Annotated in this window: 110 protein-coding genes (2 of these 110 cut by a window edge); 59 read left to right on the top strand and 51 right to left on the bottom strand. The window is 70.3% G+C overall.

Going from position 1 to position 111,295, the window contains the following annotated elements; all coding sequences use genetic code 11:
- Positions 1-1,593, top strand: partial view of an MMPL family transporter gene (locus ACWD02_RS10895; RefSeq protein WP_451207495.1) — the 3' portion only. It extends 849 nt beyond the left edge of the window; only the last 1,593 of its 2,442 coding nucleotides appear in the window; its start codon lies beyond the left edge, outside the window; the stop codon is at positions 1,591-1,593.
- Between the two features lie 37 nt (positions 1,594-1,630).
- Here ACWD02_RS10895 and ACWD02_RS10890 read toward each other — a convergent pair whose 3' ends face one another.
- Positions 1,631-2,554, bottom strand: coding sequence for an SMP-30/gluconolactonase/LRE family protein (locus tag ACWD02_RS10890; RefSeq protein WP_451207311.1), 924 nt, complete (start codon positions 2,552-2,554; stop codon positions 1,631-1,633).
- A 141-nt stretch (positions 2,555-2,695) separates the two neighbouring features.
- Here ACWD02_RS10890 and ACWD02_RS10885 point away from each other — a divergent pair, with 141 nt between their 5' ends.
- Entirely contained in the window at positions 2,696-3,139 is a 444-nt protein-coding gene (locus ACWD02_RS10885; protein WP_451207308.1) for an Lrp/AsnC family transcriptional regulator, read from the top strand.
- A 76-nt stretch (positions 3,140-3,215) separates the two neighbouring features.
- Here ACWD02_RS10885 and ACWD02_RS10880 read toward each other — a convergent pair whose 3' ends face one another.
- The 8 genes from ACWD02_RS10880 to ACWD02_RS10845 form a co-directional block, all read right to left on the bottom strand.
- Positions 3,216-3,686: a VOC family protein gene (locus tag ACWD02_RS10880; protein WP_451207305.1), complete on the bottom strand. Its 471-nt coding sequence runs from the start codon at positions 3,684-3,686 to the stop codon at positions 3,216-3,218.
- Between the two features lie 122 nt (positions 3,687-3,808).
- Positions 3,809-4,879 carry a hypothetical protein gene (locus tag ACWD02_RS10875; protein WP_451207302.1) on the bottom strand — a complete coding sequence of 357 codons (1,071 nt, stop codon included), beginning with the start codon at positions 4,877-4,879 and terminating at the stop codon, positions 3,809-3,811.
- Complete coding sequence (locus tag ACWD02_RS10870) at positions 4,879-5,526, bottom strand: hypothetical protein (RefSeq protein ID WP_451207300.1); 648 nt, start codon at positions 5,524-5,526, stop codon at positions 4,879-4,881. Before ACWD02_RS10870 ends, ACWD02_RS10875 begins: the two co-directional genes overlap by 1 nt.
- A 133-nt stretch (positions 5,527-5,659) precedes the next feature.
- Complete coding sequence (locus tag ACWD02_RS10865) at positions 5,660-6,430, bottom strand: succinate dehydrogenase iron-sulfur subunit (RefSeq protein WP_451207297.1); 771 nt, start codon at positions 6,428-6,430, stop codon at positions 5,660-5,662.
- Positions 6,430-8,184 carry a succinate dehydrogenase flavoprotein subunit gene (gene sdhA, locus ACWD02_RS10860; RefSeq protein ID WP_451207294.1) on the bottom strand — a complete coding sequence of 585 codons (1,755 nt, stop codon included), beginning with the start codon at positions 8,182-8,184 and terminating at the stop codon, positions 6,430-6,432. Before sdhA ends, ACWD02_RS10865 begins: the two co-directional genes overlap by 1 nt.
- A gap of 16 nt (positions 8,185-8,200) precedes the next feature.
- Positions 8,201-8,692, bottom strand: coding sequence for a succinate dehydrogenase hydrophobic membrane anchor subunit (locus ACWD02_RS10855; RefSeq protein ID WP_451207291.1), 492 nt, complete (start codon positions 8,690-8,692; stop codon positions 8,201-8,203).
- Between the two features lie 6 nt (positions 8,693-8,698).
- A complete protein-coding gene (gene sdhC / locus ACWD02_RS10850; protein WP_160506796.1) occupies positions 8,699-9,079 on the bottom strand; it encodes a succinate dehydrogenase, cytochrome b556 subunit in 381 nt (126 codons plus the stop codon).
- Positions 9,080-9,228: 149 nt separating this feature from the next.
- Positions 9,229-9,663 carry a 2-oxo-4-hydroxy-4-carboxy-5-ureidoimidazoline decarboxylase gene (locus tag ACWD02_RS10845; protein WP_451207493.1) on the bottom strand — a complete coding sequence of 145 codons (435 nt, stop codon included), beginning with the start codon at positions 9,661-9,663 and terminating at the stop codon, positions 9,229-9,231.
- Positions 9,664-10,069: 406 nt separating this feature from the next.
- Between ACWD02_RS10845 and ACWD02_RS10840 the strand changes: the two genes are divergently transcribed.
- The 3 genes from ACWD02_RS10840 to ACWD02_RS10830 all read left to right on the top strand — a co-directional run bounded on the left by ACWD02_RS10840 (position 10,070) and on the right by ACWD02_RS10830 (position 12,978).
- The gene (locus ACWD02_RS10840; protein WP_451207289.1) at positions 10,070-11,671 is read left to right on the top strand and encodes a beta-N-acetylhexosaminidase; all 1,602 of its coding nucleotides are present in this window, start codon (positions 10,070-10,072) and stop codon (positions 11,669-11,671) included.
- A gap of 151 nt (positions 11,672-11,822) precedes the next feature.
- Complete coding sequence (locus tag ACWD02_RS10835; RefSeq protein ID WP_451207287.1) at positions 11,823-12,329, top strand: hypothetical protein; 507 nt, start codon at positions 11,823-11,825, stop codon at positions 12,327-12,329.
- 31 nt (positions 12,330-12,360) lie between these two features.
- Positions 12,361-12,978, top strand: coding sequence for a hypothetical protein (locus ACWD02_RS10830; protein ID WP_451207284.1), 618 nt, complete (start codon positions 12,361-12,363; stop codon positions 12,976-12,978).
- A gap of 111 nt (positions 12,979-13,089) precedes the next feature.
- Here ACWD02_RS10830 and ACWD02_RS10825 read toward each other — a convergent pair whose 3' ends face one another.
- On the bottom strand, positions 13,090-15,735 hold the full coding sequence (locus ACWD02_RS10825; RefSeq protein ID WP_451207491.1) for an FG-GAP-like repeat-containing protein: 2,646 nt from the start codon (positions 15,733-15,735) through the stop codon (positions 13,090-13,092).
- 387 nt (positions 15,736-16,122) lie between these two features.
- Between ACWD02_RS10825 and ACWD02_RS10820 the strand changes: the two genes are divergently transcribed.
- The 5 genes from ACWD02_RS10820 to ACWD02_RS10800 all read left to right on the top strand — a co-directional run bounded on the left by ACWD02_RS10820 (position 16,123) and on the right by ACWD02_RS10800 (position 19,883).
- Complete coding sequence (locus ACWD02_RS10820) at positions 16,123-16,917, top strand: hypothetical protein (protein WP_451207281.1); 795 nt, start codon at positions 16,123-16,125, stop codon at positions 16,915-16,917.
- 113 nt (positions 16,918-17,030) lie between these two features.
- Positions 17,031-17,618: an RNA polymerase sigma factor gene (locus ACWD02_RS10815; RefSeq protein ID WP_451207278.1), complete on the top strand. Its 588-nt coding sequence runs from the start codon at positions 17,031-17,033 to the stop codon at positions 17,616-17,618.
- 11 nt (positions 17,619-17,629) lie between these two features.
- The gene (locus tag ACWD02_RS10810; protein ID WP_451207275.1) at positions 17,630-17,791 is read left to right on the top strand and encodes a hypothetical protein; all 162 of its coding nucleotides are present in this window, start codon (positions 17,630-17,632) and stop codon (positions 17,789-17,791) included.
- Positions 17,792-18,144: 353 nt separating this feature from the next.
- Positions 18,145-18,810 (top strand): RNA polymerase sigma factor, encoded by a 666-nt coding sequence (locus ACWD02_RS10805; protein WP_451207272.1) that lies wholly within the window; start codon positions 18,145-18,147, stop codon positions 18,808-18,810.
- Positions 18,810-19,883 (top strand): hypothetical protein, encoded by a 1,074-nt coding sequence (locus tag ACWD02_RS10800; protein WP_451207269.1) that lies wholly within the window; start codon positions 18,810-18,812, stop codon positions 19,881-19,883. Before ACWD02_RS10805 ends, ACWD02_RS10800 begins: the two co-directional genes overlap by 1 nt.
- A gap of 220 nt (positions 19,884-20,103) precedes the next feature.
- On the opposite strand, the gene ACWD02_RS10795 is transcribed toward ACWD02_RS10800, so the two are convergent.
- Positions 20,104-20,967 carry a L,D-transpeptidase family protein gene (locus tag ACWD02_RS10795; protein WP_451207267.1) on the bottom strand — a complete coding sequence of 288 codons (864 nt, stop codon included), beginning with the start codon at positions 20,965-20,967 and terminating at the stop codon, positions 20,104-20,106.
- Between the two features lie 130 nt (positions 20,968-21,097).
- On the opposite strand from ACWD02_RS10795, the gene ACWD02_RS10790 reads away from it, so the two are divergent.
- Both ACWD02_RS10790 and leuE read left to right on the top strand, forming a co-directional pair.
- The gene (locus ACWD02_RS10790) at positions 21,098-22,678 is read left to right on the top strand and encodes an acyl-CoA mutase large subunit family protein (RefSeq protein ID WP_451207264.1); all 1,581 of its coding nucleotides are present in this window, start codon (positions 21,098-21,100) and stop codon (positions 22,676-22,678) included.
- A 111-nt stretch (positions 22,679-22,789) separates the two neighbouring features.
- Positions 22,790-23,443 (top strand): leucine efflux protein LeuE, encoded by a 654-nt coding sequence (gene leuE / locus ACWD02_RS10785; RefSeq protein WP_451207262.1) that lies wholly within the window; start codon positions 22,790-22,792, stop codon positions 23,441-23,443.
- Positions 23,444-23,474: 31 nt separating this feature from the next.
- Here the strand turns inward: leuE and ACWD02_RS10780 are convergent, their stop codons facing one another.
- Positions 23,475-23,939 (bottom strand): MarR family winged helix-turn-helix transcriptional regulator, encoded by a 465-nt coding sequence (locus ACWD02_RS10780; RefSeq protein WP_451207259.1) that lies wholly within the window; start codon positions 23,937-23,939, stop codon positions 23,475-23,477.
- Between the two features lie 75 nt (positions 23,940-24,014).
- Between ACWD02_RS10780 and ACWD02_RS10775 the strand changes: the two genes are divergently transcribed.
- Positions 24,015-24,200 (top strand): hypothetical protein, encoded by a 186-nt coding sequence (locus tag ACWD02_RS10775; RefSeq protein ID WP_451207256.1) that lies wholly within the window; start codon positions 24,015-24,017, stop codon positions 24,198-24,200.
- Here ACWD02_RS10775 and ACWD02_RS10770 read toward each other — a convergent pair.
- The 3 genes from ACWD02_RS10770 to ACWD02_RS10760 are packed head-to-tail and all read right to left on the bottom strand — an operon-like array spanning position 24,184 to position 27,661.
- Entirely contained in the window at positions 24,184-25,329 is a 1,146-nt protein-coding gene (locus tag ACWD02_RS10770) for an acyltransferase family protein (RefSeq protein WP_451207254.1), read from the bottom strand. The genes ACWD02_RS10775 and ACWD02_RS10770 overlap by 17 nt on opposite strands.
- The gene (locus ACWD02_RS10765) at positions 25,326-26,684 is read right to left on the bottom strand and encodes an alpha-2,8-polysialyltransferase family protein (protein ID WP_451207251.1); all 1,359 of its coding nucleotides are present in this window, start codon (positions 26,682-26,684) and stop codon (positions 25,326-25,328) included. The genes ACWD02_RS10770 and ACWD02_RS10765 overlap by 4 nt, the downstream gene beginning before the upstream one ends.
- Complete coding sequence (locus tag ACWD02_RS10760) at positions 26,684-27,661, bottom strand: glycosyltransferase family 2 protein (RefSeq protein ID WP_451207248.1); 978 nt, start codon at positions 27,659-27,661, stop codon at positions 26,684-26,686. Before ACWD02_RS10760 ends, ACWD02_RS10765 begins: the two co-directional genes overlap by 1 nt.
- A 198-nt stretch (positions 27,662-27,859) precedes the next feature.
- Here ACWD02_RS10760 and ACWD02_RS10755 point away from each other — a divergent pair, with 198 nt between their 5' ends.
- The 14 genes from ACWD02_RS10755 to ACWD02_RS10690 all read left to right on the top strand — a co-directional run bounded on the left by ACWD02_RS10755 (position 27,860) and on the right by ACWD02_RS10690 (position 46,205).
- Positions 27,860-29,179: a DUF6716 putative glycosyltransferase gene (locus tag ACWD02_RS10755; RefSeq protein ID WP_451207245.1), complete on the top strand. Its 1,320-nt coding sequence runs from the start codon at positions 27,860-27,862 to the stop codon at positions 29,177-29,179.
- 62 nt (positions 29,180-29,241) lie between these two features.
- Positions 29,242-30,528 carry a cytidylyltransferase domain-containing protein gene (locus ACWD02_RS10750; RefSeq protein WP_451207244.1) on the top strand — a complete coding sequence of 429 codons (1,287 nt, stop codon included), beginning with the start codon at positions 29,242-29,244 and terminating at the stop codon, positions 30,526-30,528.
- Between the two features lie 26 nt (positions 30,529-30,554).
- A complete protein-coding gene (locus tag ACWD02_RS10745; RefSeq protein ID WP_451207488.1) occupies positions 30,555-31,493 on the top strand; it encodes an N-acetylneuraminate synthase family protein in 939 nt (312 codons plus the stop codon).
- 72 nt (positions 31,494-31,565) lie between these two features.
- Positions 31,566-32,714, top strand: a complete 1,149-nt coding sequence (locus ACWD02_RS10740) for a hypothetical protein (RefSeq protein WP_451207241.1) — start codon at positions 31,566-31,568, stop codon at positions 32,712-32,714.
- 103 nt (positions 32,715-32,817) lie between these two features.
- A complete protein-coding gene (locus tag ACWD02_RS10735; RefSeq protein ID WP_451207239.1) occupies positions 32,818-33,279 on the top strand; it encodes a nitroreductase family deazaflavin-dependent oxidoreductase in 462 nt (153 codons plus the stop codon).
- Between the two features lie 2,393 nt (positions 33,280-35,672).
- Positions 35,673-36,941: a M20 family metallopeptidase gene (locus tag ACWD02_RS10730; protein ID WP_451207236.1), complete on the top strand. Its 1,269-nt coding sequence runs from the start codon at positions 35,673-35,675 to the stop codon at positions 36,939-36,941.
- A gap of 175 nt (positions 36,942-37,116) precedes the next feature.
- Positions 37,117-38,244 (top strand): BMP family lipoprotein, encoded by a 1,128-nt coding sequence (locus ACWD02_RS10725; protein WP_451207233.1) that lies wholly within the window; start codon positions 37,117-37,119, stop codon positions 38,242-38,244.
- A 221-nt stretch (positions 38,245-38,465) separates the two neighbouring features.
- On the top strand, positions 38,466-39,521 hold the full coding sequence (locus tag ACWD02_RS10720) for a BMP family lipoprotein (protein ID WP_451207230.1): 1,056 nt from the start codon (positions 38,466-38,468) through the stop codon (positions 39,519-39,521).
- 105 nt (positions 39,522-39,626) lie between these two features.
- Positions 39,627-41,390, top strand: coding sequence for an ABC transporter ATP-binding protein (locus tag ACWD02_RS10715; protein ID WP_451207228.1), 1,764 nt, complete (start codon positions 39,627-39,629; stop codon positions 41,388-41,390).
- Positions 41,387-42,529, top strand: coding sequence for an ABC transporter permease (locus ACWD02_RS10710; protein ID WP_451207225.1), 1,143 nt, complete (start codon positions 41,387-41,389; stop codon positions 42,527-42,529). The genes ACWD02_RS10715 and ACWD02_RS10710 overlap by 4 nt, the downstream gene beginning before the upstream one ends.
- Positions 42,526-43,788: an ABC transporter permease gene (locus ACWD02_RS10705; RefSeq protein ID WP_363208868.1), complete on the top strand. Its 1,263-nt coding sequence runs from the start codon at positions 42,526-42,528 to the stop codon at positions 43,786-43,788. Before ACWD02_RS10710 ends, ACWD02_RS10705 begins: the two co-directional genes overlap by 4 nt.
- Positions 43,785-44,174, top strand: a complete 390-nt coding sequence (locus ACWD02_RS10700; protein ID WP_363208869.1) for a cytidine deaminase — start codon at positions 43,785-43,787, stop codon at positions 44,172-44,174. Before ACWD02_RS10705 ends, ACWD02_RS10700 begins: the two co-directional genes overlap by 4 nt.
- A gap of 109 nt (positions 44,175-44,283) precedes the next feature.
- Positions 44,284-45,561, top strand: coding sequence for a thymidine phosphorylase (locus ACWD02_RS10695; protein ID WP_451207222.1), 1,278 nt, complete (start codon positions 44,284-44,286; stop codon positions 45,559-45,561).
- An 86-nt stretch (positions 45,562-45,647) separates the two neighbouring features.
- On the top strand, positions 45,648-46,205 hold the full coding sequence (locus tag ACWD02_RS10690) for an STAS domain-containing protein (RefSeq protein ID WP_451207219.1): 558 nt from the start codon (positions 45,648-45,650) through the stop codon (positions 46,203-46,205).
- Here ACWD02_RS10690 and ACWD02_RS10685 read toward each other — a convergent pair.
- Together ACWD02_RS10685 and ACWD02_RS10680 are read right to left on the bottom strand one after the other, a co-directional pair.
- Positions 46,092-47,099: a sigma-70 family RNA polymerase sigma factor gene (locus ACWD02_RS10685; protein ID WP_451207216.1), complete on the bottom strand. Its 1,008-nt coding sequence runs from the start codon at positions 47,097-47,099 to the stop codon at positions 46,092-46,094. The genes ACWD02_RS10690 and ACWD02_RS10685 overlap by 114 nt on opposite strands.
- Before the next feature lie 108 nt (positions 47,100-47,207).
- A complete protein-coding gene (locus tag ACWD02_RS10680) occupies positions 47,208-48,518 on the bottom strand; it encodes an MFS transporter (RefSeq protein WP_451207213.1) in 1,311 nt (436 codons plus the stop codon).
- 62 nt (positions 48,519-48,580) lie between these two features.
- On the opposite strand from ACWD02_RS10680, the gene ACWD02_RS10675 reads away from it, so the two are divergent.
- Positions 48,581-49,579, top strand: coding sequence for a LysR family transcriptional regulator (locus tag ACWD02_RS10675; RefSeq protein ID WP_451207210.1), 999 nt, complete (start codon positions 48,581-48,583; stop codon positions 49,577-49,579).
- A gap of 50 nt (positions 49,580-49,629) precedes the next feature.
- Here ACWD02_RS10675 and ACWD02_RS10670 read toward each other — a convergent pair whose 3' ends face one another.
- The gene (locus ACWD02_RS10670) at positions 49,630-50,397 is read right to left on the bottom strand and encodes an alpha/beta hydrolase (protein ID WP_451207206.1); all 768 of its coding nucleotides are present in this window, start codon (positions 50,395-50,397) and stop codon (positions 49,630-49,632) included.
- Between the two features lie 102 nt (positions 50,398-50,499).
- Between ACWD02_RS10670 and ACWD02_RS10665 the strand changes: the two genes are divergently transcribed.
- Positions 50,500-51,669: an adenosine deaminase gene (locus tag ACWD02_RS10665; RefSeq protein WP_451207203.1), complete on the top strand. Its 1,170-nt coding sequence runs from the start codon at positions 50,500-50,502 to the stop codon at positions 51,667-51,669.
- A 142-nt stretch (positions 51,670-51,811) separates the two neighbouring features.
- A complete protein-coding gene (locus ACWD02_RS10660; protein ID WP_451207486.1) occupies positions 51,812-52,231 on the top strand; it encodes an ATP-binding protein in 420 nt (139 codons plus the stop codon).
- A gap of 95 nt (positions 52,232-52,326) precedes the next feature.
- Here the strand turns inward: ACWD02_RS10660 and ACWD02_RS10655 are convergent, their stop codons facing one another.
- From ACWD02_RS10655 to afsQ1, 5 genes are all read right to left on the bottom strand, one after another.
- Complete coding sequence (locus ACWD02_RS10655; RefSeq protein WP_451207200.1) at positions 52,327-52,530, bottom strand: PspC domain-containing protein; 204 nt, start codon at positions 52,528-52,530, stop codon at positions 52,327-52,329.
- An 89-nt stretch (positions 52,531-52,619) separates the two neighbouring features.
- Positions 52,620-53,210, bottom strand: a complete 591-nt coding sequence (locus ACWD02_RS10650; protein ID WP_451207197.1) for a VanZ family protein — start codon at positions 53,208-53,210, stop codon at positions 52,620-52,622.
- 53 nt (positions 53,211-53,263) lie between these two features.
- The gene (locus ACWD02_RS10645; protein WP_451207194.1) at positions 53,264-53,866 is read right to left on the bottom strand and encodes a hypothetical protein; all 603 of its coding nucleotides are present in this window, start codon (positions 53,864-53,866) and stop codon (positions 53,264-53,266) included.
- Entirely contained in the window at positions 53,866-55,443 is a 1,578-nt protein-coding gene (locus ACWD02_RS10640) for an ATP-binding protein (RefSeq protein WP_451207191.1), read from the bottom strand. The genes ACWD02_RS10645 and ACWD02_RS10640 overlap by 1 nt, the downstream gene beginning before the upstream one ends.
- Entirely contained in the window at positions 55,440-56,117 is a 678-nt protein-coding gene (afsQ1, locus tag ACWD02_RS10635) for a two-component system response regulator AfsQ1 (RefSeq protein WP_030562528.1), read from the bottom strand. Before afsQ1 ends, ACWD02_RS10640 begins: the two co-directional genes overlap by 4 nt.
- Positions 56,118-56,298: 181 nt before the next feature.
- Here afsQ1 and ACWD02_RS10630 point away from each other — a divergent pair, with 181 nt between their 5' ends.
- Positions 56,299-57,078 carry a SigE family RNA polymerase sigma factor gene (locus tag ACWD02_RS10630; protein ID WP_363208882.1) on the top strand — a complete coding sequence of 260 codons (780 nt, stop codon included), beginning with the start codon at positions 56,299-56,301 and terminating at the stop codon, positions 57,076-57,078.
- A gap of 157 nt (positions 57,079-57,235) precedes the next feature.
- Here ACWD02_RS10630 and ACWD02_RS10625 read toward each other — a convergent pair whose 3' ends face one another.
- On the bottom strand, positions 57,236-57,874 hold the full coding sequence (locus ACWD02_RS10625) for a uridine kinase family protein (protein ID WP_451207186.1): 639 nt from the start codon (positions 57,872-57,874) through the stop codon (positions 57,236-57,238).
- Positions 57,875-57,997: 123 nt separating this feature from the next.
- Here ACWD02_RS10625 and ACWD02_RS10620 point away from each other — a divergent pair, with 123 nt between their 5' ends.
- Positions 57,998-58,402 carry a hypothetical protein gene (locus ACWD02_RS10620; RefSeq protein WP_451207184.1) on the top strand — a complete coding sequence of 135 codons (405 nt, stop codon included), beginning with the start codon at positions 57,998-58,000 and terminating at the stop codon, positions 58,400-58,402.
- Between the two features lie 132 nt (positions 58,403-58,534).
- On the opposite strand, the gene ACWD02_RS10615 is transcribed toward ACWD02_RS10620, so the two are convergent.
- The 3 genes from ACWD02_RS10615 to deoC are packed head-to-tail and all read right to left on the bottom strand — an operon-like array spanning position 58,535 to position 61,822.
- A complete protein-coding gene (locus tag ACWD02_RS10615; RefSeq protein ID WP_451207181.1) occupies positions 58,535-59,431 on the bottom strand; it encodes an aldehyde dehydrogenase family protein in 897 nt (298 codons plus the stop codon).
- Positions 59,424-60,860, bottom strand: a complete 1,437-nt coding sequence (locus ACWD02_RS10610) for an aldehyde dehydrogenase family protein (protein ID WP_451207178.1) — start codon at positions 60,858-60,860, stop codon at positions 59,424-59,426. The genes ACWD02_RS10615 and ACWD02_RS10610 overlap by 8 nt, the downstream gene beginning before the upstream one ends.
- A 5-nt stretch (positions 60,861-60,865) precedes the next feature.
- Positions 60,866-61,822: a deoxyribose-phosphate aldolase gene (gene deoC / locus ACWD02_RS10605; protein ID WP_451207484.1), complete on the bottom strand. Its 957-nt coding sequence runs from the start codon at positions 61,820-61,822 to the stop codon at positions 60,866-60,868.
- Positions 61,823-61,943: 121 nt separating this feature from the next.
- Here deoC and ACWD02_RS10600 point away from each other — a divergent pair, with 121 nt between their 5' ends.
- The gene (locus ACWD02_RS10600) at positions 61,944-62,603 is read left to right on the top strand and encodes a PH domain-containing protein (RefSeq protein WP_451207175.1); all 660 of its coding nucleotides are present in this window, start codon (positions 61,944-61,946) and stop codon (positions 62,601-62,603) included.
- Positions 62,604-62,624: 21 nt separating this feature from the next.
- On the opposite strand, the gene ACWD02_RS10595 is transcribed toward ACWD02_RS10600, so the two are convergent.
- The 4 genes from ACWD02_RS10595 to ACWD02_RS10580 all read right to left on the bottom strand — a co-directional run bounded on the left by ACWD02_RS10595 (position 62,625) and on the right by ACWD02_RS10580 (position 67,190).
- On the bottom strand, positions 62,625-63,875 hold the full coding sequence (locus ACWD02_RS10595) for a hypothetical protein (protein ID WP_451207172.1): 1,251 nt from the start codon (positions 63,873-63,875) through the stop codon (positions 62,625-62,627).
- Between the two features lie 134 nt (positions 63,876-64,009).
- Complete coding sequence (locus ACWD02_RS10590) at positions 64,010-65,656, bottom strand: phospho-sugar mutase (RefSeq protein WP_451207481.1); 1,647 nt, start codon at positions 65,654-65,656, stop codon at positions 64,010-64,012.
- Positions 65,657-65,815: 159 nt separating this feature from the next.
- Positions 65,816-66,640 carry a purine-nucleoside phosphorylase gene (locus tag ACWD02_RS10585; protein WP_451207169.1) on the bottom strand — a complete coding sequence of 275 codons (825 nt, stop codon included), beginning with the start codon at positions 66,638-66,640 and terminating at the stop codon, positions 65,816-65,818.
- Between the two features lie 112 nt (positions 66,641-66,752).
- Positions 66,753-67,190: a gamma-glutamylcyclotransferase gene (locus ACWD02_RS10580; RefSeq protein WP_344523525.1), complete on the bottom strand. Its 438-nt coding sequence runs from the start codon at positions 67,188-67,190 to the stop codon at positions 66,753-66,755.
- 118 nt (positions 67,191-67,308) lie between these two features.
- Between ACWD02_RS10580 and ACWD02_RS10575 the strand changes: the two genes are divergently transcribed.
- Complete coding sequence (locus ACWD02_RS10575; RefSeq protein WP_451207166.1) at positions 67,309-68,757, top strand: NAD(P)H-quinone dehydrogenase; 1,449 nt, start codon at positions 67,309-67,311, stop codon at positions 68,755-68,757.
- A gap of 210 nt (positions 68,758-68,967) precedes the next feature.
- On the top strand, positions 68,968-69,945 hold the full coding sequence (locus ACWD02_RS10570; protein ID WP_451207163.1) for a DeoR/GlpR family DNA-binding transcription regulator: 978 nt from the start codon (positions 68,968-68,970) through the stop codon (positions 69,943-69,945).
- Here the strand turns inward: ACWD02_RS10570 and ACWD02_RS10565 are convergent.
- Complete coding sequence (locus ACWD02_RS10565; protein ID WP_451207160.1) at positions 69,931-70,578, bottom strand: TetR/AcrR family transcriptional regulator; 648 nt, start codon at positions 70,576-70,578, stop codon at positions 69,931-69,933. The genes ACWD02_RS10570 and ACWD02_RS10565 overlap by 15 nt on opposite strands.
- A 128-nt stretch (positions 70,579-70,706) precedes the next feature.
- Complete coding sequence (locus ACWD02_RS10560; RefSeq protein WP_451207157.1) at positions 70,707-72,479, bottom strand: acetyl/propionyl/methylcrotonyl-CoA carboxylase subunit alpha; 1,773 nt, start codon at positions 72,477-72,479, stop codon at positions 70,707-70,709.
- A 340-nt stretch (positions 72,480-72,819) separates the two neighbouring features.
- Between ACWD02_RS10560 and ACWD02_RS10555 the strand changes: the two genes are divergently transcribed.
- On the top strand, positions 72,820-73,305 hold the full coding sequence (locus ACWD02_RS10555) for a hypothetical protein (RefSeq protein ID WP_451207155.1): 486 nt from the start codon (positions 72,820-72,822) through the stop codon (positions 73,303-73,305).
- 25 nt (positions 73,306-73,330) lie between these two features.
- Here ACWD02_RS10555 and ACWD02_RS10550 read toward each other — a convergent pair whose 3' ends face one another.
- The 4 genes from ACWD02_RS10550 to ACWD02_RS10535 form a co-directional block, all read right to left on the bottom strand.
- Entirely contained in the window at positions 73,331-73,948 is a 618-nt protein-coding gene (locus ACWD02_RS10550) for a nucleoside triphosphate pyrophosphatase (RefSeq protein WP_451207152.1), read from the bottom strand.
- A 44-nt stretch (positions 73,949-73,992) separates the two neighbouring features.
- Positions 73,993-74,121, bottom strand: a complete 129-nt coding sequence (gene mmpB / locus ACWD02_RS10545; RefSeq protein ID WP_451207149.1) for a morphogenic membrane protein MmpB — start codon at positions 74,119-74,121, stop codon at positions 73,993-73,995.
- Positions 74,122-74,218: 97 nt separating this feature from the next.
- Complete coding sequence (locus ACWD02_RS10540) at positions 74,219-74,425, bottom strand: acyl-CoA carboxylase subunit epsilon (protein WP_451207146.1); 207 nt, start codon at positions 74,423-74,425, stop codon at positions 74,219-74,221.
- Positions 74,426-74,460: 35 nt separating this feature from the next.
- The gene (locus ACWD02_RS10535; protein ID WP_451207143.1) at positions 74,461-76,113 is read right to left on the bottom strand and encodes an acyl-CoA carboxylase subunit beta; all 1,653 of its coding nucleotides are present in this window, start codon (positions 76,111-76,113) and stop codon (positions 74,461-74,463) included.
- A 137-nt stretch (positions 76,114-76,250) separates the two neighbouring features.
- On the opposite strand from ACWD02_RS10535, the gene ACWD02_RS10530 reads away from it, so the two are divergent.
- The 5 genes from ACWD02_RS10530 (at position 76,251) to hutH (ending at position 82,371) form a co-directional block, all read left to right on the top strand.
- Positions 76,251-77,147 carry a biotin--[acetyl-CoA-carboxylase] ligase gene (locus tag ACWD02_RS10530; protein ID WP_451207140.1) on the top strand — a complete coding sequence of 299 codons (897 nt, stop codon included), beginning with the start codon at positions 76,251-76,253 and terminating at the stop codon, positions 77,145-77,147.
- Positions 77,148-77,345: 198 nt separating this feature from the next.
- On the top strand, positions 77,346-78,524 hold the full coding sequence (locus ACWD02_RS10525) for an adenylate/guanylate cyclase domain-containing protein (RefSeq protein WP_451207137.1): 1,179 nt from the start codon (positions 77,346-77,348) through the stop codon (positions 78,522-78,524).
- Positions 78,525-78,620: 96 nt separating this feature from the next.
- The gene (locus ACWD02_RS10520; protein ID WP_451207134.1) at positions 78,621-79,430 is read left to right on the top strand and encodes an enoyl-CoA hydratase/isomerase family protein; all 810 of its coding nucleotides are present in this window, start codon (positions 78,621-78,623) and stop codon (positions 79,428-79,430) included.
- A gap of 103 nt (positions 79,431-79,533) precedes the next feature.
- Positions 79,534-80,685 (top strand): diguanylate cyclase domain-containing protein, encoded by a 1,152-nt coding sequence (locus ACWD02_RS10515; RefSeq protein ID WP_451207131.1) that lies wholly within the window; start codon positions 79,534-79,536, stop codon positions 80,683-80,685.
- Positions 80,686-80,832: 147 nt separating this feature from the next.
- Positions 80,833-82,371, top strand: a complete 1,539-nt coding sequence (gene hutH / locus ACWD02_RS10510) for a histidine ammonia-lyase (protein ID WP_451207478.1) — start codon at positions 80,833-80,835, stop codon at positions 82,369-82,371.
- Between the two features lie 72 nt (positions 82,372-82,443).
- On the opposite strand, the gene ACWD02_RS10505 is transcribed toward hutH, so the two are convergent.
- Entirely contained in the window at positions 82,444-83,223 is a 780-nt protein-coding gene (locus tag ACWD02_RS10505) for a PepSY domain-containing protein (RefSeq protein WP_451207128.1), read from the bottom strand.
- A 135-nt stretch (positions 83,224-83,358) separates the two neighbouring features.
- Positions 83,359-83,679, bottom strand: coding sequence for a hypothetical protein (locus tag ACWD02_RS10500; RefSeq protein WP_451207125.1), 321 nt, complete (start codon positions 83,677-83,679; stop codon positions 83,359-83,361).
- A gap of 110 nt (positions 83,680-83,789) precedes the next feature.
- On the opposite strand from ACWD02_RS10500, the gene ACWD02_RS10495 reads away from it, so the two are divergent.
- The 5 genes from ACWD02_RS10495 to ACWD02_RS10475 all read left to right on the top strand — a co-directional run bounded on the left by ACWD02_RS10495 (position 83,790) and on the right by ACWD02_RS10475 (position 91,524).
- Positions 83,790-84,158: a hypothetical protein gene (locus tag ACWD02_RS10495; RefSeq protein WP_451207122.1), complete on the top strand. Its 369-nt coding sequence runs from the start codon at positions 83,790-83,792 to the stop codon at positions 84,156-84,158.
- 251 nt (positions 84,159-84,409) lie between these two features.
- Positions 84,410-85,672 (top strand): L,D-transpeptidase, encoded by a 1,263-nt coding sequence (locus tag ACWD02_RS10490; RefSeq protein WP_451207119.1) that lies wholly within the window; start codon positions 84,410-84,412, stop codon positions 85,670-85,672.
- A gap of 135 nt (positions 85,673-85,807) precedes the next feature.
- Complete coding sequence (locus tag ACWD02_RS10485; protein ID WP_451207116.1) at positions 85,808-87,316, top strand: ABC transporter permease; 1,509 nt, start codon at positions 85,808-85,810, stop codon at positions 87,314-87,316.
- A 58-nt stretch (positions 87,317-87,374) separates the two neighbouring features.
- On the top strand, positions 87,375-88,058 hold the full coding sequence (locus ACWD02_RS10480; RefSeq protein WP_451207113.1) for an ABC transporter ATP-binding protein: 684 nt from the start codon (positions 87,375-87,377) through the stop codon (positions 88,056-88,058).
- A gap of 121 nt (positions 88,059-88,179) precedes the next feature.
- Entirely contained in the window at positions 88,180-91,524 is a 3,345-nt protein-coding gene (locus tag ACWD02_RS10475; RefSeq protein ID WP_451207110.1) for a S8 family peptidase, read from the top strand.
- Between the two features lie 12 nt (positions 91,525-91,536).
- Here the strand turns inward: ACWD02_RS10475 and ACWD02_RS10470 are convergent, their stop codons facing one another.
- The gene (locus ACWD02_RS10470; RefSeq protein ID WP_451207107.1) at positions 91,537-91,914 is read right to left on the bottom strand and encodes a YybH family protein; all 378 of its coding nucleotides are present in this window, start codon (positions 91,912-91,914) and stop codon (positions 91,537-91,539) included.
- Positions 91,915-91,974: 60 nt separating this feature from the next.
- Between ACWD02_RS10470 and ACWD02_RS10465 the strand changes: the two genes are divergently transcribed.
- Together ACWD02_RS10465 and ACWD02_RS10460 are read left to right on the top strand one after the other, a co-directional pair.
- Positions 91,975-92,385 (top strand): winged helix-turn-helix transcriptional regulator, encoded by a 411-nt coding sequence (locus ACWD02_RS10465; RefSeq protein WP_451207104.1) that lies wholly within the window; start codon positions 91,975-91,977, stop codon positions 92,383-92,385.
- A complete protein-coding gene (locus ACWD02_RS10460; protein ID WP_451207102.1) occupies positions 92,382-93,152 on the top strand; it encodes a globin domain-containing protein in 771 nt (256 codons plus the stop codon). The genes ACWD02_RS10465 and ACWD02_RS10460 overlap by 4 nt, the downstream gene beginning before the upstream one ends.
- A 36-nt stretch (positions 93,153-93,188) precedes the next feature.
- Here ACWD02_RS10460 and ACWD02_RS10455 read toward each other — a convergent pair whose 3' ends face one another.
- Positions 93,189-94,106, bottom strand: coding sequence for a helix-turn-helix domain-containing protein (locus ACWD02_RS10455; RefSeq protein ID WP_451207099.1), 918 nt, complete (start codon positions 94,104-94,106; stop codon positions 93,189-93,191).
- A 118-nt stretch (positions 94,107-94,224) separates the two neighbouring features.
- On the opposite strand from ACWD02_RS10455, the gene ACWD02_RS10450 reads away from it, so the two are divergent.
- The 3 genes from ACWD02_RS10450 to ACWD02_RS10440 all read left to right on the top strand — a co-directional run bounded on the left by ACWD02_RS10450 (position 94,225) and on the right by ACWD02_RS10440 (position 96,364).
- Positions 94,225-95,283 (top strand): NAD(P)-dependent alcohol dehydrogenase, encoded by a 1,059-nt coding sequence (locus ACWD02_RS10450; RefSeq protein WP_451207097.1) that lies wholly within the window; start codon positions 94,225-94,227, stop codon positions 95,281-95,283.
- Between the two features lie 171 nt (positions 95,284-95,454).
- Positions 95,455-95,793 carry a DUF1330 domain-containing protein gene (locus ACWD02_RS10445; RefSeq protein ID WP_451207094.1) on the top strand — a complete coding sequence of 113 codons (339 nt, stop codon included), beginning with the start codon at positions 95,455-95,457 and terminating at the stop codon, positions 95,791-95,793.
- 184 nt (positions 95,794-95,977) lie between these two features.
- Positions 95,978-96,364, top strand: a complete 387-nt coding sequence (locus ACWD02_RS10440; protein ID WP_451207092.1) for a VOC family protein — start codon at positions 95,978-95,980, stop codon at positions 96,362-96,364.
- Here the strand turns inward: ACWD02_RS10440 and ACWD02_RS10435 are convergent.
- The gene (locus ACWD02_RS10435; RefSeq protein ID WP_451207089.1) at positions 96,361-97,164 is read right to left on the bottom strand and encodes an alpha/beta fold hydrolase; all 804 of its coding nucleotides are present in this window, start codon (positions 97,162-97,164) and stop codon (positions 96,361-96,363) included. The genes ACWD02_RS10440 and ACWD02_RS10435 overlap by 4 nt on opposite strands.
- Positions 97,165-97,222: 58 nt before the next feature.
- Here ACWD02_RS10435 and ACWD02_RS10430 point away from each other — a divergent pair, with 58 nt between their 5' ends.
- Both ACWD02_RS10430 and ACWD02_RS10425 read left to right on the top strand, forming a co-directional pair.
- Positions 97,223-98,176, top strand: a complete 954-nt coding sequence (locus ACWD02_RS10430; RefSeq protein WP_451207086.1) for an aminoglycoside phosphotransferase family protein — start codon at positions 97,223-97,225, stop codon at positions 98,174-98,176.
- Positions 98,177-98,391: 215 nt separating this feature from the next.
- On the top strand, positions 98,392-98,799 hold the full coding sequence (locus ACWD02_RS10425; protein ID WP_451207476.1) for a helix-turn-helix domain-containing protein: 408 nt from the start codon (positions 98,392-98,394) through the stop codon (positions 98,797-98,799).
- 48 nt (positions 98,800-98,847) lie between these two features.
- Here ACWD02_RS10425 and ACWD02_RS10420 read toward each other — a convergent pair whose 3' ends face one another.
- Entirely contained in the window at positions 98,848-99,459 is a 612-nt protein-coding gene (locus ACWD02_RS10420; protein WP_451207083.1) for a ClpP family protease, read from the bottom strand.
- 5 nt (positions 99,460-99,464) lie between these two features.
- Positions 99,465-100,106 (bottom strand): ATP-dependent Clp protease proteolytic subunit, encoded by a 642-nt coding sequence (locus ACWD02_RS10415; protein ID WP_451207081.1) that lies wholly within the window; start codon positions 100,104-100,106, stop codon positions 99,465-99,467.
- Positions 100,107-100,233: 127 nt separating this feature from the next.
- Here ACWD02_RS10415 and ACWD02_RS10410 point away from each other — a divergent pair, with 127 nt between their 5' ends.
- Entirely contained in the window at positions 100,234-101,454 is a 1,221-nt protein-coding gene (locus ACWD02_RS10410; RefSeq protein ID WP_451207078.1) for a hypothetical protein, read from the top strand.
- Between the two features lie 30 nt (positions 101,455-101,484).
- Here the strand turns inward: ACWD02_RS10410 and msrA are convergent, their stop codons facing one another.
- Together msrA and ACWD02_RS10400 are read right to left on the bottom strand one after the other, a co-directional pair.
- Positions 101,485-102,192 (bottom strand): peptide-methionine (S)-S-oxide reductase MsrA, encoded by a 708-nt coding sequence (msrA, locus tag ACWD02_RS10405; RefSeq protein ID WP_451207075.1) that lies wholly within the window; start codon positions 102,190-102,192, stop codon positions 101,485-101,487.
- Between the two features lie 125 nt (positions 102,193-102,317).
- Positions 102,318-103,436, bottom strand: coding sequence for a hypothetical protein (locus ACWD02_RS10400; protein ID WP_451207072.1), 1,119 nt, complete (start codon positions 103,434-103,436; stop codon positions 102,318-102,320).
- Positions 103,437-103,526: 90 nt separating this feature from the next.
- Between ACWD02_RS10400 and ACWD02_RS10395 the strand changes: the two genes are divergently transcribed.
- The gene (locus ACWD02_RS10395; RefSeq protein WP_451207069.1) at positions 103,527-104,681 is read left to right on the top strand and encodes a cystathionine gamma-synthase; all 1,155 of its coding nucleotides are present in this window, start codon (positions 103,527-103,529) and stop codon (positions 104,679-104,681) included.
- A gap of 13 nt (positions 104,682-104,694) precedes the next feature.
- On the opposite strand, the gene ACWD02_RS10390 is transcribed toward ACWD02_RS10395, so the two are convergent.
- From ACWD02_RS10390 to ACWD02_RS10380, 3 genes are all read right to left on the bottom strand, one after another.
- A complete protein-coding gene (locus tag ACWD02_RS10390) occupies positions 104,695-104,949 on the bottom strand; it encodes a hypothetical protein (RefSeq protein WP_451207066.1) in 255 nt (84 codons plus the stop codon).
- Positions 104,946-105,428, bottom strand: a complete 483-nt coding sequence (locus tag ACWD02_RS10385) for a sigma factor-like helix-turn-helix DNA-binding protein (protein WP_451207063.1) — start codon at positions 105,426-105,428, stop codon at positions 104,946-104,948. Before ACWD02_RS10385 ends, ACWD02_RS10390 begins: the two co-directional genes overlap by 4 nt.
- Before the next feature lie 103 nt (positions 105,429-105,531).
- Positions 105,532-106,035 (bottom strand): MarR family winged helix-turn-helix transcriptional regulator, encoded by a 504-nt coding sequence (locus ACWD02_RS10380; RefSeq protein ID WP_365819893.1) that lies wholly within the window; start codon positions 106,033-106,035, stop codon positions 105,532-105,534.
- A 145-nt stretch (positions 106,036-106,180) separates the two neighbouring features.
- Here ACWD02_RS10380 and ilvA point away from each other — a divergent pair, with 145 nt between their 5' ends.
- The 3 genes from ilvA to ACWD02_RS10365 all read left to right on the top strand — a co-directional run bounded on the left by ilvA (position 106,181) and on the right by ACWD02_RS10365 (position 109,630).
- Positions 106,181-107,410, top strand: coding sequence for a threonine ammonia-lyase (gene ilvA / locus ACWD02_RS10375; protein ID WP_451207060.1), 1,230 nt, complete (start codon positions 106,181-106,183; stop codon positions 107,408-107,410).
- Positions 107,411-107,759: 349 nt separating this feature from the next.
- Entirely contained in the window at positions 107,760-108,764 is a 1,005-nt protein-coding gene (locus tag ACWD02_RS10370) for an ATP-binding cassette domain-containing protein (RefSeq protein ID WP_451207057.1), read from the top strand.
- The gene (locus ACWD02_RS10365; protein ID WP_451207054.1) at positions 108,761-109,630 is read left to right on the top strand and encodes an ABC transporter permease; all 870 of its coding nucleotides are present in this window, start codon (positions 108,761-108,763) and stop codon (positions 109,628-109,630) included. The genes ACWD02_RS10370 and ACWD02_RS10365 overlap by 4 nt, the downstream gene beginning before the upstream one ends.
- A 63-nt stretch (positions 109,631-109,693) precedes the next feature.
- On the opposite strand, the gene greA is transcribed toward ACWD02_RS10365, so the two are convergent.
- Complete coding sequence (gene greA, locus ACWD02_RS10360; RefSeq protein ID WP_367044595.1) at positions 109,694-110,191, bottom strand: transcription elongation factor GreA; 498 nt, start codon at positions 110,189-110,191, stop codon at positions 109,694-109,696.
- A gap of 255 nt (positions 110,192-110,446) precedes the next feature.
- Entirely contained in the window at positions 110,447-110,854 is a 408-nt protein-coding gene (locus ACWD02_RS10355) for a DUF4307 domain-containing protein (RefSeq protein ID WP_451207051.1), read from the bottom strand.
- A 117-nt stretch (positions 110,855-110,971) separates the two neighbouring features.
- Here ACWD02_RS10355 and mca point away from each other — a divergent pair, with 117 nt between their 5' ends.
- Positions 110,972-111,295 carry the start of a mycothiol conjugate amidase Mca gene (gene mca / locus ACWD02_RS10350; RefSeq protein ID WP_451207049.1) on the top strand. The gene runs 558 nt beyond the window's last position, so the window shows 324 of its 882 coding nt (coding positions 1-324); the start codon lies at positions 110,972-110,974; its stop codon lies off the right edge, out of view.

The raw sequence follows: 111,295 nt of genomic DNA, 5'->3' as shown, positions 1-111,295 counted from the left end.
TGCATCGCGCTCGCCGGGATGCTGGTGATGAACATGCGCTTCCTGGACGGCGTGGTCATCGCGGCCTCCCTGACGGTGGTCCTGAGCGTCCTCGCGGCCATCACCCTGCTGCCCTCGCTCCTCGGACTCCTTGGCCCCCGGGTGCTCAGCCGCAGGCAGCGGCGCCACCTCGCCGCCACGGGACCGGAGCCCGCCGAGGCGAGCGGGCTCGCGGCGCGCTGGTCCTCGTACGTACAGAAGCGTCCTCGCTCGATCGCGGCGCTCGCCTTCGTGGTGATGGCGTTCCTCGCGCTGCCGCTGCTCTCCTTGCGGCTCGGCGCGACCGACCAGGGCAACCACCAGGAGTCGACGACGACCCGGCAGGCGTACGACCTGCTGGCCGAGGGATTCGGTCCGGGATTCAACGGCCCCCTCCAAGTAGTGGCCGAAGAAGCCGACACCGGGAACCTGGTGGCGACCATCCGCGAGACGGAGGGCGTCGCGAGGGTGGCGGCCGCCCCACCGGCGAACGGCGTGTCCGTCATCAACGTGGTCCCGACGACATCGCCCCAGTCGGAGGAGACGGATCAGCTCATCGACCGTCTACGGGGAGACGTGATTCCGCAGGCCGGGGTCGACGCCCATGTAGGCGGCGTCACCGCCGTCTTCAAGGACTTCGCGGCGGTGACCGGCGATCGACTGCCCTACTTCGTAGGAGCGATCATCGCGCTCGGCTTCCTCCTGCTGCTGGTCGCTTTCCGCTCGCTGGTGGTGCCGCTGACGGCTGCCCTGATGAACCTGATCGCGGCGGCGGCGTCCTTCGGTGTGCTGGTGGCGGTCTTCCAGTGGGGCTGGGGCACCGAGATCCTCGGCATCGGCAAGGAAGGCCCCATCACCGCCTTCCTGCCCGTCATCATGCTGTCGCTGCTCTTCGGGCTCTCGATGGACTACCAGGTGTTCCTGGTGAGCCGCATGCACGAGGAATGGGTGCACACCAAGGACAACGCCCGTGCGGTACGAGTGGGCCTCGCCGAGACGAGCAGGGTCATCAACTGCGCCGCCCTGATCATGATCTGCGTCTTCTCCGCGTTCGTCCTGAGCGGCGACATGGAGGGCGCGATGGCGGGCATCGGCCTCGCGGCGGCGGTCGCCCTGGACGCGTTCATCCTGCGCACCGCCCTGGTCCCGGCCGCCATGCACCTGCTCGGGCGCTCCAACTGGTGGCTTCCCGCGAGCCTGGAGAAGCGCCTCCCGCACCTGGCGGTGGAGCCGCGGGAAGCACCGGACGAGCCGGCACCCGTCCCCCACGCGCGCGTGGGGGAGCCCGACGCCGAAGGCGGCGCCTCCGTAGTGCACGGGTTCATCCGCTCCGCGGAGGGCGAACCTGTGGAGGGCGCGACCCTGACCCTCCTCTCCAAAGGAGGCGGCCAGTTGGACCGCGTGACCTCCCTGGCGGACGGCTCGTACATCGTCGCGGCCCCGTCGGCGGGCGCCTACCTGCTGGCCGTCACCGCGTCCGGCTACGCGTCCCGCGCGCGGCACCTCATGGTCGCGGACGAGCCGCTGGTGTACGACGTGGAGCTGGCGGTGGGGGAGATGGACGCGGTGAACTGAACCGGAGCCTCGGGGCCCCGCGCCCCGAGGCGCTGGGTCAGGCCCTCGCCCGGACCCGGGGCAGCCCGGTCACGGACATCACAAGGGAGTAGAGCGAGGTCGTCGCCGCGATGAAGAGCCGGTTGTTCTTCGGCCCGCCGAAGGCGATGTTGGCGACGGCCTCCGGGACCGTGATCCGCCCGATGAGGGTGCCGTCGGGGTCGTAGCAGTGCACCCCGTCGTGGAAGGCGGCGGCCCACAGCCGGCCTTCGTCGTCGAAGCGGATGTTGTCGAAGCCGGCTTTCGACTCGGCGAAGACGGCACCGTCCGAGAGGGTCCCGTCATCACGCACCTCAAAGGCGCGGATCGCGGACGCCCGTGAGTCCGAGACGTACAACTGCCGCTCGTCGGGCGAGAAGACGAGTCCGTTCGGCCCCTCGAAGCCGTCGGCGACGATGCGCACGTCACCGGTGACGGGGTCGATCCGGTAGACGTGGCAGCCACCGATCTCGGCAGCCGCGCGATGCCCTTCGTAGTCACTGGTGATCCCGAAGTCCGGGTCGGAGAACCAGATCGACCCGTCCGAGCGGACCACGGCGTCGTTCGGGCTGTTGAACCGCTTGCCCTCGAAGCGGTCGGCGAGAACCGTGACGCGGCCGTCGTGTTCGGTGCGGGTCACGCGCCGGTTGCCCTGCTCGCAGCAGATCAACCGGCCCTCCCTGTCGAGGGTGTTGCCGTTGACGTATCCGGCGTTCGAACGGAAGACGCCGACAGCACCGGTCGCCTCGTCCCAGCGCAGCAGCCGGTCGTTGGGGATGTCGCTCCAGATGAGCTGGCGCCAGGCCGGCAGATAGAGCGGCCCCTCCGCCCACCGGCAGTCGTCGTACAGCACCTCCAGCTTGGCGTCCCCGTTGGCGCAACGCCCTGTCCGGAAGCGCTCGTCCAGAACCTCGTACGACGTCGGGACTTTCTGGGAAGACATGACGACCCCTGTCTCACGCAATGAGCGAACATCATTCGGTAGTACGACGATAGTGCAGTACGAGGTACGGTGTTCGTCAAGAGTTGATGACGGGCGTCGAGAGTCGACGAACGGAATGAACGGATGGCGGGACCACAGCTGATGGACGACACCGATCGGGCGCTGCTCGCACTGCTGCAGGAGGACGCCGCCCAGCCCTACGCGACCCTGGGCAAGGCGGTGGGCCTCTCGGCGGGCGCGACCCACGAGCGGGTACGCAAACTGCGCGAGCGCGGGGTGATCCGCCGCACGACGGTCGACGTCGACCCGGCGGCCGTGGGCCAAGGCGTCCTTGCCTTCGTCATGGTCGACTCGACGGCATGGATGGGGGACCGGGCGGCGGACTTCGTCGCGATCCCCGAGATCCAGGAGGCGCACGTCATCGCGGGCACGGCCAGCGTCCTGGTAAAGGTCCGAACGGGGACGACGGAGCAACTCCAGGACGTGCTGCGGCGGCTGTACGCGATCGACGGGGTGAGCGGGACTCAGGCGACGGTGTCGCTGGAGACGTTCTTCGAGAGGCCGGTGTCGCCGGGGGCGGCTTGACGCCCGCCCTTGCTCACCCCGAACCGCCGGGTGGGCGTGGAGCCGCGCGCCGGCGGTGACGCGCGCCTACCGGCGGCTAACTCCGCGCCAGCTCGGGCCGCTTGCGGTAGTCGGTGAACCCGATGACGTTCCCCCACGGATCGGCGACCTCGACGGTCCACCCCGTGGCCACGGAGGCGGGCGGAGCGAGCGCCTTGACCCCGGCGGCCTCAAGGGCCCGCCCGGCGGCCCGGGCGTCCCCCACCTCGAGCCACACCCGCGGCGTGGCCCAGGCGGAAGGCCGATGCTCGACCCCCTCCTCCACCCGCAGCAGAATCCCGGGCGTCTCCTTGCCCACCTTCAGGATCGCGAGCCCGATCTCGTCGATCCGATGCGTCACGGGGAACCCGGCACGCTCATAGAAGGCGACGGCCTCGCCGAGGTCGCCGACGGGAAACAGGACGTTGTCGAAGCCGAGCAGTTCAACCGACTGATCTTCGGTCGACTGCTCACCGGATTGACGAACGGGCTGCTCAACGGACAGGCCGACCGACTGGTTGTCTGACATTCCGTCAGGGTAAGTGTCGAATGTCGAGTTCCGACGTACCGCGGGCGGCCGGGCGCGACCTGTCAGGTCATGTCACCCGGTTGGCGAAGCCGGCGCCGGTACGGGTGGAACGGGCCCGCCGCCTATCGGTTGATCGACTGGATCTCCTGGACTTCGACGTCCTGCGTCCCGTCGAAGGTTCCGTCCGGCAGGTCGCCGCCCGTGTTGCCGGAGCCCTCCCAGGAGATCTCCCAGGTGATGGACGCCTTCAGCTCGTACGGCTCGCCGTCAGTGGCCCGCAGGTACGCGATGCCGCACGGCGGGTCCTCCTTCGAGGAGCCCTTCGTGTACGGGGTGCCGATGCTGCCGTCCTCGTTGACCTTGCACTCGCCCGACGACGGGAAGGTCGTCGCGTCCTTCGTGCCGGGCTCCAGGTGGAGGCTGACCGGCTTGGCGGTGGTCTCCGCCCACAGGCCCGTGCCGGGGAGTTCCGCGCGTACCTTGACGTCCTCGAACTTGCCCTTGTCCAGCCAGATCCAGGTGGGCAGGTTCACCGTCGACCTGCCTTCCGGCTTCAGCTCGACCTTGGTGTCCGGGACCTTGACCTTGTCGTACGCGTATGAGGCGAGGACCTCGGGCGTGGGGGCGTTGTCGATCTGAGGGAGGGTCCCGGCGTCCTGCCAGAAGAGGGTCTCCTCGCAGTCGTAGGCCCCGGGATCGTCCTCCATGTCAGGGTTGACGACACCGCGCCAGAATTTGCCGTCCTTGCCGAGGTTGAAGTTCTTGTAGCTCTTCGTGCCGTCGCTCTGCGGCTTGCCCTTCTCGTAGTAGTCCACCATCAGCTGTTGCCCCCAGCTGAGCGAGGGCGTGACGGGGACCAGGTTCTCGTTCGGGGTCTTCTTGAGCTGATCGGTCGCCGCCTTCACCTCCTCGGACGTCGCCACGGGCTCGTACCAGCAGGCCGGGGGCTTCCAGTTGGGGTCCACCGGGGCGAGTCCCTTGGCGGAGGAGCCGCCCTTGCCGCCGCTGACCTGGTTGACCTTGATGTTCGTGGCGCCGACCCCGGCGTTCAGGGTGTTGTTGTTCGCGCCGCCCGAAGGCCCGGGCGGATTCTGGTTGTTCTTGTCCCCGATGGCGTACGCGGCCGTCGATGAGAGGCCGATGGCGAGAGTTGCGGCGAGCAGGACGGCGCCTGCCTTCGCGGTGGCCCTCATTACTCGCAACCGCCGGGGACGGTCTCCAGCGAGACGGTCTGCCACACGCCCTGCTCGGACTTGGTGAGCCTGGCCCGGTACTGGAGTACGGACTCGGGAGTGTCGGGGGTGGCGGTGACCTTTTCGGTCTTGCGGTTCTTCGTGGACGACTCGCGCTCGTCGACGCAGTAGAAGAACACGGCCGCGTCCTTGCCGCTGAGGTTGATCTTCGGGTCGTAGGCCTTGATCTCACCGATCAGGCTGTCGTCGGTCTCGACGAAACCCTTGATCCACTTACGGGCCGTGGTGAGGGAGCTGCCCGCGTCGTAGAAAGCCACCGCTTCCGACTCCGGGTCGGCCTCGATGATCGCCGCATACTTCGCCCGCAGCTCCTCCTTGCCGTCGTCCAACACCGCCTGGAGCTTCGGGTCACTGTTGGTCCAGCCCGCGAAGTCCGCCTTGAACTCGGCCGGGAGCTTGATCTTCGGCCGTTCCGTCCCGCCCGGCTTCGCCGAGGGGCTCGCGGAAGCCTTCGAACCGCCGTCACCCGCCCCCTCGATCTTGTCGGAGGAGGAATCGCCGCCTCCCCCCGAACCGCACGCGGTCAACAACAAGGCCGCGGTCGCGGCGGTCGCGGCCGTCAGAAGCCGGATGGGGCGGTGGTTCACTCTGGACTCTCCCGTGGGGTGGTGAGGGCGTAACACAAGCGAACACACGCTATCTGTGGGGGTCCTGGGGACGCACGTGGGCCCCGCTCCTCAGAGGAGCGGGGCCCAGATCACCGTACGAGAGGAGAAGAAATCAGAAGCGACGCGTGATCAGCGCCCGCTTCACTTCCTGGATTGCCTTCGTGACCTCGATGCCACGCGGGCACGCGTCCGTGCAGTTGAACGTCGTGCGGCAACGCCACACGCCGTCCTTGTCGTTGAGGATCTCCAGGCGCTGCTCGCCCGCCTCGTCACGCGAGTCGAAGATGAAGCGGTGCGCGTTGACGATCGCCGCCGGGCCGAAGTACTGGCCGTCGTTCCAGAAGACCGGGCACGACGACGTGCACGCGGCGCACAGGATGCACTTCGTGGTGTCGTCGAAGCGCTCGCGGTCCTCCGCCGACTGCAGGCGCTCGCGCGTCGGCTCATTGCCGGTCGTGACCAGGAACGGCATGACGTCGCGGTACGCCTGGAAGAACGGCTCCATGTCGACGACCAGGTCCTTCAGGACCGTCAGACCCTTGATCGCCTCGACCGTGATCGGCTTGGACGGGTTGATGTCCTTGATCAGGGTCTTGCAGGCGAGGCGGTTGCGGCCGTTGATGCGCATGGCGTCGGAGCCGCAGATGCCGTGGGCGCAGGAGCGACGGAAGGTCAGCGACCCGTCCATGTCCCACTTGATCTTGTGAAGGGCGTCGAGGACACGCTCCTTCGGGTCGATCTCGATCTCGAAGTCTTCCCACGTCGCGTCCGCCGAGACCTCGGGGTTGAAGCGGCGGATGCGGAAGGTGACCGTGATGTACGGGGAGTCGGCGAAGCCGGCCTCGGGCTTGGCGTCTTCCTTGTCGAGGGTCGGGGTTGCCATCAGTACTTACGCTCCATCGGCTGGTAGCGGGTCTGCACGACCGGCTTGTAGTCGAGTCGGATCGACTCGGTGCCGTCGTCGCCTACCTCGCGGTACGCCATGGTGTGGCGCATGAAGTTGACGTCGTCGCGGTTCGGGAAGTCCTCGCGGTAGTGACCGCCGCGCGACTCCTTGCGGGCCAGGGCCGACTGCGCCATGACCTCGGCCAGGTCGAGCAGGTTGCCCAGCTCGATGGCCTCCAGGAGGTCGGTGTTGAAACGCTTGCCCTTGTCCTGGATCGAGACGTTGAGGTAGCGCTCGCGGAGCTCCGCGATCTTCTCCACCGCCGTCTTGATCGTCTGCTCCGTGCGGAACACCATGACGTTGGCGTCCATGGTCTCCTGCAGCTCCTTGCGGAGCTCGGCGACCCGCTCGGTGCCCGTGGCGTCACGCAGGCGCTCGACCTGGGCGACGACCAGCTCCTCGGCGTTCTCCGGGAGCTCGACGAAGTCGTTCTTCGCCGAGTACTCCGCCGCCGCGATACCCGCGCGACGGCCGAAGACGTTGATGTCCAGGAGCGAGTTGGTGCCCAGACGGTTGGCGCCGTGCACCGACACGCAGGCCACCTCGCCCGCCGCGTAGAGACCGGGGACGACCGTCGTGTTGTCGGCCAGTACCTCGCCCTCGACGTTCGTCGGGATGCCGCCCATGGCGTAGTGCGCGGTCGGCTGGATCGGGATCGGGTCCGTGTAGGGCTCGATGCCGAGGTACGTACGCGCGAACTCCGTGATGTCCGGGAGCTTCGCGTCCAGCTGCTCCGGCGGGAGGTGCGTCAGGTCCAGGTACACGTGGTCGCCCTCGGGACCGCAGCCGCGGCCCTCACGGATCTCCGTGTAGATGGAGCGCGAGACGACGTCACGGGACGCGAGGTCCTTCATGACCGGCGCGTACTTCTCCATGAAGCGCTCGCCGTCCTTGTTACGGAGGATGCCGCCCTCACCACGGGCGCCTTCCGTAAGAAGGATGCCCATGCGCCAGATGCCGGTCGGGTGGAACTGGAAGAACTCCATGTCCTCCAGCGGCAGACCGCGGCGGTAGCAGGCCGCCTGGCCGTCACCCGTCAGCGTGTGCGCGTTCGACGTCACCTTGAAGAACTTGCCGGTGCCGCCGGAGGCGTAGATGACGGCCTTCGCCTGGAAGATGTGGATCTCGCCGGTGGCCAGCTCGTACGCGACGACGCCCGCGCTCTTCTTGACCCCGTCGATCTCGACGATGAGCTGGTCGAGGACGTAGAACTCGTTGAAGAACTCCACGCCCTCCTTGATGCAGTTCTGGTACAGCGTCTGGAGGATCATGTGGCCGGTGCGGTCGCCCGAGTAGCAGGCGCGGCGGACCGGGGCCTCGCCGTGGTTGCGGGAGTGACCGCCGAAACGGCGCTGGTCGATCTCACCCTTGGGCGTACGGCCGAAGGGCAGGCCCATCCTCTCCAGGTCGAGGACCGCGTCGATGGCCTCCTTCGCCAGGATCTCGGCGGCGTCCTGGTCGACCAGGTAGTCGCCGCCCTTGATCGTGTCGAAGGTGTGCCACTCCCAGTTGTCCTCCTCCACGTTGGCGAGCGCGGCGGCCATGCCGCCCTGCGCCGCGCCCGTGTGGGAGCGGGTGGGGTAGAGCTTCGTCAGGACCGCGGTGCGGCTGCGCTTCGTCGACTCGATGGCCGCGCGCATGCCCGCGCCGCCGGCGCCGACGATGACAGTGTCGTACTTGTGAATCTTCACTGGGTTCGCCTCGGCTTTAGCGGATGTTCGGGTCGAAGGTGAAGATCACCAGCGTGCCCAGAAGGATGGTGAACACCGTGGCGGTGTACAGCAGGCCCTTGAGCCACAGGCGCGTGTTGGCGCGCTCCGCGTAGTCGTTGATGACCGTGCGCAGGCCGTTGGCCCCGTGCAGCATCGCGAGCCACAGCATCAGCAGGTCCCAGACCTGCCAGAACGGCGAGGCCCAGCGGCCGGCGACGAACGCGAAGCCGATCTTGCTCACGCCGCCGTCGAGCACCAGCTGGATCAGCAGGTGACCGAGGACCAGGACGACGAGGACGACGCCGGACAGGCGCATGAAGAGCCATGCGGCCATCTCGAAGTTGCCGCGGGTCGAGCGCGGGGTCTTGGAGGTGCGCTTGCGCGGCGCCTCGATGAGAGGGGCCGGGTTGTCGGCGTCGTAGAGCGAAGCGCCTTCGACGGGACCCACTCCGGACACTCCGGACTTCTCGAGCGTGGTGTCGGACATCTGGCGTCAGCTCCCGAAGACTTCGCGGACGGCGTGGCCGAGGACCGGGTAGAGCGCCCCCACCATCAGGACGATCCAGATGCCCATCACGGTCCAGAGCATCTGCTTCTGGAAGCGCGGGCCCTTCGACCAGAAGTCGACGGCGATGACACGCAGGCCGTTCAGCGCGTGGAAGAGGATGGCGGCGACCAGGCCGTACTCAAGGAGTGCGACGAGGGGCGTCTTGTAGGTGCTGACGACATCGTCGTACGCCTCCGGGGAGACGCGGACGAGAGCGGTGTCCAGCACATGCACGAACAGGAAGAAGAAGATGAGGACGCCGGTGACTCGGTGAGCCACCCAGGACCACATTCCTTCCCGGCCGCGGTACAGCGTTCCAGCCGGCACGGCAGAACCCTCCGGGAGCGGGGATTGGGGCCAGCCGGCTTGGGTGGTCGGACGGGCCCGGCCGGGTACGGTCCACCGGCCGCTCGTCATCGTATCGACGAGTTGTCGGTTCGCTCGCGCGGGGTAGCCAGGTGTGATCAAACAGGCAATCAAACAGGCACGTACGGGCTATTCAGGTCGTGCGTGAGCCGGGTGAGTCGGCCGCGGGCCAGCTTCCGCATTTCCTCGGCCGCGATGACCCGCTCCTCCTCCGGATCGTTGGTGAGGCGGTCGCGGATTCCGGCGAGCAGATGACCGAGGGCCTGGGTCGGCGGGACGTCGTCCAGGCAGATGACGAACACGTGACCGAACCGGCTTTCGTACGCCGCGTGCGCGGCCCGCAGTGCGGTGTGCGCCGCGGTGTACGTCCCCTGCCGGGGGAGGACGGGACGCAGAGGTTCGCAGGCCAGGGCCTCGGCGAGGTCCGCGGGCGGCAGGTCGTACGCCGCCTCGTCGGACGCGGCGAGCAGCGCTTCCAGGTCGGGGTACGGCCGGTGGGCGACCAGCCGGCGGGCCCAGAGGTGGCTGCCGCAGCAGGTGAGCAGCGCGGTCTCGGCGGTGCCGGGCTCGGCTGTGTTCAGTTGCTCCGGGACGGGGCTCTGCGAACGGTGCGGGGACAGCGGGGGCTCCTGGGCAGGGGGCAGCGACGAGGGAGGTGTGGGGGATTTGTCGTAACGCTAGCGAGGCTTGATGGGGGCTGTCTGACGGATGCGTGAATTTCACCCGGATGGGAGAGTTTCGCTTCGCGTGGTGGACGGTACCGGTGCGGGGGTCGTTTTACCGTGGCCGGATGACTGCCGCCTGTGCTGCTCGTCTTGCTCCCCGTGCTCGCCTCGCTCCCGCTGCTCGTCCAGCCTCCGCCGGCGGGTGGGGGGTGCTGTACGCCGCCGCTGAGCGGCGCAAGCTCGCCGACCACCCACCCGTGCACCCGGCAGTTGGAGGCGGTCAGCGGTGAAGCAGCAGCGGCGTTTCGCATTCGTTTCCGCGGGGCTTGTCACCGGGGCCGTCGTGCTCGCCGTGGCCGTGTGGCCCGGTGGTGGGGGCGGGGGCGCGCCCGCGGCCTCGCCGTCCGACAGCAAGGCTCCCGCCTCCCCGTCCCCCTCGCCCACGAAGTCGTACCCCCTCTCCAAGGCCCCCGCCACCATCCCCGCCGTACGCGAGCACAGCGCGGCGCGCGGCCCCGGATGGAAACCGGAGGGCGGCGGGCGCGTGGTCATCGGTGACGAAGATCTCGCCGACGAGGCCAAGCTGCTCGCCGGTGAGCTGAAGCTCTCGTACGCCGGTGACGCCGACCCCCGCAAGGGCGACGTGGAGCTCGTGCTCGCCCCGGGGGATGCCGACGCCTCCGAGGGCAGGGACGAGTCGTACACCCTCTCCGTGAAGGGGCAGCGGGTGAAGATCTCCGCGCCCGAGGAAGCGGGCGTCTTCTACGGGACCCGCACCCTGAAGCAGGAGGTGCGCGGCGGCGGGACCGCGCCCGAAGGCGTCGTACGCGACGAGCCAGCCAAGCCGCAGCGGGGCTTCATGCTCGACATCGCGCGCAAGCACTTCGACGCGAAGTGGATCGAGGACCGCATCCGCGAGCTCGGCGACCTCAAGTACAACCAGCTCGGCCTGCACTTCTCCGACGACCAGGCCTTCCGCATCGAGTCCGAATCGCACCCCGAGATCGTCTCGGGCGACCACCTCAGCAAGGCGCAGGTCCGCGGCATCCTCAAGCTGGCGGCGAGCCGGCACATCACCGTCGTGCCCGAGATCGACTCACCGGGCCACCTCGGCACGGTCATCAAGGCGCACCCCTCCCTCCAGCTCCGCGACACCCGTGGCGTCGCCGCGCGCGGCGCGGTCGACATCTCCAAGCCGCTGGCAGCCGAGATCGTCGACGACCTCCTTGAGGAGTACGCGGACCTCTTCCCCGGCCGCTACTGGCACCTCGGCGCCGACGAGTACGCGGCCCTCACCGTCGCCGACCCCGAGGCCAGCTACCCGCAGCTGGCCGCCGCGGCGCGCGACAAGTACGGGCCCGACGCCCGCGTCCAGGATCTCGCGACCGGCTGGCTCAACGACCGGGCCGAGACCATGCGCCCCTACGAGCGCGGGCTCAGGGCGTGGAACGACGGGTTCTTCCGCGGCGGGGTCGAGAAGGCCGACGACGACATCGACGTCGCGTACTGGACGGGCAAGGAGATCGGGGCGAGGGAGCCGGCCGAGTATCTGAAGGAGGGCCGGAAGGTGATCAACTACAACGTCGAGTACCTCTACTACGTCCTCGGCCAGCCCAACGACTTCCGCTATCCGACCGGGCAGCGGATCTACGAGCAGTGGACCCCGCTGGTGATCCGCGGGACGAAGCCGGTGGACGCGAAGTTCGACGACCAGATCCTCGGCGGTTCCTTCGCGGTCTGGTGCGACCTGGCCGGCTCGCAGACGCAGGAGCAGGTGGCGCAGGGCATCCGGATGCCGCTGAAGGCGACGGTCCAGAAGCTGTGGGACGCACGCGAACCGGAGCTGTCCTGGGCGGAATTCGTGAAACTGGCCGACCGGGTCGGCTGAGCCCTCGCCATCGGCGGGCGAGATCCGTTTTCTGCTTCTGGTGGCGAACTTGCCTACGTCTGTGGTGTATTCGGCCCATAGACGAGCGCGGTCGGCGAGCGCGGTCGGCGAGCGCAATCGAGCAGGGTCGAGTACACGGGGAGACGCGGGCATGGGCTACTGGGGTTATTACGTCGTGGGCAGAAGCGAGCGGCCGCTCGTGGAGCTCTCGGCGGTGGCCGGGGTGCGGGACGAGCTCAGCCTCCTCGTCCAGCGGGACGACGGCTGGCAGGTGTGGGAGGTGCCGGGCGGCGACGGCACCCGCGACGTCGGCAACATGAACACCCTGGCCCTGGAGACGGGTTCGCCCGCCCTCTTCGGATACGTCATGGACAGCGACTGCGTGGTCGTCGAGGCGGCGGCCCCGGAGAGCGGCGTATGGACGACGTGCCTGGCCCGCGACGCGATGGCCGGGTACCTCGGCGACGACGGCCTGAGCCTGGACGACTACTTCCTCGAACCGCGCGACGCGGCGGACCGTGCGGTGACCTGGGCGGCGGAGTCGGGCAGGACGGTGGCGCCCGCCACGCTGCTCGACGTGCTGAACGCCGCCGCGGAACCGTCGGCCGAGGAGCTCTTCTTCCGCTTCCTGGACCGGCTCGGCGTGGTGCCGCAGTGACGTTACCGAGGGCGCGCACGCAGTAGGTGACATGCATGGTCCCCGACGGGAGGCGTACGACATGGGCGGCGCGAGTCTGGTCGAGCTGATTGCCGAAGCCGATGACAGAGGCTTGGCGGCGAGCGGGCTCGCCTGCCTCGACCGTTGTGTGCCGCTGCTCGGCGGCGGTGACGAGGTGCTGCGCCCGCTGTGGGGAAGCCTCGCGGAAGGCGGTGCCTGGGACGCGGCGCTCGCGGAGGCACGGGTGACGCTGGGCGGCGCGGACGTCCTGGAGGACCCCTCGGCCGACGAGGCGAGCACCCTCGCCTACCGCATGCTCGGCGCGATGCCCTCCCGGCGTTCCGCGGCCGAACTCCGCGAGTGGGCCGACGCCTGCTCCGTGGCCGCACTGCAGATCCACCGACTGCTCGACACCGGGCCCGACGGGGGCGCCCGGGCGTCGGCCCTGAGCGCGCGGAGCGCGGGGCGTACGGAGGGCATGTCGCCCCTGGTGGCCGCCGAGCTGAGGCGCCAGGTCCGCATCCTGGAACTGCTGGCCAACCAGGGCGCGGGCGCCGGCGGCCTGCGGCAGGCACTGGCCGTGTCGACGGAGGGACGCCGGGTCCTGCGGGCCGTGGTGTCACGCCGGGAGCGGGGCAGCCGGGTCTGAGCGGGGGTTGCGGACCGCAGGTCGTCGGAGGGGCGGAAAAATCCCGCGGAAGCCGGTGGAAACCGGTCTGTCCGCGGGATTTTTCTGCAGTGCCCTCGCCGCAGTCGCCTCTTACGGCGTCAGCGTCTGGCCCAAGTGCGCGCCCGCCGGAGTACCCAGCTGCGTACGCCCGTAGTACACCCCGCTCGACGTCGAGACGCCTGACGCGCCCGTGTCCAGCTGGAGGAGCGTGCCGTTGCCCTCGTCCTCGCCGTCCACGCCGATGGCGAGGTCCGCGCGGCCGTAGCCCGAGAGGTCCGACAGGACCACCGACGAGCCGAGGCGGTCCGCCGACTCCGTGGAGCCCGTGATGCCCTCCGTGTCCTGCGAGAAGGCCTGGGCGCCCGTACCCGTCAGGCCGGATGACGCGCCCTTCAGCAGCAGCGACGTGCCCGCGTCCTTCTTCGCCGCACCCGACCGCGTGATGTCCTCGTTCGGGGCGCCCGTCAGGACGTCCGCGTAACCGTCCAGGTTGAAGTCGCCCGCCGAGACCGACCAGCCCATCGCGTCGCCCGACTCGGCGGCGCCCGGGACCCCGGACGTGTCCTGGTGGATCGTCTTGAGACCCGTGGTCGTGAAGCCGGTGGATGTACCGGGGACCACCGTCACCTGGCCGCCCGCGTGCGCGCCGGACTCCGCCGTGTACGGCTGGCCGATGACCAGGTCGTCGTAGCCGTTGCCGTTCACGTCGCCCACGGCCAGCGAGCGGCCGCCCTTGACGGAGAGGGAACCGACCCTGCTCAGGCCCGACTTGGTGCCCTTGAACCACTGGACCTTGCCGATTCCGGCCTGGTCGCGGTAGTTCAGCGCCACATCCGCGTACCCGTCACGGTTGAAGTCGCCGGACGCGGCATCGGCGTACGAGATGGCCGTGTCGCCCGACGTGAGGTCGCCGCCCACCTCGTGGCCCGCCTTGAAGCGGGCCGCCCACGTGCCGCCCGTGCCGGTGGACGCCGAGAAGACGTCCGCCTTGCCGTCGGCGTTGAAGTCGCCGACCGCCACGGCCGAGCCGAACTTGGCGCCCGGGTAGTGGAAGTCGTCCCCCAACTGCATGTCCGTGCCGGTGTCGAAGGCGGGGCCGTAGAGGATCGTGACCGCGCCGCGGTCCTTGTTCGTGGTGTCGTCCTCGCCGGGGGCGCCGATCGCCAGGTCCGCGTGGCCGTCGCCGTTGATGTCGCCCCACGCCGTGGCCGCGGCCCAGTTGTCGCCCGCCTCGGAGGCGCCGGGGACACCGGGGCTGGACTGGGTGAGGGTCCTCTTGGAGCCGCTGACCGGGCCGTCGAGGCCGCCCGGGACGATCGTCAGGCTGCCCACACCGCCCGACGCCTTGGGCGTGCCCGCCACCAGGTCCGTGATGCCGTCGCGGTTGAAGTCGGAGGTGGGGATCGCCGAGTTGCGGCCCGCGCTCGTCGCGTAGCGGCGGATCTCACCGAGCTTCGAGTACAGGTTCTTGCCTGGGCAGAGGGTCGCGAAGCCGTCCCGGTGGCCCGAGATCGTGTGGAGGGAGGGGGTGTCGCCCTTCTTCCACACGCCCGTGTCGTCGGCCGCCGTCAGCGTGACCTTGGCGGACGGGTCGCCTCCGTACTGGCCGAGCTTCCAGGCCGCGACGCGGGAGACCGACTCCAGCGCGGCGCGGGTCGGCTTGCCCGCCTTCTTGTACGTCTCGCCGGGGGCCGGGTTCTCGTTGCCCTCGAAGTCACCGAGGACCGCGATGCCCGCGGACTCGCCGTTGAAGCCGAACGTGTGCGCGCCGCGCACCGGCAGATCGGTGCCGCCGCCACGGCCCTCGAAGACCTGGCCGCACTTGTCCACGAGGAAGTTGTACCCGAGGTCGTTCCAGCCCTCGGTCTCCACGTGGTACGTCATGATCCCGCGGACCAGGGCCGTCGACTGGGCGCAGCTGTAGTCGTTGGTGCCCACCGTGTGGTGGACGAAGACCGCCTTGACCTTCTCGATGTACTCCGGCGGATCCTCGACCTGCGACTCGTCCGCGCCCCAGCCCGCCCTGCCGATCATGGGCGGCTTGGTGACCGTGGAGGGAGGAGCGGGCGGAACCGTGGGCTCCGGGTCGGGGGAGGGAGAGCCCGAGGGGGTGGGGGACGTGGGCGGCTCGGTGCCGGGGTCCGAAGGGGCCGGCGAGGAGGGGGCGTCCGTGGGTGCTTCGGTGGGTGCGTCCGTCGGGGCGGGCGAGGCGGGCTCGCTCGGCTCCGGCTCCGGCGTCGGCGGCACGGTCTCGTCCGCCGCGAACGCCACCGGCGCCATCGCCGAACCGTCGAGCGCCGGGTTGTTCGCCTCCTTGGACGTCACACCCGGGTCCACGAGGTTGACCTCAAGTCCCTTGGGCAGCGCGGCACTCGCGGTGCCGTCCGCCGCGACCACCCGGACCTCCACGCCGTCCGAGGGGCCCACCCACAGCGGCTCGGACGCGGCACGCATGCCCGCCTCGGCCTTCTCGGGCAGGTGCAGCTCCAGGTCCAGGTGCTGCCAGCCGGTCCACTTGTCGCTCTCGACGGAACGCGTGCGGACCTGCGCCGTGCCGTCGAGCTCCTTCGTCACACCGGTCCACGAGACACCGAGCAGCGAGAACTGCTCCGTCGACGTGCGCGGCAGCTCCCTCTCCTTGGCGCCGTCCGCCTTCAGCGCGATGTCGTGCACGCTCACCGGGCGCTTGTCGCGAGACACGTCGCCGGGCCGGTCTCCGTCCGAGGGATCCGCCATCGCGTACGTGACGGCCCCCGCGCCCCCAAGCACGACGGCCCCGATCGTCAGCCACGCCCGGCGCTTGAGACTCAGTGGTCTGTACGCGTGCGTGCTTCGCGCTGCTTCGCGCGGTTTGCGCGGGCTCAAATGCCCCACCCCTCAACGAAATTGCCGCTTGACCCGGTTGACCAAAGCGAGTGCGTACGACTGCCCGAAGGATCAAACGGTTGTACGGGGGCGGGTGAAATGTGACGTGACGTATCCCGCACTCCAGGGGTGTGACAGGTGGACGGATCATTGCGCTGAGTCAGCTGACAGGTGTGAACGAGGAGTTGGGTGGGGGCCGTGGTTTCAGGGGTGGGGAAGAGACGCCGGTGGGTGCGGGGAGTCGCCTGCTGTCTCGCGATGGGGGCACTCGCGGCCTGCGGCGCCGAGGGAAAGGTGTACGAGGGACTGGTCGAGCGAACGCCCGCGGAGCCTTCGGCCCCCGCCGACGAGGTGCGGGGCGGGCGGCTCGCACGCGAGGCCATGGAGCTCCTCAAGAACGCCGACTCCGTGCGCATCGGGGTCGAGATGACCAGCCCCAAGGGCCACCAGGAGGTCTCCGTGCACATGGACCGCCGGAGCAACTGCACGGGCACCTTCGACTCGGGGCCCATGCAGCAGGGCGAGTTGGTCATGCTCGGCGGCGGCGAGACGTACGTACGGTTCTCGGACGCGTCGCTCGACGCGATCCGTGACGCCGCCGTGGAACGTGGCCCGCGGATCGCGGCCACGGCCAGGGAGCGGACGGATCTCGCCCGCGGCAAGTACATGAAGCTGCCGAAGGGGAGCGGGCGTTCGGGGGCGGGCTCACCGACGAAGATGTGCGATCTCGACAAGGCGTTCGGCCGGCTCGGCGGCTCGGGGCCGGACGCCGACATGGAGGGTGCCCGCGCGCTGCCGGACAGGCAGTGGCACGGCGAGAAGGTCACGCCGCTCGCCGCGACGGACAGCGGGCACGAGATGACGGCCTATCTGGCGACGGGCGACAAGCCGTACATCGTCGGCATGACGCAGGAGCGTGGTGACGAGGTGATGGAGATGCGGATGTCCGACTACGACAAGCCGGTCGTCGCGCGCGCCCCCGACCCGTCCCTGGTCCTCGACATCGAAGCGCTCGGCATGGGCCCGGGTGGCGGCTCGCTGTTCGAGGTCTGAGACGCCGTCCGCATCCGTGACGGCCACCTGTGACATTTCTGTCGGCTCTGGCGCAGCTCAGCGTGGGGGCACGGACACGGTGAGCTGTGTCGCGTCGGTACGGATGGGAAAGCGTGGGTCGAGGAGGGGAACCCCGTCGCGCACGGGCGCGGGACGAGGAGCTCGGCGCCGCGGTCGCGCGGGCGCAGGAGGGCGACGAGGCGGCCTTCGCGGTCGCGTACCGCCTGGTGCAGCCGGGGCTCGTCGGATATCTGCGGGGCCTGGTCGGCCACGACGGGGAGACCGCGGAGGACATCGCGGCCGAGGCCTGGCTGGAGATCGCCCGTGATCTGGGGCGGTTCCGTGGTGACGGCGCCGGCTTCCGCGGCTGGACGGCGACCATCGCGCGCCACCGGGCCCTCGACCATCTGCGGCGCCAGAAGGTCAGGCCGCGCCCGTCCGCCCTCGACCAGGACATGCTCGATCTCCCCGGACCGCACAGCACCTCGGAGCAGGCGCTGGAGGCGATCTCCACGGGCGAGGCGCTCGCGCTGATCGCCGGGCTGCCGCGGGACCAGGCGGAGGCGGTGCTCCTGCGGGTCGTGGTCGGCCTCGACGCCCCGGCCGCCGCGCGGGTCCTCGGCAAGCGGCCGGGGGCTGTACGGACCGCCGCCTACCGCGGACTTCGGCGTCTTGCCCGGCGGCTGGGCGGTGCGGGATGAGGGGGCCGGGGGTGGCGGCTGCCGATGCCCTCGCCAGGCTCTTGGCGGAGGCGATTCGCGCCGATCGAGTCGACGCGGAGGCCCAGCGCCGGGCCCTCGCGGCATTCCGCTCGGCCCGCGACGAGACGAAGCTCCCCCCACCCACCCGCCCCGGCGACGACTGGAGCGCCTGAGGGGGCGCCCCATAGGGACGCGGGGAACTGCGCGACGTTCAGTTAGATGGGGCCGAGGAGCAAAACCCGGGGTGGCGGAGCCGCGGAGTCCGACTGCCGGGCCCCCGCCAAGGTGAGCGGCCGGGGTCGCCACCCCCCACAGGAGAGACCCCGGCCGTCACGCGGACGGACCGCACGCGGCCCGTACTCCCTTCAGCGCCGCGCGTGCGTTTTCTGTCACACCGCGTACTGTCACGCGCTAGTTGCACGTTGTACCAAACATGGACGTGAGCCCACTTCAGCCCGTAGCGTGCTGCTTCGCGCCAGGCTGCGGGGGCAGGACCGCAACCGGTGTAGGCGCATAGGGAGAAGTTTTGCTGGGGGACGACGCGGAACTGACCGCCGCGGTGCTTGCGGCGCAGGACGGGGACGAGACCGCGTTCCGGACTGTGTACCGCGCCGTGCACCCGCGGCTGCTCGGCTACGTACGGACACTGGTCGGAGATCCGGACGCCGAGGACGTCGCGTCCGAGGCCTGGCTGCAGATAGCCCGTGACCTCGACCGGTTCAGCGGCGACGCGGACCGGTTCCGCGGCTGGGCCGCACGCATAGCGCGCAACCGCGCCCTCGACCACATACGCATGCGGGGCCGCCGCCCGGCGATAGGCGGCGACGAGACCGAGCTGACCGGAAAGCCCGGCGAGGCGGACACGGCCGACGAGGCGATGGAGTCCCTCGCCACCGGCGACGCCCTCGCCCTGATAGCCCAGCTCCCGCAGGACCAGGCGGAAGCGGTCGTGCTCCGGGTCGTCGTCGGCCTCGACGCCAAGAGCGCCGCCCAGACCCTCGGCAAGCGCCCCGGCGCGGTCCGCACCGCCGCTCACCGCGGCCTGAAGCGGCTCGCCGAACTGCTCGGCGCGGAGGGCCCGCCGAGCGAAGGCGCGCTGGACGCCGTACCGCCCCAGAGGGAGCGGCGCGGGCGCGCGGTGACATCCGCCGGTGTGACGCATTCGCGTTCGCGGGCGCAGAAGGACATGTGATGGCCGACGAGGACTACAGGTGGCTGGACCGCGACGCGGCGGAGCGTTTGCTGAGCGGTGAGTCCATCGACGGCACCGACCTTCACACCCAGGAACAGGCCGCACAGCTGGCCGAGGCGCTGGCCGCGCTGGCCGCCGACGACCGAGCGGGGTCCGTCGTACCCGCCGACATCTCCGCCGAACTCCCTGGTGAGGCCGCCGCGCTCGCCGCGTTCCGGGAGGCCCGTGGCCCCCGGGCGGCGTCTACGCGCGTTGGAGCGGGCGAAACCGTACGGATCGGTCGCTCCGCCGCGCCGCCGCCCCCCGCACGCTGGGCCCGCCCCCTGCGCTACGGCCTCGCCGCCGTGCTCGCCGGCTGCATGATCGGCGGGGTCGCCTTCGCGGCCGGTACGGGCGTGCTGCCCTCGCCGTTCGGCGACCGGGACCAGCCGGGCCCCGGGGCCTCCGCGTCCTCCGTCGCCTCGCCCGAGCCGCTCGCGTCCCCGTCGAAGGGGGCGGGCAACACCCCGGACATCGAGCCCGACGACGTGACGACCACCCCCGAGGACCCCACGCGCGAGCCCGGCAGCAGCGCCCCGCCGCGGAAGACCGGGGACTCCGCGGGCGCGTCCAAGGGCGGCGCCGCGGGCACCGAGCAGCCCGGCTCCCGTGACCCGCAGCGCCAGGACGAGGCGAAGGACTGGTACCGCAAGGTCGTCTCCGCCTGCCGCGACTACCGCAGCGGAGAACTCCAGGGCGAGAAGAGGCGCCGCCTGGAGGAGGCGGCCAAGGGATCGCAGCGGGTGACCGAGTTCTGCGGTCGCGTCCTGGACGGATCGGGCAGCGACCGCGAAAACAACGGCGGCGGCAGCGGCGGCAACGGTGACGGCGACAAAGGCGCCGACGGCGACAAGGGCGACAAGGGCGGTGACGGCGACAAGGGCGACGGCGACGGATCACCCGGCGGCGGCAACGACCACTGGGGCAACGGCGGCAGCAAGCCCGTCCCGCCGATCGTCGCGCCCACGGTCCCGCGCCCGGCGCCGACCCCCACCGCCTCCTACAGCGCACAGCCCGTACTGCCCGGCTCCTGACCCGCCTCTCGCCTGCTCCTGAGCTGCTCCTGACCCGCTCCTGAGCTGGTCAAAGACCCCGGTCAGCGTGGGTGTGACGTTTTTCGAGGCGGTGACGCAGTAAGAAGTGAGCCGACTGGTCATCGGCCCGCGCACGAGCCAGGGGTTCCCCCCGTACCTTTGGCTCAGTGCCACCAGCGTGGGCGGGAGACGTTCCCCCGATCCCGCCCACGCTGATTAATCACTTGTAGACGACGACCTTGTCGCCCTTCCTCACCTGCGCGTACAGGCTCGCGATCTTCTGTTCGTCCCTGACGTTCACGCAGCCGTGCGAAGCGCCGTTGTAGCCGGTCGCCGCGAAGTCCGTCGAGTAGTGCACGGCCTGGCCGCCGCTGAAGAACAACGCGTACGGCATGGACGAGTCGTACAGCGTCGAGACGTGGTGGCGGGACTTCCAGTAGACGGTGAACGTGCCCTCGCGGGTGGGCGTGCCCTGCGAGCCGAAGCGCACGTCCATCGTCGAGACGGTCCTGCCGTCGATCATCCAGGTCAGCGTGCGGCTCTCCTTGCTGATGCACAGGACCCGACCGGTCAGACAGGCCTTGGCGGGCTTCGACGCCGGGATGCCGCCCCCGGAGTAGAGCTCGTACTTCGTGGGCTTGTGCGTCATGCCGAGCAGCCGCTGCCAGGTGACCGTGTCGGTCGTGCCCGTGACGGGCAGCCCGCGCTTCTCCTGGAACCCCCTGACCGCGGTGGTCGTGGCCGAGCCGTACGTCCCCGAGGGGTCCTCGTAGAGCCACTCGACCTCACGGAGCCTGGCCTGCAGCTCCCGCACCTGGTCACCGCGCTGGCCCGGGGCCATCAGGGTTTTCGGCGGTGCCTTCGGTGGCGCTTTCGGGGTCGAGGCCCGCTCCGGTCCCGGTTTCTCGGACGGCCCGTCATGTCCGCCACCGCCACCACCCGCGTCCGTCTTCGTGGGAGAGATCCGGACCGGCTGCGCCTTCCCGTCAGCGTCGACGGCCTGCGCCTTGCAACCGGCCACGAGGGCGACCGTCACCACGGCCCCCACAGCTATCGCACCTTTGCGCACAATGACCCCCGTCATCGCTCTACCGATCGACAGACTCACCGAGAGTGTTCCCAGCGAGTGACCACTCCTGCACGTTGCCGCATGCTGGTGGATGACCGCTATATCGGAGAAGTAACGAAGGATCTCTGGCAGGAGGCACACAGCGATGGCGCGTGAGTCGGAGTCCGGACTGCCCGTCGAGCCCGTGTACGGCCCCGAGGCCCTCGACGGCTGGGATCCCGCGACGAAGCTGGGCGCCCCCGGCGCGTATCCGTACACGCGCGGGGTCTACCCGTCGATGTACACCGGCCGCCCCTGGACGATGCGCCAGTACGCCGGGTTCGGTACGGCCGTCGAGTCCAACGCCCGCTACAAACAGCTCATCGAGAACGGCACGACGGGCCTGTCCGTCGCCTTCGACCTGCCGACGCAGATGGGCCACGACTCGGACGCCCCGATCGCCTCGGGCGAGGTCGGCAAGGTGGGTGTCGCGATCGACTCGATCGACGACATGCGGATCCTGTTCGGCGGCATCCCGCTGGACAAGGTGTCGACCTCGATGACGATCAACGCCCCGGCCGCCCTGCTGCTCCTGATGTACCAACTGGTCGCCGAGGAGCAGGGAGTTGACGCGGGCGCGCTGACCGGAACGATCCAGAACGACATCCTGAAGGAGTACATCGCCCGCGGCACGTACATCTTCCCGCCCAAGCCGTCGCTGCGTCTGGTCGCGGACATCTTCAAGTACTGCCGGGCCGAGATCCCGCGCTGGAACACCATCTCCATCTCCGGCTATCACATGGCCGAGGCGGGCGCGACGCCCGCGCAGGAGATCGCGTTCACCCTCGCCGACGGCATCGAGTACGTCCGTACGGCGGTCGCCGCCGGCATGGACGTGGACGACTTCGCCCCCCGCCTCTCCTTCTTCTTCGTGGCGCGTACGACGTTCCTGGAGGAGGTCGCCAAGTTCCGTGCCGCACGCCGCATCTGGGCGCGCGTGATGCGCGACGAGTTCGGCGCGCAGAACCCCAAGTCGCTGATGCTGCGCTTCCACACGCAGACCGCCGGGGTCCAGCTCACCGCCCAGCAGCCCGAGGTGAACCTGGTCCGGGTCGCGGTCCAGGGCCTCGGCGCGGTCCTCGGCGGCACCCAGTCCCTGCACACGAACTCCTTCGACGAGGCCATCGCCCTCCCGACCGACAAGAGCGCGCGTCTGGCCCTGCGCACCCAGCAAGTACTCGCGTACGAGACGGACGTGACCGCCACGGTCGACCCGTTCGCCGGGTCGTACGTCGTCGAGAAGATGACGGACGACGTGGAGGCCGCGGCCCTCGGACTCATGGAGCGCGTCGAGGACATGGGCGGCGCGGTGGCCGCCATCGAGAACGGCTTCCAGAAGAACGAGATCGAGCGCAGCGCCTACCGCATCGCGCAGGAGACCGACTCCGGCGAGCGCGTCGTGGTCGGCGTCAACCGCTTCCAGTTGGACGCCGAGGAGCCCTACGAACCCCTCCGCGTCGACCCCGCCATCGAGGCCCAGCAGGCGGCCCGCCTCGCGAAGCTGCGGGCGGAGAGGGACCAGGCGGCGGTGGACGCGGCGCTCTCGGCGCTCCAGGAGGCGGCCAAGGGGGAGGCCAACGTCCTGCACCCGATGAAGGACGCGCTGCGGGCGCGGGCGACGGTGGGCGAGGTGTGCGACGCGCTGCGGGAGGTGTGGGGGGCGTACGAGCCCTCGGACGTCTTCTGACGCTCGACGCTCGACGGTCGTCCGGAGCATGCCCCGTGTTACGACAAGCGCGGTGTCCGATGTGCGGACACCTGATCCCTCATGTCGTACGCCCGTGCGACACTCCGCCCCATGCTGGGTGTCACCGATCTTCCGACCTATCTCGCGGGCCTCGCCCTGATCATTCTGCTGCCGGGGCCGAACTCGCTGTACGTGCTGTCCGTCGCCGCGCGCCGCGGCGTACGCACCGGCTATACCGCCGCCGCGGGCGTCTGGTGCGGTGACACCGTCCTGATGACGCTGTCCGCGGCCGGTGTGGCCTCCCTGCTGCAGGCCAACGAGCTGCTGTTCGGGATCGTGAAGTACGCCGGTGCCGGCTATCTGACCTGGCTAGCGATCGGGATGCTGCGGGCGGCCTGGGGGCTGTGGCGGGAGCGGCGGCAGCCGGTGACGGAGGCCGCCGCGGAGGCTCAGGAAGGTGCCGCCGAGCGGCCTTTCCGCAGGGCCCTGGTGATCAGCCTGCTGAATCCCAAGGCCATCCTCTTCTTCATCGCCTTCTTCGTTCAGTTCGTCGACCCGGGCTACGCCTACCCCGCGCTGTCCTTCCTCGTGCTCGGTGCCCTCGCCCAGGTGGCGAGCGTCCTCTATCTGACCGCCCTGATATTCAGCGGCACCAAGCTGTCGGCCGCCTTTCGCCGCCGCAAGCGGCTCTCGGCGGGGGCCACTTCGGCGGCGGGCGCGCTGTTCCTCGGTTTCGCGGCGAAGCTGTCGCTCGCCAGTGGGTGAGTGCTGAGAGCAGGCGGCCACCGAGCGGCGCTCAGTGGTGCCAGGCCGCCCCTCCCACGTTGTGGATCATGCGCTGGAGAACCTTGAGGGTGCGGATGTACTCCTCCTCCGGGATGCCCTCGTGGATCTCCGCGCGCAGGTTCCGCTGGCGCGCGGCGGCGCTCGCCCGGAGGGCGCGGCCCTCGTCGGTGATGCGGATGCGGCCGTCGGTCCCCTCGGCCAGGAGGCCCCGGTCGCGCAGGGCGTCGATGTCGTGGTGCAGCTTGCCGTCGCCCACGTCGAGGTAACCGCGCAGGATTCCCACGACCTCCGCACGCTCGCGCTCGTCGCTCGTGAGCAGTTGGTTCAGGATCCACCACTGGGGCTGGGTGAGCCCGGCCTCGGCCAGCATGGTGCGGATGTGGTGGACGACGGCGTCGCCCGTGGCCGATGCCCAGTAGCCGATGGGCTGGTTGATGAGGTCTTCGTCGCTGTGGGAGTACGTGAAAGTGTCCATGCCCAGAAGGTAGAACCTCAAGTTTTGTTGAGGTCAACTGCCGTGGCCGATCTTTCCCGAACGTAGTCTGGGCCCATGAACGAAGACCCGGGTGAGACCTTGGACCGCCTCGTCCAGGAGCTGGTGGACGCCATAGGGGAGGCCGGTGCCGTCATGGACGAGGCAGTGGACGTGGCCCGCGCGGTGTCGACCAGCGAATCCGCCTCCGCCGGCACCGACGCGGGCACGGGCCCCACGGGGGACGTCACTTCCGGGTCATGAGCCCGTTCCGGATCAGCGGTGTGAGCCGCTCTTCGACGAAACGGTTCAGCAGCCACGCGAGCAGCAGCATCGCCGCGATGGTCAGACCGAGCGTCGCGTACGCGGGAAGCCCGAGCCCGCGGTGCAGCGCGCCCACCGTCACCCAGCCCAGGTGCTCGTGCACCAGGTAGAACGGGTACGTCAGGGCGCCCGCCACCGTCAGCCACTTCCAGTCGGCCCGGTGCAGCGCTCCGAGCGCGATGAGCAGGACCGCGGCGAAGCCCGCCGTCACGACCGCGATGATGCCGAAGGACGTGCGGTAGGAGAAGAACTCCGTGTTCGGCGCGTGCCAGAGGCGGTCCACCGCGTAGTGCTGGCCGATCAGCCAGCTCGCCCCCACGATGCCCCACGCCGTCAGGTCCCTGCGGTCCCGGTGGACGAGGTAGATGCCGATGCCGCCGATGAAGAAGGGGGCGTACTCGGGCATGAGGACGAGGTCGAGCAGCGGCTCGTTCGCGCCCTCCGCGACGACCGCGGCCAGCATCCACACCGCGCAGAACAGGATCACGCGGGCCCGGTTCGCACCCGGCAGCACGACGAAGAGCGCGAAGAGGGCGTAGAAGCGCAGCTCGGCCCAGAGCGTCCAGCAGACCCCGAGCACCCGGTCCACGCCCAGCGGCTGCTGGAGCATGGTCAGGTTCACCAGGGCGTCGCTCGGTGAGACCGCGTCGTACGCCACCACGGGCAGCGCGAAGACCGCCGTCACCAGGATGATCGCGGCCCAGTACGACGGGAAGAGCCGCGAGACGCGTGACGCGAAGAACGACCGCAGCGGACGGCCCCAGCCGCTCATGCAGATCACGAAGCCGCTGATCACGAAGAAGATCTGCACGCCGAGGCAGCCGTACGCGAACCAGCTGTGCGCCGTGGGGAACTGAAGCCGCGGAGAGCTGCCCCAGGCCTCGGAGATCTCGCCGTCACGGCCGCCGTAGTGGTAGGCCGCGACCATCAGGGCCGCGATGAGCCGCAGCCCGTCAAGGGCCCTGAGGCGGGGCCGGGCGCGCCTGACGACCGGCGGGGGCGCGAGGGGGCGCGTGAGAGTGTCCGCCCCCGGGGAGTGCTTCGGGAGCGTGCTGATGGGAGAGGTCATCCGAGTGCGGTCCGCTTGATGGTGCGCTGGACCGAACGGGCGCGGCGCGCGACCCGGCGTACGGCCGCGTTGCGCGGGATGAACGAGAGCTGCGTGGGCAGCGCTCCGGGCAGGGCGAGGGCCGTGAGGCGGCGCCGCTTGAAGTACCGCCAGGTGTGCGGGGTCAGGTGCGTCGAGAGGTACCGCTCGGCGGCCTGGCGGCGGCGCGGGTAGATCTGCGGCTGCATGGCGAAGCCGACGGCGACGAGCAGCTCGCCCAGGTCGGCGACCGGCATGCCGGGCTGCCGCCCGGTGACCGCGCCCTTGTCGGCGAGGTCCGGGATCAGCGCGTCCACGATGGTGACCGGGACGCGGTTGCTGTTCTGGTAGGGCGCGAGCCGCTCCAGGAGGGTCTCCGTGCCGGTGCGGGCGACCGGCAGGCCGTAGAGCGCGGACGCGGTGAGCAGCGCGGTCGAGAAGCAGCCGATGACGAGCGCGGGACGCATCCGCTGGTACAGGACCTCGGCGAGGACCGGCGAGTCGAGGACGGTCAGCTCCACGCCGATCGCCTCCGCCTCCTTCTCGAGCATGCGCGACCAGCGGGCCGGGGCCGTCGGATGCGGCTTGAACACCACGCGCGTGTGGCCGAGTTCGGCGGCGCCGCGCACCATGCGCACGTGCAGCTCCTCCTCTTCCTCGGCGGTCAGGATGCCGAGGGCGGAGAGGTACTGGCCCAGGAGCAGGGCGGGTTCGGCGATGTCCGGGACATCCGCGGCGTCCGCCTCGGAGTCGGCGAGGCGGTCGAGCACCTTCACGAACGCCTCGGTCGGCACGACCTCCGGCTCGACGTCGAACTCGGTCAGGAGCAGCGGGGTCAGGCCCGGCACCAGGTCCAGGTGCAGCAGGCGGCGCACGCGTGTGCCGACCAGCGGGTCGATCTTGTTGCGCGTCGGGCCGTAGCTCATCAGGCCGTCCGCGTAGACGTCCACGGGCGCGCCCGTGAAGATCTGCGTCAGGGCCAGCGCCGGGTTGACCTGGATCGACTCGACGGCCAGCTCGATGTCGTCGTCACCGAGGTCCCACAGGAGCCGGATGTACCGCTCCCACATCGGGATGTCGTCCGCCCGGGGGGCCCAACCGCCCGGGTGAAAGGGGGAGATGGCCTCGTTCCAGGACCGTACGTCGTCGAACCGGTCCCGCAGCCGTTCGAAACCCGGCATCTCGTCCACGGCGACCGTGGTCTCCGGCGTCGCCGCGTTGTTGCTGACGAGCAGGATGCGCCGGTCGGCCGGACCGAAGCGGTCGGCGTCGATCGCGGCGGCCAGCGTGGCGGTGCCGTACAGCGTGGACGCGAGGAAGATCTGCGTCGTCGCCATTACGCGGCCACCTCCGCCGACACCGGGCGCCGACGCAGCCGGCGAAGGCGCGTCGCCCGCTGTATGTCCATGGAGTCGAGGGCGTCGTCGAGAACGCCCTGCGGCATCCGCTTCAGGGCGGCCGCACTCAGTGACTTCAATTTCCGCGCCACTTGTGGCTCGAACCTTTCGATGGATCCCAGATGGTGGGAAATGATCGCGCAGTAAGTACGGACTGCCTTCGGCAGGAGTTTGTCCGCGTCCCGGTCCGCCGCGGTTTCACGGACCACCTGGTCGAATGCCCGGATGAAATCGAGCTGCCGTACGTCGCCGATCTGTGTCAGTGACGAGGCCACCCCGCGCCGGTAGAACACGCCGAGCAGACCCACCGCGGCGAAGGATTCCGCCTCGCGGTGCAGGCGCCAGATCCACGGCCGGTCCTCCGCGGTGCGCAGACCGTCCGTGAAATGCAGCAGCCCCTGGTCGGCGAGGCGCCGGTGGTAGATGCCCGCCCAGGCGTACGCGTAGTCGACGGACGTCGACCGGTCGGCGGGCAGGATGACGTCCCGCGGCGGCATGACTACACCGCGTCTGCCGTGCGGGACACGGTGGATGCTGCGGGCCCGAGCGGTGCACTGCACATGGTCGGTACGCACGAAGTCGCAGCCCAACTGCTCGATGGTGTCGACGAGTTGCGCGTAATAGCCAGGGGCGAGCCAGTCGTCACCGTCGAGGAAGGTGAGGTACTCGCCGCGCGCCGCGTCAAGGCCCGTGTTGCGGGCGGTCGCCAGACCGCCGTTCGTCTCATGTCGGAGATGGACGGCACCGGGCAGCTCGCGCGCGGCACGCTCCAGGATCTCTGGAGTCTCGTCCTTCGAACAGTCGTCGACGAGAATGAATTCGAAGTCTTCACGTGCGTTCGCCCGCAGACTCCTCAAGGTGTCGGGCGCGTATTGCTGCACGTTGTAGAACGGCACGATGACGGAGAGCTTAACCACGTGGGTGACGTTAGGTGTCGGCCCGGCATTCGTCTTGGCCGAAGGTGAGATGCCAGGTGAACGACGCATGGCGGAATGGTTAACCCGCCTGCTGTCCAGCGTTTTCCCGGGCCGATTCGCCATTCGTCGGCGTGCTGTTAACCGTTTGTTGCACCTGAGTTGGGCCGCCAATCGGAATGCCTTCCTAGCGTCTTGGCTGTGCCAGCAAGCAACAGCGGGACGACACGGATCACCGTGCTCGCCGACTCCGACACCCGGTGGAAATGGGGTGCGCTCACCGCGAGCCGCCTCGCCGGTGAGGGAGCGGACACGCGCCTCGACGGACGCCTCCTCCGGGGCCGCGCCACGCCCACCGTCCGCCAGCTCCAGGAGGTCGGTGTCCGCGCGGACTCACTCCGTGAGGTCACCGCGATCGAGTTCCTGCGGGAGGTCGAGCGCGAAGCACCTGACGTGATCGTGCTCGCCCTCGTGGGCGGCGCGGTCCAGGCGGTGCTGCACGGCCTCGCCCGGGTGGCGGTCTCCTCGAAGCGGCGCCCCGTGGTCGTCACCGGCTACGTCGGCGTCGTCTACGAGAAGCTCGCCGACGGCCTGCTCCTGCGCCACGGAGCGGACGTCGTCCTCGCAAACTCCCGCCAGGACGCGGAACGTTTCCGTGACGTGTACGAGGGGGTCGGCGCCGACGCGTCGGGCGTCGTGGAGAGCGCGCTGCCGTTCCTCGGCGGGACCGCCTATCCCGGAGGAGACCAGAAGCACGACCCGTACACGGTCGTCTTCGCCGCGCAGCCCTCCGTGCCCGACAGCCGCGCACACCGGACGTACCTGCTGCGCCGCATGGTCCGGCACGCACGCCTCCACCCGGACCGCGAGGTCCTGATCAAGCTGCGCAGCAAGCCCGGCGAACACACCACGCACATCGAGGAACTGCCCTACCAGAAGCTCGCCAAGGGCGAGGACCTGCCGCCCAACTGCCGTCTCGTGTACGGGAACATGGGCGAGGTCCTGGACCGCACCGACCTGCTCGTCACGGTCAGCTCCACCGCCGCGCTCGAATCCCTGCACCGCCGCATCCCCACCGCGGTCCTCACCGACCTCGGGGTGCGCGAGGCGCTCGGCAACCACCACTTCATCGGATCCGGATGCCTGGCGTCCTGGGACGAGATCGACGCGGGGCACAGCCCCGAGGCCGCTCCGGAGTGGGTCGCACGGCAGGGCGTCGCGCCGGACGGGACGTACGAAACGGCGTTCGACGCGGCACGTGAGCGCGTCGCGAGCCTCCTCGGGCGGGACCAGCTGCCGCCCATCACGCCGTACTACAGCCTCATCACCGCCCCCGGATACCTCCCCGGCATCCTGGCCCGCCACCACCTCGGCCCGGACGGCGCCCCGCTGCCCGGCGCGCCCGCCGCGGACCGCGAGGCCGGCCCCGTGCGCCAGGCCGTCCGCAGCGCGGCACGCGGCGCCTACCGGCACGGGGTGCAGCGCGTGGCCCCCGTCATCCGGCGGATGGGCGAGCTGTGAACCGCGATCGATCCGCGGACCCCGGGCGTGCCGTGATACCCCACCCCTCTCAAGGAGCCCCCATGTCTCTCCCCGCCCCAGGGAGCGCGCCCGTACGCCGCGTCCTGGCCGTCATCCCGGCCCGCGGCGGCTCCAAGGGCGTGCCCGCCAAGAACCTCGCCCCGGTCGGCGGCGTGCCCCTGGTGGCGCGCGCCATCCGCGAGTGCCTGGCCGCGCGGCTCGTCACGGACGTCGTCGTCTCCACGGACGACCACGTGATCGCCGAGGCCGCGCGCTCGGCCGGCGCCGAGGTGGTCCTGCGGCCCGCGGCGATCGCGGGGGACACCGCGACCAGCGAGGCCGCTGTCCTGCACGCCATGGACGCCCACGAGGCGCTGCACGGCACCTCCGTCGACGTCGTCCTGCTCGTGCAGTGCACCAGCCCCTTCATCGTCCGTGAGGACGTCGACGGTGTCGTCGGCTCGATCATCGACGGCGGCGCGGACACCGCCCTGACCGTCGCGCCCTTCCACGGCTTCGTGTGGCGGGACGCCGACGACGAGCCCAAGGCCCTGGACGCGCGCCGCACCGGTGAGATGGGCGGCACCACGAAGGTGGCGAGCTCCACGGCCACCGACGGCGGCTACGGCATCAACCACGACAAGTCCTTCCGCCCGCGCCGCCAGGACCGCCCCCAGGACCTCCTGGAGACGGGCGCGGTCTACGCCATGGACGTGGCCGGCTTCCGCGAGCACAAGCACCGCTTCTTCGGCCGCACGGAGCTGGTCCGCACGGACCCCGCGCGCGTCCTGGAGATCGACGACCCGCACGACCTCGCCCGCGCCAGGGCGCTCGCCCCGCTCTTCGACTCCGGCCGGGCCGACGCCCTTCCGACCCGCGACGACATCGACGCGGTCGTACTCGACTTCGACGGCACCCAGACGGACGACAGGGTGCTGATCGACTCCGAAGGACGGGAGTTCGTCTCCGTGCACCGCGGGGACGGCCTCGGCATCGCGGCCCTGCGCGACGCGGGCATCCCGCTGCTGATCCTGTCCACGGAAAAGAACCCGGTCGTCGCCGCGCGGGCCCGGAAGCTGCGGCTTCCCGTCCTGCACGGCATCGACCGCAAGGACCTCGCACTCAAGCAGTGGTGCGAGGAGCAGGGCATCGCTCCCGAGCGCGTGCTCTACGTCGGCAACGACGTCAATGACCTCCCGTGCTTCGGCCTTGTCGGCTGGCCCGTGGCGGTCGCGAGCGCCCACGACGTCGTACGCGGCGCCGCACGCGCGGTCACCGCTCTCCCCGGTGGTGACGGCGCGATCCGAGAGATCGCCGCATGGATCCTCGGCCCCTCCCTCAACAAGTAAGGAAAGTTCCTGCCATGAGCTCTACGATCTCCAACTCCCGTCTGCGTTCCTTCGGTTCGAAGACGGCCGGACCCGGTCAGCCCGTCTACATCACCGGCGAGATCGGCATCAACCACAACGGCGAGCTCGACAACGCCCTCGCCCTGATCGACGTGGCCGCCGACGCCGGCTGCGACGCGGTCAAGTTCCAGAAGCGCACCCCGGAGATCTGCACCCCGCGCGACCAGTGGGACATCGAGCGCGACACCCCCTGGGGCCGGATGACGTACATCGACTACCGCCACCGCGTGGAGTTCGGCGAGTCCGAGTACCGCGCGATCAGCGACCACTGCGCCAAGCGCGGCATCGACTGGTTCGCTTCCCCGTGGGACACCGAGGCCGTCGCCTTCCTGGAGAAGTTCGACGTCCCGGCCCACAAGGTCGCCTCGGCTTCCCTGACGGACGACGAGCTCCTTCGCGCCCTGCGCGCCACCGGCCGCACGGTCATCCTCTCCACGGGCATGTCGACCCCGAAGCAGATCCGCCACGCGGTCGAGGTGCTCGGCTCCGACAACATCCTGATGTGCCACGCCACGTCGACGTACCCGGCGCAGGCCGAGGAGCTCAACCTCCGCGTCATCAACACCCTCCAGCAGGAGTACCCCAACGTCCCGATCGGCTACTCCGGCCACGAGACGGGCCTGCAGACCACGCTCGCCGCGGTCGCCCTCGGCGCCACCTTCGTGGAGCGCCACATCACCCTCGACCGCGCCATGTGGGGCTCGGACCAGGCCGCGTCGGTGGAGCCCCAGGGCCTCACGCGCCTCGTCCGCGACATCCGCACCATCGAGGCCTCCCTCGGTGACGGCGTCAAGAAGGTCTACGAGTCGGAGCTCGGCCCGATGAAGAAGCTGCGCCGCGTCGCGGGCGTCGTCGCCGAGGCCGACGCGGCCGAGTCGGCGGACCGCGAGCCCGTCGCGGTCTGAGCGGCGAGCTGACGCTCTTACCGGGATTCCCCACCGGGACCCCTCACAAGGACAGGACACGGTCATACGACGATGAGCCCCCGACCCGGGCCGACGGCCCCCACCGCTGCGGCGCCCACCACCCTGGCGTTCGTAGAGAGCCCTGTGCAGCTCCTCAACGTCCTTGAGTGGGCGCATTCGGCGGGGGCGATCGGCTCGGCCGGCTCGGCCGGTCAGGCCGGTCATGCCGGTCAGGCCGGGGGGCTCACCGTCGTCGTCCTCTCCCCGAACGACCCCATGACCCGCGGCCAGCTGCGCCGCATGGCCCAGCTGGCCCGTGACGAGGGCCTGAACGTCCGCTGGGAGGAGGCGCGCGGCGGCGCGGCCGCTCCCTTCCACACGATCGGCGGCCTCACGGGCGCGCTGCGGGCGGCGGACAGGATCGTCATCGGCGACCCGTTCTCGCGCTACGTACAACTCCTCCTGACGATCACGCGGGCCCGCTCGCTGGTGGTCGTGGACGACGGCACGGCGACGATGGAGTTCATCTCCCAACTTGCGGCGGGCGAACGCCTGGTGCGCTGGCACCGCCGCGGCGGCCGCCCCGGCATACGAGACCTGGCCTTCGCCCCGGTCTCGTCCTCGGCCCGCCGCCGCCTGACGCCCGGCGGCAAGCGCACGGTGGAGGTCTTCTCCTCGATGCCGATCGATTCGGCGCCGCAGGGCGTCACCGTGACGGCCAACACCTTCGCCTGGACGCGGGACCGCTTCGGCCCGCCGCGGGTGTCGAAGGGGGCGGACCTGGTGGGTACGTCGCTGGTGGAGACGGGCGTGGTGGACCCGGACCGCTACCTGGAAGCGGTCCGCGCCCTGTCCGCCGCGCACGGCGCGACGCGTTACTTCGCCCACCGCCGCGAAAGCGCCGAGAAGCTTCACCGCCTCGCGGTGGAAACCGGCCTCCAGGTGGTCCGCCCGGACCTCCCCCTGGAACTGATCGCCCGCAGAGGCCCGATCGGCCGGACCATCCTCAGCTTCCCGTCAACGGTGGTCCACACCTTGCCCCTTGCCCTGGCGGGCACGGAGGTCCGCGTCGCGGTCTGCGACATCGACCCGGCCTGGCTGACGGAGAACGCGTCCCCCCGGGCGGAGAGCTTCTTGTCGGGAGTCACGGGAACGGCCAGGGACGTACACCGCCTGGCCTCGGTACCGTCCGCGACACGAGGCATCGCGGCTACGGCGTAACACTCCCTCTGCCCGCCCGCGATGAGGGGACGCGGTGCCTTCCTCCACGCGAGACTGATGACGAACGGGGAGTCCGTACGTACGCGACGCCGAGGTGATCAAGATGCCGCTTGAGGGTGAGTACGAGCCGAGTCCGGCCGGGTGGGTGCGCGATCAGGTTGAGCTGTACGAGAGTTCGGACGGCGCGCAAGGGGGGACCCTGTGGGACACGGGTCTACCGGTCGTCATCGTCACGATGCGCGGCGCGAAGAGCGGCAAGATCCGCAAGGTCCCGCTGATGCGGGTGGAGCACGAGGGGCGGTACGCGGCCGTGGCCTCGAAGGGCGGGTTCCCGCGTCACCCCGTGTGGTACTTCAACCTCAAGTCCGACCCACGCCTGGAACTTCAGGACGGCCCCGTACGCCAGACCATGACGGCCCGTGAGGTGACCGGCGACGAGAAGGCGGAGTGGTGGGAACGAGCGGTCGCCGCATATCCGCCGTACGCCGACTACCAGCAAAAAACCACCCGAGCCATCCCACTCTTCGTACTGGAACCCACAACTGAGGCACGTCCCACGGACTGACCGTTACGGCGGCTTCGGGCGGGCCGGGGGCTTTGCGCGGACGCAGCCCGAAGCCCTGCTGGGCCGGGGGCTTTGTTTCGTACCGGGGCCTGGGGCTTTGCTGGGTCGGGGGCATTGAGGGTGGCCGGGGCCATCCGGTTGTCGCGAGGTTGGTGGTTACGGGCCGGGAGTCAAGGGCGCTCCGCTGCGCTACGCGTCGGCTGCGCCGATTCCGCTGCGCTCCACCCTTGACACCCACCCCTCCACCACGCGAGGGAAGACGACCGGACGGCCCAAGGAGCGAGACTCTCGACCACTCCCGTTACGTGGACCGGTTTGCATGCCGGGCGCGGACTAGTTCGTCGCAGGGCACCCCGGGGTGGCAGGGTGCGCGGCCGGCCCGGGGAGGGGTGCCGGTTTCGTCAAGCGGGCGCGGACTGGTTCGTCGCAGGGCGCCCGGGGGTGAAGAGGTGCGCGGCCGGCCCGGGGAGGGGTGCCGGTGTCGTCAAGCGGGTGCGGGCCGGTTCGCCGGGGTGGCCGCCAGGGGCTGGGGCATGCGATTGGCCCAGGCCGGAGGGCAGTGTGAGGGAGGGCGGCGACCGGTGTCGGGGGTTGGCGGGCGGCACCTAATTCGTAGAAGGCGCGTTGGCCAACCCGCGCGCCCCCTGACTGCCAGAACACAACTTTCCCTAAGTAGGTCCCGCCCCAGGCACCGCAACCTCCCTGCCGTCCGGCTCGGCTCGGCACGGCACGGCTCGGTTGGGCCTGGTCCCGCTCTCGTGCCCTTCCGATCCGCATCGGTTCGGCCCCGACCTCGGGCCCTTGCGACGCGTCACGGGCGCGATGTGCAATAAAGTCCCAGGAACCGCGCCCCAGAGCCCCTTCTCCTGGGAATTTGTTGCATTCGGCGCCGTCCGTGGTGCACTTCGGCGACTGGCAGGCCGACGCGAGAGGCCCCGGCGAGACATCCAGGCGAGAGGTCGGTCTGGCGGGAGCCCGCGAGGGGCGACGCAACCAGAACGGGAAACCGGCCCGCAGAGACGTCCGCTCGACCAATGCGCCGCCACCTCTCCCCGCATCGCCACCGCCGCACCTGGCGCCCGCCCCGCGACGAACCAGCCCGCGCTCGCTTGACGAGACCGACAGCCCTTACCGGACCGGCCGCGCGCCTCTCCACCGCCGTGCGTCCCGCGACAAACCGGCCCGCATCCGCTCGACGAGACCGTCACCCGGCCCCCATCCGGCCGCGCACCTATCCACCCCGGGGTGCCCTGCGACGAACCAGTCGGCATCCGCTTGGCGAGACCGTCACCCTCCCCGGGCCGGCCGCGCACCTTGCCACCCCGGGGCGCCCTGCGACGAACTAGTCCGCATCCGCTTGACGAGACCAGCGCCCCTACCCGGGCCGGCTGCGCACCTTGCCACCCCCGGGCGCCCTGCGACGAACCAGTCCGCGCCCGCTTGACGAGACCGTCACCCCTCCCCGGGCCGGCTGCGCACCTTGCCACTCCCGGGCACCCTGCGACGAACCAGTCCGCGCCCGCCCGACGAAACCGTCACCCCTCCCCGATCCAGCCGCGCACCTCTCCACCCCCGGGTGCCCTGCGACGAACTAGTCCGCGCCCGGCATGCAAACCGGTCCACGTAACGGGAGTGGTCGAGAGTCTCGCCCCTTGGGCCGTCCGGTCGTCTTCCCTCGCGTGGTGGAGGGGTGGGTGTCAAGGGTGGAGCGCAGCGGAATCGGCGCAGCCGACGCGTAGCGCAGCGCAGCGCCCTTGACTCCCGGCCCGTAACCACCAACCTCGGGACAACCGGATGGCCCCGGTACGCAACAACGCCCCAGGCCCGCCCGAAGCTGCCGCCCCCGGCGCGCGCGTCGCGCCGCGCCTCGCCTCGCGCCGCGGTTCGCCGCGCCTAGTGGCGTATGCGCATGATCCTGAGCCCTCGTGGTACCTGTGGGGCATCCGGCCCAGCAGGCGCAGTAGGCACAGCAGTGGCCCCCGGGGGCGCCGAGCCCCCGGCGTGTTCGGGCTGAGTGGCAACGGGCGGCCCCGCCGAGACCCGCCGTGCTCGGATTGAGTGCGGCGCGCCCCGGACCACGTATGGAGTGAGACGGAGGGAGTGAGACGGAGGGAGCAGGGCGGAGGGAGTGAGACGGCGGGAGCAGGGCGGAGGGAGTGAGACGGAGGGAGGGGGGAGGGAGTGAGACGGAGGAAACGCGGCGGAGGGAGTGAGCGTGTGTGACCAGCGCTTTGGTCCTGCCCGTAGCCCCGAAAAGCCAGATAGCCTACCCAGCTCAACTAGCGGCCATGCGCCACGCGGCCAATTTTTCTTACCCTATCGGGCTGAACTTTTGTTGATCGTGGGTCAGTTGGCCCACGCGCCGCCCTACCCTTCAGAGGGTGAACCAACTGATGTCACGAGAGTCCGAGCGAGGGTCCGGGGCCGATCTGCCCGGGGAAACAGCGGGGGACGCCCCCGGGGAAGCGGCACTCCCCGGTGCGCTCCCGGACGACCTGCGCGCCGAACTCATCGACTTCCGCCGCGACTTGCACATGCACCCCGAGCTCGGAAACCAGGAGTTCCGCACCACCGCGGCCCTCAAGGCCCGGCTCGAACGCGCGGGCCTCGAACCCCGCGTACTCGCCATCGGCACGGGACTCGTCTGTGACATCGGGACCGGCGACGAGGGCGAGGGCGGCCGTCGCCCCATGCTCGCCCTGCGCGCCGACATCGACGCGCTGCCCATCCCTGACACCAAGCTCGGCGCCCCGTACCGCTCCACCGTGCCCGACCGCGCCCACGCCTGCGGGCACGACGTGCACACCACCGTGGTGCTCGGGGCGGGGCTCGTCCTCGCCGAGCTCGCCCGGCAGGGGCAACTGCCGCAGCCCGTACGCCTGATCTTCCAGCCCGCCGAGGAAGTCCTGCCCGGCGGTGCGCCCGACGCCATCGAGTCGGGGGTGCTCGACGGTGTCGGGCGCATCATCGGCGTGCACTGCGATCCCCGTGTCGACGCCGGGAAGATCGGGCTGCGGCACGGCGCCATCACCTCCGCCTGTGACCGGCTCGAGGTCTCGCTCGACGGGCCCGGAGGGCACACCGCGCGCCCCCACCTCACCACCGACCTGGTCACCGCGGCGGCCAAGGTCGTCACCGAGGTGCCCGCCCTGGTCGCCCGCCGCATCGACGCCCGCTCGGGGCTCGCGGTGACGTGGGGCCGCATCGAGTCCGGGCACGCCTGCAACGTCATCCCGCAGCACGCCGAACTCTCCGGCACCGTCCGCTGCCTGGACCTCGCCGCCTGGCGGAAGGCGCCCGACCTGGTGCACGGCGCCATCCAGGAGATCGCCGACCTGTACCGCGCCAAGTCCGAGGTCAACTACATCCGTGGCGTACCGCCCGTCGTCAACGACCCGGACATGACGGATCTGTTGCGGGAGGCCATGGAGCTGCGGCTCGGCCCGCAGGCGGTGGAGGACACCGAACAGAGCCTGGGCGGCGAGGACTTCTCCTGGTATCTGGAGCACGTGCCGGGCGCCATGGCCCGCCTCGGCGTCCGTACGCCCGGCGAGCGGCTCGTCCGCGACCTCCACCAGGGCGACTTCGACGCGGACGAGTCGGCGATCACGGTGGGCGTCGAGATGTTCACCGCCGCCGCGCTGCTCGACGGAGCCCGGTAGGTAAGCGCTGCTATCGGCCGGTTACGGCGGACCCGTTCATCCGGACGTAACCGGCCCTCGGCACGAATAGGTAACGGCAGTGCGAAACCCCGTTCCCCTCCCTTTCTACGCGCGTTACTGTGCGCCGAAATCAGGCCCTTCAAGGGTGCTTTGGGGAACGTAAGGGGTGCGTCCTATGCGTCTTCGTCGAGGATCTTGTGGAACCCGGGGATTCCGTGGAACCCGGGGATCGAGGCTCTCCCAGGTGGCCGTCGTGGTGGCGTCCCTCGCCCTCGCGGCCTCAGCGTGCGGCAAGACCAGCAGTGAGGCCTCCTCGGAGGACGAGGGCAAGGACGACAAGTCCGGCGGTTCGTCGAAGTACGACGACAAGGGCATCGGCCTCGCGTACGACATCGGCGGCCAGGGTGACCAGTCCTTCAACGACGCCGCCTACGCCGGATACGCGAAGGCCCGCAAGGACTTCAAGATCGGCGGCGTGGACATGGAGCCGGGCGACGGCGAGTCCAGTGCCGACAAGGTGCAGCGGATCGAGCAACTGGCGAAGCAGGGCTACAACCCGGTCGTGGGGGTGGGGTACATCTACGCGCCCGCCATCAAGGAGGTCGCCGCGAAGTTCCCGAAGACCACCTTCGGGATCATCGACGACAACACCGTCAAGGCCGACAACGTCGCCGACCTCGTCTTCCACGAGGAGCAGGGGTCGTATCTGGCGGGCGTCGCGGCGGCCAAGGCCACCAAGGCCGATCACGTCGGATTCATCGGCGGCGTGGACATCCCGCTCATCCACAAGTTCGAGGCCGGCTTCGTGCAGGGCGTCAAGGACACGAACCCCAAGGTCAAGATCGAGAAGCAGTACCTGACCGAGAAGCCCGAGGACGGCGGCTTCAGCAGCCCCGACAAGGGGGAGAACGCGGCCAGTGGCCAGATCGAGTCCGGCGCCGACGTGCTCTACCACGCGGCGGGGCTCTCCGGGCAGGGCGTGATCCAGGAGGCCGGCTCGCAGAAGGTGTGGGCGATCGGCGTCGACTCCGACCAGTACAAGCAAAAGGCCCTCGCCAAGCACAAGGACTACATCCTCGGCTCCGCCCTCAAGGACGTCGGCGGGGCTGTGTACGACCTGACGAAGTCCGTCGTCGAGGGCAAGCCGATCACGGGCGAGCAGCGCTACGACCTGAAGTCGGGACGCGTCGGCTTCGCCGACTCCAACCCGAAGTACACGGCGATGAAGGACGTGGTCGCCGCCGTGGAGAAGGCCGAGAAGGACATCGTCGACGGCAAGGTCACGGTCAAGACCACGCCGTAACCCGGCCAACAGCCGGTCCCGAGGCAGGTGGGGCGCCCCGTGCGGTGAGGGGCGCCCCACAGCGCGTACATGCTCCCGCAACCTCGCGGCCACAGCTCGATAACGGACGGGACAGAAGGGTTCTTATGTCAGGTCTACGCGCGTTACGCTGCGGCGAAATCAGCGCCAGGTGAGGCGCTCGTACGTGCTTGTGCTTGCTTGTACATAAGGAGTTCCTCTCTATGCGCCGGGTTTCCCGAATCGCCGCAGCGGGTGCAGCCACCGCCGCACTCGCCGTCTCCGCCACCGCTTGCGGCGGCACGTCCAGCGACGCCGCAGGCTCCAAGAGCGACGGCAAGAGCAAGGGCGTCGCCATCGCGTACGACGTCGGCGGCAAGGGCGACCAGTCCTTCAACGACGCCGCGACCGCCGGCATGGACAAGGCCGCCAAGGACCTGAAGATCGGCAAGAAGGCCGTCGAGCCGAACGACGGCGAGTCCGACGCCGACAAGGCCCAGCGCCTCACCCAGCTGGCCAAGCAGGGCTACAACCCGGTGATCGGCGTCGGCTACGCCTACGCCCCCGCGGTCAAGGAAGTCTCCGCCAAGTACCCGAAGGTCACCTTCGGCATCGTCGACGACGAGACGGTCAAGGCCAAGAACGTCGCCGACCTGGTCTTCAGCGAGCAGGAGGCCTCGTACCTCGCGGGCGTCACCGCCGCCAAGACGACCAAGAGCAAGACCGTCGGCTTCGTCGGCGGCGTGGACGTCCCGCTGATCCACAAGTTCGAGGCGGGCTTCACGCAGGGCGTCAAGGACACGAACCCCAAGGTCAAGGTCGTCAAGCAGTACCTGACGGAGAAGGCCGAGGACGGCGGCTTCACCAGCCCGGACAAGGGCAAGACCGCCGCGCAGGGCCAGATCGAGGACGGCGCCGACGTGGTCTACCACGCCGCCGGTCTCTCCGGTCAGGGCGTCATCGAGGCCGCGGCCGCCAAGAAGGTCTGGGCGATCGGCGTCGACTCCGACCAGTACAAGCAGGACGCGCTCGCCAAGTACAAGAAGTACATCCTGACCTCCGCGACGAAGGATGTCGCCGGGTCGGTCTACAACCTGGCGAAGTCCGTCGCCGACGACAACGCCGAGGGTGGCGTCGTCCGCGCCGACCTCAAGTCCGGTGGCGTCGCGCTCGCCGACTCGAACCCCGAGTTCAAGAAGAACGCCGGCCTCCAGGCTGCCCTGAAGAAGGCCGAAGAGGACATCATCAGCGGCAAGATCAAGGTCAAGGCCACGCCGTGACGGCTGACGTCACCACAGCGTGACGACACCGCGGTGACCGCCTCGACATCGGTCGCCGCAGCCGTAACAACAGCGTGATGGTCGCGGAACGGGGTGTGGGGGACGATGGTTTCCCCCGCGCCCCGTTCGCGCGGCCCACTGCCCAACTCCCGTCGAACCAGGGGCGCTACGCGCGTAGGTGGCCCCTTTCCTGAGGATTCCCGAGGAGAGTGCGCCATCGACGCGTCCACCAGGCCCGACAAGGGCCAGACCACCGCCCAGGCCGTTGCCGTTGAACTCACCGGCATCACCAAGCGCTTCCCGGGCGTGGTGGCCAATCACGACATCCGCCTGATCGTCCGCAAGGGCACCGTGCACGCCCTCGTCGGCGAGAACGGCGCGGGCAAGTCGACCCTGATGAAAATCCTCTACGGCATGCAGAAGCCGGACGAGGGCACCATCTCCGTCGACGGCACCCAGGTGAGCTTCTCCAGCCCCGCCGACGCCATCGCGCGCGGCATCGGCATGGTCCACCAGCACTTCATGCTCGCCGACCAGCTCACGGTCCTGGAGAACATCGTTCTCGGCAGCGAGAAGCTGCACGGCATCGGCGGCGCCGCCCGCCGCAAGATCGCCGAGATATCCGAGCGGTACGGCCTCGGGGTCCGCCCCGACGCCATGGTCGAGGACCTCGGCGTCGCCGACCGGCAGCGCGTGGAGATCCTCAAGGTCCTCTACCGCGGCGCCACCACGCTGATCCTGGACGAGCCGACCGCGGTCCTCGTGCCGCAGGAGGTCGACGCGCTCTTCGACAACCTGCGCGAGCTGAAGTCCGAGGGTCTCTCCGTCATCTTCATCTCCCACAAGCTGGGTGAAGTCCTGTCCGTCGCCGACGACATCACCGTCATCCGGCGCGGTACGACGGTGGGCACGGCGATTCCCTCCGAGACGACCCCGCGCCAGCTCGCCGAGCTGATGGTCGGCAGCGAGCTGCCCACCCCGGAGACGGCCGAGTCGACGGTCACCGACCGCGCGATGATCGAGGTCAAGGAGCTCAAGCTGCTCGCCGACGGCGAGTCGGGCCGCGCCCTCCTCGACGACATCTCCTTCACCATCCACGAGGGCGAGGTCCTCGGCCTCGCGGGCGTGGAGGGCAACGGCCAGACGGAGCTGATCGACGCGCTGATCGGCCTCAAGCACGCCGACTCCGGCGTCATCCGCATGGCCGGCCAGGACATCACCGACCTGGCCACGCGCCACCGCCGCGAGCAGGGCGTCGGCTACATCCCCGAGGACCGCCACCGCCACGGCCTCCTCCTGGAGTCGCCGCTCTGGGAGAACCGGATGCTCGGGCACATCACCGAGAAGCCCAACTCCCGCGGCAAGGGCGGCTTCTGGCTCGACCCCAAGGGCGCGCAGGCCGACACCCGGCGCATCGTCGAGCAGTACGACGTCAGGACGCCCGGCATCGACGTCACGGCGGCCTCCCTGTCCGGCGGCAACCAGCAGAAGCTGATCGTCGGCCGCGAGATGAGCCACAAGCCCCGCTTCCTGATCGCCGCCCACCCCACCCGCGGTGTGGACGTCGGCGCGCAGGCGCAGATCTGGGACCAGATCCGCGAGGCACGGCGAGAAGGGCTCGCGGTCCTGCTCATCTCGGCCGACCTGGACGAGCTGATCGGCCTCTCCGACACCCTCCGCGTGATCTACCGCGGACGGCTCGTCGCCGACGCCGACCCGGCCACCATCACGCCGGAGGAGCTCGGCTCGGCCATGACCGGCGCGGCCTCGGGCCACCTGGAACACGTAGAAGAAGACCCCGAAGACCCACAGAACCCCGAAGACCCCGAAGAGGGCTCTGCCGAGACTTCGGAGGACGAGGCCCGATGAAGAAGTTCGACAAGGAGCGCGTGCTCCTCGCGGTGGCCGGACCGGTCATCGCGCTCGTCGTGGCCGTGGCGCTGACCTCGGTCGTGCTGCTCGCCTCGGGCAAGAACCCGATCGAGCCGTACACGCTGATGCTGGAGCAGATCAGCTACTCCGACGTCCAGGTCCTGACCATCAACCAGGCCGGGATGTACTACCTGGCGGCGCTCGCGGTGGCCATCGGCTTCCGCATGAACCTGTTCAACATCGGCGTGGACGGGCAGTACCGCCTCGCGGCGATGACCACCGCGGTCGTCGGCGCGCACGTGGCGCTCCCCGCCCCGCTCCAGATCCCGCTCCTGATGCTGGTCGCCATGCTCACCGGCGCCTTCTGGGCGGGCATCGCGGGCATCCTCAAGACCACCCGCGGGGTCAGCGAGGTCGTCGCGACGATCATGCTCAACGCCATCGCGACGAGCGTCATCGGCTACATGACCCTCACCGACAACTTCGGTGTCCCGGTCGGCAACAACCAGACCACCGGCGAGATGCACGAGTCCGGCTGGTTCCCCGGCATCAGCATGGGCGAGTCCGGCGAGATCTACGGCTTCGTGATCATCGCCGCGCTCGCGGGCGTCCTGTACTGGGTGATCCTCAACCGCACCCGCTTCGGCTTCGACCTGCGCGCCACCGGCGCCTCCACGTCGGCCGCCGCGGCCTCCGGCGTGAACGCCAAGCGCATGGTGCTCAGCGCGATGCTGATCTCCGGCGCGGTCGCGGGCCTGGCCGGCATGCCGATCCTGCTCGGCGACACCCACACCTACAGCCTCAGCTTCCCCGCGGGGCTCGGCTTCACCGGCATCGGCATCGCCCTGCTCGGCCGCAACAACCCGGTCGGCATCGCGTTCGCCTCGCTGCTCTGGGCCTTCCTCGACAAGGCGTCACCCGCGCTCGACTACGCGACCCCGGTCGCGTACGACAAGGAGATCGCGGTGATCATGCAGGGCCTCATCGTGATCGCGGTCGTCGTCTCCTACGAGGCCGTACGCCGTTGGGGCCTCAAGCGTCAGCAGCGCCGCGTCGGCGAGGAATTGGCCGCCGCAGCCCGCAACAACGGCAACAACGGCAACAACGACACCGTGAAGGAGGTGGCTGCCCGATGAGCTCGGCAACCGTAGCCAAGCCCCCGGCCAAGCAGCCCGCGCCGGGCCGCCGCCGCATATCGCTTCCCGTCCTCCTTCTCGTGATCGCGGGCGTCCTCGTCCTGACGTCCGTGGTCCGGCTGATCACCGACGCGAACGGCATCACCTCCACCGGCCAGATGTCGACCGCGCTGCGGCTCGCCGTACCGATCGGCCTCGCCGGCCTCGGCGGTCTGTGGGCCGAGCGTGCGGGCGTGGTCAACATCGGTCTCGAGGGCATGCTGATCCTCGGCACCTGGTTCGGCGCGTTCGCCGGTTACCAGTGGGGCCCGTGGGTCGGCATCCTGTTCGGCATCCTCGGCGGCGCGCTCGGCGGTCTGCTGCACGCGATCGTCACGGTCACCTTCAACGTCAACCACATCGTCTCCGGTGTGGCCATCAACATCCTCGCCCTCGGCGTCACCCGCTACCTCTCCACCTTCGCCTTCGAGGGCAAGGAGGGCGGTACGTCGAAGCAGTCGCCGCCGGTGGACTCGCTCGGGGAGTTCTCCGTGCCGGGCCTCTCCGACTGGCTGCAGGACCTCAACGAGAAGCACTGGTTCCTCGTCTCGGACATCGCGGGCCTGCTCGGCGGCCTGTTCACCAACCTGTCGCCGCTCACCGTCATCGCCATCGCGATGGTGCCGCTGAGCTGGTGGGTCCTGTGGCGTACGTCGTTCGGTCTGCGCCTGCGCTCCTGCGGCGAGAACCCGGTGGCCGCCGAGTCGCTCGGCGTCAATGTCTACAAGTACAAGTACCTGGCAGTGATCATCTCCGGTGGTCTCGCGGGCCTGGGCGGCGCGTTCCTGTCCCTGGTCGCGTCGAACATCTACCTGGAGGGCCAGACCGGCGGCCGCGGCTACATCGGCCTCGCCGCCATGATCTTCGGCAACTGGATGCCCGGCGGACTCGCGCTCGGTGCCGGCCTGTTCGGTTACACCGACAGCCTGAAGCTCCGGGGCGGCGGCACGAACGTGCACGCGCTGCTCCTGCTGCTCGCGATCCTGCTGGTCATCGGCGCGGCCTACCTCGTATGGCGCAAGCGTTACATCCCCGCGGCGATCACCGCGGCCGTCTCGGCGCTGATGTTCGCGTGGTACGGCTTGACCGACGAGGTTCCGAACCAGGTCGTCACCGCGACGCCGTACGTCGTCACGCTGCTCGTGCTCTCGCTCTCCGCCCAGCGGCTTCGGATGCCGAAGGCGGACGGCCAGCCCTACCGAAAGGGACAAGGAACGTGACCGAGACCGACTGGGACGCGCTGCGGGATGCTGCGCGCGAGGCCATGTCCCGTGCGTACGCGCCCTACTCAGGCTTCCCGGTCGGTGCCGCGGCCCTCGTGGACGACGGCCGCACGGTGTCGGGCTGCAACGTGGAGAACGCGTCGTACGGCCTCGGCCTGTGCGCCGAGTGCGGCCTGGTCTCGCAGCTCCAGCTCACCGGGGGCGGCCGTCTGACGCACTTCACCTGCGTCGACGCCAAGGGCGAGATCCTGATGCCGTGCGGCCGCTGCCGCCAGCTGCTCTACGAGTTCGGCGGCCCGACGCTCCTCCTGGAGACGGCCGCGGGCATCCGGACGCTGGAGGACATGCTTCCGGACGCGTTCGGCCCGCAGCACTTGAACTGACGTACGGCCCCTGCCTGTTGCTGGTCGGCGGGCGGGGGCCGTCTTCATCTCGCGGCTCTATGCGCGTAGAGTCGCGCTCACCGTTTTAGGCGCAAAGAGGGGTTATGCCATGGACGTCATCTCCGTCATCCGTACGAAGCGGGACCGAGGCGAGCTGAGCGGCGAGCAGATCGACTGGGTCATCGACGCGTACACCCGCGGCGCGGTCGCCGACGAGCAGATGTCGGCCCTGGCCATGGCGATCCTGCTGAACGGCATGAACCGCGGCGAGATCGCCCGCTGGACCGCCGCGATGATCGCGAGCGGCGAGCGCATGGACTTCTCGTCCCTGTCCCGCCCGACCGCCGACAAGCACTCCACGGGCGGCGTCGGCGACAAGATCACGCTGCCGCTCGCCCCGCTGGTCGCGGCGTGCGGCGCGGCCGTGCCGCAGCTCTCGGGCCGGGGCCTCGGCCACACGGGCGGCACCCTGGACAAGCTGGAGTCGATCCCGGGCTGGCGCGCCCTGCTGTCGAACGAGGAGATGCTCTCCGTCTTGAACGGCGTCGGCTCGGTCATCTGTGCGGCGGGCGACGGCCTGGCCCCCGCGGACAAGAAGCTGTACGCGCTGCGGGACGTGACGGGAACGGTCGAGGCCATCCCCCTCATCGCCTCCTCGATCATGTCGAAGAAGATCGCCGAGGGCACGGGCTCGCTCGTCCTGGACGTGAAGGTCGGTACGGGCGCCTTCATGAAGACCCTGGAGGACGCCCGCGAGCTGGCGTCCACGATGGTGGGCCTCGGCACGGACCACGGCGTACGCACGGTGGCTCTGCTCACGGACATGTCCACGCCGCTGGGCCTGACGGCCGGCAACGCCCTTGAGGTCCGCGAGTCGGTGGAGGTCCTCGCGGGCGGTGGCCCTTCGGACGTGGTCGAGCTGACCCTGGCGCTGGCTCGGGAGATGCTGGACGCGGCGGGCCTGAAGGACGTCGACCCCGCGAAGGCGCTGGCCGACGGGTCCGCGATGGACGTCTGGCGCCGGATGATCTCCGCGCAGGGCGGCGACCCGGACGCGGTCCTCCCGGTGTCCCGGGAGACGCACGTCGTGACGGCACCGTCCTCCGGCGTCCTGACCCGTCTCGACGCGTACGACGTCGGCGTCGCCGCGTGGCGTCTCGGTGCGGGGCGTGCGCGCAAGGAGGACGTGGTGCAGGCGGGGGCGGGTGTTGAGCTGCACGCGAAGCCGGGCGCGGCTGTGACTGCCGGTCAGCCCCTCATGACCCTGCACACGGACACCCCCGAGCGCTTCGAGTACGCCTTGCAGGCGGTGGCGGGGTCCTTCGACATCGCCCCCGGGGGCACGGAGTTCTCGGCGACGCCGATCGTGTTGGACCGCATCGCGTAGGGGTTTTTTTCCCCAACCCCGTTCCTTCCCGAAAACCCGCTCGGCGCGGGGGCCAACCTGGGTCTCCGCCCCAGACCCCGTTCAAGATGTCCTCAAACGCCGGACGGGCTGGATTTCCAGCCCGTCCGGCGTTTGAGGACGAACCCGGCGGAGCCGGTGTTGACGGCACGCAAGGCCCCCGCGCCAGAGCGGGTTTTCGGGAAGGGGCGGGGTCGGGGACTGAGCCCGCCGCAGGCGAAACGGGCCTACCGATGAGTTCCGGCGCTCAGCCCAGTCATTCCAACGTGAACCCCAAGACGCCGAAAGACCTGATCCTCACCGGCACCCTCGACCGAGAAGCCACGCACCGCCTCTGCGAAGAGGCCCGCGCCGCGCTGCAAGCGACCGGCGCGGACGTCCTCGTCTGCGACGTCGCAGACGTGGGCCCGCCGGTCCTGGCGGCCATAGACGCCCTTGCGAGACTCCAACTCACCGCCCGCCGCGCGGGAGGCCGGATCCGCCTGCGGAACCCGGCCCCGCACCTGAGCGAGCTACTCGACCTCGTCGGGCTCCCCATGGAGATCGAGATGGGTCGGCAGGCCGAACAGCGGGAACCACCGGGGTGTGTCCAGGAAGCAGTGGAAGCCCGCGATCCGCCCCTCTGAGATCTCGATGACCTGAATCGCCCACGGCGTGAACCCACCCTTCTCGGGGTCGGGCTTGTAGTGGGCGAAGCCCGGCGTGCCGTTGACGTCGACCGGGAACAGGCGGCTGTCGGCGCAGGAGGCGCCCATCGTCGACATGAAGCCGGTGATGTCGGCCGTGCCGCGCAGCCACAGGTCGAACGGGGGCATCGTCATGATGGCGTCTTCGTGCAGCAGCGCCGTCAGCGCCGCCATGTCATAACCTTCGAAGGCCGCCACGTACCGCTCGAGGAGCTTCTGCTGCTCCTCGTCCAGCGGGTCGGACGTGGCGGTGTCGTCGGCAGGGCCCTCGGCCAGCGTCGCCCGCGCCCGCTGCAACGCGCTGTTGACGGAGGCCACCGAGGTGTCGAGGAGCTCGGCCGCCTCGCTGGCCTTCCACGCGAGGACCTCGCGCAGGATCAGCACCGCCCGCTGCTTGGGCGGGAGTTGCTGCAGGGCGGCGACGAAGGCGAGCCGCACCGACTCCTTCGCCACCGCTGCCTCGGCGGGGTCGCTGACGGAGGGCAGCACGCGCGCGTCCGGCATCGGCTCCAGCCATACGTTGTCCGGGCGCGGGGTGAGGGCGGCCTGGGCGAGCGGCGCCGACGCGGTCAGGTCCATGGGACGGGCCCGGCGGTTGCCCGCGTTCAGCATGTCCAGGCAGACGTTCGTCGCGATGCGGTACAGCCAGGACCTCAGGCTGGAGCGGCCCTCGAACTTCTCGTAGCTCCGCCAGGCGCGGACCATCGTGTCCTGCACCGCGTCCTCCGCCTCGAAGGCGGAGCCCAGCATGCGATAGCAGTACCCGGTCAGCTCGACCCGGTGCTTCTCCAGCGTGACGTCCAGTTCCGACGTCGTCCCTGCGATGTCAGTCATCCCAACCCACCCCTGCGGCTGCCACGAAAGTCCCGGCACTTCGGAAGCTACCGCAGCCCACTGACAACGGCCCCCGGAGTGAGGAAACCAGCAGGTGAGAAGGGTGGTTCAGTGCGCCGCCACGAGCCCCCGCCGCTCCTGACGCTCACGCTTCTCCTGCACCCGGGCCACATGCGACCCCCAGACGGTGAGCGACACGACGCCGCTCACCGCGAGCAGCCCCAGGCCCACCGTCCCGGCCCAGCCTCCCGCGTGGAAGGCGACCGCGCCGAGCGTGCCGCCCGCGCTGGAGCCCAGGTAGTACGCGGACTGGTAGAGCGCCGAGGCCTGCGCCCGCCCCGTGGTGGCCGTACGGCTCACGGACGAGGAGGCGACCGCGTGCCCCGCGAAGAAGCCCGCGGTGATCAGGACGAGCCCGAGCAGCACCATGACCAGCGAATCGGAGAGGGAGAGCAGCAGACCACCGGCGGTCGTGCTCACCGCCAGATACAGCGCCCCGCGCCGCCCGAGCCGCGTCACCAGCTTCCCCGCCGCGGCCGACGAGACGGTGCCGACGAGGTAGACCAGGAAGATCGAGCCGATGATGCCCTGCGGGAGCGAGAACGGCGCCTCGGTGAGGCGGTAGCCGATCACCGTGTAGACCGCGCCGAACACGGTCATGAACAGCGCGCCGATCGCGTACAGACGGCACAGCAGCGGGTTGGAGAGGTGCGAACGGATCGTCCGGCCGAGGGCCTTGGGGTTGAGCGAGCCCGCCGTGAAGTGGCGCGGCGCGGGGAGCAGCGCGCGGAAGGCGAGGGCGCACAGGACGGCCACGACACCCACCACGCCCACGGCCACCCGCCAGCCCCAGGCCTGCGCGACCCAGCCGGTGATGATGCGCCCGCTCATGCCGCCGATGGAGTTTCCCGCCACGAACATGCCGATCGCGGCGACCAGTGCCTTGGGCCTGACCTCCTCCGCGAGGAAGGCCATCGCGGACGCCGGGAGCCCGGCGAGCGCGGCTCCCTGCACGGCGCGCAGCGCGATGAGCGCGCCGATGGAGGGCGCGAAGGGGACGAGCAGCCCCACGACCACCGCGACGGTCAGCGAGACCGTCATGAGCGTGCGCCGCCCGAACCGCTCGCTGAGCGCGCTCAGGGGCAGTACGAAGAGGGCCAGCGCGCCCGTGGCCGCCGACACCGTCCAGCTCGCCGAACTCGCGCTGACACCGAAGTCGGCGGAGACGAGGGGGAGCAGCGCCTGCGTGGAGTAGAGGAGGGCGAAGGTGGCGACACCCGCGAGGAAGAGGGCGAAGCTCATCCGGCGATAGCCGGGGCCGCCGGGGTTCAGGCGTGTGTCGGCGGGTTCGGTCTGCGGGGACGACGGGGTGAGGGCGGCCGCGTGGGTGACGGACGCCCCGCTACTGGCAGGAGGCATGCGTCGAACGTAGGCACACAAGACTCATCCGTCCAATGCATGGACTGGTCATAATCGTTCCCATGGTGCATGAGCGCAGTTCAGAGCGGCGTCTGTCGCAGAGCAGTTACCTGACAGACATCGGCTCGACGGTGTCCACCCCTGCCGAGCTGACCCCGGAGTCCTGGTCCGCGCTGCTCTCGCCGCGCCTCGCGTACTTCGCGGGGGTCGCGCGCACGGAGCACGTGACCCGGGCCGCGCAGGAGATGCAGGTGCCGCAGTCGACGCTGTCGCGTGCGCTGGTGCGCCTCGAACAGGATCTGGGCGTCGACCTGTTCGCGCGCCACGGCCGTACGGTGTCGCTCACCCCGGCGGGGCGGACCTTCCTCGCCTCCGTCGAGCGGGCGCTCGGCGAGGTGGAGCGGGCCGCCGAGTCCGTACGGGCGGACGCGGACCCGGCGTCGGGCAAGGTGGCCTTCGGCTTCCTCCACACGATGGGTTCGGAGACGGTCCCCGGCCTGATCCGCGCCTTCCGGGCCGATCACCCGCGGGTCCGCTTCAGCCTCGTACAGAACTACGGGGAGGCGATGATCGAACGGCTCCGGGCGGGGGAGCTCGACCTGTGCCTGACGTCGCCCGTGCCGGACGCTCCCGATCTCGTCGCCCGCCGCCTGGACGAACAGCGGCTGCGCCTCGTCGTGCCGGACGACCACCGCCTCGCCTCCCGCAAGCGGGTCCGCCTCACGGAGGCCGCCGACGAGGCCTTCGTGACCCTCGAACCCGGTTACGGCCTGCGGCGCATCACGGACGACCTCTGCCAGGAGGCCGGCTTCAGGCCACGGGTCGCGTTCGAGGGGGAGGAGGCGGAGACGCTGCGGGGTCTGGTGGCGGCGGGCCTTGGGGTGGCCCTGCTGCCCCCGCCGGCCGTGCCCCGACCGGGAGTCGTGGAGCTGACGGTGACGGGCCAGCGTGCGGTCCGTGAGATCGGCGTGGCCTGGCTGGACGGCCACCCGGACACTCCGCCGGTGGCGGCGTTCAAGAGGTTCCTGCTGGGGAGGCGGGGCAGGTTGCTGCCGGATTAGTTCCCTGCTCCGCCGAGTTCGTCCTCAGACGCCGGACGGGCCGGAGTTCCTCACCGCTGCTTCATCGACTCCCCGAAGCCGGAGGCCAGCGGCATCCGCAGCCCCAACGGCGGGGGAGCCGCCAGTGCGTCCTCCAGGGGGCGCGCGTACGCGTGCCCGAACAGCGAACCCAGCACGAAGTCCGAGGCCAGCGCCTGGACTTCGGACTGATGCTGCTGCAACCGGTGCCCGTCGGAGTGGACTTCGAACCGGCACACCTCCCGGTTCGCCTTCTTCGCCCGCGCCGCAAGCCGGAACGAAAGCTCGGGATCGGTCCGCTCGTCGTTCGTGCCGTGCACGATCAGGACCCGCCGCCCGGCGAGCTGCCGCACCGGCTCCGGGGAGGCGGCCACATCGTCCTCGGGCAGCCAAGGAGCCAGCGCCAGAACGGAGTTGACCGCGTCATGTCCTGCGGCCCGCAGCGCGGCCCGGCCGCCCATGTCCATGCCGACGAGGCATACGGAGACGTCGCCGTAGAGGCGGACGACCTCGTCCGCCGCCCACTCCGCGTCCCGCGCGAGCTCCGCCTGCGCGCCGTTCCACCCGCGGTAGCGGTAGTGCACGACGTGCGTGGCGAGTCCCTCCTCGCGGCCGTCCTGGGCGAGCCTGCGGCCGAGCGCGCGCATCGAGGCAGCGGCGAACGGGGACGGCTTGCGGTCGGAGGTCTCGTGGCCGCCGGGGAGCAGCAGCACCGCGCCGCTGACCGCCGAAGGACGGGCGCCGATCACGCGTCCGAGCCTGGCCGCGCGCGCGGAATCGGGCGTCGCTTGCTGTGCCATGACAGAACAGTGTCAGAAGCGATGGTGTACGCCACCCGTCCGCGGGGTCACTGTTACGTATCGACCGGTGAGATCTACGCGCGTAGGCGCTAGAGTGCCGAGATGACGAGCCAGACCACCAAAGCCGGTCAGACGGACCGCGAAACGCCCAGCGCCGAACAGATCCGCCGCGCCCCGAAGGTGCTCCTGCACGACCACCTCGACGGCGGCCTGCGCCCCGGCACGATCGTCGACCTCGCCCGCGAGTCGGGTTACGAGGGCCTGCCCGAGACCGACCCCGACAAGCTGGGGATCTGGTTCAGGGAAGCCGCCGACTCCGGTTCGCTGCCGCGCTACCTGGAGACCTTCGCCCACACCTGCGCTGTCATGCAGACGAAGGACGCCCTCAAGCGCGTGGCGGCCGAGTGCGCCGAGGACCTCGCCGAGGACGGCGTCGTCTACGCCGAGATCCGGTACGCCCCCGAGCAGCACCTGGAGCAGGGCCTCACCCTCGAAGAGGTCGTCGAGGCCGTCAACGAAGGCTTCCGGGAAGGCGAGCGGCGCGCGAAGGAGAACGGTCACCGCATCCGCGTGGGCGCACTGCTCACCGCCATGCGGCACGCGGCCCGCGCCCTGGAGATCGCCGAACTCGCCAACCGCTACCGCGATCTGGGCGTCGTCGGCTTCGACATCGCGGGCGCGGAGGCGGGCTTCCCGCCCACCCGGCACCTCGACGCCTTCGAGTACCTCAAGCGCGAGAACAACCACTTCACCATCCACGCGGGTGAGGCCTTCGGTCTGCCGTCCATCTGGCAGGCGCTCCAGTGGTGCGGCGCCGACCGCCTCGGCCACGGCGTGCGGATCATCGACGACATCCAGGTCGCCGACGACGGCACCGTGAAGCTCGGCCGCCTCGCCAGCTACGTACGCGACAAGCGCATCCCCCTGGAGATGTGCCCCAGCTCGAACCTGCAGACGGGCGCCGCCGACTCGTACGCCGACCACCCCATCGGTCTGCTCCGCAAGCTGCATTTCCGGGCCACGGTGAACACCGACAACCGCCTGATGTCCGGAACCAGCATGAGCCGCGAATTCGAGCACCTGGTCGGGACTTTCGGCTACACGCTCGACGACATGCAGTGGTTCACAGTCAATGCGATGAAATCAGCGTTCATTCCTTTCGATGAACGCCTGGCCATGATCAGTGACGTCATCAAGCCCGGATATGCCGAGCTGAAGTCCGAATGGCTGTTCCGTCAGACCGCCTCCACCAGGGCTTCTGTCGACGTGTAACAGGAATTGAAGCAGTTTGGGCGCGGCCGGGAACATTAATTCCCGGTCGCGCTTTTGCTGTTTCGCTGTTTGCGGACCGCCCCTTCACATGTTTACGGTCATGGGCCGCTCAAAAGTCCCCGTCATCAAGGACGCATTGAAGATGAAGCAGTCTGCCGCCAAGACCCTCGGTGTCGCCGCTCTCGGCGCCGCCTTCGCCGCCGCCGGTGCGGGCGCCGCCAACGCCGCGCCGGCCCTGCCCGACGCCACGGGCGCCCTGGGTTCCGCCACCGCCATGCTCCCCATGGACATGGTCGGCGAGAAGCTGCCCGCCGGTGGGCCCGAGGCGATCGCCGCCGGCCAGAACGTGCTCGGCAGCACCCTGCAGGCCTCCGCGCCGACCGTGGGCAAGCTCGGCGAGAGCATGAAGCACGCCGACGACCGGGCCAAGCCCGCCGCGGCCGACCCGGTCTCCGGTCTGCTCGGTGGCCTGCCCATCGCCGGCGCCCTGCCCACGCAGGGCCTGCCCCTGCAGGGCCTGCCCACCGAGGGCCTGGGGCTGAACGGTCTGCCGCTCGGCTGATCCTCGCGGTCTGCGCACACGCCGATGGGGCGCACCCCTTTCTCAGGGGTGCGCCCCATCGGCGTACGCGTGCGGTGGCGGCGGGGGCCGCCGGTTCACCAGGCTGCCTGCCTGGCCTTGCCCTCGGAGGGCAACAGGGCCCAGAGCGCGAGGTAGAGCAGGAACTGCGGGCCGGGCAGCAGGCACGAAACCACGAAGATCACACGCATCGTGGTGGCCGACGTGTGGAAACGCTGGGCGAGGGCGGCACACACTCCGCCGATCATCCGGCCGTGGGTGGGGCGGGCAAGGGCGGTCATGGTGGCTCCTTCGTGAACCGTGGCGATCAGGTCCGGGGCGTTTCCCCGATGACTCAAAGCTACGTTCACGAAGCGGGCGAAGCGTCGCTCTAAGGTGCGATACCGACCCTGGGAATCGTCGGGGTCGACCCCTGAGGGGCATCCTCCCGCAGGAGGGTCGCCCGATGCTCACCGTCCGTACGACGGCGGAGCCTGGCCCGGGCCGCGGGCACCACGGCGAGATGCGCGAGGGCCATGCCCACGGAATTCAGGAACAGCGAGTCGATGTCGACGACCTGCCCGGGGACCCCGGTCTGCAGCAGTTCGATGCCGAGCGAGATCAGCGCGCCCGCCGCGACCGTCCGCACCAGCGAACCGAGCGGTGACACGTGAACCCGCCCACCGGCGAGCGGAAGCAGCACACCGAGCGGGGCGAGGAGCAGCAGACTGCCGCCTATCTGCCGGGCGGCCTGCACAGGTCCGAGCGCCAGATCCGCCTTGATGCCGGCGAACGGCTGCAGATTCGCCGCGCTGACCCACGGCACGTCCAGTGGACGCAGAGTGAGCCAGCCGACGAACAGAAGATGCGCGACGAGGAGGAATCCTCCTGCCGCACGGAAGCGGATGGCGGCCCCGTGGCCGCCCGAGCCTTGACGCACGCCCCCCAAGACGCGCCTGACGGCAGGATCGGTTCCGCGCATTCACTCCTGGAACACGCACTGTCCTGATCGCACACCGTGACTGTCTTGATCGACTACTGCACGGTCTCCGTGGGCGGAGCCACCGTCCCGGGACGCTGGCGGACCGCCTGGGTGCATTCGTAGCGGCGCAGCGGGTCGTCGCCGGGACCGCCCATGATCACCTCGCGGTCGTCGCCCGCCGCCGCGCTGTCCGCGAACGTGCAAACGATCTGTGCCAGAGCGAACGCCGACAGATCCTCCGGGGAGGTGCTGAACCGCAGCGCGTCCTCGGGGTCGCCCTTCTCGGGGCCGCCGACGACCGTGCCGCCGCGTACGTCCGTCGCGAAGCCCGCCTGCTTCTCCGGGGCCGAAGGCGCCTGCGACAGCTCGTCCAGGAGCGCCTGCGCGATCCGGACGCGATCCGTCGTCGCCTTCTGGGTGGGGATCCGCACCGACCGGTCGACGGTCACCAGCTGCGCCGCGCACACCAGGAAGACCTGCACGGGAACCCCGTTGGCGGACTGCGAGGCGATGCTCGACCCGGACATCACGCAGGGCACCCGGGAGGGTCCCGGGCCGAAGTCCGTCGGCACCTCCGTCGAGCGGATGCCGCAGCCCGCGAGGAGCGCGGTCAGCGCGGTGGCGAGCAGCGCGGCGCGAAGCCGTCGGTGGTTCATCACTTCTCTCCCTCGACGGCGTCGTCGCCGTCCGTGCCCTCCGCGGCCTCGTCCTCGGGCAGCAGCGCCGACGGGTCGCGCGGCAGCCACAGCGTGAACACCGCGCCGCCCTTGGGCGAGTTCGCGGCGGTGATCTCCCCGCCGTGGATGTGGGCGTTCTCCAGGGCGATGGAGAGCCCCAGACCGCTGCCCTCCGACCGCGGCCGGGACGCGCTCGCCTTGTAGAAGCGGTCGAAGACGTGCGGCAGTACGTCCTCGGGGATGCCGGGGCCCCCGTCACGCACCGCGATGACGAGCTTCTCGCCCGCGAGCCGCACCGAGACCTCCACCGGGGAGCCGCCGTGCTTGAGCGCGTTGCCGATCAGGTTCGCCAGGATGACGTCAAGGCGGCGCGGGTCGAGCCGCACCATGATGCCGCGCTCCGCGTCCAGCTCGACCGCGTCGAGCCAGGCACGGGCGTCGATGCAGGCCGTGATCTGGTCGGCGATGTCGACGTGGTCCAGGACGAGCCTGGCCGTACCCGCGTCGAAGCGGGTGACCTCCATCAGGTTCTCCACCAGGTCGTTCAGCCGGCGGGTCTCGCTGACCACGAGCCGCACGGCGGGCTCGATCATCGGATCGACGGACCCGGTCTCGGCGTCCAGCTCCTCTTCCAGCACCTCCGTCACCGCGGTGATCGCGGTCAGCGGCGTACGCAGCTCGTGCGACATGTCGGCGACGAAGCGCCGCGACGCCTCGTCACGGGCGCTCATGTCGTCGACCTTCTTCTCCAGACTCTCCGCCGTCCGGTTGAACGTCCGTGACAGATCGGCCAGTTCATCCGTGCCCGACACCCTCAGGCGCGTGTCCAGCTTGCCCTCGCCGAGCCGCCGCGCGGCGACGCCGAGCCGGTGCACCGGCTTGAGCACGGTGGTCGCAGCGGCCTGCGCGAGCAGCGCGGAACCGATGAGCGCGAGCCCCGTGGCGATCGCGAGCGACCAGCCGAGCGAACTCAGGTCCTTCGCCTCCGGCTCAAGGGACTTGAGCATGTAGCCGGTCGGCCCGCCGCCGATGACCTTGGCACCGCCCACGAGGTACGGGGTGCCGCCCTCGACGGTCCGCTGCCAGTACAGGTGGTACGGGCTCTTGTTGCTCGAGGTGAGCGGCTGCTCCTTGTTCACCGTCTTGCGCAGGGACTTGGGCACGTCGGCGAGCGTGAAGGCGTCCAGGTCGGAGTAGCCGACGATCGTGTCACCGTCGGCGTCCTTCCCGATCAGGAGCACGCTGTAACGCTGGCTGCTGTTGGCCATCGTCCCGGCGGCCTGCTGCAGCTCGTCCTGGGTCGGATTGGGCGGCAGCGCGCCGGCGCGGGTCTGCATCTCCTGCTGGAAGTCCTTCAGGGCCGCGTCCTGTGCGCGCGTCAGGACCGCCTCGCGGTTCAGCCAGTACGCGATTCCGGACGCCGTCACGGCGGCGGTGAGCGCCACCAGGCCGAACACCACGACAAGCCGGAGCCTGAGGCTCGTGAAGCGCAGCCCCGCCATGAGCGCCTTGCGCGCCGCGGCCCAACCGCGGAGCTTGTCCTGCGGTTTGGTCACTGAGGAGTGTCCAGCCGGTAGCCCACTCCACGCACCGTACGGATCAGCGTCGGCGAGGACGGCACGTCCTCCACCTTCGCGCGCAGCCGCTGCACACACGCGTCGACGAGCCGGGAGTCACCGAGGTAGTCGTGCTCCCACACCAGACGCAGCAACTGCTGCCGCGACAGCGCCTGTCCGGGCCTGCGGCTCAGCTCCAGGAGCAGCCGCAGCTCGGTCGGCGTGAGCTGCAGGTCCTCGCCGTTCTTCGTGACGGTCATCGCGGCGCGGTCGATGACGAGCGAACCGAACGTCGCCGCGTCATTGGCCTCGCGCTCACCGCGCCGCAGAACCGCGCGGATACGGGCGTCGAGCACCCGGCCCTGCACGGGTTTGACCACATAGTCGTCGGCACCGGACTCGAGCCCGACGACCACGTCGATGTCGTCGCTGCGCGCGGTCAGCAGGATGATCGGCAACTGGTCGGTGCGCCGGATGCGACGGCACACCTCGAAGCCGTCGATGCCCGGCAGCATCACATCCAGCACGATCAGGTCCGGCCGCTGCTCACTGAGCAGCTTCAGGCCGTCCTCGCCGGTGGCAGCAGTGGCCACCCGATGCCCTTGGCGGGTGAGCGAGAGCTCAAGGGCCGTACGGATGGCGTCGTCGTCCTCGATCAGCAACAGGGAAGGCACGGACGTCATTCTGTCCCATGGCACGGGCACAGTTCGACTGTTGGCCGGCTCCCACACTTCTCCCCTACACACGGAAGGCCTGTTGCAGGCCTGTGACAGTCGGCGGACACCGTCATGAAGTGGGTCCGGCAGAGTTTTGGTCACACGGAAACAGCCGGACTCCACCGACGGGGGGCGCGAGATGAACACACTGCACAGCACCAGCTCAAGCGCAGTAATCACGCGTCTCCACGACGTGATCCGGCCTGCCGAGAGGCACGAGAAGTCCGGTGCCGTGAGCGGGCGGGGGTGCGCTCGCGGCACCGGGCGTCAGCACACCGCGTACATGACGGTGGTTGACGCGTTCCCGGGGGAAACCCGCGGGGACAACGGGGGAACCGACGGGGGGGCTCACGGGGGAGCCGCGTACAGGGAGGACACGGGGGAGCGCACCACGGCGTCGGAGGCGGAGTTCACCGCCTACGTCCAGGAGCGTCGTGCCTCCCTGTACGCAACCGCCTATCACCTGACCGGTGACCGCTTCGAGGCCGAGGACCTGCTCCAGAGCGCCCTCTTCTCGACGTACCGGGCCTGGGACAGGATCAGCGACAAGGCCGCGGTCGGCGGGTACCTCCGCCGCACCATGACCAACCTGCACATCAGCGCCTGGCGGCGCCGCAAGCTCAACGAATACCCGACCGAGGAGCTGCCGGAGACGGCGGGCGACACGGACGCGATGCGTGGCACCGAACTCCGTGCGGTTCTCTGGCAGGCCCTGGCCCGCCTCCCCGAACTGCAGCGGACGATGCTGGTCCTGCGTTACTACGAGGGCCGCACGGACCCCGAGATCGCCGACATCCTCGACATCAGCGTGGGCACGGTGAAGTCCAGCATCTGGCGCTCCCTGCGCCGGCTGCGCGAGGACGACGTCCTCAGCTTCGGCCGTGACCAGGAGGAGTCCTTCGGCGAGTTGGTCGCCTAGGGATGACGGGGGGCCGCCGCTCCCGGGGGGAGGCGGCGGAAGCAGGGGGAAAACGGGGATCACGGGGGATCCACGGGGGAAACAAGTGGCGGGACCGGAAGGCCGGGGGGTCTTTCCGGTCCTTCTGCTTTGTACGAGTGCTTTGGAGCCCGCGGAGCTACGCGGCGTCCGCGCGAGCCTTGGCGCACCGCCCGGCGGCAGCCGCCGCGAGCCGTCCGAGGGCCTCTTCCTTGCCGCAGGGGTGAGCGCCCAGGGCGGTCTGCCGGGCGACGATCGCGCGCTCGGCCCGCATCAGCCGCCAGCCGCGCCGCAGCAGGAACGCCACGGATTTCCGTCCCTCGCGCAGGTCCCGCAGAAGCCGCCGCCGGTAGGTGGTGGACGGCCGTCCCCGCAGACAGATCGCGTCGGCGAGCACCCCGATCTCCCGGCACCGTTCCACGATGTCCGCCGCGAAGATGCCCTCCGCGATGAAGAGGGGGGTGCGCTCGATGTCCATCGCCGTCTCGCCCGTACGCGAGCTGGTGGCGATGTCGTAGACCGGGATGCGTGTACGTCCCGTGCGGCACAGCTGCTCGATGGCGGCGACGGCGACGTCCGTGTCCCAGGAGTCGGGGGAGTCCCAGTCGATGTCCGTGCTGCCGGGGACCTGCGGCAGCGTCGGGTCGTCGTGCTCCTTGTAGAAGTCGTCGAGGCACAGGACGGGCAGCCCGGAGAGGGCCGCGAACGACGACTTGCCTGAGCCCGAGGGACCGGCGAGCAGCACGACTCGGGTGGGTATCGGGGGATGGGAACTCACGAGAGAACAGTGTGCTGCATTGACCCGCCCAGGCGACCCGAAGGGTAGGGCTTTGGTACCCGCATCACCCCTCAACTACGCTACGTGTACATCTGATTACTCAAGCGGATAAGGGCGGAACCCATGGCACGGCACGCAACAGCCTCCAAGCACCTCTCCCGCGTCCTGCTGCGGGCGGGTCTGACGGTCAGCGTCGCGGGCACGGCGCTCGGCATCGGTGGCGCGGCGACGGCGAACGCCGCGCCGGCCCCCGCGCCCCCGGCCTCCGAGAACCTGCCGGCGGCCGGTGCGGGGGTGCTCCGGGCGGTGGAGGAGGTCGCCGCGGGTGGATTCGGGCCCGTCAAGGAGCTGAAGATCAACCCGCTCGCGGGTACGGGGTCCGACCCGCTGGACAACGCCCTGGGCACCCAGGTCGCGGACTTCAAGCCGGTCTCGACGGCGCCGTTGACCGCCCCGCTGGCCCAGGGCGGAGGCTCGCTGAGCGACCTGCCGGTGGTGGGTCCGGCCACGGGGCTGCTGCCCGGCTAGCCGCCCGGCGCGATGGTGTGGCGAAGCCCCGGCCCTCCTGGACGGAGGAGGACCGGGGCTTCGTCGTGCGCGGTGGCTCCAGATGGCCTCAGGCGGCTTCTGGCAGCCTGAGAGGCCTCAGCCTGAGAAGCCTCAGTACGAGGAGCCCGACGCGCCCAGCGAACCCGTGGGGTGCCAGACCGTCTTGGTCTCCAGGAAGGCCGTCAGGCGGTGCGTGCCCGGGTCCGCCGACCAGTCCACGTCCACAGGCTGTGGACGGACGACGCGCTTGAGGTTGTCCGCCGCGGCGACCTCCAGCTCCTTGGCCAGGTCGTCGTCCTCGACGCCCGCGAGGTCCATCGCGTTCACGTCCTGGTGCGCGGCGAGCGACGGGGTGATCTCCGCCGTACGGCCGGACAGGATGTTCACGACGCCGCCCGGCAGGTCGGAGGTGGCGAGCACCTCGCCGAGGGAGAGCGCGGGGAGCGGGGAGTCCTCGCTCGCGATCACCACGGCCGTGTTGCCCGTCGCGATCACCGGGGCGATCACCGAGACCAGGCCGAGGAACGACGACTTCCGCGGGGCGACGACCGCCACCACGCCCGTCGGCTCCGGCGAGGAGAGGTTGAAGAAGGGGCCCGCGACCGGGTTTCCGCCGCCCACGATCTGGGCGATCTTGTCGGTCCAGCCCGCGTACCAGACCCAGCGGTCGATCGCGGCGTCCACCTCGGCGGCGGCCTTGGACTTGGAAAGCCCCTCCGCCTCGGCGACCTCGCGCACGAACTGGTCCCTGCGGCCCTCCAGCATCTCCGCGACGCGGTAGAGGATCTGTCCGCGCAGATAGGCCGTCTTGCCCGCCCAACTGCCCTGCGCCTTGCGTGCGGCGACGACCGCGTCACGCGCGTCCTTGCGGGACGAGAGCGGGGCGTTGGCCAGCCACTTGTTCTTCGAGTCGGTCACCTCGTACACCCGGCCGCTCTCGCTGCGGGGGAACTTGCCCCCGACGTACAGCTTGTAGGTCTTGAAGACACTCAAACGCTGCTCAGACATCGAGGTAAGCCTCCAGGCCGTGGCGGCCGCCCTCGCGGCCGTAACCCGATTCCTTGTAGCCGCCGAAGGGCGAGGTCGGGTCGAACTTGTTGAACGTGTTGGCCCAGATGACGCCCGCGCGCAGGCGATCGGCGACCGCGAGGATGCGGGACCCCTTCTCCGTCCAGATGCCGGCGGAGAGGCCGTACTGCGTGTTGTTGGCCTTGGCGACGGCCTCTTCCGGCGTGCGGAAGGTCAGCACCGAGAGCACCGGGCCGAAGATCTCGTCGCGGGCGACGGTGTGCGCCTGCGTGACGTTGGTGAAGAGCGTCGGCGCGAACCAGTAGCCGGACGAGGGCAGTTCGCACGGGGCGGACCAGCGCTCGGCGCCCTCCGCCTCACCCGTCTCGGTGAGGGCCTTGATGCGGGCGAGCTGCTCGGCGGAGTTGATCGCGCCGATGTCCGTGTTCTTGTCCAGTGGGTCGCCCAGGCGCAGGGTGGTCAGGCGCCGCTTGAGCGCGTGGAGCACCTCGTCGTGGACCGACTCCTGTACGAGGAGGCGCGAGCCCGCGCAGCAGACCTGGCCCTGGTTGAAGAAGATGCCGGTGACGATGCCCTCGACGGCCTGGTCGATGGGTGCGTCGTCGAAGACGATGTTCGCGCCCTTGCCGCCCAGTTCGAGCGTGACCTTCTTGTCCGTGCCCGCGACCTGGCGCGCGATGGCCTTGCCGACGGCGGTCGAGCCGGTGAAGGCGACCTTGTTCACGTCCGGGTGGGCGGTGAGGGCGGCGCCCGCGTCGCCGTACCCGGGAAGGATGTTGACGACGCCCTTGGGCAGGCCCGCCTGGCGGCAGATGTCCGCGAAGAACAGGGCGCTCAGGGGCGTGGTCTCCGCGGGCTTCAGGACGACCGTGTTGCCGGTCGCGAGCGCCGGGGCGATCTTCCAGGCGAGCATCAGGAGCGGGAAGTTCCAGGGGATGACCTGGCCCGCGACACCGAGCGGCCTCGGGTTCGCGCCATACCCCGCGTGGTCGAGCTTGTCGGCCCAGCCCGCGTAGTAGAAGAAGTGCGCGGCGACCAGGGGGAGGTCGGCGTCGCGCGTCTCCTTGATGGGCTTTCCGTTGTCGAGGGTCTCCAGGACGGCCAGTTCGCGGCTGCGCTCCTGGATGATCCTGGCGATGCGGAAGAGGTACTTGGCGCGCTCGGCGCCCGGAAGGGCCGACCACTTCTCGAAGGCCCGGCGGGCGGCCTTCACCGCGCGGTCGACGTCTTCGGAGGAGGCCTGCGCGACTTCGGAGAGGACCTCTTCGGTGGACGGGGAGACGGTCTTGAAGACCTTGCCGTCGGCCGCCTCCACGAACTCGCCGTCGATGAACAGGCCGTAGGAGGGGGCGATGTCGACGACGGAGCGGGACTCGGGCGCCGGTGCGTACTCGAAGGGGGAAGTCATCTTGGTCAGTCCACCGTCACGTAGTCGGGGCCGGAGTAGCGGCCCGTGGCCAGCTTCTGGCGCTGCATCAGCAGGTCGTTGAGGAGCGATGAGGCGCCGAAGCGGAACCAGTGGTTGTCCAGCCAGTCCTGGCCCGCGGTCTCGTTCACCAGGACGAGGAACTTGATGGCGTCCTTGGTGGTGCGAATGCCGCCCGCGGGCTTCACGCCGACCTGTACCCCGGTCTGCTCGCGGAAGTCGCGTACGGCCTCCAGCATCAGGAGGGTGTTCGCGGGGGTGGCGTTGACGCCGACCTTGCCGGTCGAGGTCTTGATGAAGTCCGCGCCCGCCAGCATGCCGATCCAGGAGGCGCGGCGGATGTTGTCGTACGTGGACAGCTCGCCGGTCTCGAAGATGACCTTGAGCCGGGCCTCGCCGGAGGCTTCCTTCACGGCGCGGATCTGCTCGAACACCGTCATGTAGTCGCCGGAGAGGAAGGCGCCGCGGTCGATGACCATGTCGATCTCGTCGGCACCCGCCGCGACGGCCTCGCGGACGTCGCCGAGCTTCACGTCGATGGCGGCGCGGCCCGCGGGGAAGGCGGTCGCGACGGAGGCGACCTTGACGCCGCTGGCGCCGACGGCCTCCTTGGCGGTGGCCACCATGTCCGGATAGACGCAGACCGCGGCGGTCCTCGGGGTGCCGCGGTCGGTCGGGTCGGGGTTCACGGCCTTCGCGCCGAGCGCCCGGACCTTGCCCGGGGTGTCGGCGCCCTCCAGCGTCGTCAGGTCGATCATCGAGATGGCGAGGTCGATGGCGTACGCCTTCGCCGTCGTCTTGATCGAACGGGTGCCGAGCGCTGAGGCGCGTGCCTCCAGGCCGACCGTGTCGACGCCGGGCAGCCCGTGGAGGAAGCGGCGCAGCGTGCGGTCCGACGCTGTGGCGTCGCTCAGCGCGTGTGCGGGTACGGATGCAGTGGGCATGGTCACGAGGGGAGCATATCTACGCGCGTAGCGGCTGTACAGGGGGCGGATGGGAACGGGGGCGGGGAGGCGTGGCGGGACCCGCAGGCCCCCCGCGCCGGGCCTCAGGCAGAATCAGGGTATGAGCGACCCCCAGCCCCCCGTGGCGGAGCCCGAGCACCCCCAGTACAAGGACCGGACCTACCGGTCGTCCGGCGGTATCGCCGGAGGCGTTCTGCTGCTCGCCCTCGGCGGCTGGCTCGGCGTCGACGCGATGATCCGGGGTGAGGGCCGCACCCCGTGGCTCGCGCTCGCCGGGCTGCTCCTGGCGGTGCCGATCGTCGTCGCCTTCACCGTGCGTCCCGCCGTGTACGCCAACGACGACCGGCTGCGCATCCGCAACCCCTTCCGGACGATCACGCTGCCGTGGGCGTCCGTATCGGGTCTGCGCTCCGGGTACTCGAACGAGGTCTTCACCCAGTCCGGCACCAAGTACCAGCTCTGGGCCATCCCGGTCTCCCTGCGCGGCCGCAAGAAGGCCGCCCGGAGGAAGTCGCAGGGGGTGGCCGCGGGCGACCCGAGCGTCGGCGGCCCGGGGCTGCGCGCTTCGTTGAAGTCCGGCCGGCCCGAGACCCAGCGCGCCGCCGGGGACCAGATCATGGACGACCTGCGCGACCTGTCCGAACTCCGCGCCTCCGCGAAGACCGCACAGGGTGAGCCCGAGGTGCGCTGGGGCTACGAGATCCTGGCGCCCGCGCTGGCAGGGGCGGTACTCCTCGCGGTGCTGCTCGCTGTCGGGTAGGAGCGGATGTGGCTCGCGGGTCTACGGGGGGCCCAGCCAGGCCAGGAGCATGTGGCCGCCGAATGCTGCCGACGTGAGTGCCGCGGTTGCCGTCACCGTTACGGCGACGTGCGTCCGGGCCCGGGACAGGGCCGCCGCCAGCGGCAGCAGCAGGGGGAAGCCGGGGAGCAGGAAGCGGGCCCGGGGGAAGTAGACGCCCTTGCTGCCGAGCACGATCAGGAGCAGCAGGCCCGTGAAGACCAGCAGCGGCAGCGGCTGGCGGTCACCCAGCGACAGGACGAACAGCGCCGCCGACGCGAGCAGCGTCGCCGTCACCATCATCAGGAACAACTGCGGCCGCTGGACCGACAGCAGGTCCTGCACGGTCCGCAGCGTCGCCACCCCGCCGTCCCACTCGTTGTGCCACAGCTTCTGCACGGCGAAGTACCCGTCCCAGCGGCCGAGTCGCAGCCCCACCCAGCCGACGTACGAGAGCCAGCCGAGCGGGGCGAGCACGGCCCCCAGGAGCATGCGCACGCGCTCTCCGGTGCCGCCCGTTCCATGCCGCGTGCGCCACAGCGCGAGCAGGGCCGTCAGGGACACCGCCGCCGCGAGCGCCACACCCGTGGGGCGGGTCAGTCCCGCGAGCGCGGCCAGCGCACCCGCCCAGATCCAGCGCCCGGTGAGCACGGCGTACAGCGCCCACGCGGTGAGCGCGGTGAAGAGCGACTCCGTGTAGCCCATCCACTGCACCAGCGCGACGGGGAGCGAACCCCAGAGAACGGCGAGCAGGACGCCCGCCCTGCGCCCGTACAGGCGGTCGCCCACCGCGAAGATCCCCCACGCCGCGAGGAACGAACACGTGACGGCGATCGTGAGCCCCACGGCCCCGCGTGGCTCCGGGACGAGCAGACTGCCCGCCCTGATGAGCAGTGAGTGCAGCGGGAAGAAGGCGAGGTTGTTCGCGTCGATCCGGGTGCCCAGGGTGTGCGCGTAGCCGGTGTCGGCGATCCTCAGGTACCAGTCGCAGTCCCAGGATTCCGCCAGCAGATGCCAGACGTCCCGGTGCTCCCTGCGCGCCCACAGAGCGAAGACCAGAGCGCCGAAGAGGCGTACGGCGGCGTACGCGAGGAGTGCGGGCGTCGCGCGGCGCAGGGCGCGGACGGCGCGTGCGCGGCGGGCGGGGGAGCGGCCCGGAGCGATGCGGGGGCGGCGAAACGGGGCGACGACCCGGGGCGTCGCGGCGGACACCGGTGTGGTCGAGGTGGTCTGAGGGGGCGGTCCGTACGGCACTGCGGCAGCTCCTGGAACGTGATCGTGCGCTGCCGGTCACCCTTACTGGGGGACCGGCAGCGCACCGGATCACTGCGGCAGCTGCGTCGACCGAACCACCCGGACGGGTGGCGGCCACCCGCCCGGGGCGCGCGCTAGATGCCCGCCGCGGCGGCCAGGTCGCGCTTGATCGCGGCGAGGCGGTCCGTCGCCTCGGTACGGGCGGCGGGCAGGCCGTCCTTCGCCGAGACCGGGACGACCACCTCCAGGTAGCACTTCAGCTTCGGCTCGGTACCGCTCGGGCGCACGATGACGCGGGCCCCGTCGAGCGTGTAGCGCAGGCCGTCCGTGGGCGGCAGCGTGTCCGTGCCCTGTGTCAGGTCCTCGGCCTTGACCACGGGCAGGCCCGCGAGCGACGTCGGCGGCACTTCGCGCAGGCGGAGCATCGCGTCCGCGATCACGGAGAGGTCCTCCACGCGGACCGACAGCTGGTCGGTGGCGTGCAGGCCGTGCTCCACGGCCAGGTCGTCCAGGAGGTCGAGGAGCGTGCGCCCTTCCTCCTTCAGCTCGGACGCCAGCTCGGTGAGGAGCAGCGCCGCCGTGATGCCGTCCTTGTCGCGTACGCCTTCGGGGTCCACGCAGTAACCGAGGGCCTCTTCGTAGCCGTAACGCAGGCCCTCCACGCGGGCGATCCACTTGAAGCCGGTGAGGGTCTCCTCGTACGCCAGACCCGCCTTCTCCGCGATCCGGCCGAGCAGGGACGAGGAGACGATCGACTCGGCGAACGTGCCGCGGGCGCCCCTGCGCACGAGGTGCGCCGCCAGGAGTGCGCCGACCTCGTCGCCCCGGAGCATGCGCCAGTCGGCGCCGTCCTTGACGGCGGCGGCGCAGCGGTCCGCGTCCGGGTCGTTGGCGATGATCAGGTCAGGGTCCACCTCGCGGGCCTTCGCGAAGGAGAGGTCCATCGCGCCCGGCTCCTCCGGGTTGGGGAACGCGACGGTCGGGAAGTCCGGGTCGGGCTCCGCCTGCTCGGCGACGAGCTCCGGGGCGGGGAATCCCGCCCGCTCGAACGCCGCGAGGAGGGTGTCCTTGCCGACGCCGTGCATCGCCGTGTAGACGGTGCGGGCGGTACGGGGGGAGCCCGGGGACAGGACGGCGTCCGTGCGGGCCAGGTAGGCGTTCAGGACGTCGTCGCCGAAGGTCTCCCAGCCGGCGTCGGGGCGCGGGACGTCGTGGAGGGTGGCGACGGCGTCGATCCGCGCCGCGATCTCCGCGTCGGCGGGCGGGACGATCTGGGAGCCGTCGCCGAGGTAGACCTTGTAGCCGTTGTCGCGCGGCGGGTTGTGGCTCGCCGTCACCTCCACGCCCGCGACCGCGCCGAGGTGCCGTATGGCGAAGGCGAGTACGGGGGTGGGGAGCGGGCGGGGGAGCACCGCCGCCCTGAGTCCGGCGCCGGTCATGACGGCGGCGGTGTCGCGCGCGAAGTCCGCGGACTTGTGGCGGGCGTCGTAGCCGACGACGACGAGGCCGCCGGTCCGGCCCTCGGCCTTCAGATACGCGGCGAGGCCCGCTGCCGCGCGGATGACCACGGAGCGGTTCATGCGCATGGGGCCCGCGCCGAGTTCGCCGCGGAGGCCTGCGGTGCCGAACTGGAGGGTGCCGCTGAAGCGGGCGGTCAGCTCTTCGGCGTCCTCGGCGTCGATGAGCTTCGCGAGCTCCTCTCGGGTCTCGGGGTCCGGGTCCTCGGCCAGCCAGGCCTGGGCCCGCGCGATGAGTTCAGAGTCGTCCAGCACGTGGGTCAGCCTCTCGTATGCGGAGTTCTGTTGCGGGGCCCGCCGGGGGCGGGGTCCCTGGTATGCCTGCCCGGTGGGGCCCTGTTCTGTCCCGTGCGGCTCGGTGGGGGCGTTCCTGTCCCGCCGCTTGGCGACGGATCTTTCCCGCCCACGCACCCGCTCGGTAGATCAGATACGGCCCAGGACATCGCCCAGCAGCTCGCCCATGCGGGTGGCGCTGTCTCGGCCCGCCTGGAGGACTTCCTCGTGGTTCAGGGGCTCGCCCGTCATGCCCGCGGCGAGGTTCGTGACCAGGGAGATGCCCAGCACCTCCGCGCCCGCCTCGCGCGCGGCGATCGCCTCGAGGACCGTCGACATGCCCACCAGGTCCGCACCGATGGTGCGGGCCATGCGGATCTCCGCCGGAGTCTCGTAGTGCGGGCCGGGGAACTGCGCGTAGACGCCCTCTTCGAGGGAGGGGTCGATCTCCTTGCAGAGGGAGCGCAGCCGCGGGGAGTACAGGTCCGTGAGGTCCACGAAGTTCGCGCCGACGATCGGCGACGTGGCCGTCAGGTTCAGGTGATCGCTGATCAGGACCGGCTGACCGGGCCGCATGCCCTCGCGCAGACCGCCGCAGCCGTTCGTCAGCACGATCGTCTTGCAGCCCGCGGCAACCGCCGTACGCACGCCGTGCGCGACGGCGGCGACGCCACGGCCCTCGTAGTAGTGGGTGCGGCCCAGGAAGACGAGGGCGCGCTTGTCACCGACCTGGAAGGAACGGATGCGGCCGCCGTGGCCCTCGACCGCCGGCGGCGGGAAGCCGGGGAGCTCGGTGACGGGGAACTCGGCGTCGGGCACGCCGAGCGCGTCCACCGCCGGCGCCCAGCCGGAGCCCATCACAAGGGCTACGTCGTGGGTCTCGGCGCCCGTCAGCTCACGCAGGCGCGCGGCGGCGGCGTCGGCGGCGGCGTAGGGGTCGCCCTGGATGTCGTCCGGAATAACTGAAGCGTTCACGCGGACGAGAGTAGCCGCTCCCGCCCTACGCGCGTAGATGACGATGCTCACGGGATTCGGATCGTTGTCTTGTCGTTTCCGACGAGAGTCCCGGGGCCGGCCGGAGGGAGGCCTAGCAGGGGCGCTTGCGGAGCTCCATCACATAGTCGTGCGGCGCCCCCGCGGTCTCCGCCGCGTCGGCCAGCTCCCCGAGGTAACGCGCTGACGGCAGGCCGCCCTCGTACCCGTTGAGGACGTACACCCAGGCGGGTTCCTCGCCGTCCAGGGTGTGCACCCGTACCCGCATCCTGCGGTAGACGTCGAGCCCCACGCCCTCCCAGCGGTCCATGGAGTCCTCGTCCATGGGGGCGACGTCGTACAGCGTCACGAAGACCTGCGAGCGCGGCGCCTCCACGATGGTGGCAAGCGCGCCCTCCCACCCCATGTGCTCCCCGCCGAACGTCAGCCGCCAGCCGTTCAGCCAGCCCGTCTGGCGCAGCGGCGAGTGCGGGGCGCGGCGGGACATGAGCCGCGGATCCAGATTGCCGGCGTACGCGGCGTAGAGCGACATGTGGTCGAGGGTACGGCAGGTGCCACGTGCGTCACTCCGGTGACGGAAGTGCCCTTCTTGTAGGAAGAACGGCCCGGATGGAGCCCCCGGGGCGAAGCACCTTGAAGCGTGCGGGACAATGGAGTACGTGACTCGGATCGTGATCATTGGCGGCGGACCCGGCGGATACGAGGCGGCACTCGTTGCCGCCCAGCTCGGCGCGGAGGTGACCGTCGTCGACTGCGACGGTCTGGGCGGGGCGTCGGTGCTCACCGACTGCGTCCCGTCCAAGACTCTGATCGCCACGGCCGAGGTGATGACCACTTTCGACTCCTCGTACGAGGAGCTGGGCATCATCGTCGCGGACGACACCCCGCACATCGACACCCCGGCCCGCGTCGTCGGCGTCGACCTGGGCAAGGTCAACCGCCGTGTGAAGCGCCTCGCGCTCGCGCAGTCCCACGACATCACCGCATCCGTCACGCGTGCGGGCGCGCGCGTGCTGCGCGGCCGTGGCCGCCTGGAGGGCCAGCAGGACACCGACGGCTCGCGCAAGGTGATCGTGCGCGCGGCCGACGGCACCGAAGAGACGCTCTTGGCCGACGCCGTGCTGATCGCCACCGGCGGGCACCCGCGCGAGGTTCCCGACGCGCTGCCCGACGGCGAGCGGATCCTGAACTGGACCCAGGTGTACGACCTGGACGAGCTCCCCGAGGAGCTCATCGTGGTCGGCTCCGGTGTCACCGGTGCCGAGTTCGCCGGCGCCTACCAGGCGCTCGGGTCGAACGTCACGCTCGTGTCGAGCCGCGACCGCGTGCTGCCCGGCGAGGACCCGGACGCCGCCGCCGTCCTCGAGGACGTCTTCCGGCGTCGCGGCATGAACGTCATGTCGCGCTCCCGCGCGGCCTCCGCCAAGCGCGTGGGCGACCGTGTGGAGGTGACGCTCAACGACGGCCGCGTCATCTCCGGCACGCACTGCCTGATGGCCGTGGGCGCCATCCCCAACAGCAGCGGCATGGGCCTGGAGGAGGCCGGGGTCCGGCTCAAGGACTCCGGGCACATCTGGACCGACAAGGTGTCGCGCACCTCCGCGCCGGGCGTGTACGCCGCCGGTGACGTGACGGGGATCTTCGCGCTGGCCTCGGTCGCCGCCATGCAGGGGCGCATCGCGATGTACCACTTCCTGGGCGACGCGGTGACGCCGCTGAACCTGAAGACCGTGTCGTCCAACGTCTTCACCGACCCCGAGATCGCGACCGTCGGCTACAGCCAGTCCGACGTCGACGGCGGCAAGATCGACGCCCGCGTCGTCAAGCTGCCGCTCCTTCGCAACCCGCGCGCGAAGATGCAGGGCATTCGCGACGGCTTCGTCAAGATCTTCTGCCGTCCGGGTACGGGCATCGTGGTGGGCGGTGTGGTCGTCGCGCCGCGCGCCTCGGAACTGATCCATCCCATCTCGATCGCGGTCGACAACAATCTGACGGTCGAGCAGATCGCGAATGCGTTCACCGTGTATCCATCCCTTTCGGGCTCGATCGCCGAGGTCGCGCGTCAGCTCCACACGCGGAAGTCGGCGGGCGAAGCCTGATCGCGGACCGATCGTCGGTTGAACGCCGAATGATCGGGGTCGGTCCGGGGTAACAACTCCGCGCAGGTCACGGGCTGTTGTCGCCCATTCGCCCGGCATAGGCGGGGAGAGTAGGCACCTATACCACTTCCCACCCTGTCGTGCGAACAACTTCTGTAATTCGGCGCAAACTGCTGAAAGCAGACGGTCGTTGGGGTTACTGTCAGTTTCGTGTTCGCTGCAGAACGTCGCCAATTGATCCTCGAAATGGTGCGAGCCAACGGAGCTGTATCGCTCCGGGAGCTCGCCCGCGTCGTCCAGACCTCCGAAGTGACCGTACGGCGGGACGTGCGCGCGCTGGAGGCAGAAGGACTCCTCGACCGCAGACATGGCGGTGCGGTATTGCCGGGCGGATTCACGCGGGAGTCCGGCTTTCCGCAGAAATCACATCTCGCGACCGCCGAGAAGACGGCCATCGCCGATCTCGCGGCGGGACTCGTCGAAGAAGGCGAAGCCATCGTCGTCGGGGCGGGTACGACCACGCAGGAGCTGGCCCGACGGCTCGCGCGGGTACCCGGTCTGACCGTCGTCACCAATTCCCTTCTGGTGGCACAGGCCCTGGCTCATGCCAACCGCGTCGAGGTCGTCATGACCGGCGGCACTTTGCGCGGTTCCAACTACGCCCTCGTGGGCAGTGGGGCCGAACAGTCCCTGCAGGGCCTGCGGGTCTCGCGCGCCTTCCTGTCGGGCAGTGGTCTGACCGCCGAGCGCGGGCTCTCCACGTCCAACATGCTCTCGGCGAGCGTGGACCGTGCGCTCGTCCAGGCGGCGGCCGAGGTCGTGGTCCTCGCCGACCACACCAAGCTCGGCACCGACACGATGTTCCAGACGGTGCCGACGGACGTCATCACGCGCCTGGTCACGGACGAACCGCCCACACACGACGACCGCGCGGCCACCGAGCTGCAGGCCCTGGCCGATCAGGGCGTGCAGATCGCCGTCGCAGGCGGGACCGCGAGCCCCAACTCCGGGCCGGGGGTGGATTCCGTCCCGGCGCGGCAACCGCGCCGGGACGTGCCACTGCCGGGACAGCGCCGTAACCACGGCGGTCACGGGTCGGGACCGGGGGCGCAGTTGCGCAGTGCGGTGCTCGGGGAGCAGCAGCCCGGGGAGCGGGCCGCGCGGGTGGCGGATCTACGCCGCCGCTGAGCCGGCCGTGGCGGCCGGGGCCGAACCGCAGTCTTCGGGTGCCGATCCTTCGGCCTTCAGGCCGCGCAGGGTCAGCATCAGGAGGCGGTCGGCCAACTCGGGCTCGTCGGGGGTCTCTTCGGCGGCCAGCGCGATCGCGTTGGTCAGCTGCATCAGGTCGCCGATCGAGACGCCCGGGCGTACGGCACCGGCCTCCTGGGCCCGCACGAGCAGGGCCGTGCCCGCCTCACGCATGGGCCTGCTGCATCGGGAGAGTGCCGAACTGTCGTCGTGCGACGCCGACATGAGGGCGCGGGAGAGCCCGCGGTACTCACCCGCATGAGTGATGATGGCGCGCAGCCAGGTCACCAGGGCCGAGCAGGGCCGGGGGTCTTCGAGCAGTGCGCGGGAACGGTCCAGGAGGTCGCTCACCGCCTCCTCGAAGACGGCGCTCATCAGGGCGTGCCGGTTGGGGAAGTGGCGGTAGAGGGTGCCGATGCCCACGTTCGCGTGGCGGGCGATGTCTTCCAGCGAGGCGCTTGTGCCGTGCTCCGCGAAGGCTTTGCGGGACTCTGCGAGGAGCCGGTCGTAGTTGCGGCGCGCGTCCGCTCTTTTCGAGCGGGGGCGCTCTTGCGGGCTCTCTGCCTCTGCCATGGCGTGCCTCCCTGGACGTACGCGTGCTTCAAGTCTGCCCGAAGCGTGCGTGCCGCCCGTCACCGGCTGCGCCGAGTTCGTCCTCAAGCGCCGGACGGGCCGAGTTCTCAGCCCGTCCGGCGCTCGGGTCAGTCCTTGATCTCGCAGATGACCGCGCCGGAGGTCAGGCTCGCGCCGACCTCCGCCGTGAGGCCCTTGATCGTGCCCGAGCGGTGCGCGTTCAGGGGCTGCTCCATCTTCATGGCCTCCAGGACGACGACCAGGTCGCCCTCCTGCACCTCCTGGCCCTCCTCGACAGCGATCTTGACGATCGTGCCCTGCATGGGGGAAGCCAGGGTGTCACCGGAGGCCGCCGGGCCCGACTTCTTCGCCGCGCGGCGCTTGGGGCGGGCCCCGCCCGCCGCCGCCGTGCGGGCGATGGTCATGCCGAGCGAGGAGGGGAGCGAGACCTCGAGACGCTTGCCGCCGACCTCGACGACCACCGTCTCGCGGCCCGGCTCCTCGTCCGTCTCTGCGTCGGCCGTCGCGGAGAACGCGGGGATCTCGTTGACGAACTCGGTCTCGATCCAGCGGGTGTGGACCGTGAACGGGTCGGCGGAGCCGGTCAGTTCGGGGGCGAAGGCCGGGTCCTTGACGACCGCGCGGTGGAACGGGATGGCCGTGGCCATGCCCTCCACGTTGAACTCCTCAAGGGCGCGCGCGGCCCGCTGCAGGGCCTGCCGGCGAGTGGCGCCGGAGACGATCAGCTTGGCGAGGAGCGAGTCCCACGCCGGGCCGATGACGCTGCCGGACTCCACGCCCGCGTCCAGGCGCACGCCCGGACCGGACGGCGGGGCGAACTCGGTCACGGTGCCGGGGGCGGGCAGGAAGCCGCGGCCCGGGTCCTCGCCGTTGATGCGGAACTCGAACGAGTGGCCGCGCATCTCCGGGTCGCCGTAACCCAGTTCCTCGCCGTCGGCGATGCGGAACATCTCGCGGACCAGGTCGATGCCGGTGATCTCTTCGGTGACCGGGTGCTCCACCTGGAGACGGGTGTTGACCTCCAGGAAGGAGATCGTGCCGTCGGTGCCGACGAGGAACTCGACGGTGCCGGCGCCCTCGTAGCCCGCTTCCTTCAGGATCGCCTTCGACGCCGCGTACAGCTCGGCGTTCTGGGCCTCGCTCAGGAACGGCGCGGGGGCCTCCTCCACCAGCTTCTGGTGGCGGCGCTGGAGCGAGCAGTCACGGGTCGAGACGACGACCACGTTGCCGTGCTTGTCGGCCAGGCACTGGGTCTCCACGTGCCGCGGCTTGTCGAGGTAGCGCTCGACGAAGCACTCGCCGCGGCCGAAGGCGGCGACGGCCTCGCGCACCGCGGAGTCGTACAGCTCGGGCACCTCTTCGAGGGTCCGGGCCACCTTCAGGCCGCGCCCGCCGCCACCGAAGGCGGCCTTGATCGCGATCGGCAGGCCGTGCTCCTCGGCGAAGGCGACGACCTCGTCGGAACCGCTGACGGGGTCCGGCGTACCGGCCACCAGCGGGGCACCCGCGCGCTGCGCGATGTGCCGGGCCGCGACCTTGTCACCGAGGTCGCGGATTGCTTGCGGCGGCGGGCCGATCCAGATGAGGCCCGCGTCCAGAACGGCCTGCGCGAAGTCGGCGTTCTCCGAAAGGAAGCCGTAGCCGGGGTGGACCGCGTCCGCCCCCGCGTCCTTGGCCGCTGCCAGCACCTTGGAAATGTCCAGGTAGCTGGTGGCCGGAGTGTCACCGCCCAGCGCGAACGCCTCATCTGCCGCACGTACATGCAGAGCATCCCGGTCAGGATCTGCGTAGACGGCTACGCTCGCGATCCCTGCATCCCGGCATGCCCGAGCAACGCGGACAGCGATTTCGCCACGGTTGGCGATGAGCACCTTGCGCACGATGGCTCCCTCCTTGAAACAAGCCGAGTTTAGGGACTGCCGACACGACCTTTCGACCCGTCCCCAATGGTGAGCTTGCCCACACGGAGCGTGATCCGGGCCTGCCCGTACCGCGAAATCCCTTGTCGCACCACGGTACGCAGGGTCCCTTACCGGCAGACTAACGTCCCGGTGTGGCCAAGGTCTCTGTGAGGGCGCGCTGCGGCAAGGGGCCAATCTTTGTGGAGTCCCTACGAATGGCCCAATGATTCTTTGCCATCGACAGAGCCCTTGTCCCCCGGTTTACCCGTTAGTAGCGTTCGCGATGTCTGGCACGTACTAGCGGTAACAGCGGAAGTGGGTGGGCGCCGTGGCGCGTAGACCGGTGGCCTTGGTGGGCGCGATCGTGCTCCTGGTGGAGGCGGTCGGCATCGCACTCCTCAACTGGTTCCTCGGGCTTGTCGTGAACAAGCAGGACATGTCGCTCGCCGGGCTCGACCCGCACGCGATGTCCGTGTCGACGTGGATCGCGGGCGGCGTCTTCGGCCTCTACCTCGCGCTGTGCGGCGTCATCATGGCGCGCTCGGGCATCAGCGACCGCGCGCCCGGCCGCTTCGGCAGGCTGCTGCTGATCAGCGCCGCCGTGGTGCACGCGCTGCTCGGGGCGTTCTCGGTCGGCCTGGTGGGCTGGCCCGCCTTCGTCTTCATGATGGTCGTGCTCGGCCTGATCGTCCTGACGCTGGTGGCGTACGACAAGAAGCCCGGCGGGGTCGCCGACGAGCCGCGCACCGGCAACGGGGCAGCGGGCGGCGCCGCTCCGGAGAACGGCGCCCCACAGCCCGCCTGAGCCCTTCCGGGGCGCTCGCGTGGGTCTACTTGGCCCACAACTCCGTGATCCCGACGCCCAATTCGGACAGCAGGCGGCGCAGCAGCGGCAGCGAGAGGCCGATGACGTTGCCGTGGTCGCCCTCGATCGAGTCGACGAAGGGGGCCGATCGGCCGTCGAGCGTGAACGCGCCCGCCACGTGCAGGGGTTCGCCGCTCGCCACGTACGCGGCGATCTCCTCGTCGGAAGGGTCGCCGAAGCGGACCACGGTCGACGCGACCGCCGACACATGGCGGCCGGCCGCCGTGTCGTACACGCAGTGGCCGGTCTGCAGGACGCCCGCGCGGCCGCGCATCGACTTCCAGCGGGCCGTGGCCTCCTCGGCGTCGGCGGGCTTGCCGAGTGCCCGGCCGTCCAGTTCGAGGACCGAGTCGCAGCCGATGACCAGGGCGCCCTTGGCGTCCGGGCGCGCCGAGACGACCGATGCCTTGGCCTCGGCCAGGGCCAGGGCGAGCTCGGCGGGGGTGGGTGCGGAGATCGCGTCCTCGTCGACCCCGCTGACGATCACCTCGGGGGCGAGACCGGCCTGGCGCAGGAGGCCGAGCCGGGCGGGGGACTTGGAGGCGAGGACGAGGCGGCGGGGCTCTCGGGGCTGATCACTCATGCGGTCAGGTTAGCGAGCCGCCGCGGACGTCCTGGCGGACGCCTTCAGTGGATGCCCAGGACGAACATCGCGATGACCATGGCCAGGGCGAGGACGAGCCCCGCACGGCGCATCTTCGCCTGCATGTCCCGCATGTCTTTTGGCGGGTTGTCCTCCGGGTCCGACCACAGCATGTCTTCGATACTGCGCGCGGTGACGGCGGGGCGCCTGAGTACGCGTACTCAGGCGCCCCGGCCCGTCTCACTCATTCCCGGGTCGTGCCGCCGGGGCTCAGCCGGGCCAGTAGCTGCGGCCCCACGACGTCGGCCCCGGTGCGGGCAGCCGGTGGCGGGCCACCCGCGCGGGGTCCGCCCACGCGTCGAGCACCGTGGGCGCGCCGGACGGCTGGTTCGCGACCGCCGCGGCGCGCGCCTGGACCACCGCGAGCGCGGCGGCCAGCTCCTCCGGGGTGGGATTGCCCCGTACGACCTTGATCATGAACGGTCTCCTCACTGCCGCAACTGCCGCACGGTCTACAGGGGGATGTTGCCGTGCTTCTTCGGGGGAAGGGATTCCCGCTTCGTACGCAGCTGACGCAGGCCGCGCACCAGATGGGAGCGGGTCTCCGACGGCATGATCACGGCGTCGATGTAGCCGCGCTCGGCGGCCGTGTACGGGTTGAGCAGCCGGTCCTCGTACTCCTGCATCAGCTGGGCGCGGGTGGCCTCCTGGGCCGCCTCGTCACCCGCCGCCGCGATGGTGCGGCGGTGCAGGATGTTCACCGCGCCCTGCGCGCCCATCACCGCGATCTGCGCGGTCGGCCAGGCCAGGTTGAGGTCGGCGCCCAGGTGCTTGGAGCCCATGACGTCGTACGCGCCGCCGAACGCCTTGCGGGTGATGACGGTGATCAGCGGGACCGTCGCCTCGGCGTACGCGTAGATCAGCTTGGCGCCGCGGCGGATGATGCCCGTGTGTTCCTGCTCGACGCCCGGCAGGAAGCCCGGCACATCGACGAAGGTGATGACCGGGACGTTGAACGCGTCGCAGGTGCGGACGAAGCGGGCGCCCTTCTCCGAAGCGTCGATGTTCAGGCAACCGGCGAACTGCGTCGGCTGGTTGGCGACGATGCCGACGGGGCGGCCCTCGATCCGGCCGAAGCCGGTGACGATGTTCGGCGCGAACAGCGGCTGCGTCTCGAAGAACTCGGCGTCGTCCAGGACGTGTTCGATCACCGTGTGCATGTCGTACGGCTGGTTGGCGCTGTCCGGGATGAGGGTGTCGAGCTCGCGGTCCTCGTCCGTCGGCGCCAGGTCCGCCTCCTCGGGGAAGGCGGGGGGCTCGCTGAGGTTGTTCGAAGGCAGGTAGGAGAGAAGGGACTTGACGTACTCGATCGCGTCCTTCTCGTCGCCCGCCATGTGGTGCGCGACACCGGAGGTGCTGTTGTGGGTGCGGGCACCGCCGAGCTCCTCGAAGCCGACGTCCTCACCGGTGACCGTCTTGATGACGTCGGGGCCCGTGATGAACATGTGCGACGTCTGGTCGACCATGACGGTGAAGTCGGTGATGGCCGGGGAGTAGACGGCGCCGCCCGCGCAGGGCCCGACGACCAGGCTGATCTGCGGGATCACACCGGACGCGTGGGTGTTCCTGCGGAAGATCTCCCCGTACATGCCGAGGGCCATGACGCCCTCCTGGATGCGGGCGCCGCCGGAGTCGTTGATGCCGACGACCGGGCAGCCGGTCTTCAGGGCGAAGTCCATGACCTTGACGATCTTCTGGCCGAAGACCTCGCCGAGCGCGCCGCCGAAGACGGTGAAATCCTGCGAGAAGACGGCCACCGGGCGGCCGTCTACGGTGCCGTAACCGGTCACGACTCCGTCGCCGTACGGGCGGTTGGCCTCCAGGCCGAAGTCGGTCGAGCGGTGCTGCGCGAACTCGTCGAACTCGACGAAGGAGCTCTCGTCCAGGAGCAGTTCGATGCGCTCGCGCGCCGTCAACTTGCCCTTGGCGTGCTGCTTCTCGACCGCGCGGGCCGAACCGGCGTGCTTGGCCTCCTCGATGCGGCGCTGCAGATCGGCGAGCTTGCCCGCAGTCGTATGGATGTCGATACCTGCCTCGGGAGTGGCGGTGGTGGTATCGCTTGCGGCGCTCTGCACGGGCACGTTGGGCTCTTCCGGCTCGGACATAGGGATGCGGCTCCCTGCCTGCTCAAAGGGGCGACTGGCGGCTTGCGGCTGCTGGTGATCGCTTGCTACTGACTCGTAGGGTATCGGCGTGCCTACGGATCGGCAGTGCGGCGTTTACCACACCTAAGGTGGCTTGCATGACGCCGCGAGATGCTTCAGACGATCCTTCGGACACTCCTTTTGGTGCTGGTGACGGCCGGTGGTCCGACCTCGGCCGCCCGCCCCTGAACGCCGCGTCGCTGCGGCGTGCGCTGCTGCGGGACGGGGGTCTTTGGACCTCCCTGGAGGTGGTGCCCGCGACGGGGTCGACCAACACGGATCTGGCCGCCCGCGCGGACGAGCTGCCCGAGGGGGCGGTGCTCGTCGCCGAGGAGCAGAGCTCGGGGCGTGGCCGCCTCGACCGCCGCTGGTCGGCGCCGGCCCGCTCGGGGCTCTTCTTCTCGGTGCTCCTGAAGCCGGGGCCCGCGGTCCCGGTCGCGCGCTGGGGGTGGCTGCCGCTGCTGACCGGGGTCGCCGTCGCCACCGGTCTCTCGCGGGCGGCCGGGGTGGACACGGCGCTCAAGTGGCCGAACGACCTGCTGGTGACGGTGGGGGGAGAGGAGCGCAAGGCCGGGGGCATCCTCGCCGAGCGGGCGGGCTCCAAGGACGGTGGGGGCGTCGTGATCGGCATCGGCATCAACGTGACGCTGCGCGCGGACGAGCTGCCGGTGCCCACTGCCGGGTCCCTCGCGCTCGCCGGGGCGGCGAGCACCGACCGGGACACGGTGCTGCGGGCGGTGCTGCGTTCCCTCGAGCAGTGGTACGGCGACTGGCGCGCGGCAGAGGGCGACCCGGCGGCCTCCCGCCTCCAGGAAACGTACGCCGCGGGCTGCGCGACGCTGGGCCGCAAGGTCAGGGCGGAGCTGCCGGGCGACCGGTCGATCACGGGCGAGGCGGTGGCGGTGGACGGCGACGGCCGCCTGGTCCTGGCCACCGAGAACGGGGTGCAGGAGCCTGTGGGGGCGGGGGATGTGGTGCATTTGAGGGGGGCGTGAGGGGGCCCTGCTCGTTCGTGCAGGTGAGGCTGCGGGGCAAACGGGCGGGTGGACGGGAAAAGGGTGTTCGCGCCCACCCCGGAGGGGAAAGCGCTGTCCAAGGCGTCCCCGCCCGAGAAAGGCGTGAGCTGCGGCACACCTGCCGTAAAGTTGGCGCCGGTCGATACCTGACCGCGGCAGATCGGAAGGGCAGCAGGCGTGACCGTCGACGACACGGGCTCCGGTACGGGTGCATCCCCCGGCCCCGACGGTGAGCCCGGACGTACCGCAGGGGCCGCCACAGACGCGTTCGACTCGATGGACTCCGGGGACGAGAAGCCGGGGGACACGGAGAAGGACCCCCTGGCCCTGCGCCTCGAAGGGCTGATCCTCGGCGCGGACCGCCGCTACACCCCGTTCCAGGCGGCCCGCAGCGCCGGTGTGTCCATGGAGCTGGCCTCCCGCTTCTGGCGGGCCATGGGCTTTCCCGACATCGGCCAGGCCAAGGCCCTGACCGAGGCGGACGTACTCGCGCTGCGCCGCCTCGCGGGCCTCGTCGAGGCGGGACTGCTCAGCGAGGCGATGGCGGTGCAGGTGGCCCGGTCGACCGGGCAGACCACCGCCCGCCTGGCCGAGTGGCAGATCGACTCCTTCCTGGAGGGTCTGACGGAGCCGCCCGAGCCGGGCATGACGCGGACCGAGGTCACGTATCCGCTGATAGAGCTGCTCCTGCCCGAGCTGGAGGAGTTCCTCGTCTATGTGTGGCGGCGCCAGCTCGCCGCCGCCACCGGACGGGTCGTGCAGGCCGCGGACGACGAGGAGATGGTCGACCGGCGCCTCGCCGTCGGATTCGCCGACCTCGTCGGCTTCACCCGGCTCACCCGGCGCATGGAGGAGGAGGAACTCGGCGAACTCGTCGAGGCCTTCGAGACCACGGCGGCGGATCTCGTCGCGGCGCACGGCGGACGCCTCATCAAGACGCTGGGCGACGAAGTGCTGTACGCGGCCGACGACGCGGGCGTCGCCGCGGAGATCGCGCTGCGGCTGATCGAGACCATGGCCAACGACGAGACGATGCCGGAGCTGCGCGTCGGCATCGCGTTCGGCACGGTCACGACGCGGATGGGCGACGTCTTCGGCACGACGGTGAACCTCGCGAGCCGCCTCACGTCGATAGCGCCCAAGGACGCGGTCCTGGTGGACGGCGCGCTCGCCGAGGAACTGACGCGTACGGGAGAGGCGCCCGCCTCCGAGACCGAGGCGGCGGAGGCGGCCGAGCAGGCGGAGAAGGAGGGCACGGAGCCCCCCTCCTACCGCTTCGCCCTGCAGCCGATGTGGCAGCGGCCCGTACGAGGCCTCGGCGTGGTCGAGCCCTGGCTGCTTGCCCGGCGGAGCTGACGGTTTTTTCCCGCTCGGCCACCCGATCACCCCGCGGCGGTGGCATGATCCGCAGGGCGCCCGGGTAACGGGCGTTAACCGGACGTGGAGGCAGTCATGGGTGGCGAGCAGGGCGGCGAGCAGCGGTACGGGGACTTCGTCGGGGTCAGGCGGCACGACCACGTCGCCGAGCTCGTCCTGGACCGGCCCAAGGCCATGAACGCCGTGTCCACGGACATGGCCCGCTCCATCGGCTCGGCCTGCGCCGCCCTCGCCGAGGACCGTGACGTGCGCGCCGTGGTCGTCACGTCCACCCACGAGCGGGCGTTCTGTGTCGGCGCCGACCTGAAGGAGCGCAATTCCCTCTCCGACGCCGAGTTGGTGCGCCAGCGGCCCACCGCGCGGGCCGCCTACACCGGCGTGCTCGAACTGCCCGTGCCGACCGTCGCGGCCCTGCACGGCTTCGCGCTCGGCGGCGGGTTCGAGCTGGCGCTCGCCTGCGATCTCATCGTCGCCGACCCGACCGCCGTGGTCGGGCTCCCCGAGGTGTCCGTCGGCGTGATCCCGGGCGGCGGCGGCACGCAGCTGCTGCCGCGCCGCGTGGGTGCCGCGCGGGCCGCGGAGCTGATCTTCACCGCGCGGCGTCTGGAGGCGGCCGAGGCGCGGGAGTTGGGGCTCGTCGACCAGCTGGTGGGCGAGGGGGAGGACCGTACGGAAGCGCTCGCGCTGGCCGCGCGGATCGCCGCCAACTCGCCCGTCGGGCTGCGCGCCGCCAAGCGTGCCCTGCGGCTCGGGCACGGGCTCGACCTGCGGGCCGGTCTCGAGGTCGAGGACGCGGCCTGGCGCTCGGTGGCCTTCTCCGGTGACCGGGCGGAGGGTGTCGCCGCGTTCAACGAGAAGCGGAAGCCGCAGTGGCCCGGGGAGTGAGCGGGGTTTCCTGCCGGCGCCCGGAGGTATGCGGGGCGTCTGTTCCACACGCTGCGTAATGTTCCAAACGCCCAAAATGCCGTATATCTCCTAGCCTAGGGAGATGGGAGAGGATGTCCGGCTGCGGGCCGTGGTCGTGCTGGCGCAGGGGATGGCCGCCGCGCACACTCCGCGTGAGTCCTGGCGGGCGGCAGCGCGCGGTGCGTGCCGTGCGCTGGCCGGGAGTTTCGCGGCGCTGTCCGTCTGGGAGCGTGACCTCGGACGGCTGAGGGTGCTCGTGAACGTGGGCGAACGGGCCGAGGGGGAGGAAGAGTTCCCGGAGCGCGAGGCGTATCCGGTGAACGAGTTCCCGGAGATCACCGAGTTCCTGCACGAGCGCTGGGCGGGCGGGGGTGAGCCGCATGCCTGGGTCGAGACGGCGCGGGGGCCCTCGGAGGCGACGGCCCCCGGCTACTGCCACCAGCGCGTCGCCGCGCTGCGCAGGCGCGGCCGTGGCTGCTGCGTGGTCGCGCCGATCGTGCTGCACGGGCGGGCGTGGGGTGAGCTGTATGTGGCGCGGCCGGTGGGGGCGCTGCCCTTCGGCCGCGCGGACGCGGACTTCGCGACGGTGCTCGCCTCGGTCGTCGCGGCGGGCATCGCGCAGACCGAGCGTCTGGAGGAAGCGCGCCGGCTCGCCTTCACCGACGCGCTGACGGGCCTCGCCAACCGGCGCGCGGTCGATCTGCGGCTCGAGGAGGCGGTGGAGCGGCACCGGGCGGAGGGGACCGTGGTGAGCCTGGTCGTGTGCGACGTGAACGGCCTCAAGTGGGTCAACGACACCCAGGGGCACGCGGTCGGTGACCGGTTGCTCGAACGTTTCGGCTCGGTGCTTTCCCTCTGCGGGGCGATGCTGCCGGGGACGTTGGCCGCGCGGCTCGGCGGCGATGAGTTCTGTCTGCTCTCGGTGGGTCCTTCGGCCGATGAGGTGGTGCGGGTCGCGGATGAACTGTGCGTACGGGCGGCCGAGTTGGAGCAGGGGGACGGGGTCGCGTGCGGGGTCGCCTCCACGGAGGACCCGATCGGCGAGGTCCGCTCGGCCCGCCGCCTGTTCCGCCTCGCGGACGCGGCCCAGTACCGGGCGAAGGCCGCGCGTGCGGCGAAGCCGGTGGTTGCGGGGCGCGAGGGGGCGGACGATCCGGTGGTGCGGCTCGCCAACACCGAGGGCGCGCGTCCGGCTGGGGAGAGGCGGCGGTTCCGGGGGCGGGGGCAGGGGTGAGGGGCTGCGGGGCCGGGCGTGTGTTGACCGCGGCGCGGTGGGGCTGATCGCACGGTTCTCCGCGCCCCTTACGGGGCTCGTAACAGGCTCACCCTGCATTCGACCGTGACACTTGGCGATTCAGTCCGTACGCTGCTGAATATGGATATGCATACCGTGGTCCTGGGGACGTCCGGGACGTCCGCTGTGGACGTTATTGCTGTGGCGCGCGGGAACGCTCGTATCGAGCTGTCGGGCGAAGCCGTGGCCGCTCTTGCTGCCTCGCGTGAGATCGTCGACGCCCTCGCGGCCAAGCCCGAGCCCGTCTACGGCGTGTCGACCGGCTTCGGCGCGCTCGCCACCCGGCACATCGGCCCGGACCTCCGCGCCCAGCTGCAGCGCAACATCGTCCGTTCGCACGCGGCGGGGATGGGCCCCCGCGTGGAGCGCGAGGTCGTGCGCGCGCTGATGTTCCTGCGGCTCAAGACGGTCTGCTCCGGCAGGACCGGCGTACGCCCCGAGGTCGCGCAGACCATGGCCGACGTGCTGAACGCGGGCATCACTCCCGTCGTGCACGAGTACGGCTCGCTCGGCTGCTCCGGCGACCTCGCCCCGCTCAGCCACTGCGCGCTCACGCTCATGGGCGAGGGCGACGCCGAGGGCCCGGACGGCGAGCTGAAGCCGGCGGGCGAGCTGCTCGCCGCGCACGGCATCAAGCCGGTCGAGCTGCGCGAGAAGGAGGGCCTGGCCCTCCTGAACGGCACCGACGGCATGCTCGGCATGCTCGTGATGGCCCTCGCCGACCTCGACGCCCTCTACAAGTCCGCCGACATCACCGCTGCCCTCACCCTCGAGGCGCTCCTCGGCACCGCCAAGGTCCTCGCCCCCGAGCTGCACGCCATCCGGCCGCACCCGGGCCAGGGCATCTCCGCCGCCAACATGCTTGCGGTACTCAAGGGTTCGGGGCTGACCGGCCACCACCAGGACGACGCGCCGCGTGTCCAGGACGCGTACTCGGTGCGGTGCGCCCCGCAGGTCGCGGGCGCGGGCCGGGACACCCTCGCCCACGCCCGTACGGTCGCCGAACGCGAGCTGGCCGCCGCCGTCGACAACCCCGTCGTCCTGCCCGACGGCCGCGTCGAGTCCAACGGCAACTTCCACGGGGCGCCGGTCGCGTACGTCCTGGACTTCCTCGCCATCGCCGCGGCCGACCTCGGCTCCATCGCGGAACGCCGCACGGACCGGCTGCTGGACAAGAACCGCTCGCACGGCCTGCCGCCGTTCCTCGCGGACGACGCGGGCGTGGACTCGGGCCTGATGATCGCCCAGTACACGCAGGCGGCGCTGGTGAGCGAGATGAAGCGCCTCGCGGTCCCGTCGTCGGCCGACTCGATCCCGTCCTCCGCGATGCAGGAGGACCACGTGTCGATGGGCTGGTCGGCGGCCCGCAAGCTCCGTACCGCCGTCGACAACCTGACCCGCATCGTCGCCATCGAGCTGTACGCCGCCACGCGCGCGGTCGAGCTCCGCGAGGGCCTCACGCCGGCCCCGGCGACGCGCGCGGTCATCGAGGCGGTCCGCAAGGCAGGCGTCCAGGGCCCGGGCCCCGACCGCTTCCTGGCCCCCGACCTGGCGGCGGCCGACGCGTTCGTGCGCTCCGGCGCGCTGCTCGCCGCGGTCGAACCGGTGACGGGTCCGCTGGCCTAGCGGCAGCGGCCCGAACGCCGAGGAGGGGTGCCGTCAGCAACTGACGGCACCCCTCCCGCATGTGACCGCGGATCAGTCGCGGTCGACGTGCTCACGGGTGATGCCGCCCTTGACCGCGTCGATCTCGAAGTCGGTCTTGTTCCAGTCGTCGGTGACGACGTCGACGGACCAGACGAGCTTCTTGTCGTCGTTGTCGTCCAGGCCGATCGACGTGACCGTGCCCTTCTTCCTGTCCGTCGCTGCCTTGGCCGCCTGCTCAGGCGTCTGCTTGACCTGGGACAGCCAGTCGGCCGTCTCCTTCTTGTCGTCGGCGTCCTGATCCTTGTCGGGGGCGGAGCTGAGCACCTTGCCCGAGACCGCGTCGATGCGGACGTCGTGCACCGTGCCGTCCTTCTCGGCGACCTCGGCGACCCACTGCGGGCCCGCGGAACTGCCGCTCGGGCTGGGGCTCGCGCTCGCGCTGGGGCTCGCGCTCGCGTCGTCGTCCTCGCCGTCGTCGTCCTTGTCGTCGTCGACGCCCTCGAGGTCGAGGTCGGTCAGCTTGCCGCCCGGGACCTTGTCCACCGCGGCGGTGGCCGCCTTGTCGTACGTGACCTTGGTGTCGGCGAGCAGCGCCTTGCGCTCCTGCTGGTCCTGCGTGAGGGACGCGCTGCCCGTGGGGCTCTCCGTCGGCGCCTCCTTCGGCACGGTCTTCGCCGCCTTGGAGGTCGCTTCGGAGGACGCCTTGTCGCTGTCCGACCCGCAGCCCGTCACCAGCGCCGCCGAGGCCGCGACGGCGCACAGGGCGCCGACGAGACGAAGACGGCGGGCGCGGGGGGTCGCGGATGTCTTGTGCCGGGGCTCGAATCTCATACCGCATGCCTAGCCCTCGGCTCGTGCGCGGCCATGTTGCCGCGCGGCCAGGGTCACCCAACTGCCCGGCGTGCGCCCCACTTCCCGGTGAGCGGGCGCTCGGCAGGGCGACGCCCTCAGCAGGGCGACGCGCCCTCAGTAAGCCGGGCCCTGCCGTTCCCGGCGGACCGAGAACGCCACGAAGCCCGCCCCCAGGCCCAGGAACGCCGTCCCGCCGATCAGGTACGGGGTGGTGTCGACGCCCGCGCCCGTGTCGGCGAGGCGGTCGTCGGAGGCCGCGGCGACGTTCTCCGAGTTCAGCGTCGCGCGGCGCTGTTCGGTGTGGACGACCCGGGAGGAGTCAGGGGCCTCCGTGGATCTGAACGTCGCCGTCGCGTTCGCGGAGGGAACGAACCACAGGGCACCGAGGAGGGTCCCGGCGGCGGTGGCGGTGAGCAGCGATCGACGTGCGGACACGGAATCGGATCCCCCTTGTGGCGCTGGCGAATTGGCCGTGTGGGGCGATGGTAATGAAAGGCGCGGGTCGCGGGAAAGTCGCGGGGGTCATGGGTCGTACCCTCCGACCCATGAGCACATCAGAGTCATCACGTTTTGTACGTCTCCGCGTCGAATTGGTGGTCGAGGTCGACGACTCCGGCGAGCTGTCGGCGTCGGCCCTGCGCCGCATCGCGGAGGACGAGCACATGCCCGCCGAGGAGCGGCTGCACGCCGAGACGGCCGTCAATGAGGACGACGCGGAGGCGCTCGCCAATCTGGTGGACCCCTTCGACCTGGTCAGCGAGGTGCCGGGGGTGGTGCTCTCACAGGCCTCCTGGAGCAGCGAGCAGATCGACTACGACCCCGATTCGCCGGACTGGGACCCGGACGAGGATGATGACGACGAGGACGACACGGTCGGGGAAGTTGTGGCCGGGGGCGGTGGCCGAGGGTTGTAGACGGTGGACGGAAAGTAGTACGTCTACCGGACCGAAAAACCGGAACCCGTAGCCCCGGACGGCAACCGCCGCCCGGGGTTCCGTCGTCTCAGAGGTGCACGGCTGTCACCGGCGCACCGCATGACGTGGTGTTCCCCACATCTTCCGCAGAAGTGGAACGGGACGAACCGGGCAGGACGTTATGCGGGATTACGGGGACTCCCGGCGTTCTTGGCGTGTTGGGGATTTCGGCAACGATGGAGAAGCGTGTGATGACGGACAGTAGGCGGCGGCGCGGACGGCGCAAGGGTCTTGCGGCCGTTTCCGCTCTGGTCGGCGGCGTCCTTGTGCTCTCGGCCTGCAGCGGCGACGACGGCGACAAGAGCAGTGCCGGCGGCGGCAAGGAGTCGCAGAACCAGGTCGACGAGGCCGCCGCCAAGAAGACCTCCGAGGCCGACATCAAGATCGCGCCCAAGGACGGCTCCGACAACGCGAGCATCAACAGCGCGGCCAAGGTCACGGTGAGCAAGGGTTCCCTCACGGACGTCACGATGACGACCGAGACGGGCGCCGCCGTCGAGGGTCAGATAGCGGCGGACAAGAAGAGCTGGAAGCCCAGCGGCCAGCTGGAGCGTGCGACCACGTACAAGATCTCCGCCACCGCGAAGGACTCCGACGGCCGCAAGGCGCACGAGAACTCGAAGTTCACGACGGTCTCGCCGAACAACAGCTTCATCGGGAACTTCACGCCCGAGGACGGCTCCACGGTCGGCGTGGGCATGCCGGTGTCGATCAACTTCGACAAGGCGATCACGAACAAGAAGGACGTCCAGTCCCACATCAAGGTGTCGTCGAGCAGCGGCCAGGAAGTCGTCGGCCACTGGTTCGGCAACAACCGCCTGGACTTCCGCCCCGAGGACTACTGGCAGGGCAACTCCACGGTCACCATGAAGCTGGCCCTGGACGGTGTCGAGGGCGCGGACGGCGTCACCGGCGTCCAGGAGAAGACGGTCCAGTTCAAGATCGGCCGTAACCAGGTCTCCGTCGTCGACGCCAAGACCAAGCAGATGAAGGTCATGCGGGACGGCAAGGTCATCAAGACCATCCCGATCTCCGCGGGCTCGCCGGAGAACAAGACGTACAACGGCAAGATGGTGATCTCCGAGAAGTTCAAGGAGACCCGGATGAACGGCGCGACCGTCGGCTTCACGGACGACGACGGCAAGGGCGAGTACGACATCAAGGACGTGCCGCACGCCATGCGTCTGTCGAACTCGGGCACCTTCATCCACGGCAACTACTGGGGCGCGAAGTCCATCTTCGGCGGCGCCAACACCAGCCACGGCTGCGTCGGCCTCGAGGACGCCAAGGGCGCGGGCGACAAGAGCACCCCGGGCGCCTGGTTCTACGACAACTCGATGGTCGGTGACGTCGTGGACGTCCGGAACACCGGCGACAAGACGGTCCAGCCCGACAACGGCTTCAACGGCTGGGTGATGGACTGGGCGCAGTGGAAGGCCGGTTCGGCGGTCTGACACAGCCCGGGAAAGAACGCGCGGCGGCGGCCCGCACTCCCCAACGGGGGTGCGGGCCGCCGCCGTTCAGGCTTCTCATGCTTCTCTTATGCCGCCCTTATCCGTTCATCACGGTGCGTACTTAGCTTCACGCTCATGTTCTTCACCTACTTGAGGCGCGAGCTGCGTCGCCGCAGAAAAGCGGCCCTCGTCGTGGCCTCCGGTCTCGCGCTCGGCATCGCGCTCGTCATCGTCGTCAGCTCCGTGTCGTCCGGCATGAAGCAGGCGCAGGGCAAGGTCCTGGAGTCGCTCTACGGGCTCGGCACCGACATGACCGTCACCAAGGCGGCCACCCCGCCCAAGGAGGGCGGCGGCTCGACCGGGCGCCCGCGCTTCAAGTTCGACGCCAAGGACGCGGGTGAGGACGGCGACGGCGAGGAGCAGAGCAGCGACCGCGTCATGGTGCAGGGCTTCCAGACCCTCTCCTCGTCCACCGTCGCGAAGGTCGGCGGCCAGAGCGGCGTCGCGGACGCCGTCGGCGGGCTGAGCCTGCAGGTCATGAAGGTCAACGGCCAGTTCGAGCGCGGCGAGTTCGAGCAGGCCCCCGGGTCCACCGGCACGGCGCAGCCGCCTGGTGGCGGCGGTGGCGGTGGCGGTGGCGGTGACCAGCAGCAGGGGCGGGTGCGCGGCGGTGGCGCCGACTTGGACGTCGACTCCTACAGCGTCTACGGCACGGACGTCAGCAAGCTCGACCTGGGCCCGCTGACCTCCTCGAAGATCAGCAAGGGGCGTACGTTCACGGGGTCGGAGTCCGACGCCAAGGTGGCCGTCGCCGACGCCTCGTACGCCAAGGAGAAGAAGCTCTCCGTCGGCGACACCGTCACCATCTCCGGCACCAAGATCGAGGTCGTCGGCATCGCGACGCCCGACAGCGGGGACGCCGCGGCCAACCTCTACCTCCCGCTGAAGCGCGCGCAGACCCTCGCCGACTCGAAGAACAAGATCACCACGGTGTACGTGAAGGCCGCGGACTCGCAGCGGATCGACGCGGTCAAGAGCGCCATCCAGAAGAACGTCTCCGGGACGACCGTGACCACGTCGGCCGACCTCGCCGACACCGTCTCGGGCTCGCTCTCCACCGCCTCCGACCTCGCCTCCAGCGTCGGCAAGTGGCTGTCCATAGCCGTGCTCGTGGCCGCCTTCCTGGTCGCGGGACTGCTCACGTCGTCCGCCGTCAGCCGTCGCGTACGGGAATTCGGCACCCTGAAGGCGCTCGGCTGGAAGAGCGGCCGCGTCACCCGGCAGGTCATCGGCGAGGCCTTCGTCCACGGCCTGGTGGGCGGCGTGCTCGGCATCGCCGTCGGCCTCGGCGGCGCGTACCTGGTGACGGCGGTCAGCCCCACCCTGACCGCGGAACTCGGCTCGGCGAGCGGGCAGTCGGGCGGCCCCGGGGGAGCCATAAGCGGTGGCCCCGGTGGCCCCGGCGGCGCGTTGCGTGAGTCGGCGTCGAAGGCCCTGGACATCTCGCTGACCGCTCCGGTCAGCGCCACCACCATGGCGCTCGCCGTCGGCCTCGCCGTGGCCGGCGGTCTCATCGCGGGCGCCTTCGGCGCCTTGCGTGCCTCGCGGCTGCGGCCCGCTGACGCCCTGCGCCGTGTCGAGTAGGCGGCTCACATGACCCGATCGAGCCGCCAACCCCCTTACGTATCGCAGGAGTCACAGCATGTATCAGCTCAAGGGCGTCACCAAGCAGTACCGCAGGGGCAAGGAGACCGTCGACGCGCTCGCCGGGGTCGACCTGACCATCGGTGACGGTGACCGGCTCGTCATCCAGGGCCCGACCGGCGGCGGCAAGTCCACGCTCCTGCAGATGCTCGGCGGGCTCGACCGGCCTACCTCCGGCAGCGTCGAGCTCGACGGCGTCGACCTGGCCGCGCTGCCCGAGGCACGGCTGACCAAGGTGCGCGCCGAGTCCATCGGCTTCGTCTTCCAGTCCTTCAACCTGATCCCCACGCTCAGCGCCCAGGAGAACGTCGAGACGGCGCTCGTCCCGCTGGGCCCCGGCGCCGCGGACCGCCGCGAGCGGGCCGCCGACGCCCTGGCCTCCGTGGGCCTCGGCGAACGCCGCAGCCATCTGCCCGCGGAGCTCTCCGGCGGTCAGCAGCAGCGCGTGGCCATCGCACGGGCCCTGGTCAAGCGGCCGAAGGTGCTGCTCGCCGACGAGCCGACCGGCAACCTCGACGAGTCCATGCGCGACGAGATCATGGAGCTGCTCGAAGGGCTCTGGCAGGAGCACGGCCTGACGTTCGTGATGGTCACGCACGACAGCGCCATCGCGCGCAAGGCGCCGCGGCTCGCGACGATCAAGAGCGGGCAGATCAAGGTCACGGAACGTGCCGACCGATGACCCCCCTTCTGCCAACTCGTCACTTCTGACGCACTATTGAGCAGATGTTCGACCCTGGGTAATACTTCCTCGTCCAGGGGCGGGAGCCCCTTGACCTCCAGGGGGAGACTTGCGCAGAAAAGTGAAGAGAGCCTACGGGGCCACGATCGCCACAGCGGCGGCCGTGGCCCTCGCCGCGGGCATGACCAGCCCGGCGTCGGCGGCCAAGCAGTCGCCGGACGAACTGGCGGCAGCCGCGCAGTCGGCGGGCCTCGACAGCGCCGAACGGACCACGCACCGCATCACCCTCATCACCGGCGACCGCGTCACCGCCGACTCCAAGGGCCGCGTCACCGCCTTCGAGCGGGCCGAGGGACGGGAGCGGATACCCGTCCAGACCAAGCGCGTCGGCGGTCACAGCCTGGTGATCCCGGCCGACGCGCAGCGCCTGATAGCCACCGGCAAGCTCGACCAGCGGCTCTTCGACGTCACCGAACTGATCAAGAAGGACAACCGCAAGGCCCAGAAGAAGGGCCTGAAGCTGATCGTCGGCTACAAGGGATCGGCCGCCGGGGCCAGGGCCGATGTGCGTGCCGCGGGTGACACCACGGTCCGCAGGACCCTGAAGTCCCTCAACGCCGACGCCATCACGACGCCCAAGCAGGACGCCACCGACCTGTGGTCGGCGCTCGTCGCCGACAAGGGCGGCGCCACCGCGTCCGGCGTCAGCCGCGTATGGCTGGACGGCGTCCGCAAGGCGAGCCTCGACAGGAGCGTGCCGCAGATCGGCGCCGACAAGGCGTGGGCGGCCGGCTTCGACGGCAAGGGCGTCAAGGTCGCCGTCCTGGACACCGGCGTCGACGCCACGCACGCCGACCTGAAGGACCAGGTCGTCGCCGAGAAGAACTTCACGCCGGCGGCGGACGCCAAGGACCGTTACGGCCACGGCACCCACGTCGCCTCCATCGCGGCCGGCACCGGCGCCAAGTCGGGCGGCAAGCTCAAGGGCGTGGCGCCCGGCGCCAAGCTCCTGAACGGCAAGGTCCTGGACGACAGCGGCTCCGGCGACGACTCCGGGATCATCGCGGGCATGGAGTGGGCGGCCGAGCAGGGCGCCGACATCGTGAACCTGAGCCTGGGCGGCGGCGACACCCCCGGCATCGACCCGCTCGAGGCCGAGGTCGACAAGCTCTCCGCGGAGAAGGGCATCCTCTTCGCCATCGCGGCGGGCAACGACGGCGAGCCCGGCTCCGTCGGCTCCCCGGGCAGCGCGGACTCGGCCCTCACGGTCGGCGCCGTCGACGACAACGACAAGCTCGCCGAGTTCTCCAGCCAGGGCCCGCGCGTCGGTGACGGCGCCATCAAGCCCGATGTCACCGCCCCCGGCGTGGACATCACCGCGGCCGCGGCCCCCGGCAGCGTCATCGACCAGGAGGTCGGCCAGAAGCCCGAGGGCTATCTGACGATCTCCGGTACGTCCATGGCGACCCCGCACGTGGCGGGCGCCGCCGCGCTGCTCAAGCAGCAGCACCCGGACTGGAAGTACGCCGAGCTCAAGGGCGCGCTGACCGCTTCCACCAAGGGCGGCACGTACACGCCGTTCCAGCAGGGTTCGGGACGCATCGCCGTCGACAAGGCCATCAAGCAGTCGGTGATCGCCGAGCCGGTGTCGCTCTCCTTCGCCCCGCAGGCGTGGCCGCACACCGACGACAAGCCGGTCACGAAGAAGGTGACGTACAAGAACCTCGGCAAGGAGGACGTCACCCTCGATCTCACGGTGACGGGCACGAACCCCAAGGGCGCCCCGGCTCCCGCGGGCTTCTTCAAGCTCGGCGCGAAGACCGTGAAGGTCCCCGCGGGCGGCAGCGCCTCGGTCGACCTGACCACCGACACCAAGCTCGGCGGAACGGTCGACGGCGCCTACTCCGCGTATGTCGTGGCGACCGGCGGCGGGCAGTCCGTGCGCACGGCGGCCGCGGTCGAGCGCGAGGTCGAGTCGTACGAGCTGACGCTGAAGCACGTCGGGCGCGACGGCCAGGCCCCGAAGTACTACGACAGCGACCTGGAGGGCATCTCCGGACTCGCCACCCAGAAGTCCTACAACCCGTACGACGCCTCCGGCACGGTCAAGCTCCGTGTTCCCAAGGGCGGTTACGTGCTGAACACCGGCATGTACGCCGACCCGACGGACTTCACCAAGGGCGCCGACTGGATCGCCCAGCCGAAGCTGAGCGTCACCAAGGACACCACGGTGACGCTGGACGCCCGCAAGACGAAGCCGGTCGACATCACCGTCCCGTCGGCGGACGCCAAGCCGTACTTCGCCTCACCCGAGTTCTCGATCGACACGCCGCACACCGGCTACTCGTTCGGCTGGTGGCTCGACGGCGGGTACACCAACTTCCGGTCCGCGCACCAGGGTCCGCAGGTCACCGACGGCTCGCTGCACCAGCAGTGGGACGGTCACTGGGTCAAGGGTGACCTCGCCGAGTACAACACCGTGCTCGGCGGCGAGGTCAAGCAGGTCGCCACGGGCTACACCAAGCACTTCAAGGCGTCCGAACTGGCCACGGTGAAGGCGCACCTGGGCGCGTCGGCCAAGGGCAAGAAGGGCACGTTCAACGCCACGGGCTGGCTCCCCGGCAGCTCGGGCGGCTCCTCGATCGGCATCGCGACACAGCTTCCCAACACCCGGACGCTGTACCTTTCCACGGCCGACGACGTGAAGTGGAACATGAACTTCGAGCAGCAGTCCGGGGTCGACCCGGACGGCTGGCCGATCCTCGACGCGGTCTACACGCTCGGCGCGGCGCAGAAGTTCGCGGCGGGCAAGAGCTACGAGAAGACGTTCAACACGGCCGTCTTCGGCCCGCGCATCGGCGGCAACTACGGCGTCTTCCGTCAGGGCAACGAGATCACCGGCAACCTGCCGCTGTTCGCCGACGGCAAGACGCACGCGGGCTCCTCGCTCTACTCGTCGGTGAAGACGACCCTCCACAAGGGCGCCACCAAGATCGGCGAGAACGAGGACCCGCTGGCGGGCGGCGCCACGTTCAAGGTCCCCGCGGCCGAGGCCGAGTACAAGCTGGCGACGAGCGTGAAGCGCAGCGTCAAGGTCGCCGCGGCCTCCACCCGCATCGACGCGAGCTGGACGTTCCGCTCCAAGAAGGCCGACAACGCGACGCTGCCGCTCTCCACGGCACGGTTCGCCGCGGCGGTCGACCTGAGCAGCAGGGCCAAGGCCGGCGCAACCCAGTCCGTGCCGGTGACGGTGCAGGGCGCGGCGGCCGGGGCGAACCTCAAGTCCCTCGCCGCGTACGTGTCGTACGACTACGGCCAGACCTGGAAGAAGGCCACCGTCAGCGGCGGCAAGATCAAGGTCAAGAACCCGGCCGCGGGCAAGGGGATCTCTTTCCACGCCAAGATCACGGACAAGAAGGGCAACAAGTCGACGCTGTCGATCTACAACGCCTTCTACGGCAAGTAGCGGACAGGTGAGTTAACCGTCCACGACGGGCGCGGCGCCGAAAGGGCTGTCGATCACATATCGCCAGCAACCGTCGGCGCCGCGCCGCGCCACGTCCGTGGCGGTGGACTTCACCACGCCCTCGATCTCCCAGTCGACCACGAGCAGCGCGATGTCGCCACAAACGTGCACCTGGCGGGGGCGCACGGAGATGGGCAGGCCGATCGCGAGGAACGGCGCGTTCGCCCTCGTGATCTCGGCGATCCCGTGTACCGAAGTCCCCGACTCCGGCACGAATGCGGCGGCCTCCTCGTACAGCTCGCGTACCGCGTCCGTATCGCCGCTGTTGAAGCGCTCGGCGAAGGCCGCGGGGATGTCCTCGGCTCGTGTGGGCAGGGGCATGTTCGGCATGTGCGACTCTCCTGGAGAGGCTGGAACGGCTCGGTTCCGGCAACCGTAGGAGGCGCTCTCGTGACTCACCGAACGGTAAGCCAGGGGCCGGACCGGCAGGGGCTCCCGGACGACCCCAGGGCCCGCGGAGGAGCGCCCACGCCCGCCTGCCCCGTGGAGATCACCCTGGCCGCACTGCGCGGCCGCTGGACCACCCTGATCGTCCGCGAGTTGCTGCGGGCCGGGCCCTACGCGTACAGCGAACTGGCCTCCACACTGCCGGAGTTGTCGGACAAGGTGCTCACAGAGCGGCTCGCCCAGCTGGTCGCCGCGGGTGTCGTCCTGCGTACCAGGACACCCGGGTGGCCCCCCACGGTCACTTACGAACTCACCCCCCACGGAAGAGAACTCGGCCCGGTCCTGCAGGCGTTGTGGGACTGGGGAGCACGCGTGCCGGCACCACCCATCGATGAGGAAGCCGACGTCACATGACCGCCCATACCGTCGAGTACATCCGTTACCGCATACCGCCCGAGCGTTCCGCGGAGTTCCTCTCCGCCTATACCCGTGCCGCCGCCCCGCTGGCCGCGGCACCGCAGTGCGTCGACTTCGAACTGGCGCGCTGCGAGGAGGACTTCGAGCACTACATCCTCCGCATCATCTGGACGTCGACCAAGGACCATCTGGAGGGTTTCAGGGGTTCGCAGTTCTTCCGGGACTTCTTCGCGGAGATCCGCCCGTACGTCGAGAACATCGAGGAGATGCGCCACTACACGCCCACCGTCGTACGCGGCACGGGTGCCTCGACACCGACCCTCTACGCGTGGGCGGGCGGTGAGGAGAACCTCGCGCGGCTCACCGAGGTCTTCTACGAGAAGGTGCTCGATGACGACCTCCTCGCCCCGCTCTTCGAGGGCCTGCCCGCCGAGCACGCCCGGCACGTCGCCCAGTGGCTCGGCGAGGTCTTCGGCGGCCCGGAGACGTACTCCGAGGAACACGGCGGGCACGCCCAGATGGTCGGCAAGCACCTCGGCAAGGGCATCACCGAACGCCAGCGCCGCCGCTGGGTCAACCTGATGCAGGACGCGGCGGACGACGCGGGTCTGCCGACGGACGCCGAGTTCCGCTCCGCCTTCCTCGCCTACGTCGAGTGGGGCACCCGCCTCGCGGTCTACTTCTCGGGCCCGGACGCGACCCGCCCCGCCGACCAGCCGGTGCCGCTGTGGAACTGGGGCGCGGCACCCCCGTACCAGCCCTGAGGCCCCCGCGGGCGGGCGTTCCGCGGCAGGCGGAGGCTACTTCTCCGCGCCCGGGACGCCCGCCGTGCCGGTGCGCGTCGCGTCCGCCCCCCAGCTGGCCAGCAGCCGCAGGCCCTCGGCCGACGCCGAGTCCGGCTCCGCGTGGTACGTCATCAGTGACTGGTCGTGGTCGTCGGGCAGCCGCAGCGTCTCGAACGACAACGTCAGATCGCCCACCAGGGAGTGGTGCAGGCGCTTGACGCCGTGGCCCTTCTCCCGCACGTCATGCGTGGCCCACAGGCTGCGGAACTCCTCGCTCTTCACGGAGAGCTCACCCACCAGGGCCGACAGCAGCGGGTCGTTCGGGTAGCAGCCCGCGTCCATCCGCAGATAGCTCACGATGTCCGACGCCTTCTGCTCCCAGTCCCGGAACAGGACACGCGACTCGGGCCGCAGAAAACAGATCCGCGCCCAGTTCCGCTCCTCCGGCGCCAGCGCACCCCAGTCGCCGAAGAGCGCCGCGGCCATGCGGTTCCAGCCGAGGATGTCCGTGCGGCGGCCTGCCACGTACGCGGGAATGCCGTCCATCGCGTCCATGAGCTGCAACAGCGCGGGCCGCACGCGCTGCGGGCGTACCGCGCGCTTCTTCTTGTGCTGCTTCGGCTTGGCCAGGTGCGTCAGATGGGCGTGCTCGGCATCGGTGAGACGCAGCGCGCGGGCGATCGCGTCCAGGACCTCGCCCGACACATTGCGGCCGTTGCCCTGCTCAAGACGGGTGTAGTACGCCACGGACACCCCGGCGATCTGCGCGAGCTCCTCCCGGCGCAGCCCCGGCACCCGCCGGTGACGCCCGAAATTCGGCAGGCCGACGTCCTCCGGCTGCAGCCGGGCCCTGCGGGTGCGCAGGAACTCGCTGAGCTCGGCCCGGCCGTCGAGGGGCTCGGGGGCGGGAGACTGCGCGGCCTGATCGTCCATGCTTTCCAGTATCAGGGCTTGCGGGCGCGGCAGCCTGTCCCCGCCAGTAGTAGGACCACTGGACGTAGGCAGAGCTGTGACCTGGGTAGATGTCCACACGGCTGGCACGGTGGAGGTCATGACCGCACAGACAAGCACCACCACCGTTTCCGCCTACGCCGCCCCGTCCGCCAAGGCCCCCCTGGAGCGGACCACCGTGCCGCGCCGCCCGGTGGGTGAGACCGACGTACTGATCGACATCAAGTACGCCGGCATCTGCCACTCGGACATCCACCAGGCGCGCGACGGCTGGGGCGAGGGCATTTTCCCGATGGTCCCGGGCCACGAGATCGCCGGTGTCGTCACCGAGGTCGGCTCCGCCGTCACCAAGTTCGCCGTGGGCGACCGTGTCGGCGTCGGCTGCATGGTCGACTCCTGCCGCGAGTGCGACAACTGCAAGGCCGGCCTCGAGCAGTACTGCGTCAAGGGCAACGTCCCGACGTACAACGGCATCGGCAAGGACGGCGAGCCCACCTACGGCGGCTACTCCTCGCACGTCGTCGTGGACGAGGCGTTCACCGTCCGCATCCCCGACGGCCTCTCCCTGGACGTCGCCGCGCCCCTGCTGTGCGCCGGCATCACCACGTACTCCCCGCTCCACCGCTGGAACGCGGGCCCCGGGAAGAAGATCGCCGTCGTGGGCCTCGGCGGTCTCGGCCACATGGCCGTCAAGATCGCGCACGCCATGGGCGCCGAGGTCACCGTCCTCTCGCAGTCCCTGCGCAAGAAGGACGACGGCCTGCGACTGGGCGCCGACCACTACTACGCGACCAGCGACGAGGCCACCTTCGAGCAGCTCGCGGGTTCCTTCGACCTGATCCTCTCGACGGTCTCCGCGCCGCTGCCCCTGGACAAGTACCTGGGCCTGCTGCGCTCCGAGGGTGCCTTCGTGAACGTCGGCGCCCCCGAGGAGCCGGTCTCGCTCAACCTGTTCTCCGTGATCGGCGGCGGCAAGACCCTCGCGGGCTCCATGATCGGCGGCATCCAGGAGACCCAGGAGATGCTGGACTTCTGCGCCGAGCACGGCCTGGGCTCCGAGATCGAGCTGATCGACGCCGCCCAGATCAACGAGGCGTACGAGCGTGTCCTCGCCAGCGACGTGCGCTACCGCTTCGTGATCGACGCGGCCACGATCTGAGGCACTGACGCGGCCACGATCTGAGGCACTGACGCGGGCATGATCGCGGGCCGGGGCATCACCTCGGGCGCACCGGGGCATTACCCCGGGCGTAATCGACGGCGCAGGCGCTCCCCGGCAGGATCGGAGCATCACAACGATCCGCACGGGAACGACGTCCGGGAGGACCTCATGAGCGCCTACGCCATCGCCCACCTCCGGCCCATCGACGAGCCCGGCGAGGACGTCTTCACCTACATCGAGCGCTTCCAGTCGACACTGGACCCGTTCGACGGCCGGTTCCTGGTCCACGGAGGCCAGTTGGACGAGGTCGAAGGCTCCTGGCCGGGCTACGCCGTCGTCATCGTCTTCCCGGACCGGGCCACCGCCCACGCCTGGTACGAGTCCGACGCGTACCAGGAGCTCGTGCCGCTGCGCACCCGCACCATCGTGGGCGAGGTCATCATCGTCGACGGCGTCGCGCCCGACTACGACCCGGCGGATATGGCGGCCCGGATGCGCGGCGCGTGACCGGCGCGGCGGGTGACCGGCGGGGCGCGAGCGAGGCGGGTGGCCGGAACCCGCCTCGGCCCGTGGCCCTAGGACGCATTGCGCACCAGGTGGGGGGCCGTGTGGCCGATGCGGGGCGCGGGGCCCGTGCCTAGTGTGAAGGGCGTCCACGGGGGACCCCAGACGCACGGGAAGAGGTCGCACGATGTCCATCGAGCTCAACCACACCATCGTCACGGCGACGGACAAGAAGGCGTCCGCCCAGTTCCTCGCCGACATTCTCGGCCTCAAGGTCAGCCCGCAGTACGGCCCGTTCATCCCCGTCGAGATCCCCAACGGCGTGACGCTGGACTACATGGAGAGCGGCGGCCGGCCGATCACCTCCCAGCACTACGCCTTCCTGGTCTCCGACGACGAGTTCGACACCATCTTCGGGCGCATCAAGGACGCGGGACTCACCCACTGGGCCGACCCGTACCACACCGTCGTGAACGAGATCAACACCAACGACGGTGGCCGGGGCGTCTATTGGGAGGACCCGGACGGCCACAGCCTGGAGATCCTCACAAGGCCGTACGGCAGCGGGAGTTAAGCCCGCCCCTCCCCGAGGAAGCCGAGCACGAGCGGCGTCGCGACGTCCGCGAACTCCTCGAAGTACGCGTGCCGCGCACCGGGGATGAGCCGCATCCGGGCCCCGGGAACACGTTCCGTGAGCAGGGGCGCGTTGGCGGCCGGATTGAAGACGTCGTCGGTGCCGTGCACGACGAGCGTCGGCGCCGAGATCCGGTCCAGCGCGTCCCAGGCGTCGTGCCGGGCGCTGGCCCGCAGATGGCGCCGGCGGGCGTGCGGGGGCATGTCCGGGTCACCGAGGGTGTGGAACACGGGCTTCTCGGGTCCGCGCTCCCGCTCGGCGATCCAGGCCGGGGTGTACATCAGCTCCATCAGGGCGCGGTGCGCGGCCGCCGGATCCCCCTGGGTGAGGGCCGCGCGCACCTCGGGCCCGCGCTCGACGCCGTGCGGCGCCCCCGGCGACGTACAGCCGAGGACGAGACGGTCGACCCGCTCGGGGTGATCGGCGGCGATCCACTGGGCGACGCGGCCGCCCATCGACGTGCCGTACACATGGGCGCGGTCGATCCCCGCGTGGTCGAGCACGGCGACGACGTCGCGGGCGAAGCCGGGCGTGCTGTAGCTGTCGGTGTCGGGGCGGCCGCTCCCGCCGGTGCCGCGCCAGTCGAGTACGACAGTCGTGTACGCGGCGGCGAAGTCGTCCCGCACCGGGTCCCACCAGCGACGGCTGTTGGACTGCCCGCTGAGCAGGACCAGGGGGCGGCCGGAGCCGTGGACCTCGTAGTGCAGGGCGGTACCGTCGGCGGCTTCAGCGAAGGGCATGGGGTGAACGGTAACCACCGGCCGTCCGTACCCGGGCGACAGGCCCTAGGGTGCCGGGATGATCGGGACACCCATCGAGGTACCAGAGGGATTCGCGCTCAGCACGGCCCAGCGGGAGGGCGAGCGGGGCCGGGCGTGGCTCGCGGCGCTGCCGGGTCTCGCCGACGAGCTGCTCCGGCGCTGGGACTGTGAGCCGACGCGAGCAGCCACCCACGGGCAGGTCGGCCTCGTGGTCCCCGTGAGACGGCGGTACGACGGGACGCCCGCCGTCCTGAAGATCTCCTTCCCGCACCCCGGCAACGTGTACGAACCGCACGCCTTCGCGGTGTGGTCGGGCCGCGGCGCGGTCCGCCTGTACGAGCGGGACGACGCGCGGTTCGCGATGCTGCTGGAACGGGCGGGAGCGGAGGTCGGGGCGGCGGCCGGGACGACCGGGGCGGGCGGGGGTTCGCTGGCCGAGGTCGAGGACACCGACGAGGCGGTGGCCGTGGCCGGGCGCCTCGCGCGCCGCCTCGCCGTGCCCGCGCCCGAGGGGCTGCCGCGGATGAGCTCGCTCGTGGCCGAATGGGAGTGCGAACTGCGCGACGAGGACCGGGAGTTGGGGTCGCCGCTGCCCGCGCGCGTGGTGGCCTCCGCGATCGCGACCGTACGCGAACTGGGCATGGACCAGCCGGACACCCTGATCCACGGCGACCTGCACTTCACCAACGTACTGAGGTCGGAACGCGAACCCTGGCTGGCCATCGACCCCAAGGGCTACGTCGGCGACCCCGCGTACGACTCGATCACCCTGCTGCGGTCCCGCTACGAACCCCTGCTCACCGCTCCCGATTCGCGCGCCGCCGCCCTGCGCCGCCTCGCCGTCTTCGCCGACGCGGCCGAGGTGGACCGTGAGCGGGCCAGGCGGTGGGCGCAGGCGCGGGCGGTGACGGCGGCGCACTGGGGGCTGCGGCACGGGGACCCCGCGTGGGTGATCAAGGCTACGGAGTCGCTCGCGGAGGCGCTGGTCTGAGGCGGCGGGGCGAGGTGCTGTGGGGTTTCGCCGGTGGCAGAACGCTGATCGCTGACGGGGGGCCGGAGGGCTCCTACGCTGAGGGGGTGAGCAGCCAAGAGCGGTACCACGAGCCGGAGCAGGCGCTGGAGGGCGAGCGGCAGGCCCCGGAGGGTGAGCGGCAGGTTTCGAAGGGCGAGCGGCAGGTCTTGAAGGGCGAGAGGCAGGCCCGCGTCATTCCTCTGCGCCCGCGCCGAGCCGCCACGGCCTCCGCCCCCGCTTCCGCCCCCGCCCCCGTACGCACAACTCCCGTCACCCCGGCGGCGAAAGAGCCCCTGTGGCGGGACGTGGTCGGTGACGTGCTGCGCCGCGAGCGCCTCGCCCAGGAGCGGACGCTCAAGGATGTCGCCGAGGCGGCCCGCATCTCGATGCCGTACCTCTCCGAGGTGGAGCGCGGCCGCAAGGAGGCTTCGTCCGAAGTCCTCGCGGCCGGCGCCCGCGCGCTGGGCCTGAGCCTGGCGGACCTCCTCTCCCTGGCCCAGACCGAGTTGACCCGCTATGCGCAGCACACGCAGCACACGCAGCGCATGCAGCGCATGCAGTCGACGCCCGCACGCCAGGGAGACATCCGCCTGGCGGCGTAGCCGGCGTAGGTGGCGTAGTCAGGGGAGCCGGCTATGCGGCAGCGGCGGCTATGCGGCAGCGGCCGCGAGCATCCGCCGGCTGAGCACCTCGTCGGCCAGCCCGTACGCCACCGCGTCCTCGGCGGTGAACACCTTGTCGCGGTCCATGTCCGCGCGCAGGGTGGCGACATCGTGCCCCGAGTGCCGTGACAGCACGTCCTCCACCTGCGAGCGGATCCGCAGCATCTCCTTGGCCTGAAGACTGAGATCGGAGACGGTCCCCTGCTGCCCGCCGCTCGCGGGCTGCCCGAGCAGCACCCGCGAGTGTTCCAGCACGAACCGCCGCCCCGGATCGCCCCCGGCAAGCAGCACGGCGGCGGTGGACGCGGCCTGGCCGACGCAGAACGTCGAGATGGGCGCGCTGATGAAACTCATGGTGTCGTAGATGGCCATGAGTGAAGTGAAGGAGCCACCCGGGGAGTTGATGTAGAGGGCGACTTCGCGGTCGGGCTGGGACGACTCCAGATGGAGCAGCTGGGCGATGACGACGTTGGCGACGCCGTCGTCGATCTCGGTCCCGAGGAAGATGATCCGCTCCGAGAGGAGCCGGCTGTAGACGTCGTAGGCGCGCTCGCCCTGGGGAGTGCGCTCGACGACGGTAGGAATCGTGTACTGGCTCATGTCGTTCAGACCCCCAGTCCCATACGCGGCTTCGACGCGGCAGGCCGCACATCGGCGAGCGAATCAAGCACCCGGTCGACCATCCCGTACTCCTTGGCCTGCTCGGCGGTGAACCACCGGTCGCGGTCGCCGTCACGCGAGATGACGTCCTCGCTCTGTCCGGTGTGCTCGGCGGTGATCCGCTCGACGGCCTTCTTCGTGAACTCCAGGTTCTCGGCCTGGATCGCGATGTCGGCGGTGGTCCCGCCGATGCCCGCGGACGGCTGGTGCATCATGATCCGCGCGTTGGGCAGGGCGTACCGCTTGCCCGCGGTACCGACGGTCAGCAGGAACTGCCCCATGCTGGCGGCGAACCCCATGGCCAGGGTCGACACGTCGTTCGGGATCAGCCGCATGGTGTCGTAGATGGCGAGCCCGGCGGTGACGGACCCGCCGGGGCTGTTGATGTAGAGGCTGATGTCGGTCCGGGGGTCCTCGGCGGAGAGCAGCAGGAGCTGCGCGCAGACCCGGTTCGCGGAGACCTCGTCGACCTGGGTCCCGAGAAAGACGATCCGCTGGGTCAGCAACTGTGCGGCCAGATGATCATCGAACCGAGACGAGGGCGTCTCGCCCTCGGAGGCTCGCGGGGCGTTGACGATGGTTGGCATCGATCGTCCTCCTGACGGTGAGTGCGGCTCATCGACGGCCGCTGTCCTGCCCCACCACCTTCGAGCCTCCGCCCGCGCCACGTAAGGATTCTCGGCCTGCGGCAGATTCGCTGACGGCAGAGGGGGCGTGCGCGAAAGTCCCGCGGGCGCCACCTTCCTCGCCGGGTTTGCGGCCGCCTCCCGTCCGCGCTCCAATAGAAGTGGGGTTGCTCCGCAGAAGCAGACGGAGGGGCAACTGATGCAGGAAGAATCGGCGCAGGTAAAGACGGCGCAGGGAAAGACGGACGCTCAAGGCGACGTGGCGGTACACAGGAACAACTCCTGGTGCCAGCGAATCACTGCCCATATCGCTGACCTGCAGGGTCAGATCAACAGATTTGGCAAGCAGTCTGCCGAAAACTCTCCGCAGGACGCGGAGATCCTGCAAAAAGCCGCGATGCAACTCAAGGCGGCCAGGGATTCTCTGCAGGAGAGCAGCCTCTGGTCGCGATCCACCGGCGGGGCGACTGATCGAGCGCTGGCGAATGTCCATGAGGCCGAGGTCGCGATCCTGCGCATCGCACCGGCGGAGGAGTTGCGCTGGAAGGGCCTCGCCGTTCTTGTGCAGGCCCGCTTGCATCTCGATCCCGAGGATCTGCGCCTGCGGCACCTTGAAGAACTGCTGATGCAGGACGGTAAATATACGCAACTAGCGGAAGCTGACCGGGAGTTGGCTGCCAGCGCCCTGCATGCCGCCTATCAGGCGGAGGAGGCGGAGAGGGCGAAGGTGCGCAGCTTCACGCACATCGTGGTCGCGGCGACCACCGCAATGGCGTTCATCGCGGTTGGGTTTGCTGCGTGGGCTTTCATGGACCCATCCATCGGTCGGCTCTTCTGTTTCCCGGAAAACCCTGATAATACAAAAGAGCCCCCCACGGTTTGCCCCTTCGGTGACGTGCCGAGCTGGGAAAGCGTTTGGTTCATCGAGTTCATCGGGCTGCTTGCGGCTGCAGTCGCCGGAGCGGTTTCATTGCGCAGGGTTCGCGGAAGCTCCGGCCCCTATCACGTGGCAACCAGCTTGCTGCTGCTCAGACTTCCGGTCGGGGCGCTGACCGCGGTCATCGGAATCATTCTGCTAAGCGGCAGGTTCTTTCCGGGTCTTACGGCCCTCGATACTTCGACGCAAATCATCGCTTGGGCGGCCGCCTTCGGAATCCTGCAGGAGGTCGTGACCCGTACGGTCGACCAGCAAGGGCAGTTGCTGCTTGACAATGTCAGAACTCCGGGGCGCGACACAGAAGCGTGCGACGAAAAGAAGCACGAAAGTCAGCCCGGGAAGATGGGGGGCCCTGAGCCTCCCGGGTCCTGAACGCTCCTCGGCGGGCCGCGCCCGCCGCCGCTACTCCGTCGGGTCGGGGGCGGCGACGATTCCGGTCGGGCAAGCCCGTCCCCAGTTCGTCTCAGACGGGCTGTCCAGGTGGAGGCCCGTGCCGCCGATTCCGCAGTAGCCGTCGGGGTTTTTGTCCAGGTATTGCTGGTGGTAGCCCTCGGCCGGCCAGAGGGGGCGGGGTGCTGCCGGGAGGATCGTCGTCGTGATCTCGCCGTGGCCCGCGGACGTGAGCACCTGCTGGTACGCGTCGCGGGACGCCACCGCGCCCGCTTCCTGCTCCGCGGAGTGGGTGTAGATCGCCGAGCGGTACTGCGTGCCCACGTCGTTGCCCTGGCGGAAGCCCTGGGTGGGGTTGTGGGACTCCCAGAAGAGCTTCAGGAGTTCGGCGTACGAGACGACGGCCGGGTCGAAGACGACGCGGACCACCTCCGCGTGGCCGGTCAGGCCCGAGCAGACCTCCTCGTACGAGGGGTTCTCCGTGGAGCCGCCCTGATAGCCGACGTACGTCGTCCAGACGCCCTCGGTCTGCCAGAACTTGCGCTCGGCCCCCCAGAAACAGCCGAGACCGAAGTCCGCGACCTCCAGGCCGTCGGGGTAGGGGCCCAGGAGCGGGTTGCCGAGGACCGTGTGGCGGGACGGGACCTCGAATTCGGGGGTCGCGCGGCCCTTGAGGGCCTGCTCGGGGGTGGGGAGCTCGGGCGTACGGCCGAAGAGCATGGGGGCTTTCCTCCTGGGGCGGGCGGGGCGGGCGGGGCGAGGTGGAGCGTGGTCGGGCGGCTACTACTGCAACGTGCCGGGGCGGAGTCGCATTCCTGGGCTCCGCCCCGCCCGCTCCGCATGCCTCAGTGCGACAGCGTCGCCGGACTTCCGCCGTTCGCCTCGTACCCCGCGACCGCGAGCGCGCGGTACACCGCGTAGTCCGCGGCCGGGTCGGGGGAGACCGTCCAGGGCAGGGCGCCGACGTGGCCGTCCACGTGGACCAGCTGGTTCATCGCCTCGCCCCAGCGCTCGCCGCGGACCAGGAAGAAGACCAGCAGATGCCGCACGTGCGCCAGCATCGGGTCGTCGGGGCGGGCCGAGTGCACGGCGTAGAGCGCGCCCTCGATCGCCTTGGTGACGACCTCGCTCTCGTAGAACCCGCTGACGAGGTTCACCTCGGGAAGGTGCTCGTACACCGCGAACAGGGGGGTCGCGGACAGGAGGGAGCCCTTGGGCGCACGCGCCGCCGCGGCTTCGGCGAAGTCGGCCGCCAGCTCGCGGGAGCCGTGCCACTTCTCGCACCAGTAGTGCAGGGCCGCGAGATGCGCCCCCATGTGGGCGGGGGCGCGGTCCAGGATCTTCAGCCACAGCTGCTCGAACTCCTCGCGCGGATACGCGAGGCCACGCGCGATCGAGAGCTCGATGATGTACGGGATGGGGTCGCCGGGGGAGAGGAGCGCTGCCTGCGCGCAGGCCTCCTTCGCCTCCTCCAGGATGATCCGGAACTCGTCCGTCCCGGAGGTCGAGGACCGCCAGGCCTGCTGGACGAGGAACTCCGCGTGCACCGCGGCGCCGCCCGCGTCCTTGGGCGCCTCGGCCCGCCACACCCGCAGCCACTGCCCGCCGGGCTGGTCGCTGACCCCGCCGGGCCGCTCCTGCAGCTCCAGGGACGCCGCGCCCGCGAACGCCTGCACGCGCTGCCAGCGCACCTCGCCGTGCACCTCCGTGCCCGCGAGCAGCTGCGAGGCCGCTTTCCAGCTGTGCGACCGCTGCACCACGTCAAGGACGTCCAGGAGGTCGTGGTCCGGGCCCGGCATGCGGATGTCCAGCTCCTCCTGACGCGCGAAGCCGTAGTCCGCGGGGTCCGCGGCGTCCGGCGAACCGGGCGCGACCTGCCGGATTCCGCCGCGCCTGCGCAGCAGGAACGGGCCGAGCACCGCCCCGATCATGATCGCCGCCATCAGCACCCAGAGAATCTCCATGAGTACAAGCGAACCAGACTGCTCTGACACTTGGCGAACCAGTCTCGAACTCGTCGGCTCCTCCCCCGTCCCGGACTAGGCTCTGGCCACATGAGTGACAGCTTCAGCAGCCAGAGTTTCGAGACCGTCGCGATCCATGCGGGCAACACCGCCGACCCGCTCACGGGCGCGGTCGTCCCGCCGATCTACCAGGTGTCGACGTACAAGCAGGACGGCGTCGGCGGTCTGCGCGGTGGCTATGAGTACAGCCGCAGCGCCAACCCCACCCGCACCGCCCTGGAGGAGAACCTGGCCGCCCTGGAGGGCGGCAGGCGCGGGCTCGCCTTCTCGTCGGGTCTCGCGGCCGAGGACTGCCTTCTGCGTACGCTGCTGGCTCCCGGCGACCACGTGGTCATCCCGAACGACGCGTACGGCGGCACGTTCCGGCTCTTCGCGAAGGTCGTGTCCCGGTGGGGCGTGGAGTGGTCGGTGGCCGACACCTCCGACCCGGCGGCGGTGCGGGCCGCGGTGACCGACCGTACGAAGGCGATCTGGGTGGAGACCCCCTCCAACCCGCTGCTCGGCATCACGGACATCGCCGCCGTCGCGCAGGTCGCCAAGGAGACGGGGGCCCGGCTCGTCGTCGACAACACCTTCGCGAGCCCCTACCTCCAGCAGCCGCTCGCGCTCGGCGCGGACGTCGTCGTGCACTCCCTGACGAAGTACATGGGCGGGCACTCGGACGTCGTGGGCGGCGCCCTTGTCGTCGGCGACCCCGAGCTGGGCGAGGAGCTTGCGTACCACCAGAACGCGATGGGCGCGGTGGCCGGGCCCTTCGACGCGTGGCTGGTCCTTCGCGGCATCAAGACGCTGGCCGTCCGGATGGACCGGCACAGCGAGAACGCGACGAAGGTCGCCGAGATGCTGTCGCGGCACGCGCGCGTGACGCGTGTTCTCTACCCGGGGCTTCCGGAGCACCCCGGTCACGAGACCGCGGCCAAGCAGATGAAGGCGTTCGGCGGGATGGTGTCCTTCCAGGTCGCCGGGGGCGAGGAGGCCGCTGTGGCGGTCTGCGACCGGGCCAAGCTGTTCACCCTGGGGGAGTCGCTCGGCGGCGTGGAGTCCCTGATCGAGCACCCGGGGCGGATGACGCACGCCTCGGTGGTGGGTTCGGCGCTCGAGGTCCCGGCGGACCTGGTGCGGCTCTCCGTAGGCATCGAGTCCGCGGACGACCTGCTGGCCGATCTCCAGCAGGCGCTGGGCTAGAGCGCGCCGCGGGTCACCAGCGGGTGAGGGGTGGAGTCGTCTCCGACGGCGGCTCCACCCAGGGCTGCTCGACCGACGCCCACACCGCGAAGGAGACTGCCGCCACGAGCAGCAGGAGCCACAGCAGGCGGCGCAGTGCCCTTCTGCGGCGCAGCATGCGGCCGCCGCGGCGGACGGCTTCCTCGTGGAGCTCGGGCGGGGCCGACGGGGGCGTGCCGTCGTCCAGGAGGTGGCGGACCTCGCCCGCCTTGCGGTCGTACTGGTTCATGACGGGGCCGCCTCCCCCAGGGGGACGGTCGGCGCGGGGCCGCGCGGCGGGTGCAGCACCGTCTCCATGGCGCGGGCGCAGATCGTCTCCACGCGGTCGGCGGGCAGTCCGAGCAGCGCCGCCGTCTGTTCCTCGGCGACGCCCTCGTACAGCCGCAGCACGAGGATCAGCCGCTCCTGGGGCGTGAGCCGGGCCAGGACGCCGCCGTGGCTGCGGTGCCGGCGCCAGGCGCCGCGCGCGAAGCGGATGGCGAGCTGCTGGCGGGTGCGGTCGTACGGGTCCTCGCCGCGCATCCGGTCCCATGTCGCGTACGAATGCGCGAGGGACGCGGTCAGCAGGGCACGCGCGCGTGGGTTGGCGTCCGGCGGCTCGGTGGTGAGCAGCGTCGCGGCATGCAGCAGCCGCCCTGCCGCGCCCGCGACGAACGCCTCGAACTCCCGGGCCCGGCGGGCGTCCACAGACGCCTGCCGTTCGCGCACCGCGCCTCCCGCCTGGAGGGGACCGGGCCCCCCGGTCTCATATGAGGCCAGGCACCTGGGCCAGGTCAAGGGGCGGGAACCCCCGGGAGTCAGGGCTCAGGGCTCAGGACTCAGGCGCGTCCGGAGCCGACTGTGAGGTCTGGCGGGCGGAGAGCGCCGAATTGAAGCGCGTGAGGAGCGTGCAGAAGCTTTCGCGCTCCTCCGGGGACCAGTCGCCGGTCAGCTCGGCCATGAGGTCGCGCCGGGACGAGCGCACCTCGTTCAGGCGGGCCTCGCCGCGCGGCGAGAGCTGGAGCACCACGGCACGGCCGTCCTCGGGGTGCGAGGTGCGCTTGACGAGCCCCGTGTCGACCAGCGGGGCGACCTGCCGGGTGACCGTCGAGGAGTCGATGCCCATGCTCGCCGCGAGCGCCTTGACGCCCATCGGCCCTTCCTTGTCGAGGCGGTTGAGCAGCAGGTACGCGGCGCGGTCCATGGAGTTGCGGACCTGTCCTACGCCGCCGAGGCGTGTCTGCTCCGCACGGCGGGCGAACACGGCCACCTGGTGCTGCAGCGTGTCGAGGAGGCCGGGATCGCTGGCGGTCGTCATGTCCGGAGTTGTGGGCATGGCCGGGGGCTCACTTCATGCGAGGGCGATGGGTTGGGGGACAGGGTACGCGGCCGGGACGCGGGGCGTACCAGCGCTGCGCAAACCAGTCTCGCCCCGTGGTCACCGCAGGAGGACACCGGCGTGAACTGGGAGACTGGCCGTCATGAGCTACCGCACGCGTCACTCCTTGCCTTCGGTCACCCTCGACGATGTGCGCGGCGCCCAGAAGATGCTCTCGGGTGTGTCCAGGGTGACGGCGATGGAAGGCAGCAGGCACCTGTCGCGCCTCGTGGGCTCGCCGGTCCATTTCAAGTGCGAGAACCTCCAGCGGACGGGCTCCTTCAAGCTGCGCGGCGCGTACGTACGGATCGCGGGCCTGCTCCCCGAGGAGCGCGCGGCCGGGGTGGTCGCCGCGAGCGCGGGCAACCACGCGCAGGGCGTGGCCCTCGCGTCCTCGCTGCTCGGCGTGCGGTCCACGGTCTTCATGCCGGTGGGCGCGCCGCTGCCCAAGGTCGCGGCCACCCGGGAGTACGGCGCGGAGGTGCGGCTGCACGGTCAGGTGGTCGACGAGACGCTGGCCGCGGCCCAGGAGTACGCGCACGAGACGGGCGCGGTGTTCATCCATCCCTTCGACCACCCCGACATCATCGCGGGGCAGGGCACGGTGGGCCTGGAGATCCTGGAGCAGTGCCCCGAGCTGCGCACCCTGGTCCTGGGGGTGGGTGGCGGCGGGCTCGCTGCGGGCATCGCGGTGGCGGTGAAGTCGCTGCGCCCGGACGTCAAGGTGATCGGAGTGCAGGCGGCGGGCTCCGCGGCGTACCCGCCTTCGCTCGCGGCGGGGCACCCGGTGTCGATCGACAACCCGGCGACGATGGCGGACGGCATCAAGGTCGGGCGTCCCGGCGACGTGCCGTTCAAGATCATCGATGAGCTTCTGGACGACGTGGTGACCGTCTCGGAGGACGAGCTGTCCAGCGCGCTGCTGCTCTGCCTCGAGCGGGCCAAGATGGTCGTCGAGCCCGCCGGCGCGAGTCCGGTGGCGGCGCTCCTGAGCAGGCCGGAGACGTTCGAGGGCCCGGTGGTCGCGCTCCTGTCGGGCGGCAACGTCGACCCCCTTCTGATGCAGCGCATCCTGCGCCACGGCATGGCGGCCGGGGGCCGCTACCTCTCGCTGCGCCTGCGTCTCACTGACCGGCCCGGGGCGCTGGCCACGCTCCTCGGGGTGCTGTCCGTGGTCGACGCCAACGTCCTCGACGTGGGCCACGTGCGGACCGACCCGCGCCTCGGACTCACGGAGGTGGAGGTGGAGTTGCACCTGGAGACCAAGGGACCCGCACACTGCACCGAGGTGAGCTCGGCGCTGCGCGAGGCGGGCTACACCGTCATCGGCTGACATCCGCCGAGCGGCAGCCGCCGAGCCCGGCAGCCGACGACCGGCGTCGAAGGCCCCCGTCGCGCGCAAGGCTCCCGTCGTGCGCGAGGCCCCCGTCGTGCGCAAGGCCCGTCGCGCGCAAGGCGTTCGTGCCCGTGCCCGCGCCCGTGTTCGCGCACGTAGGGAAAATCGCCTGCGTCAAGCCGCGGTTGGCCGCTATTTTGCGTTGTCCACAGGCTTGCCAATCCCGTTGAAGAGACGCGATGTATCGCGTTATGGTGTGTCTCACGTCACTGGTCGCCGGGCGCTTGGTACCCGGCAAATCTAAGCTTTTCCGTAGGAAGTCACCCAAACCACTGGGAGAACCCACATGCCAGGCGCCATCTACGCCGAAGGCCTTGTGAAGACCTTCGGCGACGTAAGGGCTCTGGACGGCGTCGATCTGGATGTCCCGGAAGGCACCGTGCTCGGCCTTCTCGGGCCGAACGGCGCGGGCAAGACCACGGCGGTGCGCTGTCTGACGACGCTTCTGACGCCGGACAGGGGCCGCGCGGTCGTCGCGGGCATCGACGTACTGAAGCATCCGAACGAAGTGCGGCGGTCGATCGGCCTCTCGGGCCAGTTCGCCGCCGTCGACGAGTACCTGACGGGCCGCGAGAACCTCCAAATGGTCGGCCAGCTCTACCAGATGAAGGCGAAGGAGGCGAAGGCCAGGGCGGGCGAGCTGCTCGACCGGTTCAATCTCGCCGACGCCGCGGACCGCCCCTCCAAGACGTATTCGGGAGGCATGCGCCGCCGTCTCGACCTCGCGGCCGCGCTCGTCGTGTCGCCCCCGGTGATGTTCATGGACGAGCCGACCACGGGCCTCGACCCGCGCAACCGGCAGCAGCTCTGGGAGGTCATCCAGGAGCTGGTGTCGGGCGGCACGACCCTGCTGCTCACCACCCAGTACCTCGAAGAGGCCGACCACCTGGCGCACGACATCTGCGTCATCGACCACGGCCGGGTCATCGCACGCGGCACCTCCGACCACCTCAAGGCGCAGACGGGCGGCGAGCGCGTCGAGGTGGTGGTGCACGAGCGCGAGGACATCACCCCGGCCACGGAGGTCCTGCGCGGCCTCGGCAAGGGCGAGGTCGCCGTCGAGAACCACACCCGCAAGCTCACGGTCCCGGTCTCCGGCGGCGCAAAGCTGCTCGCCGAGGTCATCCGGGAGCTGGACGCCCGCGGGATCGAGATCGACGACATCGGGCTCCGCCGCCCGACCCTGGACGACGTGTTCATCTCGCTGACGGGCCACGTGGCCGAGGTGGCGCCGAACGGCGAGGACGGCGCGACCGGCGCGGACGTCAAGGACAAGGGGGACGCGAAGTGAGCGCTGTATCCGACACCCGACAGCTCCTGGCGCCTCGCCCCAAGGGCGGCATCGTCCAGTCGGCCAGGGACTCGCTGGTAGTGGCCCGCAGGAACCTGATCCGCATGACCAGGATTCCCGAAATGATCCTCTTCGGGGTCATCCAGCCCGTGATGTTCGTGGTCCTGTTCACGTACGTCTTCGGCGGGTCCATCAACATCCCGGGCGCACCCGCCGGCAGCGCGAGCGCCTACAAGGAATTCCTGATGGCGGGCATCTTCGCGCAGACCGTCACCTTCGCCACGGCAGGGGCGGGCGCGGGCATCGCCGACGACATGCACAAGGGCCTGATCGACCGCTTCCGGTCGCTGCCGATGGCGCGGGGCGCCGTCCTGACCGGCCGCACCCTCGCGGACCTGGTGCAGACGGCCGTGACCTTGGCCGTGCTCGCGGCGGTTGCCCTGCTCGTCGGCTGGCGCACGCACGAGAACCTCGGCAAGGTCCTCGCTGGTTTCGGCCTGCTCCTGCTGCTCGGCTATGCGTTCACCTGGATCGGCGCGCTGATCGGCCTGTCCGTCCGCACCCCCGAGGCGGCCACCTCGGGAGGGCTCATCTGGCTCTTCCCGCTGACGTTCATCTCGAACGCGTTCGTGCCGGTCAACGGCATGCCGAAGTTCCTCCAGTATGTCGCCGAGTGGAACCCGTTCAGTGCCACGGTGGCGGCGGCCCGAGAACTGTTCGGCAACACGATCGAAGGGGTCCCGAAGTCGGTCACCGGAGCCTGGCCGATGGAGCACCCCGTCTGGGCCTCGCTGATCTGGTCCGTGCTCATCATCGTGGCGTTCCGCACGCTCGCGGTCCGCAAGTACCGCCGGGCGGACGGCTGATCATGCAAAAGGCCCCCCGCACGCGCTCGGTGCGGGGGGCCTTCCGTGTCGCCGCTGCGGGCCTCAGGCCTGGTACGGCTTCGCCTGGAGGATCTTCACCGAGGCGAGCTTGCCGTTCGGCAGTTCGTACTGCGCGTCCTCGCCGATCTTCTTGCCGTTCACGCCGCTGCCGAGCGGGGACTGCGGCGAGTACGTCTCGATGTCGGAGCTCGCGTACTCGCGCGAGGCGAGCAGGAACGTCAGGGTGTCGTCCTCGTCGCCGTCGAAAGCGATCGTCACGACCATGCCGGGCGCGACCACGCCGTCCGCGGCCGGCGCCTCACCGACCTTGGCATGCTCCAGGAGCTGGGTCAGCTGGCGGACGCGGAGCTCCTGCTTGCCCTGCTCCTCCTTGGCCGCGTGGTACCCGCCGTTCTCGCGCAGGTCGCCCTCCTCACGTGCCGCCGCGATCTTCGTAGCGATCTCGGTGCGCGCGGGACCAGACAGGTACTCCAGCTCGGCCTTGAGCTGGTTGTACGCCTCCTGGGTCAGCCAGGTGACGTTCTCGCTGGTCTGGGTCACAGGTGCTCCTCGTAGGTACTGGGAATACAAAGCATCGCCCTACCCAGAAGGATGTTCCCTAACGGGTGGGCGAAACCACGAGCCTAACAATTCAGGCGCGTGAGGGGGAGGACATAAGCCATCAGAAATACGTCAACGCAGGTGAGGGCCGGTACAGACGGGGCGTCGGCCGGTCAGCGTGACGCGTGGGACCAGCCGAGGCCGGTCGAAGTCAGCTCGAAGCCAGGCCGAAGCCAGGTCGAAGTCAGGCCGAAGTCAGTCGGAGTGGCAGCCGAGGAGCTCGGCGCTCGTCCCCTGCGCCTTCGTGCGCAGCGTGACGACCTTGTCGATCCGGCCTTCGTTCTGGTCGAAGCGGAAGTCCGCGCGGCCCACCTCTTCGCCGTCCTCGGCCTGGGAACGCAGGGTGCAGTAGCCCTTGGCGTCCGCGTCCTTGCGCACCTCCAGGTGCACCTTGACCGCGCTGTCCGAGACGACGTCGAACTTGATCACTTCGCCGCTGACCTTGGTGCCGGAGACGTAGTCGTACCCGAACCAGCCGATCATCAGGAGGAAGAGCACACCGAGCACCGACCCGATGACCTTCAGCTTCCGGTCCGCGCGCTCGTCGGCCGTACGCTCGCGGCCGTACCGGCCATCGGGGAGCTTCTCGCTCACGGCCGCCATGATCGTCCTCCAGTAAAAGGGGATGCCGGAATTTTCCGCCCCCCGGTTCCGTCACTATAGAAGCCGTTCATTGCGCCGAATTGACCAGGGCGGCGCCGGATCACTGAGGATCGAGTCTTGACTGAGCAGCTGCGACTGATGGCCGTGCACGCCCACCCCGACGACGAGTCGTCGAAGGGCGCGGCCACCATGGCCAAGTACGTGTCCGAGGGGGTGGACGTGCATGTCGTGACCTGCACGGGCGGGGAGCGCGGCGACATCCTCAACCCCAAGCTCCAGGGTGACAAGTACATCCAGGAGAACATCCACGAGGTGCGCAGGAAGGAGATGGACGAGGCCCGCGAGATCCTCGGCGTCAAGCAGGACTGGCTCGGCTTCGTCGACTCGGGCCTGCCCGAGGGCGACCCGCTGCCGCCGCTGCCCGAGGGCTGCTTCGCCCTG

This window comes from Streptomyces sp. NPDC002853 (assembly GCF_053591915.1).
This window is presented reverse-complemented; position numbering and strand designations above follow the sequence as displayed.

Bases quoted from the DNA above. Each gene is read 5' to 3' on its own strand.
- ACWD02_RS10890 (WP_451207311.1), bottom strand. From the start codon at position 2,554: ATGTCTTCCCAGAAAGTCCCGACGTCGTACGAGGTTCTGGACGAGCGC.
- ACWD02_RS10885 (WP_451207308.1), top strand. From the start codon at position 2,696: ATGGACGACACCGATCGGGCGCTGCTCGCACTGCTGCAGGAGGACGCC.
- ACWD02_RS10880 (WP_451207305.1), bottom strand. From the start codon at position 3,686: ATGTCAGACAACCAGTCGGTCGGCCTGTCCGTTGAGCAGCCCGTTCGT.
- ACWD02_RS10875 (WP_451207302.1), bottom strand. From the start codon at position 4,879: ATGAGGGCCACCGCGAAGGCAGGCGCCGTCCTGCTCGCCGCAACTCTC.
- ACWD02_RS10865 (WP_451207297.1), bottom strand. From the start codon at position 6,430: ATGGCAACCCCGACCCTCGACAAGGAAGACGCCAAGCCCGAGGCCGGC.
- ACWD02_RS10855 (WP_451207291.1), bottom strand. From the start codon at position 8,692: ATGTCCGACACCACGCTCGAGAAGTCCGGAGTGTCCGGAGTGGGTCCC.
- ACWD02_RS10835 (WP_451207287.1), top strand. From the start codon at position 11,823: ATGGGCTACTGGGGTTATTACGTCGTGGGCAGAAGCGAGCGGCCGCTC.
- ACWD02_RS10830 (WP_451207284.1), top strand. From the start codon at position 12,361: ATGCATGGTCCCCGACGGGAGGCGTACGACATGGGCGGCGCGAGTCTG.
- ACWD02_RS10825 (WP_451207491.1), bottom strand. From the start codon at position 15,735: ATGGCGGATCCCTCGGACGGAGACCGGCCCGGCGACGTGTCTCGCGAC.
- ACWD02_RS10820 (WP_451207281.1), top strand. From the start codon at position 16,123: ATGGGGGCACTCGCGGCCTGCGGCGCCGAGGGAAAGGTGTACGAGGGA.
- ACWD02_RS10800 (WP_451207269.1), top strand. From the start codon at position 18,810: ATGGCCGACGAGGACTACAGGTGGCTGGACCGCGACGCGGCGGAGCGT.
- ACWD02_RS10795 (WP_451207267.1), bottom strand. From the start codon at position 20,967: ATGACGGGGGTCATTGTGCGCAAAGGTGCGATAGCTGTGGGGGCCGTG.
- ACWD02_RS10790 (WP_451207264.1), top strand. From the start codon at position 21,098: ATGGCGCGTGAGTCGGAGTCCGGACTGCCCGTCGAGCCCGTGTACGGC.
- leuE (WP_451207262.1), top strand. From the start codon at position 22,790: ATGCTGGGTGTCACCGATCTTCCGACCTATCTCGCGGGCCTCGCCCTG.
- ACWD02_RS10780 (WP_451207259.1), bottom strand. From the start codon at position 23,939: ATGGACACTTTCACGTACTCCCACAGCGACGAAGACCTCATCAACCAG.
- ACWD02_RS10775 (WP_451207256.1), top strand. From the start codon at position 24,015: ATGAACGAAGACCCGGGTGAGACCTTGGACCGCCTCGTCCAGGAGCTG.
- ACWD02_RS10770 (WP_451207254.1), bottom strand. From the start codon at position 25,329: ATGACCTCTCCCATCAGCACGCTCCCGAAGCACTCCCCGGGGGCGGAC.
- ACWD02_RS10765 (WP_451207251.1), bottom strand. From the start codon at position 26,684: ATGGCGACGACGCAGATCTTCCTCGCGTCCACGCTGTACGGCACCGCC.
- ACWD02_RS10750 (WP_451207244.1), top strand. From the start codon at position 29,242: ATGTCTCTCCCCGCCCCAGGGAGCGCGCCCGTACGCCGCGTCCTGGCC.
- ACWD02_RS10740 (WP_451207241.1), top strand. From the start codon at position 31,566: ATGAGCCCCCGACCCGGGCCGACGGCCCCCACCGCTGCGGCGCCCACC.
- ACWD02_RS10735 (WP_451207239.1), top strand. From the start codon at position 32,818: ATGCCGCTTGAGGGTGAGTACGAGCCGAGTCCGGCCGGGTGGGTGCGC.
- ACWD02_RS10730 (WP_451207236.1), top strand. From the start codon at position 35,673: ATGTCACGAGAGTCCGAGCGAGGGTCCGGGGCCGATCTGCCCGGGGAA.
- ACWD02_RS10725 (WP_451207233.1), top strand. From the start codon at position 37,117: ATGCGTCTTCGTCGAGGATCTTGTGGAACCCGGGGATTCCGTGGAACC.
- ACWD02_RS10720 (WP_451207230.1), top strand. From the start codon at position 38,466: ATGCGCCGGGTTTCCCGAATCGCCGCAGCGGGTGCAGCCACCGCCGCA.
- ACWD02_RS10715 (WP_451207228.1), top strand. From the start codon at position 39,627: ATGGTTTCCCCCGCGCCCCGTTCGCGCGGCCCACTGCCCAACTCCCGT.
- ACWD02_RS10710 (WP_451207225.1), top strand. From the start codon at position 41,387: ATGAAGAAGTTCGACAAGGAGCGCGTGCTCCTCGCGGTGGCCGGACCG.
- ACWD02_RS10705 (WP_363208868.1), top strand. From the start codon at position 42,526: ATGAGCTCGGCAACCGTAGCCAAGCCCCCGGCCAAGCAGCCCGCGCCG.
- ACWD02_RS10695 (WP_451207222.1), top strand. From the start codon at position 44,284: ATGGACGTCATCTCCGTCATCCGTACGAAGCGGGACCGAGGCGAGCTG.
- ACWD02_RS10690 (WP_451207219.1), top strand. From the start codon at position 45,648: ATGTCCTCAAACGCCGGACGGGCTGGATTTCCAGCCCGTCCGGCGTTT.
- ACWD02_RS10685 (WP_451207216.1), bottom strand. From the start codon at position 47,099: ATGACTGACATCGCAGGGACGACGTCGGAACTGGACGTCACGCTGGAG.
- ACWD02_RS10680 (WP_451207213.1), bottom strand. From the start codon at position 48,518: ATGCCTCCTGCCAGTAGCGGGGCGTCCGTCACCCACGCGGCCGCCCTC.
- ACWD02_RS10675 (WP_451207210.1), top strand. From the start codon at position 48,581: ATGGTGCATGAGCGCAGTTCAGAGCGGCGTCTGTCGCAGAGCAGTTAC.
- ACWD02_RS10670 (WP_451207206.1), bottom strand. From the start codon at position 50,397: ATGGCACAGCAAGCGACGCCCGATTCCGCGCGCGCGGCCAGGCTCGGA.
- ACWD02_RS10665 (WP_451207203.1), top strand. From the start codon at position 50,500: ATGACGAGCCAGACCACCAAAGCCGGTCAGACGGACCGCGAAACGCCC.
- ACWD02_RS10660 (WP_451207486.1), top strand. From the start codon at position 51,812: ATGAAGCAGTCTGCCGCCAAGACCCTCGGTGTCGCCGCTCTCGGCGCC.
- ACWD02_RS10655 (WP_451207200.1), bottom strand. From the start codon at position 52,530: ATGACCGCCCTTGCCCGCCCCACCCACGGCCGGATGATCGGCGGAGTG.
- ACWD02_RS10650 (WP_451207197.1), bottom strand. From the start codon at position 53,210: ATGCGCGGAACCGATCCTGCCGTCAGGCGCGTCTTGGGGGGCGTGCGT.
- ACWD02_RS10645 (WP_451207194.1), bottom strand. From the start codon at position 53,866: ATGAACCACCGACGGCTTCGCGCCGCGCTGCTCGCCACCGCGCTGACC.
- ACWD02_RS10630 (WP_363208882.1), top strand. From the start codon at position 56,299: ATGAACACACTGCACAGCACCAGCTCAAGCGCAGTAATCACGCGTCTC.
- ACWD02_RS10620 (WP_451207184.1), top strand. From the start codon at position 57,998: ATGGCACGGCACGCAACAGCCTCCAAGCACCTCTCCCGCGTCCTGCTG.
- ACWD02_RS10615 (WP_451207181.1), bottom strand. From the start codon at position 59,431: ATGTCTGAGCAGCGTTTGAGTGTCTTCAAGACCTACAAGCTGTACGTC.
- ACWD02_RS10610 (WP_451207178.1), bottom strand. From the start codon at position 60,860: ATGACTTCCCCCTTCGAGTACGCACCGGCGCCCGAGTCCCGCTCCGTC.
- deoC (WP_451207484.1), bottom strand. From the start codon at position 61,822: ATGCCCACTGCATCCGTACCCGCACACGCGCTGAGCGACGCCACAGCG.
- ACWD02_RS10600 (WP_451207175.1), top strand. From the start codon at position 61,944: ATGAGCGACCCCCAGCCCCCCGTGGCGGAGCCCGAGCACCCCCAGTAC.
- ACWD02_RS10580 (WP_344523525.1), bottom strand. From the start codon at position 67,190: ATGTCGCTCTACGCCGCGTACGCCGGCAATCTGGATCCGCGGCTCATG.
- ACWD02_RS10575 (WP_451207166.1), top strand. From the start codon at position 67,309: ATGGAGTACGTGACTCGGATCGTGATCATTGGCGGCGGACCCGGCGGA.
- ACWD02_RS10565 (WP_451207160.1), bottom strand. From the start codon at position 70,578: ATGGCAGAGGCAGAGAGCCCGCAAGAGCGCCCCCGCTCGAAAAGAGCG.
- ACWD02_RS10550 (WP_451207152.1), bottom strand. From the start codon at position 73,948: ATGAGTGATCAGCCCCGAGAGCCCCGCCGCCTCGTCCTCGCCTCCAAG.
- mmpB (WP_451207149.1), bottom strand. From the start codon at position 74,121: ATGCTGTGGTCGGACCCGGAGGACAACCCGCCAAAAGACATGCGGGAC.
- ACWD02_RS10540 (WP_451207146.1), bottom strand. From the start codon at position 74,425: ATGATCAAGGTCGTACGGGGCAATCCCACCCCGGAGGAGCTGGCCGCC.
- ACWD02_RS10535 (WP_451207143.1), bottom strand. From the start codon at position 76,113: ATGTCCGAGCCGGAAGAGCCCAACGTGCCCGTGCAGAGCGCCGCAAGC.
- ACWD02_RS10530 (WP_451207140.1), top strand. From the start codon at position 76,251: ATGACGCCGCGAGATGCTTCAGACGATCCTTCGGACACTCCTTTTGGT.
- ACWD02_RS10520 (WP_451207134.1), top strand. From the start codon at position 78,621: ATGGGTGGCGAGCAGGGCGGCGAGCAGCGGTACGGGGACTTCGTCGGG.
- ACWD02_RS10515 (WP_451207131.1), top strand. From the start codon at position 79,534: ATGGGAGAGGATGTCCGGCTGCGGGCCGTGGTCGTGCTGGCGCAGGGG.
- hutH (WP_451207478.1), top strand. From the start codon at position 80,833: ATGCATACCGTGGTCCTGGGGACGTCCGGGACGTCCGCTGTGGACGTT.
- ACWD02_RS10505 (WP_451207128.1), bottom strand. From the start codon at position 83,223: ATGAGATTCGAGCCCCGGCACAAGACATCCGCGACCCCCCGCGCCCGC.
- ACWD02_RS10495 (WP_451207122.1), top strand. From the start codon at position 83,790: ATGAGCACATCAGAGTCATCACGTTTTGTACGTCTCCGCGTCGAATTG.
- ACWD02_RS10490 (WP_451207119.1), top strand. From the start codon at position 84,410: ATGACGGACAGTAGGCGGCGGCGCGGACGGCGCAAGGGTCTTGCGGCC.
- ACWD02_RS10485 (WP_451207116.1), top strand. From the start codon at position 85,808: ATGTTCTTCACCTACTTGAGGCGCGAGCTGCGTCGCCGCAGAAAAGCG.
- ACWD02_RS10480 (WP_451207113.1), top strand. From the start codon at position 87,375: ATGTATCAGCTCAAGGGCGTCACCAAGCAGTACCGCAGGGGCAAGGAG.
- ACWD02_RS10470 (WP_451207107.1), bottom strand. From the start codon at position 91,914: ATGCCGAACATGCCCCTGCCCACACGAGCCGAGGACATCCCCGCGGCC.
- ACWD02_RS10460 (WP_451207102.1), top strand. From the start codon at position 92,382: ATGACCGCCCATACCGTCGAGTACATCCGTTACCGCATACCGCCCGAG.
- ACWD02_RS10455 (WP_451207099.1), bottom strand. From the start codon at position 94,106: ATGGACGATCAGGCCGCGCAGTCTCCCGCCCCCGAGCCCCTCGACGGC.
- ACWD02_RS10450 (WP_451207097.1), top strand. From the start codon at position 94,225: ATGACCGCACAGACAAGCACCACCACCGTTTCCGCCTACGCCGCCCCG.
- ACWD02_RS10445 (WP_451207094.1), top strand. From the start codon at position 95,455: ATGAGCGCCTACGCCATCGCCCACCTCCGGCCCATCGACGAGCCCGGC.
- ACWD02_RS10440 (WP_451207092.1), top strand. From the start codon at position 95,978: ATGTCCATCGAGCTCAACCACACCATCGTCACGGCGACGGACAAGAAG.
- ACWD02_RS10435 (WP_451207089.1), bottom strand. From the start codon at position 97,164: ATGCCCTTCGCTGAAGCCGCCGACGGTACCGCCCTGCACTACGAGGTC.
- ACWD02_RS10430 (WP_451207086.1), top strand. From the start codon at position 97,223: ATGATCGGGACACCCATCGAGGTACCAGAGGGATTCGCGCTCAGCACG.
- ACWD02_RS10420 (WP_451207083.1), bottom strand. From the start codon at position 99,459: ATGAGCCAGTACACGATTCCTACCGTCGTCGAGCGCACTCCCCAGGGC.
- ACWD02_RS10415 (WP_451207081.1), bottom strand. From the start codon at position 100,106: ATGCCAACCATCGTCAACGCCCCGCGAGCCTCCGAGGGCGAGACGCCC.
- msrA (WP_451207075.1), bottom strand. From the start codon at position 102,192: ATGCTCTTCGGCCGTACGCCCGAGCTCCCCACCCCCGAGCAGGCCCTC.
- ACWD02_RS10400 (WP_451207072.1), bottom strand. From the start codon at position 103,436: ATGGAGATTCTCTGGGTGCTGATGGCGGCGATCATGATCGGGGCGGTG.
- ACWD02_RS10395 (WP_451207069.1), top strand. From the start codon at position 103,527: ATGAGTGACAGCTTCAGCAGCCAGAGTTTCGAGACCGTCGCGATCCAT.
- ACWD02_RS10390 (WP_451207066.1), bottom strand. From the start codon at position 104,949: ATGAACCAGTACGACCGCAAGGCGGGCGAGGTCCGCCACCTCCTGGAC.
- ACWD02_RS10380 (WP_365819893.1), bottom strand. From the start codon at position 106,035: ATGCCCACAACTCCGGACATGACGACCGCCAGCGATCCCGGCCTCCTC.
- ilvA (WP_451207060.1), top strand. From the start codon at position 106,181: ATGAGCTACCGCACGCGTCACTCCTTGCCTTCGGTCACCCTCGACGAT.
- ACWD02_RS10370 (WP_451207057.1), top strand. From the start codon at position 107,760: ATGCCAGGCGCCATCTACGCCGAAGGCCTTGTGAAGACCTTCGGCGAC.
- ACWD02_RS10355 (WP_451207051.1), bottom strand. From the start codon at position 110,854: ATGGCGGCCGTGAGCGAGAAGCTCCCCGATGGCCGGTACGGCCGCGAG.